This window comes from Algoriphagus lacus, assembly GCF_003583985.1.
GTDB lineage: Bacteria > Bacteroidota > Bacteroidia > Cytophagales > Cyclobacteriaceae > Algoriphagus > Algoriphagus lacus.
Genome location: NZ_QXML01000001.1, coordinates 1 through 115343, shown reverse-complemented (window position 1 = coordinate 115343; position 115343 = coordinate 1). Strand labels below are relative to the sequence as shown.

Annotated in this window: 79 protein-coding genes; 38 read left to right on the top strand and 41 right to left on the bottom strand. The window is 43.9% G+C overall.

The window, feature by feature from the left end; genetic code table 11:
- Positions 1-601: 601 nt before the first annotated feature.
- Positions 602-982: a response regulator gene (locus D0X99_RS00395; protein ID WP_119475672.1), complete on the bottom strand. Its 381-nt coding sequence runs from the start codon at positions 980-982 to the stop codon at positions 602-604.
- Positions 983-992: 10 nt separating this feature from the next.
- Positions 993-2357: a sensor histidine kinase gene (locus tag D0X99_RS00390; protein ID WP_119475671.1), complete on the bottom strand. Its 1365-nt coding sequence runs from the start codon at positions 2355-2357 to the stop codon at positions 993-995.
- A gap of 258 nt (positions 2358-2615) precedes the next feature.
- Between D0X99_RS00390 and D0X99_RS00385 the strand changes: the two genes are divergently transcribed.
- From D0X99_RS00385 to D0X99_RS00375, 3 genes are read left to right on the top strand one after another with little or no spacing between them, the layout of a single operon-like run.
- Positions 2616-4421 (top strand): FAD-dependent oxidoreductase, encoded by a 1806-nt coding sequence (locus D0X99_RS00385; protein WP_119475670.1) that lies wholly within the window; start codon positions 2616-2618, stop codon positions 4419-4421.
- Positions 4418-6253, top strand: a complete 1836-nt coding sequence (locus D0X99_RS00380) for a 2-oxoacid:acceptor oxidoreductase subunit alpha (RefSeq protein ID WP_119475669.1) — start codon at positions 4418-4420, stop codon at positions 6251-6253. The genes D0X99_RS00385 and D0X99_RS00380 overlap by 4 nt, the downstream gene beginning before the upstream one ends.
- A complete protein-coding gene (locus tag D0X99_RS00375) occupies positions 6228-7280 on the top strand; it encodes a 2-oxoacid:ferredoxin oxidoreductase subunit beta (RefSeq protein WP_119475668.1) in 1053 nt (350 codons plus the stop codon). Before D0X99_RS00380 ends, D0X99_RS00375 begins: the two co-directional genes overlap by 26 nt.
- A gap of 67 nt (positions 7281-7347) precedes the next feature.
- Here D0X99_RS00375 and D0X99_RS00370 read toward each other — a convergent pair whose 3' ends face one another.
- The 15 genes from D0X99_RS00370 to D0X99_RS00300 all read right to left on the bottom strand — a co-directional run bounded on the left by D0X99_RS00370 (position 7348) and on the right by D0X99_RS00300 (position 49910).
- On the bottom strand, positions 7348-9126 hold the full coding sequence (locus D0X99_RS00370; protein WP_119475667.1) for a patatin-like phospholipase family protein: 1779 nt from the start codon (positions 9124-9126) through the stop codon (positions 7348-7350).
- Positions 9127-9604: 478 nt separating this feature from the next.
- Positions 9605-12073, bottom strand: a complete 2469-nt coding sequence (locus tag D0X99_RS00365) for an ATP-binding protein (RefSeq protein WP_147392167.1) — start codon at positions 12071-12073, stop codon at positions 9605-9607.
- A 495-nt stretch (positions 12074-12568) separates the two neighbouring features.
- Complete coding sequence (locus D0X99_RS20560) at positions 12569-12844, bottom strand: sensor histidine kinase (RefSeq protein WP_262696706.1); 276 nt, start codon at positions 12842-12844, stop codon at positions 12569-12571.
- Between the two features lie 51 nt (positions 12845-12895).
- Positions 12896-13942, bottom strand: coding sequence for a nuclear transport factor 2 family protein (locus tag D0X99_RS20555; protein ID WP_233553613.1), 1047 nt, complete (start codon positions 13940-13942; stop codon positions 12896-12898).
- Between the two features lie 8 nt (positions 13943-13950).
- Positions 13951-18936, bottom strand: a complete 4986-nt coding sequence (locus D0X99_RS20715) for a sensor histidine kinase (RefSeq protein ID WP_317133420.1) — start codon at positions 18934-18936, stop codon at positions 13951-13953.
- Between the two features lie 34 nt (positions 18937-18970).
- Positions 18971-20122: an FIST signal transduction protein gene (locus D0X99_RS00345; protein WP_119475664.1), complete on the bottom strand. Its 1152-nt coding sequence runs from the start codon at positions 20120-20122 to the stop codon at positions 18971-18973.
- Complete coding sequence (locus tag D0X99_RS00340; protein WP_119475663.1) at positions 20119-33939, bottom strand: ATP-binding protein; 13821 nt, start codon at positions 33937-33939, stop codon at positions 20119-20121. The genes D0X99_RS00345 and D0X99_RS00340 overlap by 4 nt, the downstream gene beginning before the upstream one ends.
- A 3-nt stretch (positions 33940-33942) precedes the next feature.
- Entirely contained in the window at positions 33943-37677 is a 3735-nt protein-coding gene (locus D0X99_RS00335) for a sensor histidine kinase (protein WP_119475662.1), read from the bottom strand.
- A gap of 383 nt (positions 37678-38060) precedes the next feature.
- Positions 38061-41756: a two-component regulator propeller domain-containing protein gene (locus D0X99_RS00330; RefSeq protein ID WP_119475661.1), complete on the bottom strand. Its 3696-nt coding sequence runs from the start codon at positions 41754-41756 to the stop codon at positions 38061-38063.
- Positions 41757-41943: 187 nt separating this feature from the next.
- Entirely contained in the window at positions 41944-43506 is a 1563-nt protein-coding gene (locus D0X99_RS00325) for a rhomboid family intramembrane serine protease (protein WP_119475660.1), read from the bottom strand.
- Between the two features lie 98 nt (positions 43507-43604).
- The gene (locus tag D0X99_RS00320) at positions 43605-46139 is read right to left on the bottom strand and encodes a M14 family metallopeptidase (protein WP_119475659.1); all 2535 of its coding nucleotides are present in this window, start codon (positions 46137-46139) and stop codon (positions 43605-43607) included.
- A gap of 251 nt (positions 46140-46390) precedes the next feature.
- Positions 46391-46813 carry an Ohr family peroxiredoxin gene (locus D0X99_RS00315; RefSeq protein ID WP_119475658.1) on the bottom strand — a complete coding sequence of 141 codons (423 nt, stop codon included), beginning with the start codon at positions 46811-46813 and terminating at the stop codon, positions 46391-46393.
- Positions 46813-47256: a MarR family winged helix-turn-helix transcriptional regulator gene (locus tag D0X99_RS00310; RefSeq protein ID WP_119475657.1), complete on the bottom strand. Its 444-nt coding sequence runs from the start codon at positions 47254-47256 to the stop codon at positions 46813-46815. The genes D0X99_RS00315 and D0X99_RS00310 overlap by 1 nt, the downstream gene beginning before the upstream one ends.
- A 112-nt stretch (positions 47257-47368) precedes the next feature.
- Complete coding sequence (locus D0X99_RS00305; protein WP_119475656.1) at positions 47369-48580, bottom strand: redoxin domain-containing protein; 1212 nt, start codon at positions 48578-48580, stop codon at positions 47369-47371.
- Between the two features lie 22 nt (positions 48581-48602).
- A complete protein-coding gene (locus D0X99_RS00300; protein ID WP_119475655.1) occupies positions 48603-49910 on the bottom strand; it encodes a Gfo/Idh/MocA family protein in 1308 nt (435 codons plus the stop codon).
- A gap of 207 nt (positions 49911-50117) precedes the next feature.
- On the opposite strand from D0X99_RS00300, the gene D0X99_RS00295 reads away from it, so the two are divergent.
- Complete coding sequence (locus D0X99_RS00295; protein WP_119475654.1) at positions 50118-51050, top strand: hydrogen peroxide-inducible genes activator; 933 nt, start codon at positions 50118-50120, stop codon at positions 51048-51050.
- A 2-nt stretch (positions 51051-51052) separates the two neighbouring features.
- On the opposite strand, the gene D0X99_RS00290 is transcribed toward D0X99_RS00295, so the two are convergent.
- Positions 51053-51541, bottom strand: coding sequence for a copper resistance protein NlpE (locus D0X99_RS00290; RefSeq protein WP_119475653.1), 489 nt, complete (start codon positions 51539-51541; stop codon positions 51053-51055).
- A gap of 69 nt (positions 51542-51610) precedes the next feature.
- Positions 51611-52063, bottom strand: coding sequence for a DUF1569 domain-containing protein (locus D0X99_RS00285; RefSeq protein WP_119475652.1), 453 nt, complete (start codon positions 52061-52063; stop codon positions 51611-51613).
- Between the two features lie 132 nt (positions 52064-52195).
- On the opposite strand from D0X99_RS00285, the gene D0X99_RS00280 reads away from it, so the two are divergent.
- From D0X99_RS00280 to D0X99_RS00270, 3 genes are read left to right on the top strand one after another with little or no spacing between them, the layout of a single operon-like run.
- Positions 52196-52762 (top strand): hypothetical protein, encoded by a 567-nt coding sequence (locus D0X99_RS00280; protein WP_119475651.1) that lies wholly within the window; start codon positions 52196-52198, stop codon positions 52760-52762.
- Complete coding sequence (locus tag D0X99_RS00275; RefSeq protein ID WP_199707948.1) at positions 52759-53046, top strand: winged helix-turn-helix domain-containing protein; 288 nt, start codon at positions 52759-52761, stop codon at positions 53044-53046. The genes D0X99_RS00280 and D0X99_RS00275 overlap by 4 nt, the downstream gene beginning before the upstream one ends.
- A 42-nt stretch (positions 53047-53088) precedes the next feature.
- On the top strand, positions 53089-53814 hold the full coding sequence (locus D0X99_RS00270; protein ID WP_119475649.1) for a hypothetical protein: 726 nt from the start codon (positions 53089-53091) through the stop codon (positions 53812-53814).
- A 58-nt stretch (positions 53815-53872) separates the two neighbouring features.
- On the opposite strand, the gene D0X99_RS00265 is transcribed toward D0X99_RS00270, so the two are convergent.
- Positions 53873-55741 (bottom strand): mucoidy inhibitor MuiA family protein, encoded by a 1869-nt coding sequence (locus D0X99_RS00265; RefSeq protein WP_119475648.1) that lies wholly within the window; start codon positions 55739-55741, stop codon positions 53873-53875.
- Positions 55742-55880: 139 nt separating this feature from the next.
- Here D0X99_RS00265 and D0X99_RS00260 point away from each other — a divergent pair, with 139 nt between their 5' ends.
- Complete coding sequence (locus D0X99_RS00260) at positions 55881-56663, top strand: undecaprenyl-diphosphate phosphatase (RefSeq protein ID WP_119476356.1); 783 nt, start codon at positions 55881-55883, stop codon at positions 56661-56663.
- Positions 56664-56772: 109 nt separating this feature from the next.
- Here the strand turns inward: D0X99_RS00260 and D0X99_RS00255 are convergent, their stop codons facing one another.
- From D0X99_RS00255 to mfd, 3 genes are all read right to left on the bottom strand, one after another.
- A complete protein-coding gene (locus tag D0X99_RS00255) occupies positions 56773-59190 on the bottom strand; it encodes an alpha/beta hydrolase family protein (protein WP_119475647.1) in 2418 nt (805 codons plus the stop codon).
- A 179-nt stretch (positions 59191-59369) separates the two neighbouring features.
- Positions 59370-60566, bottom strand: a complete 1197-nt coding sequence (gene gldJ / locus D0X99_RS00250; protein ID WP_394336576.1) for a gliding motility lipoprotein GldJ — start codon at positions 60564-60566, stop codon at positions 59370-59372.
- A gap of 205 nt (positions 60567-60771) precedes the next feature.
- Complete coding sequence (gene mfd / locus D0X99_RS00245; protein WP_119475645.1) at positions 60772-64122, bottom strand: transcription-repair coupling factor; 3351 nt, start codon at positions 64120-64122, stop codon at positions 60772-60774.
- A gap of 122 nt (positions 64123-64244) precedes the next feature.
- Here mfd and D0X99_RS00240 point away from each other — a divergent pair, with 122 nt between their 5' ends.
- Together D0X99_RS00240 and D0X99_RS00235 are read left to right on the top strand one after the other, a co-directional pair.
- Entirely contained in the window at positions 64245-64859 is a 615-nt protein-coding gene (locus D0X99_RS00240) for a cytochrome c oxidase subunit 3 (RefSeq protein ID WP_119475644.1), read from the top strand.
- Positions 64859-65308 carry an SRPBCC family protein gene (locus D0X99_RS00235; protein WP_119475643.1) on the top strand — a complete coding sequence of 150 codons (450 nt, stop codon included), beginning with the start codon at positions 64859-64861 and terminating at the stop codon, positions 65306-65308. The genes D0X99_RS00240 and D0X99_RS00235 overlap by 1 nt, the downstream gene beginning before the upstream one ends.
- Here D0X99_RS00235 and D0X99_RS00230 read toward each other — a convergent pair.
- On the bottom strand, positions 65286-65765 hold the full coding sequence (locus D0X99_RS00230) for a Fur family transcriptional regulator (protein WP_119475642.1): 480 nt from the start codon (positions 65763-65765) through the stop codon (positions 65286-65288). The genes D0X99_RS00235 and D0X99_RS00230 overlap by 23 nt on opposite strands.
- 207 nt (positions 65766-65972) lie before the next feature.
- Between D0X99_RS00230 and D0X99_RS00225 the strand changes: the two genes are divergently transcribed.
- The 4 genes from D0X99_RS00225 to D0X99_RS00210 all read left to right on the top strand — a co-directional run bounded on the left by D0X99_RS00225 (position 65973) and on the right by D0X99_RS00210 (position 69155).
- Positions 65973-67229, top strand: coding sequence for a retropepsin-like aspartic protease (locus D0X99_RS00225; RefSeq protein WP_119475641.1), 1257 nt, complete (start codon positions 65973-65975; stop codon positions 67227-67229).
- A 102-nt stretch (positions 67230-67331) separates the two neighbouring features.
- On the top strand, positions 67332-67922 hold the full coding sequence (locus tag D0X99_RS00220) for a LemA family protein (RefSeq protein ID WP_119475640.1): 591 nt from the start codon (positions 67332-67334) through the stop codon (positions 67920-67922).
- Positions 67923-67924: 2 nt separating this feature from the next.
- The gene (locus D0X99_RS00215) at positions 67925-68359 is read left to right on the top strand and encodes a TPM domain-containing protein (RefSeq protein WP_119475639.1); all 435 of its coding nucleotides are present in this window, start codon (positions 67925-67927) and stop codon (positions 68357-68359) included.
- Positions 68340-69155: a TPM domain-containing protein gene (locus D0X99_RS00210; RefSeq protein ID WP_119475638.1), complete on the top strand. Its 816-nt coding sequence runs from the start codon at positions 68340-68342 to the stop codon at positions 69153-69155. The genes D0X99_RS00215 and D0X99_RS00210 overlap by 20 nt, the downstream gene beginning before the upstream one ends.
- Positions 69156-69314: 159 nt before the next feature.
- On the opposite strand, the gene D0X99_RS00205 is transcribed toward D0X99_RS00210, so the two are convergent.
- A complete protein-coding gene (locus tag D0X99_RS00205) occupies positions 69315-69737 on the bottom strand; it encodes a nucleoside-diphosphate kinase (RefSeq protein WP_119475637.1) in 423 nt (140 codons plus the stop codon).
- A gap of 185 nt (positions 69738-69922) precedes the next feature.
- On the opposite strand from D0X99_RS00205, the gene D0X99_RS00200 reads away from it, so the two are divergent.
- The 4 genes from D0X99_RS00200 to D0X99_RS00185 all read left to right on the top strand — a co-directional run bounded on the left by D0X99_RS00200 (position 69923) and on the right by D0X99_RS00185 (position 73159).
- On the top strand, positions 69923-70957 hold the full coding sequence (locus D0X99_RS00200) for a DHH family phosphoesterase (protein ID WP_119476355.1): 1035 nt from the start codon (positions 69923-69925) through the stop codon (positions 70955-70957).
- 135 nt (positions 70958-71092) lie between these two features.
- Entirely contained in the window at positions 71093-72019 is a 927-nt protein-coding gene (locus D0X99_RS00195; protein ID WP_119475636.1) for an FKBP-type peptidyl-prolyl cis-trans isomerase, read from the top strand.
- 34 nt (positions 72020-72053) lie between these two features.
- Positions 72054-72611 (top strand): FKBP-type peptidyl-prolyl cis-trans isomerase, encoded by a 558-nt coding sequence (locus D0X99_RS00190; protein WP_119475635.1) that lies wholly within the window; start codon positions 72054-72056, stop codon positions 72609-72611.
- Positions 72608-73159: an FKBP-type peptidyl-prolyl cis-trans isomerase gene (locus D0X99_RS00185; protein ID WP_119475634.1), complete on the top strand. Its 552-nt coding sequence runs from the start codon at positions 72608-72610 to the stop codon at positions 73157-73159. Before D0X99_RS00190 ends, D0X99_RS00185 begins: the two co-directional genes overlap by 4 nt.
- A 9-nt stretch (positions 73160-73168) precedes the next feature.
- On the opposite strand, the gene D0X99_RS00180 is transcribed toward D0X99_RS00185, so the two are convergent.
- Positions 73169-73750 carry a methyltransferase family protein gene (locus D0X99_RS00180; RefSeq protein WP_233553638.1) on the bottom strand — a complete coding sequence of 194 codons (582 nt, stop codon included), beginning with the start codon at positions 73748-73750 and terminating at the stop codon, positions 73169-73171.
- A 150-nt stretch (positions 73751-73900) separates the two neighbouring features.
- Between D0X99_RS00180 and D0X99_RS00175 the strand changes: the two genes are divergently transcribed.
- Both D0X99_RS00175 and deoC read left to right on the top strand, forming a co-directional pair.
- Positions 73901-75109 carry an NAD(P)-dependent oxidoreductase gene (locus D0X99_RS00175; protein WP_119475632.1) on the top strand — a complete coding sequence of 403 codons (1209 nt, stop codon included), beginning with the start codon at positions 73901-73903 and terminating at the stop codon, positions 75107-75109.
- An 8-nt stretch (positions 75110-75117) separates the two neighbouring features.
- A complete protein-coding gene (gene deoC / locus D0X99_RS00170) occupies positions 75118-75783 on the top strand; it encodes a deoxyribose-phosphate aldolase (RefSeq protein ID WP_119475631.1) in 666 nt (221 codons plus the stop codon).
- On the opposite strand, the gene D0X99_RS00165 is transcribed toward deoC, so the two are convergent.
- The gene (locus D0X99_RS00165) at positions 75780-76889 is read right to left on the bottom strand and encodes a Na/Pi symporter (RefSeq protein WP_119475630.1); all 1110 of its coding nucleotides are present in this window, start codon (positions 76887-76889) and stop codon (positions 75780-75782) included. The genes deoC and D0X99_RS00165 overlap by 4 nt on opposite strands.
- 240 nt (positions 76890-77129) lie before the next feature.
- On the opposite strand from D0X99_RS00165, the gene D0X99_RS00160 reads away from it, so the two are divergent.
- The 6 genes from D0X99_RS00160 to D0X99_RS00135 all read left to right on the top strand — a co-directional run bounded on the left by D0X99_RS00160 (position 77130) and on the right by D0X99_RS00135 (position 83547).
- Entirely contained in the window at positions 77130-78266 is a 1137-nt protein-coding gene (locus D0X99_RS00160) for a hypothetical protein (RefSeq protein ID WP_119475629.1), read from the top strand.
- Positions 78267-78275: 9 nt separating this feature from the next.
- On the top strand, positions 78276-78719 hold the full coding sequence (locus tag D0X99_RS00155; protein ID WP_119475628.1) for a nucleoside deaminase: 444 nt from the start codon (positions 78276-78278) through the stop codon (positions 78717-78719).
- A 104-nt stretch (positions 78720-78823) separates the two neighbouring features.
- On the top strand, positions 78824-79426 hold the full coding sequence (locus D0X99_RS00150) for a superoxide dismutase (protein ID WP_119475627.1): 603 nt from the start codon (positions 78824-78826) through the stop codon (positions 79424-79426).
- 210 nt (positions 79427-79636) lie between these two features.
- A complete protein-coding gene (locus tag D0X99_RS00145; protein ID WP_119475626.1) occupies positions 79637-82072 on the top strand; it encodes a TonB-dependent receptor domain-containing protein in 2436 nt (811 codons plus the stop codon).
- A 105-nt stretch (positions 82073-82177) separates the two neighbouring features.
- Positions 82178-82825: a TatD family hydrolase gene (locus tag D0X99_RS00140; protein WP_119475625.1), complete on the top strand. Its 648-nt coding sequence runs from the start codon at positions 82178-82180 to the stop codon at positions 82823-82825.
- Positions 82822-83547: a tRNA threonylcarbamoyladenosine dehydratase gene (locus D0X99_RS00135; protein ID WP_119475624.1), complete on the top strand. Its 726-nt coding sequence runs from the start codon at positions 82822-82824 to the stop codon at positions 83545-83547. Before D0X99_RS00140 ends, D0X99_RS00135 begins: the two co-directional genes overlap by 4 nt.
- Here D0X99_RS00135 and D0X99_RS00130 read toward each other — a convergent pair whose 3' ends face one another.
- Positions 83548-84012, bottom strand: coding sequence for a MaoC family dehydratase (locus tag D0X99_RS00130; protein ID WP_119475623.1), 465 nt, complete (start codon positions 84010-84012; stop codon positions 83548-83550). It lies immediately after the preceding gene.
- Between the two features lie 265 nt (positions 84013-84277).
- On the opposite strand from D0X99_RS00130, the gene D0X99_RS00125 reads away from it, so the two are divergent.
- From D0X99_RS00125 to mtgA, 3 genes are all read left to right on the top strand, one after another.
- On the top strand, positions 84278-86071 hold the full coding sequence (locus tag D0X99_RS00125; RefSeq protein ID WP_158587662.1) for a transglutaminase-like domain-containing protein: 1794 nt from the start codon (positions 84278-84280) through the stop codon (positions 86069-86071).
- On the top strand, positions 86064-88019 hold the full coding sequence (locus D0X99_RS00120) for a DUF3857 domain-containing protein (protein WP_119475621.1): 1956 nt from the start codon (positions 86064-86066) through the stop codon (positions 88017-88019). The genes D0X99_RS00125 and D0X99_RS00120 overlap by 8 nt, the downstream gene beginning before the upstream one ends.
- 126 nt (positions 88020-88145) lie before the next feature.
- The gene (gene mtgA / locus D0X99_RS00115; protein WP_119475620.1) at positions 88146-88841 is read left to right on the top strand and encodes a monofunctional biosynthetic peptidoglycan transglycosylase; all 696 of its coding nucleotides are present in this window, start codon (positions 88146-88148) and stop codon (positions 88839-88841) included.
- Between the two features lie 420 nt (positions 88842-89261).
- Here the strand turns inward: mtgA and D0X99_RS00110 are convergent, their stop codons facing one another.
- Together D0X99_RS00110 and D0X99_RS00105 are read right to left on the bottom strand one after the other, a co-directional pair.
- Positions 89262-91040, bottom strand: a complete 1779-nt coding sequence (locus D0X99_RS00110; RefSeq protein ID WP_119475619.1) for a chloride channel protein — start codon at positions 91038-91040, stop codon at positions 89262-89264.
- 45 nt (positions 91041-91085) lie between these two features.
- Positions 91086-92048, bottom strand: coding sequence for a M28 family peptidase (locus tag D0X99_RS00105; protein ID WP_317133419.1), 963 nt, complete (start codon positions 92046-92048; stop codon positions 91086-91088).
- A gap of 54 nt (positions 92049-92102) precedes the next feature.
- Here D0X99_RS00105 and D0X99_RS00100 point away from each other — a divergent pair, with 54 nt between their 5' ends.
- Complete coding sequence (locus tag D0X99_RS00100) at positions 92103-93089, top strand: NTPase (protein WP_119475618.1); 987 nt, start codon at positions 92103-92105, stop codon at positions 93087-93089.
- A gap of 200 nt (positions 93090-93289) precedes the next feature.
- Here D0X99_RS00100 and yjjX read toward each other — a convergent pair whose 3' ends face one another.
- Positions 93290-93856, bottom strand: a complete 567-nt coding sequence (yjjX, locus tag D0X99_RS00095; RefSeq protein ID WP_119475617.1) for an inosine/xanthosine triphosphatase — start codon at positions 93854-93856, stop codon at positions 93290-93292.
- Between the two features lie 20 nt (positions 93857-93876).
- Positions 93877-94584, bottom strand: coding sequence for a YebC/PmpR family DNA-binding transcriptional regulator (locus D0X99_RS00090; protein ID WP_119475616.1), 708 nt, complete (start codon positions 94582-94584; stop codon positions 93877-93879).
- 143 nt (positions 94585-94727) lie between these two features.
- Here D0X99_RS00090 and D0X99_RS00085 point away from each other — a divergent pair, with 143 nt between their 5' ends.
- Positions 94728-96065 (top strand): NAD(P)/FAD-dependent oxidoreductase, encoded by a 1338-nt coding sequence (locus D0X99_RS00085; RefSeq protein WP_119475615.1) that lies wholly within the window; start codon positions 94728-94730, stop codon positions 96063-96065.
- A gap of 88 nt (positions 96066-96153) precedes the next feature.
- Positions 96154-96558 carry a DUF4890 domain-containing protein gene (locus tag D0X99_RS00080; RefSeq protein WP_119475614.1) on the top strand — a complete coding sequence of 135 codons (405 nt, stop codon included), beginning with the start codon at positions 96154-96156 and terminating at the stop codon, positions 96556-96558.
- Between the two features lie 109 nt (positions 96559-96667).
- Here the strand turns inward: D0X99_RS00080 and D0X99_RS00075 are convergent, their stop codons facing one another.
- From D0X99_RS00075 to mutY, 5 genes are all read right to left on the bottom strand, one after another.
- The gene (locus D0X99_RS00075; RefSeq protein WP_119475613.1) at positions 96668-98140 is read right to left on the bottom strand and encodes a glutamate synthase subunit beta; all 1473 of its coding nucleotides are present in this window, start codon (positions 98138-98140) and stop codon (positions 96668-96670) included.
- Position 98141: 1 nt separating this feature from the next.
- A complete protein-coding gene (gene gltB / locus D0X99_RS00070; protein WP_119475612.1) occupies positions 98142-102632 on the bottom strand; it encodes a glutamate synthase large subunit in 4491 nt (1496 codons plus the stop codon).
- Positions 102633-103025: 393 nt separating this feature from the next.
- Positions 103026-104375 carry a gliding motility-associated protein GldE gene (gldE, locus tag D0X99_RS00065; protein WP_119475611.1) on the bottom strand — a complete coding sequence of 450 codons (1350 nt, stop codon included), beginning with the start codon at positions 104373-104375 and terminating at the stop codon, positions 103026-103028.
- A 73-nt stretch (positions 104376-104448) separates the two neighbouring features.
- Positions 104449-104919 carry a single-stranded DNA-binding protein gene (locus tag D0X99_RS00060; protein WP_119475610.1) on the bottom strand — a complete coding sequence of 157 codons (471 nt, stop codon included), beginning with the start codon at positions 104917-104919 and terminating at the stop codon, positions 104449-104451.
- Between the two features lie 44 nt (positions 104920-104963).
- Positions 104964-106019, bottom strand: coding sequence for an A/G-specific adenine glycosylase (gene mutY, locus D0X99_RS00055; RefSeq protein WP_119475609.1), 1056 nt, complete (start codon positions 106017-106019; stop codon positions 104964-104966).
- A 145-nt stretch (positions 106020-106164) separates the two neighbouring features.
- Here mutY and D0X99_RS00050 point away from each other — a divergent pair, with 145 nt between their 5' ends.
- The 3 genes from D0X99_RS00050 (at position 106165) to D0X99_RS00040 (ending at position 109074) form a co-directional block, all read left to right on the top strand.
- Positions 106165-106473 carry an HU family DNA-binding protein gene (locus tag D0X99_RS00050; RefSeq protein ID WP_119475608.1) on the top strand — a complete coding sequence of 103 codons (309 nt, stop codon included), beginning with the start codon at positions 106165-106167 and terminating at the stop codon, positions 106471-106473.
- 18 nt (positions 106474-106491) lie between these two features.
- Positions 106492-107319, top strand: a complete 828-nt coding sequence (locus D0X99_RS00045) for a tetratricopeptide repeat protein (protein WP_119475607.1) — start codon at positions 106492-106494, stop codon at positions 107317-107319.
- Between the two features lie 183 nt (positions 107320-107502).
- On the top strand, positions 107503-109074 hold the full coding sequence (locus D0X99_RS00040) for an Rne/Rng family ribonuclease (RefSeq protein ID WP_119475606.1): 1572 nt from the start codon (positions 107503-107505) through the stop codon (positions 109072-109074).
- A gap of 27 nt (positions 109075-109101) precedes the next feature.
- On the opposite strand, the gene D0X99_RS00035 is transcribed toward D0X99_RS00040, so the two are convergent.
- Entirely contained in the window at positions 109102-109554 is a 453-nt protein-coding gene (locus tag D0X99_RS00035; protein ID WP_119475605.1) for a hypothetical protein, read from the bottom strand.
- Positions 109555-109591: 37 nt separating this feature from the next.
- Positions 109592-109936, bottom strand: a complete 345-nt coding sequence (locus D0X99_RS00030; RefSeq protein WP_119475604.1) for a DUF3127 domain-containing protein — start codon at positions 109934-109936, stop codon at positions 109592-109594.
- A 347-nt stretch (positions 109937-110283) separates the two neighbouring features.
- Between D0X99_RS00030 and D0X99_RS00025 the strand changes: the two genes are divergently transcribed.
- Together D0X99_RS00025 and D0X99_RS00020 are read left to right on the top strand one after the other, a co-directional pair.
- Positions 110284-110886 (top strand): RNA polymerase sigma factor, encoded by a 603-nt coding sequence (locus tag D0X99_RS00025; RefSeq protein WP_119475603.1) that lies wholly within the window; start codon positions 110284-110286, stop codon positions 110884-110886.
- The gene (locus D0X99_RS00020) at positions 110861-111094 is read left to right on the top strand and encodes a hypothetical protein (RefSeq protein WP_119475602.1); all 234 of its coding nucleotides are present in this window, start codon (positions 110861-110863) and stop codon (positions 111092-111094) included. Before D0X99_RS00025 ends, D0X99_RS00020 begins: the two co-directional genes overlap by 26 nt.
- Positions 111095-111132: 38 nt before the next feature.
- Here D0X99_RS00020 and D0X99_RS00015 read toward each other — a convergent pair whose 3' ends face one another.
- Together D0X99_RS00015 and D0X99_RS00010 are read right to left on the bottom strand one after the other, a co-directional pair.
- Positions 111133-111987: an alpha/beta hydrolase gene (locus D0X99_RS00015; RefSeq protein WP_119475601.1), complete on the bottom strand. Its 855-nt coding sequence runs from the start codon at positions 111985-111987 to the stop codon at positions 111133-111135.
- A 3-nt stretch (positions 111988-111990) separates the two neighbouring features.
- Complete coding sequence (locus D0X99_RS00010; protein WP_119475600.1) at positions 111991-113424, bottom strand: aldehyde dehydrogenase family protein; 1434 nt, start codon at positions 113422-113424, stop codon at positions 111991-111993.
- A gap of 488 nt (positions 113425-113912) precedes the next feature.
- On the opposite strand from D0X99_RS00010, the gene D0X99_RS20710 reads away from it, so the two are divergent.
- Positions 113913-115343, top strand: a 1431-nt coding sequence (locus D0X99_RS20710) for a DUF7507 domain-containing protein (protein WP_119475599.1), incomplete at its 3' end; no start/stop codon positions are given.

Genomic DNA, 115343 nt, shown 5'->3' with positions numbered 1-115343 from the left:
AAATTTTAATCTCGGTATTTTCCTACCATTGATTAAATCACTATCTGTTCCTTATGAGATTTGGAAATATCTTGGGTGATACTTAATCCCAGTCTGGTTTTTTTCGGGTCGCTTTTTGGCAGAAAAAAGGCGTCATAAGTTTCTCTCAAATTTCTCCAGGCACTTATTGCCTATTGAATTCTACCTTAATCAAAACCTTGTCTCCAAGATGCTGAATCCGAAACCCTAATTTAGCTTTATATTCCAATCCTACAGCACTTATTTTGTTGAGAGTAGCATCAAAATGGGTTTTTGTCAAATTTGGCATCATTCGAATAAGATCCTCATTATTAAGATTTACCAAAGGCAGCATTATCTCCGAAAGGGATGGTTTTATAAGTTGACGCCTTAAGGACTCCGTTAAATGGGTTTGGCCATCGGGTCCAAAAAATTCAAATTAAAAAACTAAAACTGGTATGAATGAAAGGCTGTTTTTAAAGTCGAACTCAAGGCTTTGACAGAAAAATTTCCTCTTATTGATTTAAATGGAAAGTTTGAAAGTTAAGGAGGCAATTCTACTTACTTAGGAGTTGTTTTAGCAGATGAAACTAAAGTGTATTACCTATCCCTCTCCTTGCAGGGCGGCTATTTCCTTTTTCAAGGAATCAAAGTCCACAGGTTTGGTAAAGAAACCCTTTGCACCTGATTTCATCGCTTTGTTGTAGTTTTCAGTGTCTCCATATGCAGAAATCATACTCACCTGAATTTGGGGAAATCTTGATTTGACAATTTCCAGCATCTCCAAACCGCTCATGCCCGGCATGTTGATATCGGAAAAAACATAGACGACTTGTGGTGGATTTTCACTTCCAAGAACCTCAAGTGCTTCATTTCCGGAAAAAGCAAAAACCAGTTCCAATTGTCCACTTCTGATTTCTTTTCTGAGTTTTTGACGAAAAAGATCTTCTACGTCACGCTCATCGTCTACAATCAAGATTTTCATAGGTAAAAATTTAAGGATTTGATTTTGGTAATACAATGCTGAATCTGGTAAACTCTCCAACTTTAGACTCGATTTCCAATGTGCCCTCATGGGATTGGATGATGTCGTGCGTAATGCTGAGTCCCAGACCTGTTCCTTCGGTGCCCTTTTTTGTGGTAAAAAACGGCATCAAAAGTTTATCTCTGATGTCATCAGGTACTCCCGGGCCATTGTCCTCCACCTCGATGAGCACTTTATCTCCCAGATCTTGGGTCCTGATTTCAACTTTGGCTTTATACTCGCCTCCTTCTTTCACAATTTTTTCCCGCATTGCATCAAAGGCATTTTTGACCAAGTTCAAAATGACTCTACTAAAATCCTCAGAGTTAAGATTGATTTTGGCAAGCTGTTCCTCAAGCTTAAGTTGAATATCCACATTGATCGGATTGGGATTTGCTCTCATTCCATGAAAAGCAAGATTGGCGTATTCCCGGATCAGGCCATTTAGGTCTGTTGGTTCTTTGGTTCCTGTTCCACCTCTTGAATGAAGAAGCATGGACTTAACGATGCTGTCCGCGCGGGAGCCATGGTGCCTGATTTTACCCAGATTTGATTTGACATCCTCCAAAAGCTCCAGGATGTTTTCTTTCTCTGGGCAATCGGCAATTTTCGTCATCTCATCCTCAATCTCCTCGATGAAGTCAACACTGAGTTCGGAAAAGTTATTGACAAAGTTGAGTGGGTTTTTGATTTCGTGTGCTATCCCTGCAGTCAACTGTCCAAGCGAGGCAAGTTTTTCCTGTTGAATTAGCTGTTCCTGTGTGTCTTTCAAGTGATTTAGTGCTTCCTGAAGTTCCTCTTTTTGTTGGAGGATTTCTGAGGTTCGTTCTGCCACAAGCACTTCCAATTGATTTTTCTGTTCGGCAGTAGCTCTCAACTGCCGTTCCTGTTCTTTGGAAATGATACGTTCGATCTCAATTTCCTTCATTTGCTTTCGGTGATTCAGCCACATGGTCACCGCCCAGATGAGGGCAAAAAATCCTGCCGCATCCAAGTAATTTTCAATGTTTTCGTAGGTCGAAACACTGATTGTTTTAACCACATACTTTAAAAGTTGTACCCCTAAAATCGGAAGAGGAGTAATGGCCATGTTCTTTTGGACCTCGAGCTCCGGGGTATTCAAAATCAAGTAGATAATGGCACCTACCAATACAAATGAGATCAGTTCATAGAGAATCTGAGGAGGTAAATTGCTTATGCCCAATGCAATCAGTACTCCCGCGGTAATCATCCCCCATTTGAACAATTTTTGAATTTCCTCCGGCAGTGGTGTCGGCCCGGGGTTTTTCTTTAGGTAAAAGAGAAGAAAAAGGGATATGAGATTGATAAAAATCATTTCACAGGAATGGGTTTGAAACTGGGATTGATTCCTTTACGAGCAATCTAATCCCAATTTGATAAAATACTGAGGATAATTAAATAGGTATGGTGGTTTTGATAAGATTTAGTGAAGAAATTTTTTTCGGAAAGTCAAATCCTGCACTAATTGTTTGAACTGTCATGAATCGGTTTTGCAGAATTATTCATTAAATTAAAGATCTATAACCTGCATTAAATTTTGAGATAATCGAAATTAGTGAAACCCAGAATAACCATGAAGCCTACGAATACCCGAGATCCCGAGTATTACCACAAGGTGGTTGACTGCCAATATGCCTGTCCCGCCCACACTCCTGTGCCGGAATACATCCGGCTGATTGCCGCTGAGAAATACACTGAGGCCTATATGGTCAATTGGGAATCCAATGTGTTTCCCGGAGTACTTGGAAGAACCTGCGATCGTCCCTGTGAGCCAGCCTGCCGAAGGGTAAGGGTAGAGGAAGAGCCTGTTGCGATTTGTAGATTAAAGCGGGTTGCCGCAGACCAAAAGGGCGATGTCAAACAACTGATGCCGCAAGGGCCATTTCCGCCAAATGGGAAAAGGATTGCTTTGATTGGCGGTGGACCTGCTTCGCTCACGGTTGCCAGGGATTTGGCGCCATTGGGATACGAGATTCATCTTTTTGACGAACAGATTGCCGGTGGCGGGATGATGCGTAGTCAGATTCCTTCTTTTCGACTTCCCGAAACTGTTCTCAACGAAGAAGTGGGTTTCATCTTGGATATGGGCATACACACGCAGTTTTTAACTTATGTGAGCAGCCTAAGGGAAGTGCTTTCCCAAAACTATGATGCGGTCTTCGTGGGAACAGGCGCACCCAAAGGAAAGGATCTGACCAACTTGCCGGGAAGAAGCGAAGGAGCTGCTTCCATTCACATCGGAATCGAATGGCTGGCGAGTGTTGCCTTTGAGCACACTAAATCCATCTCCAAAAAAGTGATTGTACTCGGTGGAGGAAATACGGCTATGGACTGCTGCCGAACTGCCCGAAGATTGGGCGGTGAGGAAGTGAAAGTAGTGGTAAGAAGCCCATTCAGCGAAATGAAGGCCTCTCCTTGGGAAAAGGAAGATGCCATGCATGAGGACATTCAGATTTTTGACAATCACGTTCCCTTGAGTTTTGAAGTTGAGAACGGAAAACTCATAGGCATGAAATTCCAAAAAGTAAAAGCCGTTTATGATGAAAAAGGGAAAAGGCAACTGATTCCCACCGAAGAGCCGGATGTCTTTATCGAAGCGGATGAAGTCTTGGTTGCTATCGGCCAGCAAAACAGTTTTCCTTGGATAGAACGCGATTTGGGGCTGGAATTTGATCAATGGGAAATGCCCGTTGTGGATAGAACCACCTTCCAATCCACACTTCCAAAGGTATTTTTTGGCGGAGATGCTGCTTTTGGTCCGGAGAATGTCATTACAGCAGTGGCCCAAGGTCATCAGGCAGCCGTTTCCATTCATCTTTTTTGCCAAGGAAAAGATTTAATGGACAGACCTTCTCCCTACACCAATCTGGTCAGCCAAAAAATGGGCATCCATGAATGGAGCTATGACAGTCAGATTGCCGCTGATCACCGATATGCAGTTCCCCAAGCCAAAAAGTCCGTCACTCTGAAAGACAGGAAAAAAGAAGTGGAGTTGGGATTTGATGTGCCAACGGCCTATAAGGAAACCCAAAGATGCCTCAACTGTGATGTCCAGACGGTTTTTTCAGCTGATCGCTGCATCGAATGCGATGCCTGCATGGATGTTTGTCCGACCTCATGCATCAATTTTACAGAAAACGCAGAAGAGGATCAGTTAAGGTTGAACCTCTTGGTTCCTGCCGAAAACACTTCCCAAGACTTGCTTGTCTCTGAAAACCTCAAGACCGGAAGAGTGATGGTCAAAGATGAAGATGTCTGCCTCCATTGTGGACTTTGCGCGGAAAGATGCCCGACTTCCGCCTGGGACATGCAAAAGTACTTCTACAGCGTTACCAAAGCGTATCAGGTTCCTGCTCCATTTCCCTCCTTACAGAAATGAAAAAAAGTGTCAATGATTTTATCGTTCGTTTTGCAAATGTGAACGGAACTGGTTCGGCCAGTGCCAACTACTTGTTTGCAAAGACAATTTTCAGGATGGGTGTTCCTGTTACTCCCAAAAACATTTTCCCTTCCAATATCCAGGGTTTGCCGACTTGGTATGAAGTGCGGGTCAGCGAAAAAGGGTACTTGGGAAGGAGAGAAGGGATTGACTTGGTGGTCAGCGTGAATCCTCAAAGTATGGCCAAGGATGTGCAGAGTGTGAAGGATGGAGGTTACTTTATTTATGACAGCACCAAAAAATTAAACCCGGATTATTATCGTGAGGGTATTCACTATCTGGGAATTCCCATGATGGAGATGTCCAATCAGGCCTTTGACGATCCACGGAAAAGGCAGTTGCTGAAAAATATAATTTATGTAGGGGCCTTGGTCAAATTGCTGAATATGGATGAAGACACGATTCGTGATTTGATTTCTGAGCAGTTTGAAGGGAAAAAAGCACTGGTAGACGCTAATAACAAAGCCTTGAGTTTGGGAATCGAATTCGTTGAAAGCCACTTTGATTACCCGTTACCTTTTTCCTTGGAGAAAAGGAACCTGCTTGAAAATAAAATTCTTGTTGACGGGAATACATCTTGTGGTTTAGGGGCAGTTTTTGGAGGAGCCACAGTTATGGCTTGGTATCCCATCACCCCTTCCACTTCAGTGGCTGAGGCATTCGAACGGTATTGTAAGGAGTTTCGAAAGGAAAATAGTGGAGAGGCAAAATATGCCATCGTTCAGGCCGAGGATGAGTTGGCCGCGATAGGAATGGTGGTAGGAGCCAACTGGAATGGAGCCCGTGCATTTACTGCCACTTCAGGACCGGGGATTTCCCTGATGAGTGAATTTTTAGGACTGGCCTATTTTGCGGAAGTTCCTGCAGTATTGATCGATGTGCAGCGGGCAGGTCCGAGTACCGGAATGCCCACTAGAACTCAGCAATCAGATCTGATGGCAGCGGCTTTTGCCTCTCATGGGGATACCAAGCACGTTCTGCTTTTGCCAGCAACACCCAAAGAGTGCTTTGAAATGACCGCCGAGTCCTTTGATCTGGCGGAGCACTTGCAGACCCCGGTGATCCTGATGACAGACCTTGATTTGGGGATGAATGATCACGTCAGCGATCCTTTTGAATGGGACGAAAGAAGGACCTACAATCGGGGTAAAGTATTGACGGCCGAGCAACTGGAAAACATCGGGAAATTTGGCCGATACCTGGATGTGGACGGGGACGGAATACCTTACCGCACTTATCCGGGAACGCATCCCACAAAGGGATCTTTTTTCACCCGTGGGACATCCAAAGATGAATATGCCGCCTACACCGAAGATGGAGCAGCCTACAAAAGAAATATGGATCGACTCACCCGGAAGTGGGATACGGCCAAGAAACTGGTACCTGAGGCGGTGGTTTATCCATCCACCAATTCAAGTGATTTGGGGATCTTGTTTTTTGGGACTTCCACTTTTTCTTCCGAAGAAGCAAGGGACCTTTTAGCTGAAGAAGGAATTCTAGTGGATGCCATCCGGATCAAAGCTTTTCCTTTCGGGGAGGAGGTGGAGCAGTTTGTTCAGGCTCACCGCAGGGTTTTTGTCATCGAACAAAACAGGGATGCCCAGATGCGAAAAATGATGATCATGGAATTGGATTGTCATCCTCAAAAACTCGTTCCTGTCCTGAATTATGATGGGATGCCCATCACCGCCGATGCTATCAAGCATCAGATCACAACCTATTTAAAACAAGAAAACAGCGCAAGCCATGAGTTATCTAAAACCTCTGTTTAGTCATCCCAAGCTTCCAAAAAATAAAATCGGCTATACGCTCAAGGAGTACGAAGGCTCTTTGTCCACGCTGTGTGCGGGCTGTGGTCATGACAGTATCAGTGCTGCAATAGTTCGTGCCTGTTTTGAATTGTCCATCGAGCCTCATCGGGTAGCCAAAATTTCAGGAATTGGATGTTCTTCCAAGACTCCTACGTATTTCTTGGGAAATTCTCACGGCTTCAATTCTGTACACGGAAGGATGCCCTCCGTGGCAACAGGAGCCAATATGGCCAACAAAGAGATGGTCTATTTTGGTGTTTCAGGAGATGGTGATTCCGCCTCCATCGGAATGGGGCAATTTGTCCACGTCATCCGCAGAAACCTGAACATGGTCTATGTGGTGATGAACAATGGCTGTTATGGTCTGACTAAAGGGCAGGATTCCGCCACCGCAGATCAGGGATCTATCAGCAAATCAGGCCATGTGAATCCATTTCAGGCAATCGATCTTGCCAGTTTGGCGATTGAGCTGGGAGCATCCTTTGTTGCCCAAAGCTTCAGTGGAGACAAGCAGCAACTGATTCCATTGCTCAAGGCAGCCATTCAGCATCAGGGTTTTGCTTTCCTCAATGTGATCTCGCCCTGTGTCACATTCAACAATAATCCCGGCTCTACCAAATCTTATGATTATGTCCGTGAGCACATCGAAGCGACCTCTGTTTTGGATTTTGTTCCTCACCAAGAGGAGATCAAAACCCAATATGACGAAGGAAAATCTACCCGGGTAGAGCTTCATGACGGTTCGGAGATCCAACTCAATAAACTGAGCATGGATTGGAATCCTGAGGATAGAGTCTCAGTAGTGAGTGCCTTACAAAATGCGAGAGAAAAGCAGGAGATTTTGACAGGATTGCTCTACATCAATACCGAGTGGAAGGATTTGCACGGTACCTTGAATACCACAAAAACTCCGCTTAATAGGCTAAAAGAGGAGGAGCTATGTCCGGGCACTGAGGCATTGAATCAAATCAATATAGGATTCAGATAAAAAGGAAAAGGGGATAGCTACTATCCCCTTTTCCTTTTACAACCTAGACCAAAATCCCCGTCTGGATTTACCAGAACCGTTCGGTTTCAGGAACATTTTTCAGTGCATCCTTCATTTGATCATATCCCTTTTGAACGATTTCTTTCCATCGGGAATCGTCCAGCATCCCAATTCCTTTCAAATCCATTTCCAAATAAACAGCGACACCTGATTTGGACATTTCCTGTTTTTGCCGACTGTTGAGGGTAAGTGAATTGACCAAGATGGCGGTAATTCCCGGAAGGCGATATTGTTTTTTCCCGGTGATCATATCCCAGAGGATACGGGTGGCAGGAGGGGTTTCAGAGAAGCTGACCGGCTGCGATTTAAGCTGGGTAAGGGAGATTGCAATGATGTGCCTCACCGGATATTTATACATGGTTTCGATAGGCAAATTGTCCACCACTCCTCCGTCCACATGAAGCTGATTGTCAATCACGACTGGAGGATAAATTCCTGGAATAGCAATGCTTGCTTCGATTTGTTTCCAGGCCAGGCCCCTGTCATGCACTCTGGTGGAGGCATTGGAATAGTTGGTGGATACGCAATAGCTCCCTACCCAAAAGTCCTCCAAATGTGCATCTCCCATCATTTTTTTGAGGTAATTGCTCATTTTCTTTCCGGACATGATTGAGATCAACGGAATGGTAAAGTCATTGCTGGTAAGTTTGCTTTCTGCAGAATCTTTACTGTAGAAATCGATCATTTTTTGGTCAAAGTCGCAAAAGGATGCGGTAATCCCATAAAGCGCCCCTGCACTCGTTCCTCCCAAAAAATCAATTTCAAGTCCTTCGTCATACAGCGCCTTGACGACTCCGAGATGAGCAAAGCCTTTGGCTCCCCCTCCGCCTAGAACCAAACCGATGGCTTTATTGGAAAGAATGCGCGCAAAACGGCGGATATCAGGTCCGTGGTTTTTTCGGTAATGGATGTGAAGATCGATTTTGCGGTCTACAAACCAACGGCGGGTATTTTCCGGAAACTTAGCCTGCTCGGGATGTAGAAGCAAAAGGTAGATTTTCTTGTTGAGTATGTTTTGAGAGTATAGACTGAGATGCTTTTCGATCTCGTGTATTTCGCTGGAGGCATAAAAATCCGTGGCGATGATAATTAAGTCAGCATAAATGATGCATTGCCTGGACCAGGTTAGGTCGGCTTCACTGCAAACCAAAAAGTTCAGTCCCTCGTGTTGCTCCAGCGTATCGTACATCGTCTGAGTCTCCAGATTTGCATGGGATTCATGATCGAGAATTTGAATGCTGACTTGTAGAGATTCAAATTGAGCTTTGATCGGATCGGTGTAAACGGTAATATCACGATCTGCCTGTAGGTTGATAACGGCAATGTTTTTGGCTGAAGTTTCCAGATGTTGCTGCAGCACATTTCTTCTCAACCGTTTCACAATGAAACGGGCCAGTTTGCTTGAAAAAGAGGGGTGTTTGGCCACAATTGCCAGATATTGACTTTCCTTTAGTTCCAAAACGATGGACTTCCGGATTGCTACCACCGAAGCGGATCTTGGTTCGGCCATGAAGAGGGCGAATTCTCCAATTGGCTCGCCTTCACCGATGTCTCCGAGGGCATGCAAGGCTCCGTCATCCAACGTCGCCAAAGCACGGAATCTGCCGGAAAGTACGATGTATAGGGCATTGTCGAGATCTCCCTGATGAAACAGAAATTGGCCACTGTCCACTTCAAGGGTTTGGCCTGAATCCAGAATTTGTTCAATGAGTTCTTCTTCAAGTTCACCAAATAGGTTGAGAAGAATTTTCCGTCTGTGGGAAGGGTTAAAAAAGTGATTTTTCAAAGGAAATTAATCTTTTGGGTTACTATTAATTGACTTTACAGGATGTAAGCTTATTTACTCTACCAGTTGTCGATTATTTTGATTAACGAGCGGAGAGACCGAGGATCAAAGAATTCCAAAGTCAAACGTTCCTCTGAATTTTCAATGGTCTAACTAAACTGGTGGCTCCATTGACACTCTTCAGATTAACTCTCGAATAAAATACGGATAGGATTCGGAATAGCCAACCTGATTTTGAAAACGAATGAAGAAAAAGGTGAATTGGTAGGATAATCGGGTAAAATTTTGTGAACTAAAATCCGGACAATTGAAAGGTTTGTGCAAAAGCATTCCTTCGGAGCAGGCCCATCAAACCTACTTTGTCATGCTGGATGATTTCAGTTTTTGCTTCTGTAAAACCCTTGTCTTCTCCTTGTAAAATTTCCGATTGGCATAAAAACCAAAATTCTTTTTTTGGAAGATTTACGCTGGCATAATTTTAAGACTTTAAGGGTAAAAGAATGGTGAATTCCGTTCCAACGCCCTCCTCACTTTTAATTTTCAATTCTCCGCCATGTGCTTTTACAATATCATTGGTAATGCTTAAGCCAAGCCCAGTGCCTTCGGTCCCTTTCTTTGTTGTAAAAAATGGTTGAAGAATTTTGTCTTTGATATCCTCAGGGATACCGGAGCCGTTGTCCTGAATACTAAACAAGAGGCTGCGGGGATCTTTCCGGGTCTTGATCAGCAGTTTGGGTGAGTAGGTTTTGTTCTTTGATTGCAAGGATAGGGCAATCAGTTTTTCCCGCATGGCATCCCAAGCATTGTTGCAGAGGTTGATGGTGGCCATGCTCAACTCTTCTGCAAAGACCGGGATTTCCCCAATTTGGTTGTCTAGCTCAAAATCGATTTCAACCGGAAAGGGTTTTTTTCCGGCTTTCATTCCATGGTAGGAGAGCAATGCGGCCTCCTTGATCAGGTGGTTGAAATCTGTCAGAATACGTTTTCCGGATCCACTTCTGCTATGCTGAAGCATGGAGTTGATGATTTCATCTGCCCTTTTGCTGTGTTCATTGACTTTGGACAAGTTGGTTCTTACATCCCTTAGAATCTCAAAGGCCAATTTTATCGACTCAATTTTGTTTTCCTTTTCCAACAGTGCCGCTGCCTCGTTCACTAGTTCAAGACTGAGTTCGGAGAAGTTTTTGACAAAATTCAGCGGGTTTTTGATCTCATGCGCAATGCCGGCTGTCAGCTGACCAAGCGAGGCCATTTTTTCAGATTGGATGAGCTGATTCTGAGCCGCTTTCAAATCTGAAAGTGTTTTTTCCACCTTGGTCTTAGCTTCTTCCAATTGCTCAAAATCCTGATACCTTGCATAGGCAATTGAGAAGGATTCTGCCAGGGATTTGACCAGTTCGAGTTCGCTTTCGGAAAGGGGTGCCGAATTTCCTATGTAGAGCATACCCTGGGAAAAGGGGACAAAATGGAGATCAAGGGATTCAGGAGGAGATGCAGCACCCTGGTAAGTTTCGGGATTTTGGACTTGTCCCAATTCAATCATCGAAGCGAGCCAGTTGGTGAAATCAACCTTGTTCCAATGTTGCCTGTAGATCTTGTTTTTCTTCCAAAAATCCACGGCTTTGGTGGTGAGCTGGTTGGAATTGAAAACAAGATTCAATACCCCAAGAGAATGTCCTTCGGGTGAGGACAAATAGACTTGGATTTTTTTGTCCTTTTCGTTGATGATAAAGACTCCGCATCGAAAAAATGGTACACCCAAAATTCTAAGTTCACGCCAAATAAGCGGTGTGATCCGATTTAGATCAGTAGAGTTACGCATGGAGGCTATCTCCGCTCGGAGCCGATCCAAAGAGGACTGCCTTGTTGCTTCCTTCTCGCGGGTTTCAGCTTGTTGGATATCCTTAAATCGGGTATAAGCTTGTTCGAAAACTGCCCCAAATCGCTCTAGAACCGAAAACTTTTCTTCGCTCAAAGGTTCATTACAAGTCACAAACAAAACTCCGAACTCAGAGAAACTTTCGTACAAATGGACCTGATCTGGCGCCATCATGTTACGTTTCATGGCTATTGGAAGCCGGCGTAGGTCTGTTTTGTAAAAAAGGAGATTCTCCCAGCTTTTTTTCAATTCACCGGAAAGCTGATAGTAAAACCGAGATTTCCGCTCCATCCATGCCTTCATAAAAGCGTGAAATGCAGGGTGATCCAGAAAGGGAATCCGGAAGTGAAAAATCTCGTCTGCTGCTTCAGGATTGGCCGTCCACCAAGTAAAAGACTTTTCTTCCGGAATGAAAATCAAGATACAACTTTGGATAAATTCCCTGTTTAAGGATCTGAGTTCCTCAAAGATTTTGGAAAAAATCCTGTTCATATCCGAGGATTGTTTCATGGTGACAGCCTTAGTGCGGATTCGATCCAGTGCGGCTTCGATTTCCAACTCCCTGTTTTTCTGTTCCAGTTCTGCAGTCCGTTGATTTACTAAATTCCTTAACTGTTGATTTTCCAAGGTGGTCTTTTCAATGGAAATACTTTGACCCTCTCTTGTTTTGGAAACTGGAAAAGAGGAGTGTCGATGGATGATTTTCCATTCTTGGTTCTGTTGCTCCATTAGAGTGGAGGCCCGGAATTTGGCATAAAACCCCCAGTCAGATTCCCTGAGGACATAGATGTCGCATCGTTCGTGAATCAGAACAAAGTGATCCAGGTGCTGGTACCTGATGCTGCGGTTTCGCATTTCCACCTTTCCAGCCACCTGATCAATGGTGTCTTGAAGGAATCGGACTGCATCTTTTTTTCTGAAAAAATCCTCAGCTTCAGTACTTCCCACCTGGGTATAGTTATGTCCCAGGAGGGAGATCACTTCTTCCACGTCCCCGTTGAGGTAGTGATCCCAAAAGGAGTGATACACCTCCATGGACTCCAAGTCCATGTGTTGTTGGGTTTTCATTTTTTTGGAAAGATCCGGTTTCAAATCACGGACTCGAAAAAACGCTGCTGACCTTCATGACTTGGAAAAGTGTCGGGTCTCCTTGCTCCCTTCGACTTCAGGAGCATTTATTCATTGCAATGTATTCTATGGGGGACTTGGTAAAAAGTCCTGCTTTTTACCGGAAAAAATCTTGATCCGGCATATCGGCCAAAATTCTATCATCATTTTTTGAAGTTTAAAACTTCTTTAACGGGTGAAACGGACAGTATTTCTATTGCCCGTAAGAATCGGACTCGAAAAACAGAACTTAATTCTATTGCCTAGCGCTACTTCAGAAACTCCATTTCTACCACTTGTTTGAAAATGGAAAGAAATGCTCTGATCTAATCCTTATACTAATTTACCCAACTCTGACTGTCGAGGCAAAGTGATTGTTGAGTTTATGAAAATGAATTTTAGCGAATTTTACTACACAGATCCTAATACATTACAGGTGGTAAAATGGTAGTGAGGTCAGGAGGCCAGTAGGGGTAAATGGACGGTAAAACGGGTAAATTGGCCTTCCACTGTCTCCACCTTCAACTCCCCTCCATGCGCCTTCACAATATCATAACTCAGTGACAAGCCCAATCCTGTTCCCTGCCCGGTGGGCTTGGTAGTAAAGAAGGGCTGAAAGATTTTTTCTTTGATGGCTTCGGGGATGCCGGGGCCGTTGTCTTTGACGGAGATTTCAATAGAACCCCCCTGCCCCCTTGCTAGGGGGGAGTAGGTGCTGCTAACCGTTACAATTGGTAGATAATCCGGCTTAGCAGTTCCTGATTTGACTCTTTCATTTACAACTTAAAACGCATTGTTATACAGGTTGAGCAGAACCTTGCCGATATCTTGGGGAATGACCGAAATCCGTGGAAGATCAGGATCCAGGTTTGTCTGTAACTCAACTTTGAAATTGGGATCTTTCGCCACAAATGACTGGTAGGTCATCCGAAGGAAATCATCTGCCAGCGCATTGAGGTCCGTTGGCTCTTTTTGTCCGGAGCCTCTTTTGCTATGCTCAAGCATTCCCTTCACAATGGCATCCGCCCGCTTGCCGTGGAGGGCGATTTTTGAGCTATTCTCTTTCAGCAAGTGAGCTAGCTCTTTTACCTCTTCTAAATCCCCTTTCTCAATTTCTTCTAGCTGCTCATCAATCAACTCACTGTTAACCTCCGAGAAGTTATTCACAAAGTTCAGCGGATTTTGAATCTCATGGGCGATGCCTGCTGTGAGTTCACCTAGCGAGGCCATTTTTTCTGCATTTATCAATTGCTTTTGAGTAGCCTGCAATTCAGTCAATGCATTTTCTGCGTTTTTTCTGGCCGCTTCGAGCTCCCTGTTTTTCAATTCCAGTTCAGCCGTTCTTCTTCTCACGGCTTCGCGAAGCTCCAGATTTTCTTTTTCTATCTTTTCGGCTGCAAGCTGTTGGCCTTCTTCGGTACGATGGTCTGGAAACGAAGCATGGTGATGAAGAACTTTCCATTTGCTATCGATCATTTTCACAATACAGGAAATCCTGGCGCGGCCATAATACGTCCAGTTGTCGCCAATAAGAACATACACATCACAAATTTCCCGAACAACCACACTATTATCATCCAGGGACTGTACGCTGATATCCCTGTCTCGCATTTGAATCTTATCTCTTAGCTGGTCGGCAGTGGCGGAAAAATAGGCCACCGCCTCTTGTTTGCTGAAAAAAATTTCCCCGTTGGCCGAACCGAAAATGCTGAAATCATCCGCCAAACTGGAAGCAAAACTTTCCATATCGCCTGAGAGATTAGAGACCCAAAAGCTGTTATAAGCCTGGATCAACTCACTTTCCAGTTGTTTGCTTAGTTTCTGTACCATGCGTTTAATTATGTCGGTAAATGAACCGTAAACTCCGTCCCCTCATTCTCTTTCGTCTCCACGTTAAGTTCCCCTCCATGTGCCTTTACAATGTCATAACTCAGTGACAAGCCCAAGCCTGTTCCCGAACCTGTTGGCTTGGTGGTAAAGAAGGGCTGGAAGATTTTGTCCTTGATGGAGGCGGGGATGCCGGGTCCGTTGTCTTTGACGGAGATTTCAATAGAACCCCCCTGCCCCCCTGCTAGGGGGGAGTAGGTGCTGCTAACCGTTACAATTGGTAGATAATCCTGCTTAGCAGTTCCTGATTTGACTCTTTCATTTACAGCATAAAACGCATTGTTGATCAGGTTGAGCAGTACCCGCCCGATGTCCTGAGAGACCACTTCCAGTTTGGGAAGATTTGGGTCAAAGTCGGTTTTAAAGTCCGCCTGGAAGGTTTTGTCCTTGGCCCGAAGTCCGTGAAAGCTAAGCCGGAGGCATTCGTCGGCTAGCTGATTGAGGTCGGTGAGTTCTTTTTTGCCTTCGCTTTTGCGGCTGTGTTCCAACATTCCCCGGACAATGGATCCGGCACGTTTGCCGTGGTGGTTGATTTTGGATAGGTTTTCTTTGAGTTCGGAAGCGATGTATTTTACTTCCTCCAAATCTCCTTTTTCCAGTTCCTCATTCATTTCATCCACGAGTTCGGCACTGACTTCGGAGAAGTTGTTGACGAAGTTCAACGGATTTTGAATCTCATGGGCGATGCCGGCGGTGAGTTCGCCTAGTGATGCCATTTTTTCTGCTTGGATGAGTTGGGATTGCGTGGCTTTGAGTTCCTTCATAGCCGATTCCACTTCTGCTTTTGCACTTTCCAATTTCACAAAATCCTCATACCGGGCATAGGCGATGGAAAAAGCTTTAGCCAGTGCCTGTACCAATTCCAATTCATTTTCTTCCAAGGGATTCACCGCTCCCACATAAAGCATCCCCTGTTTGAAAGGAACAAAATGCAAATCGAGCGATTCGGGGGGTGCCGCTGTCCCCTGATAGGTGCTGCTGTCCTGGATTTGATCCTGCTCCATTAATTGATTGATCCATTGGATAAAGTCTTCTTTGTTCCAATGCTGACGGTAAACCACATCCTTGCGCCAAGCCTCCACCGTCTGAATGGTGAGTTCGCTGGCGCTGTAGGGAAGCCTCAAGACCCCAAGTGAATTGCCATCTGGGGAAGAAAGGTAGGCTTCGACCAGTTCCTGCTTTTCATTGATTATAAAAACCCCACAGCGGATAAACGGGACACCCAGTACGGTTAGTTCTTTGAAGATCAGCGGGGTAATTCGGTCAAGATCATCCGCATTCCGCATGGAAGAAATATCTGCACGAATCCGATCCAAAGAGGCTTGACGCATCGCTGTACGGGCACTTGCTTGTGCATTTTGAAGGTCCTGAAAACGGGTATAGGCAAAGGAAAAAACTGTGGTTGCTCTTCTCAGCAAGTCCCAGCTTTCTTGGGAAATTTCACCCGGTGCAGCTGCTCCGATATACCCGTTTGAAAATTTGTATAAATGATAGGTGCGGTCCGGAATGGTATCTCCATAGAAATTGCTGGTCCCGAACAAATTTGTTTTTCCCTCACAGTAGAGGATCCACTCAAGTCGGTTTTCTCCTCGCATCACAATGGAGGTCTTCTCAGCCGGGGAATGGAAAAATTCCCGCATTTGCCTGCCGACCCAGGTTTCTTCCAGTCTAATCGTCATTTGATCGGTTACAGCCTTGGCGGGATTCGCTGTGTTCTTGATGGTAAACCAACATTCTGTCAATCCGCTGCTTGCATCATGAATATAGATGGAGCTGGTTTCCAGTTCTTCCACCCCCAATGCCCCCATTTCTTCCCGTAGCAGTTGGGCAACTTCTATGAGTTCATCCGGGCTTTGCATGGCCAGCGAACGGGAGCGCACTTTTTCCAATGCTGCTTCTATCTGAGCTTCCCTAGCCTGTGCTTCTGCTTTTTGAAGATCGAGGAACCTCCGGTAGGTTTGGCCAAACACACTTGTGAATCTTTTGAAAATTGCGGCCCACTCCATTGGAAGGGGTTCATTGGTAAAGGCAAAAACGGAACCCTCTGAAAAATGAAAATCGCTGTGAATTTCTTTGGCAGGCAATGCCTTCAAGCTAAATTGAGTAGGATAGTACTTTGAATTATTAATTGCTTGATAGTAGTTGATCATGTCCTGGCCCGTCAACTCATAGGAATAAAATGGTTCTTTATTCGACCAGGAAGTTCGCTCTCCCACAAGCATGGGATGCATGTTGATTTCCAGTTTGCCAATAACCAATGTCGCTTTTTCAGTGGGGTTAGACTTGGCTGTCCAGACTTCTGAAAACTCGCTATCACTATGAATCAATATACCGCAGCGATTCGTTGTGACACCCAACTTCACCAGTTCATCAAATAAAGCAGCCACACTCTCGCCCACATCCGCACTGTTATGCATGGCCATGGTTTTGGCTCGAACCCTTTCCAATCCCGCTTCAATCTGAGCGTCTCTTGCCTGGGCCTCTGCTTTTTGCAGATCGAGGAAGCGTGTATAGGTTTGACTAAAAACTTTGGCAAAGCGAACCAGTAACTGCATGGTTTCAGTGGGCATCGGTTCATGCGCACTGATGAGCAACAAGCCCTGGGAAAAGAATGCACCATGGTGTACTCTTCTTCCTTTTATTTTAGAGGCATCAATCGGCATCTTCACCACATCCCTCACATATGCAACCCATTCTTTCAACGCCTCACCCGAGAGATCTACCATGATGCTGTCTTTACCCTCCTTCCACGCAGCAAAATATTGCCCAATGGTGGGCCCATGAATAGACGCATCAAAATGAAGTGCCAACTTGCTACCACTTTGGTCAGTCGCCCACCATTCAATAAGTTGCGATTCTTCTTTAATAATGCCAATTGCAATGCGGTCAGGAATTTTTCCCAGCTCTGCAAACTGTTCGAACAGCACCTGCGCAGTTTCAGGCAACTGCTCACTTTTGTGCATGGCCATGGTTTTGGCACGCACTCTTTCCAATGCGGCTTCTATTTGTGCTTCGCGTGCCTGGGCTTCTGCCTTTTGCAGGTCGAGAAAACGGGTGTAGGATTGTTCGAAGACCCTTCCGAAACGTTCGAGAATTTCTAATTCGTCCTCGGATATAGGGTTTAAACTCACCGTTTGTAGTCCACTATATTTAAAGAAAGTAAAGCCAGCTACATATCGTTCGAGGGCTTTATTCGCTTCCTGAACGTGCTTTGGAAATCGCCGGAATTCAGTTTCGGAGTAGAGGTATTCATCGTAGATTTTTTTTTCTTTTCCTTCTATGGTGTAGACAAATCGCTTTTTTTGTGCTTTCCAGGCATCCCACATGGCGTGATGAAAGGGATAATCCTCAAACTTCATGTAATAGGATTCCGGATCTTTCCCCGTTTCAGGATTAGCTGCCCATACCGTATTACTCATGTCCTGCTCATCGATAAGATTGATGATACAGAAGGTAAGTGTAAATTCAAGCTTGGTGAACTCAGTGAGTAGGGTATCCACCACTGCAGATAACTCGGAAGAGTGATGCATCGCCAAGCTGCGCGATCTGACTCTCTCTAATGCGGATTCTATTTTCGCCTCTCTGGCCTGTGATTCTGCTTTTTGGAGATCGAGAAAGCGGGTATAGGTCTGCTCAAACACTTTTGCGAAACGTGGTAAAATCTCGTTCAACTTCGTTGGGATTGGCTCAAGACTAATGGCCTCAAGAAAACCATATTTCATCGCCGACAAAGAGAACATTACATAGCGTTCTGAAAGAATTCCTCCTTTGACACTTTCAGGCATGTTTTCATGTGGGGTATTGGCAAACATCCATTGATCATAATCAAGCTTTTCTTCATCCCGTAGTTCTGTAGTCGATAATTCAATTTGTTGCTTATAGACGTTCCAGATTTTTTCTGCTAACGGATGACCTTGATTCGGAAGAAAAATGGATTCAGAAAAGATTCGCTTTTCGGGAGTAGTGTACCACACGTTAAAACCACCTCTTGTTTCATCGGCAAGAGATATCGAAGCACCCCAACGGGCAAATCCCAAATGGTGCATTTGCTCAAAAAGCTCGAAAGCTACTTCAGGTAGTTCATTACTCTTTTGCATGGCCATCGTTCTTGACCGAACTCGCTCCAGTGCCGCTTCTATCTGTGCTTCAATAGCCTGCGCTTCGGCTCTTACCAAATCCAGGTACCTTCGGTAGGTTTGTTCAAAGAGTGAACTGAACCGTTTGGTAATGTGAATCAGTTCGGGTTGAAATTCCTTGGGACTGAACGCATAAAAGAACCCATGCTCGAAAATGAAACAATGTTGGATCTCTCTTTCGGGTAATTGTTCTAAAGGAATCTGAATTTTATAGTCAGGTGCATTATTCAGCATTTGATAATAATCCAGCAAATCCTGTCCTTCCAAAATGTATTGATGAAAAAGAACTTGCTCCTTCCAAGCCTTTCGGGCACTTTTCAACAAAGGGTGTGAGGCCATATCGATGTGGCCGATATGAATCTTAACTTCTTCCCCATCTTTTCGAGCCGTCCAAAGCTGATTGTTTTCGTTGTCATGATTCAGGATCCCGATTCCAAATCGGGTTCCTTTATCCACCCCAAGAGCGGTGAGTTCACTGAACATCTTGACAACACACTTCCCCACGTCCTCGCTGTTGTGCATGGCCATAGTCTGTGCCCTGACTCTTTCGAGCGCAGCTTCCACTTCCAGCTCGCGGTTTTGGATTACAATTGCTTTTCGCTTTTGTTCCAGTTCTGCGACAGTTTCTTCAAACAGGATCTCAGTGGTACGTTTTGCTTTTTCAGTGCGATTGAGTTTGAATTCTGTTATTTCAAATTCCTTTTCAGCTTCCTTCAAAACCTTCAAAGCGTCCTCCCTTTGCTCTGTAGTGAGTTGATCCTGCCGGAGGATTTCCAAAATGCGTTGAAGGTGCTTATTCATGGTTTTGAGGCAAGCTTTTGTGGTTGGCAATCCATTACTTTTCCTTTAATGCTACCCAGCAGCACGTATTGGCATGAAACTCATTGTTTCCGTTAGTAGTCCTGCCAAATTCCCCATAGGTGAAGAACCCTGCCATGGGTACATTAAAAACGTTTCTAACGCCATCTATTTCTTCCCCCACCAGGGGGCCAAATTGACCCAACCTGCCAATGCACGAAAACATCAGCAAGGCATCCACTTCTGGTAATTCTTCTTGTTTTATTTTTTCTGCTTTTTGTCTTACTTCTTCAATCACCTCAAAATCCGGAGCGATAGTCAGACGTATCCTGTCTCCTTCATGTATGTCGCCAAGCGGCAGAAACGATTTATTATTCCAATCAAAAACACCCAAACCCCGTAAAACCGGATCACCTTGGTCGCGGGCAACGCTGAACACAATGGCCTCTTTGGGATAATAAGTTTGCGCTTCTTCGGGTGTTAAGTGGAGCCCCAGGAATTTCAACACAATTTCTGCGGCCGGCTGATGGTCAATTTCGTAAACCCATTTGCCAACAACTTTGGTAACAACCCGCTCCGTGCCCATCGCTTTTTGTCCGGAGGCTGCCTCACCTCTCACCAGAACTTTGTCACCATCCAAAACCAGCAGGAGAATCCCTCTTTTGGTTGAAAATTCATGATTGAATACTACCGTTTCATGAAAATCAAAATCATCGCCGGCCCGGCCACCCCATAGGATGATGTTCTTACCGGTGACGGACTCGATGGATTTTACCACAGGGTCTTCCATGGCTGGTCCGGATTCACCCCTTACGTCGGCACTGACTGAGATGATAATAGAAGGGTTTTCAAAAGTCTTTTTTGCCAAAGTCGCTATCTCCCGCGCTACCTCCTGAGTGTCTTTGTCACGGTAGTCCTGCAAGAGTACTCTAAAGTGAGCCGGATTCATGTCCACCAGCAGGATGGCAATAGAACCTGCTCCAATGTCACCATCTATGAATTCACCTCCGGTGGTAGCTCCAAAAATCTGAATATGATGCTCCATCAGTACTTGCCGGACTGAGTCAATGTCCTGTTTGATGGACATGAATACAAATGCCAAGGTAGGTTTAAAACCATCCTGCATACATTTATCTAAACCGGTCTTTATTTCTGCAGGAGAGGTTCCTTTGATTGATTTAGCCTTCATTTGTTCAGTTTGATTATAAATTTTGCTCCGTAGTCGATCGATGTTTCCACCGACAACTCTCCACCATGCGCCTTGATGATGTCATGAGTGATGCTTAAGCCAAGGCCTGTGCCTTCAGTGCCTTTTTTGGTCGTGAAGAAGGGTTGAAGGATTTTGTCTTTGATCTCGTCAGGAATACCGGGACCATTGTCTTCAAAGGATATCCGAACCTGACCATTTTCCAGACTTGTTGTTACCTTCAATTTCGGATTGTACTTGACCGTTTCAGAATCTTCGGCCTTCCGTCTTTTGTCTTCCGTCTTTAAAAACTTCTCTCGCATCGCATCAAAGGCATTGTTGCAAAGGTTGATCACCACTCTGGTAAAGTCTTCTTTGATCAGGGATACAGGTTCCAAAGAAGGTTCTAACTCCAGCTGGATATCCACGTCGATCGGATTTTTATTGGCCCGCATGCCGTGAAAGCACAGGTTGACATATTCCTTGATCAGGGCATTGAGGTCTGAAGGGGCCAATTTGCCGGAGCTAGCCCGTGAATGCTGAAGCATGGACGTTACGATTCCATTGGCTCGGGTTCCATGGTCATGTACTTTTTGGAGATTAGACTTAATGTCCTCCAGTATTTCGTCCACCAAAGTTTCATCTCTTGTTTCCTCGCTCTTGCTCCTTTCTTCTATTACCTCCTCGATCATTTCAAGGGAGACTTCCGAAAAGTTATTGACAAAATTCAGCGGGTTCTTGATCTCGTGGGCGATCCCGGCAGTGAGCTGGCCCAAGGAGGCAAGTTTTTCCTGTTGGACGAGTTGGGATTGGGTAGCCTTGAGTTCGGAGAGTGCGTGTTCCAAGCGCAGTTTTTCTTCGAGTAATTCCCGTTCCTGTCTTTCTTTCGCTTCCAAATCCAAAAAGCGTTTGTATGCCAGTTCAAAAACCAATGCGCAGCGTTTCTGGAGCATTTGAGTTTCCTCGGTCAGATTTTCATGGGAAACCATCAACAGCGCCCCGCCTGAGAAATCAGAAAAATGGTAAAACTGCTTTTCCGGAGGAAGATCTCCCCAATAGGCAGCGATCTTCGGTGCGTTCCTTTTTATTTCGGCCAACCATTCTTTCAACTTTGCGCCCTTTACTTCGATCGTGTACTCAGTGACCTCGTCCTCGTAGAGTTTCAAAAACTCCTTGGCCAAGGCTGAATTTTCAAGGCTGAACGTGGCGACACCTTCGATTATATGATCTCCCGCCCGAAATGCATACCAGGAATCAAATGTGGGAGAACCGGCAGAATACAAATGGACCACGGATGCTTCCAGGTCTTCCTGACCCAGAATGCCCATTTGGTCCCGCAGGACTTTGGCCACTTCACCGAGTTCGGTGGAGGATTGCATCGCGAGTGCTCTTGCGCGGATTCGCTCCAGGGCCACCTCAACCTGCGCTTCCCTTGCCTGTGCTTCTGCTTTTTGAAGATCAAGAAAACGAGTATAGGCCTGCTCAAAAACATTGGCTGAGCGTCGCAATAAGGTTCTTGATGACATGTCCGCCTCTCCATAAGTAACCATCACTAATGCTCCTCCAGAAAAGTCGGCAACAGACCAGTTGCCTTTCAGTTTATCTAAAGGCACTTCATTTAGGGATTGAATGATGGATGCGTACAGTTCGGGGGCTTGTCTTTTCAAGGCCTCAAACCATTCCAGCATTTTTTCTCCTTCATTTACCAGGACATAGTCTTTGGTTCCGTTGGTATAGTGGTGTAATAATTCATCAATAATGCGAATACCCTTTTTGGAAAAGCGGGCCTGCGTCTGAACAATATCACTATCGGATCCAGGAGCTTTCATGGCACTCCAGGATTCAAATGAGTGTTCTTTGTCGTACAAATGAATAGCGCAAACTTCCAGATCTTTTTGACCAAGCAATCCCATTTGTTTTCTCAATTCCAAAGCCACTTCTTTTAGCTCCTGAGAGTTGTGCATGGCCATGCTTCTGCTTCTTACCTTTTCCAAAGCTGCTTCAATCTGAGCTTCCCTTGCCTGAGCTTCGGCTTTTTGCAGATCGAGAAAGCGGGTATAGGTTTGATTGAAGACGGTTGTGAATCGATCCACAATCCCTTCATGCACTTCGGACAAGGGAGAAAGACTGCTTGCTATCAAGCAACCGAAATCATCCGAAGAAATGGAGAGGTGGATTGACTCTACCGCTGCCATATCTGCTTTGATGAAATCAGGTAGTTGAGCCAATTCGGTTTGCGAAAACCCATAGGCATCCCAGCTCTTTTTTTCTTCCCCTGCCAAAAGGTAATGCCACTTTTTCCGCTTGGTACGCCAACCTTCCAAGTACGCCAGGTGGGAAGGATGGGAGTTGTCCGCTACCAAAAAGCCATTGTTGGAAAGCAGGCCTTCCTTGCCGGTGAGGTACCAGGTGATACCCAAAGTCTGTGGATTGACTATCAAAATAAGGCAGCGGTCAAGTTTTGCATCCAATTTGACCAGTTCTGTAAACACGATATGGACGACCTTACTCAAGTCTTGGGAACTATGCATGGCCAATGAAGTTGACCTGACTCGTTCCAAGGCGGCTTCTATTTGTGCTTCCCTTGCCTGGGCTTCCGCTTTTTGGAGATCAAGGTATCGGCGGAAGGTCAAAGAAAAAACAGAAACAAATTTCTTCATTATCTGCTTTTCACTCTCTGAATGTGGTTGTAAAGAATTTGTCCAAATTGCTCCCTCACCGAAGAAGTAAGATTGAACATGTACATCCGGAAGATCTGTTATAGGTTGCTCTAAATAATGAGGTGTTGTATTTAACAAGGCAATGTATTTTGCCTTATCCTCTCCGGCCAGCCAGTAATATTGAAACTCCTCTTTGGTTTTAAATGCTTTGAATAGTTGTCGCCAAAAGGGATGCAACCTCATATCAAAAATCCCAATAGCTCTTAATGTGATTCCCTCGGGCAAATGGGTTACAGACCAAACTTCCTGTGTTTGATCCGGGCTAATTATTGCAATACCTCCCCGAAGATTTTGAACTCCTAATTTTTCCAACTCAGTAAAAAGTGTTGCAGTTGCCATACTTACATCATTGCTGCTATGCATGGCCATCGTTCTTGCCCGAACTCTTTCCAATCCGACCTCTATTTGTGCTTCCCTTGCCTGGGCTTCTGCTTTTTGCAGGTCAAGGAAGCGGGTGTAGGTCTGTTCAAACTCTTTTGCAAAACGCCTGAATACGTCATGAGCTTCTGGCGCCGGCACAAGGGTAATAAACAGCAGGTATCCATATTTGAAATAGGCAACATGGTCGATTTGGTACTCGGGCACTTTTACCAAATTGGACTCGATGGTTTCCTCTTCATTTCCGGAAATTGAAAGGGTAGCCAAATACTTATAGTGTTCCTTTATTCGGTCTCCTCCAAATTCCTCAATCCACAGGGTTTCTCCCCGCTGACCCGCCTCGTAGTATTTCAAAAATATATTTTCCCTTGGCGTTTTGTAGGTGGGGATTGTGCCTTCCAAGTTGCTGAACCATTCGGTTGAATCCTCCTCGTTGTAAATATTAAAGGCGCAGCCTCGGGTAGGAATACCCAAGTCCACCACCTGTTTGTTGAGCAGATAGGATACTTCAGCCAATTCCTCGCTGCTTTGCATAGCCATGGTGCGGGCACGCACACGTTCCAACGCTAATTGTATTTGCGCTTCTCTTGCCTGGGCTTCTGCTTTTTGAAGGTCTAGGAAGCGGGTGTAGGTTTGGTCAAAGACTTTAGCGAATCGAACAAATAGATCGACATCCTTGAAGGGCTGAGTCGTGATGATAAGCAAATAACCGTGGGTGAAATATGCGGCATGCCACCGTTGCCAGCTAGGGAACTGTATTCCAGCTTCCAACATGCCTTTAAAAATCTTTCCTGCAGTTGGTAAAGATACCATAATGTCATAATGGGCCTTTAGTTCCTCACCTCCAGCCTCTTCGATATATAGTTCCTCACCTTGTTGCCAGGCCTCAAACATGTGACGAGTAACCGGTTCCTTTTCATTCGGGACAATAATTGGAGGCAGAAATTCACCTTCGGCACTCATCCATGACTCCGAATCAGTTTTATTTTCATTTAACAACGTAAAGCCGCAAGCAAAAAGATTTCCACCCAACTCTTTTAATAGCTGAAACATCAATATTGCTACGCTCAACAATTCATCACTATTTTGCAGCGCTATAGTTCGGGAGCGAACTCTCTCCAACGCTGCTTCAATCTGTGCTTCTCTTGCCTGTGCTTCTGCTTTTTGCAGGTCTAGGAAGCGGGTATAAGTTTGTTCAAAAACTTTGGCGAAGCGTTTGAAAGTATCATGCATTTCTGGGAAATGCTCAGGAGTAATGAAAAGCAGGTTGCCGTGTGAAAAATTCGCAATATGATCAATTTGAAAAGTTGGAAATGGAATGCCTGCATCCAACATATTTTGCAATAGCTCTCCCAAAACAGGAAGTGATAACATATACCTGTAATGGCCAGCCTGATATTCGCCATCCTTTTCATATACATAAAGTTCATCGCCTCTCTTTCGTGATTCATTGAAGGCCATAAAAATCGGATGTTCCGTCAACGGAATTTTGCAAGGTGGAAGAATATCACCATCAGCACTTCCCGGATACCATATACATTCTTTGTCATCAATTTCAAAAATGTTGAATCCGCATTGAAATTGAGGCACGCCTAATGCTTTCACTTGTTGGAAAAGAAGACCTGCCACTTCAGGCAGTTCTTCACTTCGCTGCATGGCCATTGTTCGTGACCGAACTCTTTCCAATGCCGCTTCTATCTGCGCTTCCCTTGCCTGTGCTTCTGCTTTTTCTAAATCCTTGAAACGGGTATAGGTTTGTTCGAATACTTTGCCGAAGCGCATAAGTATAGCATTATCGGCATCAGAATAAGGTTCGGTAGTAAATCTATCTATGTAAAGCGTGACGTTTTTCAGAAACACATTGGATACGGTATAGCCAGGTGTGCTGAGTACTAATTCCAATGCCTCGGCAGGCAAATTGGGGATGTGTTTGCCAAATTCAGAAACGAAACTATTTTTCTCCGCGAATGCCATGGTATAGGCAAGCGTATCCAGTCCTTTTCGCTTCGCATCGTTCCATGTGTTCCAATAAGGATGATCAAAATAGGGAATATGCAGCAGGGTGGGAGAAAGATTGGCCAAATCAGCAGACCAGATGTGCCAGTCCTCACTTTCCCTATAATCCATCGCAAAGGCTGCTCCGTAAAGATCGATGCCCAGATGTAAAAACTGCTCATAAATCACCTGTATCACATCACGCAATTCATCACTTTTTTGCATGCCTACGGTACGGCTTCGTACTCGTTCCAGCGCAGCTTCAATCTGTGATTCTCTTGCCTGCGCTTCGGCTTTCTGCAGATCAAGGAAGCGGGTGTAAGCCTGCTCAAACACCTTAGCGAAACGAGGGAATATCTTCTCTTCTGCATATGGCTGTAAAGAGGAGACAAGGAGATAACCATACTTGAATGAAGCACCATAATCAATTTCCCAGGAGGGGTGACCCAGCTCTATGCCCTTCAACTTCAAATCGTCCATTACCGTCTTTACCGATGGCAAAGCAAACATCAGTTCAAAGTGGCGGGCTATATAGTCAGACGGAATTTCAATGGAGAAGAGTTCAACTCCGGCTTTCCACTGGTCGTATCGGTAGCGGTGAATGTAGTCAAGGTCAATAGGCACCTGGAATGGCGTCATCATATCGCCTTCGCCCAAGCCATGCCATTGCTCAACCACGTTTTTATCTTTGTCGCACAATACAATGCCAAAGGCAAAAAGCTCAGCTCCCAACAATTTCATTTGGTTGAACATCACCTTAGCTACTTCGCCTAGTTCCTTACTATCGTGCATCGCCATGCTCCTGGAACGAACCCGTTCCAGTGCAGCTTCAATCTGTGATTCTCTTGCCTGCGCTTCGGCTTTCTGCAGATCGAGGAAGCGGGTGTAGGTTTGCTGAAAAACTTTTGCAAACCGCAGCATAATATCAAGTTGTTCTGCAGATAATCTAGTGCCGCCTACAATCAATAAATAACCTTCTTTGAAATAAAAATTATGAAGGAACAATCTTGCCGGTGAAATGGCAATCAGTTGTTCAGCGTTCAGAGTAAAGTTGGTACTGCGTTCCGCAATAAAGGTTTGGTGCTTAATGGTTTCTTCTTCATCCATTTCAACCACATAATGAGATGTTCCCTTTTTCCAGTTTTCAACCACACGTTGGAGATGAACCGTTTCATTATGCGGAATGATAACCGGAAGGGACATTATTTTTTTTGTGGATGGATCAGGGGTATAATTCAACCCGTTTTTTTCTTGCTTATCCATTAACACAAACCCTGCAGTTAGACTTTCTATACCCAGCTTTTGCAATTCTGAAAAAAGAATTTCACCAGCCTCAAGCAACTCATCGCTTTTGTGCATGGCCATGCTTCTGCTACGTACTCGTTCCAATGCCGCTTCTATCTGCGCTTCCCTTGCCTGGGCTTCGGCTATTTTCAAATCATTGAATCGGGTGTAGGTCAGGTCAAAAACCCCTGCGAATTTCTCCAGGAGATACAAGGCCTCTTCATTCAGCGGTTCAGGGCTGGTGAGGATGAGCATTCCTTTGGAAAAAAAACCGGCAGTTTGAACCCTTCTCGAATGAAGGTAGGCTTTATTGAAAGGGATTTTTATTTCCTCATTCAAATAGTGAAGCCAACTTTTCAACTCCTCTCCATTCAAATCTACTACAAGGGATTTCTCTCCCTTTTTCCAGGAATGATAGGCTTTGGAGAGCGTGGTTGGTTCGGAAATGCGTCCGGAAAATTTGGTGCTAAGTTTGTTCCCTCCCTGTTCGGTGACCCAAAAGTCAATAGTATGATTGTCTTCATTGACGATCCCAATATTGATGCGCTCATGAGTCACACCCAAGAAATTCAACTGCTCGAAAAGGACATAGGCTGCATCCGCTAGTTCATGGGAGGAATGCATGGCCATGGTTCGACCTCGCACTTTTTCCAGAGCCGCTTCTATCTGCGCTTCCCTAGCCTGTGCTTCTGCTTTTTGGAGATCAAGGAAGCGGGTGTACACCTGCTCAAAGGTTTTACCAAATCTTTTCAGTACAGCAATTTCCTCATTCGTATAAGGAATATTAGAGTAGTTCTGGATGGCAAGTGCAATGTTCTCCAAGAACACCACTGCCCTGTAGAAGCCGGGGCTTTCAAAAATTAACTTCTGTCTTTCTTTGGGAACATAGGTGATGTACTTAAAGAAATGCCTGAAGAATTCATTCTTCTTCTCAAATGAAAGTTTTTGTATATGGAAACTTAATTTTTTTTCCTTGGCCTCTTTAATGGAATAGAAAATAGGATTATCAAAGTAGGGAATATGCTGATAGGTGGAGTACGGCTGACCGGGCACGGCTGTCCACAGATTCATATCATCGCTGGCTTTGTAATCAGGGTCGAACTGGGCGGAATCAATATTGAAGTTCAGAAGGCGGAATTGTTCAAACACAAGCTGGATCACTTCTCTCAGCTCTTCGCTTTTATGCATAGCCATACTGCGTGACCTAACTCGTTCCAGAGCCGCTTCAATCTGCGCTTCTCTTGCCTGTGCTTCTGCTTTTTGGAGATCGAGGAAGCGTTTATATGCCAGATCAAACGTTGCTGCCATTTTTGGAAGAATGAATTCCATTTCAGCCGGAGGGGGTTGAACAAAATCGATATTCATTTTTCCTCTTTCCAGAGAAACTGTGGGAAGCCACAAATGCGTTATTTGGCCTGACTCCAGAAAGCGAAGGAAGTTGTCCGCATTTTTTGGATCGAAAGTCCGAAGAAAGGCTTCACACCTCCATAAGTCATCCTGATCCATTTCCACCACACAATATTTGTCTTTGAAATTCCAAATCCTGTGAAACCAGAGATCGGAATCCGTTTCCTCTAAACGGAATTCAAAGTCCAGGTTCAGATAAGGACCTTTTTCCGATTCCAGTAACTCCGTTATATCCCAGACTCGGACGTTGCCATTATCCTGTTCCAGGTAGATGGTTGCCGCAGAAACACCTTGTAAATCCAAAGCAACCATAGCATCTCTGATGGACACGGCAACTCCGAGGATTTCTTCTGAACGGTGCATCGCAAGCGCTTTAGCACGCACTCTTTCTACTGCCACTTCAATCTGCGCTTTCCTTGCCTGTGCTTCTGCTTTCTGCAGGTCAAGGAAGCGGGTGTAGGTTTGCTCAAATACCTGGGCAAATCGTATGAAAATATCATGCGATTCCGGAACTGGTTCATAGGTAATAAAGAGCAGAAACCCTTTTGAGAAATAGGCCTGATGCATAATCTGGAAGGTAGGTAGGGGATGACCAGCCTCAATAATTGAATCCAGAATTTCACCTACCACCGGAAGCGTGCGCATATACTGGTAGTGTCTCACCAATTTGTCGCCCCCCATTTCCACCACATGAAATGCTTTACCATCTTCCTGGCCCTTTCGCATTTCAATAAATAATTCATCTTCCGTAGTGGGAGCTGTAAAGGGGGGCTGCAACACGCCTTCACTGCTCATCCAGAGCGTAACCGATGTTCTTTTATCATCAACCCAAGTACAATAACCGGCACTCCAGGCAGGCATTCCAAGTGATTGCACTTGTTGAAAAAGCAAATTGGCTGCATCTGGAAGTTCGTCACTCTTCTGCATGGCCATTGTTCTTGCCCGTACTCTTTCTAGGGCCAATTGTATTTGGCTTTCTCTTGCCTGTGCTTCTGCTTTTTGGAGATCAAGAAAGCGGGTATATGCCTGACCGAACGCATTTGCGAATCTTTTAAAGATCTCATTTTCCTCATCGGTAAAATGGGTTGTACTAAACCTTCCAACTTCAAACCAGGTATCCTTTAAAATTATATAAGATGAGACGGCACTGGGTTTGCTGAATCCCAGAGCTTTTACCTCAGCGGGCATCTCTTTATAGACAGTTTCTTTGTACTGATGATCCAGCCATTTGCCCAATTCTCTTTTATCCAGCAGGAGTGTAAAAAAATTAGTACCATCCTTCTTATATCTTTCAAATTGTTCAATCAAAGTTCTAAATAGAATGTGCTCTGTATATGGAATAAATACCCGTTGGGCAGACTGATACTGACCTGGCATAATAACCAGCTCCCAGATATCAATACCTTTAGAAATATCTAATCCATTTGCCCCGAAATTGACCCATTCATTGTCAAAACCAAGGTGTGCGAATTGTTCCCCGATCACACTAATTACATCTAAAAACTCCTCCGGCTTTTGGATGGCCATGGTTTTAGCCCGCACTCTTTCCAGGGCCAATTCTATTTGTGCATCCTTTGCCTGTGCTTCTGCTTTTTGGAGATCAAGAAAGCGCTGGTAGGTCATTTCAAATACTCCAGTAAACCTTGCCAAGAGTGATTCTTCTTCAGCGCTCAGGGGTTCTCCACAATTGATGTTGAGATAGCCATGAGAAAAATTGCCGCAGTAAAAATGAACCGGATCGGGGACAGTCGATGAGGAGCTAATTTCTGCTGCCTCCTGATTGTTCATATAAGGAATTACAAATTCATTTGCTCTTTTTAATAGTTCGCCGCCTACTGGCTGATGACAAACAGGAACGCGCTGTTTCCAGGCCTCATACCTGGCATCGATGACGGGCTCACCTGTAAGTGGCAGGTAATAGGGCTCTTTTAGAAAACTCCCATCCGGCCTAGTGGACCAAGCGCGCTGTAGGTTGTTAATCTCATCAACTTCTACGTATCCGCATTCAAAAAAATCCTGCGTTGCACCTAGTGTTTTTAGTTCCTGATATAATACAACTGCCACTTCTGCCAACTCTTGGCTTTTGTGCATGGCCATTGTCCTGGCTCTCACCCGCTCCAGGGCTAACTGAATTTGAGATTCTCTGGCCTGTGCTTCGGCTTTTTGAAGATCGAGGAAGCGCTGATATAGCCTTACAAATTCCGTATTGAACCTAAGAAGTATTGACTTTTCCTCTTCTGTCGAGGGTCGGTTATGATCATACCCCAAATGTCCAAACTTAGAGCAGGCTATTGCGGTATATATTCCATCAGGAAAATCTTCCTGGAATACTTTTGCACCTTCCGGAAGTTGCGAGAAGATTTCATCATAGATTTTGAACACTTCGGGCAACAACTCTTTTGGGCAATACATGGTGTCGATAGTGTCATAAACGCCTGATTTCCAACGATCCACCACGTCTTTCCAAATATTCATTGCATCCATGGAGATGGTTTGCTGCGCCAATACTTTCTGTCCGTGCCTGCCTGTTTGGCGATAAGTGAATGTGTTCCGTTCTACATCTATAAAACTTAGGAAGGTATAGACGGGTGAAATGGCCAGCACTTCGAATTGCTCGAATAGGACTGACAATACCTCACTAAGATCATCCGAATTGTGCATTGCCATAGCCTTTGATCGCACTCGCTCCAGTGAAAGTTGAATTTGCGATTCCCTGGCCTGTGCTTCGGCTTTTTGAAGATCGAGGAAGCGGGTGTAAGTCTGTTGGAATACTTTTCCAAATCGCATCAGAATGGCATTTTCTTCTGCGGTAAAAGGAGTTTCTGAATAATGCTCGATATATAACCCCACATTATCCAGCAATACGGTGGAGATGGCCAGTCCCGGCTTGCCAAAAATTGCTTGCTGCGCTTCTTCCGTCAATTCCGGAATCCACTCGAATAGATCACTGTAGAATTTGTTTTTTACTTCAAAGGGCAGCAGGTTGGCAAAGAAAGATGCCCGATTGGCTTTGGCCTCGAGATAACTGTTCCAATGCGGGGAATCAAAATAGGGAATGGTGATCTCAGTTGGCACTCCTTGTTGATGGTCTGCCAGCCAGATATGCATGTCATCCTGTTCCTTATAGTCCAGTATGAATCCGGCATGTTCGACATGGATATTCAAACCCACAAATTGGTCAAACACTACCTGAATGACTTCTTTGAGTTCCTCTGTATGGTGCATGGCCATGGTCCTTGCCCTTACCCTTTCGAGGGCCAACTCGATTTCTGCTTCGCGGGCTTGTGCTTCTGCTTTCTTCAAATCAAGAAACCGCAGATAAGTCATTTCAAAGACCCGGGTGAATCTTGCTATCAATGATTCCCCTTCAGCATCTAAAAGTAATCCGCAATTAATTGCGAGGTATCCATGCGAAAAATTTCCGCAATAGAAAACAACAGAGTCAGGGACTTGGGTTCTTGCAATTTCTTCCGCTTCTTTTGAATCGAAATAAGGAATTGCAAATTCAATGTGTCGCTTCAATTGATCACCGGCTACTACTTGATGAAAAATCGGAATCTGTTGCTTCCAGGCTTCGTACCTTGAATCGAAGATCGGCTCACCCGTTAAAGGGAGGTTAAACGATTCCAATAGATTTCCATCCGGCCCTGTCATCCATGCGCGCTGTATCTTATTTGCTTCATCGATTTCAACATACCCGCATTCAAAAAACTCCTGCGTAACTTCTAATGAAAAAAGTTCTTTGTACAGCATCACAGCAACTTCGGTTAACTCTTCGCTTTTGTACATCGCCATGGTTCTTGCCCGAACTCTTTCCAATGCCAATTGAATCTGTGATTCTCTTGCCTGGGCTTCCGCTTTTTGGAGATCTAGGAAGCGGGTATAAGTTTGTTCAAAAACTTTGGCGAAACGCTGATTTATATTGTGAATATCAGGTTGAGGTTTCGTTGTAATCAAATGCAGATACCCCTGCTTAAAAAATGCCGCATATTTAAATTGGACTGTTGGCAATATAATCCCTGAGTTTTCAATTTGCCCAAAGACTATTCTAAAAGAAGGTTGCGACATTAGCCAATCATAATGTCTGGTTAATACCTCTCCCTTCACTTCTACTTCAAAAACCGATTCTCCCCGTTGTGAAGCTTCATAAATACCCAGATGGCTAGGATCCTCTTTAAAAGGAAGTAAAATGATAGGGAATAAATCTCCTGTACTCATCCATGCCTCTTCCAAATCAACTTCGGGCCTCCAAATACCAAACCCGCATGACCATATTTCGAAGCCCAATTCCTTGATTTGTTGAAAGAGAATTGTTGCCGTATCCGCCAATTCACTTGAATAATGCATGGCCATGGTCCTTGCCCTTACCCTTTCGAGGGCCAACTCGATTTCTGCTTCGCGGGCTTGCGCTTCTGCTTTTTGCAGGTCGAGGAAGCGGGTATAGGCCTGATTGAATGCAGCGGCCATTTTCAAGACGATGGTTTTGGTGTCCTCAGAGGGAGGGCTTACCAAATCGACACCAAGGAGTCCATCCGAAATTCTGGCACAAGCAGTCCATTGATGGGTTAAAATCCCCTTTGCCAAAGCTTCTTTAACCAGGCTGGCAACTGTAGGATTGATTTCTTCCAACTCATAAACGCCCCTCTTCAGTTTTTCGAGGGGAAAATCGGCCACAAAGTAGTTCAGGTCAGTTTGACGGAAAACTTCAAAGGGTTCTCCCATCAATTCATACTTCTGGAAGTCGTATTGAAGCGAATAGCTATTCTGATCTCCGATATTTCCAGGACTTGAAAAATCCCATGCTTTCACCCATCCATCCTTATCGACCAGGTAAAAGGTAACACCTGTCAGGCCTGGTACCTGGAGTAATTGGAGTTGGTTCAATATTTCTTTATTTACCTTATCCAGGTCATCGGGATGGTGCATGGCCATGGATTGGGCACGAACACGTTCCACAGCTACTTCTATCTGCGCCTCCCGTGTCTGGGCTTCTGCCTTTTGGATATCCCGAAAACGTTGATATGCCAAGGAAAAAACCTGGTGAAAACGCTTGAACAATGTCAATACATCCTCAGCCATGGGTTGGTACAAAGTCAACCCAAGGCCCCCTTCCCCAATGGACAAAAAGCAATAGTCCAATTGGGTGGCTTCGTCCAAAAACGGATCGGGAAAATGGTTCTCTTTTTTGCGATGGGAACGAAATGCCTCGAGCTCTTTGCCACTTAGTCCACCGATAAAAAACCCGTCCCGTGAAGCCAGCATTTGCCTGACCATGCCTTGCTCCACAGGACTTTTGAGGTATTCTGTTTTTTCTACTGCTGTTTTATTGTATGCGGTGAAATACTGATAGCAGAGGTATTGGCCGATCGTTTCATCTATGATTGCGGTCTGAATATTTCGGATTTTTTCCACTCCAAATTCCTGCAACCGGTCAGAAATTTCACGGCAGACCTCCAGCATATCCTCCGGTTTTTTCATGCCCATGGCGACGGCACGCACTTTCTCCAGTGCTGCTTCGATTGCCAATTCCCGGTTTTTATTTTCCAGTTCTGCCGTGCGCCGCTTGACCGCATCCCGGAGTTCCAGGTTTTCTTTGCTGATTTTTTCGATGGCTAGGGTCTCGCCTTCCTGCACACGCATATCAGGAAGCGATCCATGCTGCTGAGTTACTTTCCAGCCTTCTTTGGTTTCTCGTAGTAGTGTTGATATTCTGATCTTTGAATAAAAATTCCATTCAGAATCTATCAGTACATAAATATCACATTGCTCATTGACCAGTATCAACGGGTCCACAGGAATTACATCAATTTGCCTGTTTCGCATCTCCACTTTTCCCACGACCTCATGCAGTTGGGCTTTCAAAAATTCGATTCCATCTGCTTTCGAATGGCAAACTTCAGCTTCGGAAGTTCCAATCATTTCAAACCGATCATCCAAGGTGGAGGCAAAGGTTTCCAAGTCTCCTTTGGTGTAGCTGTCCCAGTAGATTTCGTAGGCTTTTTTTGCCTCGTTGAGTTTGTTGATACTTGGCTTCATAGGTTAGCCGTTGAGAGGCAAGCGAATGGTGAATTCCGTTCCCACTCCTTCTTCACTCTTTAGGATGATTTCACCACCGTGGGATTTGATGATGTCATAGCTCAGGGAAAGGCCTAGCCCGGTTCCCTGTCCAGTTGGTTTGGTGGTGAAGAATGGCTGAAATATTTTGGATTTGATCGATTCGGGAATTCCATTTCCATTGTCGCTGATCCTGATTTCCACCTGATCGCCCAAATTTTTTGTGCTGACCGTCACCATCGGTCTGTAGGATTTGGCTGCCTCAGAGGGATTTGATTCTTGTTTTATTTCAAGTTTGCTCTGCGTTTGTCGCTCCGCACAGGCATAGAAGGCATTGTTGATCAGGTTGAGAAATACCCTCCCAAGGTCCTGTGTGACGACATTCACCTTTGGCAAATCCGGATCAAAATCGGTTTTGAAGTCGGCATTGAAGCTTTTGTCTTTTGCCCGGATGCCATGGTAAGACAGTCGGAGGTATTCATCGGCCAAGGAATTGAGGTCGGAGAGCTCTTTTTGTCCGGTACCTGCACGGCTATGCAGAAGCATTCCTTTCACAATAGCATCGGCACGTTTTCCATGGTGGGTAATTTTTTTAAGGTTTTCTTTCAGATCATCTCCGATTGCTTTTGCCTCTTCGTAATCTTTCTCATCCAGGGCTTCCTTCATTTCATCCACCAATTCGGAACTCAGTTCAGAGAAGTTGTTTACAAAATTCAACGGGTTTTGGATTTCATGGGCAATTCCCGCCGTAAGCTCACCCAGGGAAGCCATTTTTTCGGACTGGATGAGCTGGGATTGGGTAGCCTTCAGCTCATCGATAGTTTTGTTCAACTGCCCGGTACGGTGGGCGACTTTTTCTTCAAGAAGGCGGTTTTCTTTTTTAAGCCACTGGGACCGAACATGGACTATGGCGTAGGTCAAGCCTCCAAACAATGATACAAAAAGCAGGTAGGCCCACCAGGTCTGCCACCACGGAGGCAAAATGACAAATTCAAAGACGGCAGGCTCACTCCAGACTCCGTTGAATCCGCGGGTTGCAACTTTAAAGGTGTATTCTCCAGGTTGAAGGTTGTAGTAAATCCTCGAAGCAGGTTTTGGGCTTACCGCTGACCATTCTTCATCTTCTCCCTCAAGGATATATCGGTAAACGATCATGTCTCTTCCCAGTCCGGACTGATTCACAAAGGAAAAATTGAAGGAGTTTTGATTATAGGGGAGTTTCAAACCGATCGGTAATCTGAATCCCGGACTGATGCTGTCCCACTGTATTTTGTTTTGGGTCAGGTAGCTTGAATCTGCTGGAAGTTTGGATTTGGTCCACCCTTGGGAAAAGTCACTCAACCACAAGGTGTCTTCCTCGGCAAGGTGTTTTTGAAAAAAGGAAGGTTTTAGAAAATCCGGATTTTGATCCATGATGTTCATGCCTTTGATGTGAACCGTTGGAGGAATGCTGTCTATTCGGGGATCTTGATGATTTACGACTAAAATCGGAGCCGCACCCCACCATACCTGCCCGGTGGAGGTTACATAGGAAGTTGCCTGATTGTGGTCATTGTAAGGAAGTCCCGATGACTTGCCAAAATTGGTGAAACGCCAAAATGGGTTTGAAGAATTCTTTTGGGGTCGTTCCACTACAATGATTCCATTTTCTGATCCGACCTGTATTCTTCCCTTGCTTTCGTTCAGATCATAAAGTGAAGGAGGATTTATTCCTGATTTTCCAGACACGTGGGTGATGGTTTTTTCTTCCGGATTGAAAATGGAGATTCCCATATCCCCTCCGATGACGATTTCTCCTTGGGAGGATTCAAAAAGCATGGAATTGTAATCAGTCATTAACATCTTCCCCTTATTCAAGGGTCGCTGGGATTCGCCCTTCGGATCGAATAAGTGGACTCCCGAATCCGTACAGACCCAAATTTGGCCTTTGCTGTCTTTCTTGATTATAAAGGCAAAGTCTGAGGATAATCCGTTGGATTTACCCACCTTTTTGAAAGTGTTTGCCTCAGGGTCAAAAACCAGAACCCCGGATCCTGAACCCATCCAAATTTTACCTTCTGCTGTTTTTTCTCCCGTGAATATGGTCGTAATCCCCAAAGAGCTCCGTGTTTCATAAAAAGTTGCCGAGTTGGCTTTCAGGTCTATAATGGAAAAGCCTCTCGCCATTCCCACAAAAAAAACGTCCTCTCCAATTTTATTGATTTGTCTGAAGTCATTGATAAGGATATCGCCGGGAAAATGGAATAGGTAAAGCCGTTCTTTTTGAGGATCATAAATATTAAGTCCCCGATAAGTCCCCAGCCAAATTCTTCCTTTTGAATCTTCATTGATCCCCCAGACATCGTTGCTTTCGATCCCGTTTTCCACAGTGAAATAGTCCGAAAGCATTCCTTTTGGATTCATCAGAAGGACGCCCACCTTATCTGTTCCCAACCAGATCATTCCATCATTTCCCACCATGGAAGAGGAAGGGGTATTATTATCCCTCGTCACCGCACCGGTCACGAGTTTTTTTACCAGTGCAGTCTTCTGGTCCAGGATTCGGACGGTATCCTCGGAGATCAACCAAAGTCTCTTTTCTTCATCCAGAAGCACATCCGCTGTCCTTCCAAAAAAACCCTGTTCTGGCCCAAGTTGGTTAATGATTTGATTTTGAAGGTTTACCGAAAATGATCCCGGAGAAAATGCCGAAATCCACATATTGCCCAGTGGATCTTCCAAAAATTCATAAACAGTCCGGACCTCGAGGCCTTCCTGGTCTCCAAGAATGCGAATGGATTTTTGGGAAGCGTCCATGATCGCGATTCGTTGTGCGAGGCCAATCCAAAGATTTCCTTTTGAGTCGGTTTTTACCCCGAATCCATTAGCCAGTCCAGCTGAAGTTTGGATGGGGATCACAGAAATTTTCCTTTGATCCAAATCCAAAAGGTGAAGTTCCCGGTTGGCGCCCCAGAGTTTACCCTGAGCATCATAATCCATTCTGTAAAATCCTTTTCCTGTTTGGAAATGCTCCACCAATCCCAAAGTAATATCGACTCTATAGACTCCAGTTACAAAGCCGGAAATAATCAGTCGGCCCTCCTGATCAAACAGCAATTCAGAAATAACCTCTACAGATCCATTTTCTGCTCTCCCAAAGAAATTGTAAGTCAAAAATTCCGAGCCGTCGTACTTGGTCAATCCTCTGTCTGTAGAGATCCAGATGCTTCCAAAGGGATCGGTGACCATTGCAAATACTTTGTTTCCCAAGAGCCCTTCCGTTTGACCCAGTCGGACAATTGCCGCAGTCCCGCCTTGCCATACGGAAGGGACAGAGGCCGCCGTCACTATCGGAGCCGGCAACAAAAACTTTTTGACCGAAATGGGCTTTCCTTTGATCGTATCGAGATGGATGGGAATGGTTTCCAATTTGTCCCACTCGAAAGGAGTGGTTTTAATGGGAGCTTTTAGAGGCTTGAACTCATTAGCAGTGAAAGATTTGTAAGGGAGGCTTTCGATTTTAAAATTGATCTTGATTCCGGTAGGGATGCTGTCACTGGGATAGGTTTTCCAGCGGATGGGTTCCGGGTCCGGCAATTCAATTGGTATAGGTTTTGGGACTTCATACCCAGATGGGTTTTCAGGAAATGGTACACTTGATTCCTGATTGCAGGAAACCACTATCGCAAAGAACAAAAGCAGGAAAAATGGCTTTTGAGGCGACTTGATCAATAATTTCATAGGTATTCCGGGTAGATAATAAATCTTAAAATCAAGGATAAGATTGTCTTCGATAAAATATTGACTTCCCTTCTTCCACAGGTTTGGTGAAGACTACTTTTCCGAAGCAAGAAATTTATGGTCCGGGAAGAACATTAATTCTTAACCAAGACGACTCATCGTTGCTTCAAAAAGGAACTAGGGAAATCAATAGCAGTGGTTAAAAAACAGTGGCATTTTCAATTTAGGATAAGTTTTTGAATTATAGGAGCTTTTTGAGAGGATAAAGCAGACTTCTCCTGAATTGAAAATCTTTAGATTGGAATACCCGCCTCAGCAATTCTTGCGTTGGTTTTCAAGAGGTGTAAAAAGCACTTTTTTGAATTCAAATAGCGCTACCTAGGTCAGGATCCTTTTGGTATGGTAATGCTGAATTTTGTCCATTCTCCCACTTGGGTGGTAATGTCCAGGGAGCCATTGTGGGCCTTGATGATGTCGTGTGTGATGGATAGACCCAGTCCCGTACCTTCGGTTCCTTTTTTGGTGGTAAAGAAAGGCATCAAAAGTTTATCCTTGATTTCATCAGGTACGCCAGGACCGTTATCCTCGACTTCTATGAGGATTTTGTCTCCAAGATCTTTTGTCCGCACTTCCAACTTAGCCTTGTAGTCAGGACCGACCTTATTGATTTTTTCTCGCATTGCATCAAATGCGTTTTTGGTCAGGTTCAATATTACCCGGCTAAAATCCTCGGTATTAAGTGGGATTTTTGGCAAGCCTTCCTCCAATTGCAGGACCAAATCCACATTGATCGGGTTTTTATTGGCCCGCATACCGTGGAAGGAAAGATTGACGTATTCTTTGATTACCTCGTTGAGGTCAGCTGGCTCCATGGCCCCGCTACCTCCTCGGGAGTGCATGAGCATGGATTTCACAATGCCATCCGCACGTCCGCCATGGTGCTTGATTTTGGTCAAGTTGGTTTTGATGTCAGATAGCAGATCCCTCACATTTTCCAGGGCATCACTGGACTCCATTTTGTCCAGTTCTTCTTCAATTTCATCGATAAATTCCAAGCTAAGCCCGGAGAAATTGTTGACAAAGTTGAGCGGGTTTTTGATTTCATGGGCAATACCCGCAGTCAGCTGGCCGAGTGATGCCAGTTTTTCCTGTTGGATCAACTGTGCCTGAGTTGATTTCAGGTTTTCATGTGCAGCTTCCAATTTGGTATAGGCCTTTTCTATTTCCCTTGCTTGCTCCAGTTCCCGTTGACGTGCTTTTTCCTGTTCCGCTTGGATGGCTTTGTTGCGTTGATAGCGGTAAACAGGATAGGTCATGGAAAGGAACACCAGAGTATAAATCACGTAAGCCCACCAAGTTCGATACCATGGAGGGAGGACGGTGAAAGAGAATTCAAGGGGTTCGGTCCATTCTCCTGCGGGTCCTTCAGCTGGTCCGGTAAACCTGGCCTTTACCAAAAAAGTATAATCGCCTTCGTGAATATTTCCGAATGTCGCACTGGTCTTTTTCAGAATAGGACTCCAATCCGCATCGTAACCTTCAAGGATGTATTGATATTCCACCAAATAGGGTTTTGCCAGTTCATTGGATCCAAAATCAATGTTGATATGGTTGTGCCGATAGGGTAAAACCAGTTCCTGAGGAATGGGAAAAAACGGTGTAGTCTCTTCGAATTCAAGACCTGCAAATTTCTTTTTGAGATTTTCCCGCTCAGTATTGCTCAACACTTTTCCAAAAGTGTTCAATTCTTCGGATGACCTTGAAGAATTGGGGTCTTCTGAAATCAAAGACTCCCAGGAAATGATCTCCTCATTAATTCTAAGTTGCTTCAAAAAAACTGTAGGAGTCTTCTTGTTTCTTATTAAAGCTTGGTAATCAAATCGAACTAGAGCTGTTTTATTATTTCCTGTTCCGGCCCAAAGGATTCCTTTGCTATCCTGGAACATTCCATTTTGTCCATCGGTGAGGTCTTTGACCGGATATCCGGTATCGGAGTTAAACACTTCAAGATTTTCAAGGGGAAAATCCGTGTTTACCGAATCCGGTGCATCAAAAAAAGCAATCCCCAGATTGGTGCCGACTGCAATCTTGCGATTATCCATGGGAACGATCTGTAGGATCATGTTATCCGGAAGTCCTTCGGTTGTTCCAAAGGATTTAAAGAAAGATGATTCAACAGCCTTGCCGGAGGCGATGGATTGGATGGACTCGTTACTTAAAAAACCGAGGCCATGTTCTGTTCCGATCCACATATTTCCATCAGGATCCTCTGCCAATCTGATTACAGCATTGTCGATAAGCCCTTGAGCAGTAGTGAAATTCGTGAATTTTTTTCCATCGAAACGGCTGATCCCTCCGTCCACAGCGGCAAACCACAATCCTCCGCTTCGATCTTCCAGAATACTGAGGATTACATTTCCTGCCAGCCCCTGATCTGAGGTGTAGGTGGTAAACTTCTCTCCGTCAAATTTACTGACTCCGCCTCCGTCTGTACCAAACCAGAGATTGCCCTGCCGATCCTGAGCGATTGACCAGACTTCATTGTTTGTCAATCCCTGCTCGGTAGAATAAGTGGTAAATGCCTTACCGTCAAATTTGCTTACTCCACCTCCTCCGGTACCAAACCAAAGATTTCCGCTTTGGTCTTCAATTATGCTATAGACAATGTCCGCTGCAAGGCCCTGTGCAGCAGAATAGGTGGTGAAACTTCGCCCGTCATATCGACTTACTCCGCCACCTGCAGTGCCAAACCACAAGTAGCCATTTTTATCTTCCAGTGTGCTTAGTACCAAATTGTCTCCGATACCTTGGGCTTCTGTAAAACTGGTAAACGAACTTCCGTCAAATCTACTTACTCCTCCACCGTCGGTAGAGAACCAAAGTTTACCGGAATTGTCTGTGACAATATCCAGAACACTGTTTGCCGGCATGCCTTGATCGCGCGTGTAGCTGGTGAATTTACTTCCATCGTAACGGCTAATTCCGGTTTCTGTGGCAAACCAGGTGAATCCGGAGCTGTCTTCTAAAATGGTTCTGACGATATTTCCGGCTAGGCCATCTGAGGAAGAAAAGTTTTGAAAAGTTTTTCCATCAAATTTGCTGGCCCCACCGCCGATGGTTCCAATCCAGATTTCACCACTTTGGACCTGCCTTATGCTACGTACTCTGTTGCTGGCCAGGCCGTTGGTTTCGTTGAAGTTTACAAATGTCTTCCCATCGTATTTGCTGAAGCCACTGCCGTTTGATCCGAAATATAGATTCCCATCCCGGTCCTTTCCGGTACTGATGATTACGTTGTCGACAAGTCCCTCTTCTGCTGTGAGATTTGTGAACTTTTCTCCGTCGAATTTGCTCACACCTCCTCCACCCGTTCCAAACCAGATGTGGCCAGACTGGTCTTCCACCATACTGAAAATGATGTCATCTCCCAATCCGTTTTCACTGGTAAAATTGGTAAAGGAATATCCATCGTATTTGCTAACTCCACCGCCGATGGTTCCAAACCAGATATTTCCTTTGCTGTCTTCCAGGATGCTTCGAATGGTATTTCCGGCCAAACCCTGGATGGTGGTGTAATTTGTAAATGAATTCCCGTCGTACCGACTGACTCCTCCTCCATTGGTCCCAAACCATAAATGGCCCCTGCTGTCCAAAATGGAACAATTTACTGCATCCAGAGCCAGACCGTCGTCCGTGGAATAGGTTCGAAACTGGGAAATCCCCCCTTCTCCCAGGAGAAAAGGCTGTCCGTTGGAATCTTTGATAACCTCCCCGTTTTCATCCTTGAGAACGAGTAACTCCTTCTTTTTGGGAGCTAAAAGAGGGAAAGTCTGATATTCCCCATTTTCATCCGGATAGGAATAATAACCCCCATCCTGTTTTGGCACTTGAATCACCCTTGGTGAGGGAACTGTACTTAAGCTGACTACCTGAGGCTGGATCGAATCAGCCAAAGCGGAAACCTCAATAACAGCCGGGGGGGCAAAAGGTAAATTCCCGTCAGAATTGGTGAGTTGATCCTCCTTAGCGCAGGAAAAAAGTAAAAAAGCAATTCCCCAAAAGCGAAGGGTTTGTTTCATTCTATTGGTCAGAATTCAATCCGAAAAAGCCAGCCAGGCTTGCCTCTTCCAAAATTTTCGAAAAAGATAGGGATTTCTGACATTATAAAAAATGTTGAAAAAGGGCTGATTTGTTCATCTTAAATTTAGTAGTAAGATATGTATTCTGAATATTGGAATTCGTGGAGTGCAGGCCATTCACTAATTGTCAATGGTAATTGTCCTTAGATCTAAACCTGGTATTAAAGAGAAAGTAACCCATCATACCCCCAATCAATCCACCAAAATTGGCAGCATGGTCTACTTTATGGAAAAAGCCAAGTATCAGAACGAGGATTACATATCCTGAAATTATCCACGGTTTAAGTTCGGTGATGGAAAGCGTTTGTGTCTTGATTCCATTTAGACAAAAAGCTACAATCAATCCAATTGCAAGTGGACTTGCTCCGCCTACCCAATAAACAGGATGGAAGTATAAACTAACCAATGCCCCAAAAATTAAAGAAAAGATGGACAAAAGCAGAAAACCCAATGATCCAATCTCTTTTTCGAAGGCACCTCCAAAATACCCTAAAATGAACATATTAATTATTCCAATGAAAGGTCCAGTCGATAGAAATCCAAAAGTGATTAATCTAAGCCACTCTCCTCGACCTACCTCAATTCTCCTTAATCCTCCCCAATCACCTAAAAATGGATGATCTAAAAATCCTCCAATTACTCCGGAACAAGCCATTAAGAAGCCGACCGTCAGCAGAATCCAAAGAAATGTAACCGTGACGGGTTGGTTTTTTCGATATGAGAATCTATCAAGAATGTCATCTAGCCAAGACCTATGCCGCCTGCTTGCCAATCTGAAATTTTTCAAAAACCCTTGCCTACTTTTTCCAAAAAACAATACCACCATAAATAGGAAGGTACCAATGCACCAAGCGAAAAAAATCCAATATCCGGTCATACCAATTCGGATCTCGAATGGCTCTTTTTCCGCCTCAAGTATGATAAAATTGTTTTCAGAATTGAAGTTTAATAACCTAGAAATAGCTTGGTTATAAATAAAGAAGTCTTCGGATTTCAAGAGTCTTCTAAAATACTTTGCCTCTTTGAAGTCCCAGCTTTCCATCTTTTTGAGACTTTCCCGCTTGAATTTTTCAAATTGTTTTTCCTTTTCCGCATCAGAAGCCCAATTTGACATGCTTTCATTAAATCTCACCCCATACCATACTAGAGGGACATCAGGAATCATTTCCCAAGTCGTATTTAAAAACGGACTGGCAAAAAACAGCTCAAAATGAAGGGTACTATTGTATTTCCCTGAAGTGTGCCAATTCCACGACATGGCCCCCCAGTTGGGAGGGATTTCATAATTGTCGATTTTGTAATAGTTGGTTTTTGGTGTCAAAACCAAATGCGAAGGATAATCAAGGGCTGTGAGCTTCCCAAATCGTTTTTCCACATAATTTCCTGTCAGCAGTAACATAGCTAAACCAGTCAAAAATGAGATGAGTGTCAGAACATCTTGAGCGCGATCACTGTTCTTAGCAAAGTAAATCCAAAGGATACGGTGACGGTACAAGAATAAGTATACCAAGCCAATCAAAACCAGAGGAATGACAAACTCCAGGGCCCCTTCCATGAATTGGAAAGAGAAATTCTGATTCAGGGGAACTAGCGTGAAAAATCTAAAAACTCCAAAAATCGGAACCAATCCTACAGTCATCGCCAAATGTGCAGGAAAAAGGATTCTGAGCTTAAGCAGGAAATCGTTCAAGAAAATTAGAATTATCTCGTTAATATAACTTTTAGTAAAAAAAACCGGCCACTCTGAAGCAGCCGGTTTTCATTCTTACTTTTTGGACTTCAAGGCAATTATTGTCCTACAAGGAAAATCGCGTTGCTCAGGACCAATTTTCCGCTTTCCCAGAATCCTCTGAAAATCGGATTGTCCACAAAGTACACAATCTGTCCTCGACCTTGCCTTTCAGCTCCGATGGCCATGGATTGTCCCATTTTGGATTTTATTTTGTACCCGATGTATCCGGTGCGATAGGATTCGTTGGTAGCAATGACACCTGCATTTACACCACCCGTCAGGTAGGCAAATCGCTCCGCATTGTTTTTCAGGGAGTAGAATTTCCCTCCTGTTCCATATCCCAGTGGGTGGGTTTGATCCATGTCGATTTGATAAATGGCACCTGCGACACCTGCGGAGATTTCCAAGCGCTCACCTTCTGTGTATGGCTCCAGTCTTTCCTGCTTGGCAAGTTCTTGGGCAGCCTTTTCAGCAGCTTTCTTCTCGTCCTCAGTATCAAAGGTCTTCAAGGCAAACCCTTCCTTGTTGGCAAACAGATTCAGGGCGTTTTCGATGGCAATCAACTTTCCTCCGGCACGTACCCATTCCATGAGCTTTTTCTGGGAAGCCTCATTCAAGGCGCCGCCCCAAGTGGATGGCAGAATGATCACATCGTATTTGCTCAAATCGTAGCTGCCCATGGAGGCTGCGTCCAGGTTGCTGAGCGGGTAGTTGAGTTCTTTTTCGAAGAAATGCCAGATTTCCCCATAGTTCAGGGAAGAAGTTCCGTTTCCGCCTACCAAAGCCACTTTTGGAGTTTTAATCACTCGGATGTTGGGTGAGCCAAAGTCCTTGCCTTTTTCCACATATCCCGTTTGGGTGGTTGCTAACGTGACGCCGAACTTATTGGCGGTTTCGGTTACTTTTTTGTCAAAATCAGTTACGTACTCGTTGCCTCCTTTGGTAATCATGAGCGTTCCCGAGGCATAACTTTTCCCTTCTACTTCAAAAGGATATTCAGCATATCGGACTCTGATTTTCTGATTGAGGATCGCTGCCAAAAACGCGGCATCTCGCGTTCCTTCCCAGTTTATCAAATAGGCGACTGGAGTCTCTCCGGCTTGGTTTGGGGTCTGAACAGGCTTTTCATAAGCTCCAGCAGCGTCCAGTTTGGTCTCCATGGCATAGCCTTGGAGTCCGTAGGCATAAGGAAGAGCCCAGCTGGTGATGTCATACGTGATGGAGTCATTGAGCGTAGGATTCGGTTCGAACAACACCTGGGTCAGGACAGATTTGGGCTGATAGGCATTGATCACTATATCTTTGTCAGATGTGGAAAAAGTCACCCCTGATTTTCCGCTTTGGTATTCAAACCCTTTCAAGCCGGTTTTCGCAGTGGCTTTGCCGTATTTGATTCCGTTTTTATCCATCAGTTCAAGCAATTTGGCCAACTGTGCAGGATTATTTTCCCCTTTGATCACAAAGCTTTTGTATTTGCCTTTTGGATTGGAGGAGTTGTTTTTGAAATACGTGGCGAATTCTGATACCAGCCTTTTGGCATTTTGGCTGGTCACTTCTGTCGCAGACATCGCTGCAGTATAATGACCGGCAATTCTGCTACTCAGGGTTACAGTATCTCCCACAGAATTGAAACCACCTCTGCCTGCACGGCCCCCGCCTCCTTGCTCAATGGTCATCCCAATGGCACCGTTGTACATGGGATAGGAGTCTCCATAGGAAGGATAAAGGATGTCAAAGCGCTCTTTGGTGAAATAAAACCGACCCATTTGGTCAAAGTACTTGGCTGTATTTTTTCCGAAAATATCCTGAAACTCATGTTGGAAATCGGTCAGCTGCTCATGCAAAGGCTCTGCGGCAGGGGCCATGTAAAACGGCTGGTCAATTCCTTGCTCATGGAAATCCAGGTGCAGTTGGGGCATCCACTGCTGATAGATTTTTAAGCGCTGTTGAGATTCTACCTGTACCTGCCAAGCCCAATCCCGGTTCAAATCGAAGAGGTAATGGTTGGCGCGGCCACCCGGCCAAGGTTCATTGTGCTCCATTGACTGCAGATCAGGCTGAAGGGTAGTATTCATTTTCTGATTATACCACATTGCATAGCGATCGCGTCCATCGGGGTTGATACAGGGATCGATGATCACGATCTGGTCTTTCAGCCATTCCTGAGATTTGGGATTTTTCGGATCTGCCAAGGTGTAAAAAGTAGAGATGGCAGCTTCCATTCCTACAGATTCATTTCCGTGGACATTGAAAGACATCCAGTTGATTGGGACTTCTGTGGAAGGAGTACCTTCCAACAGACCGGCACGCTTGAGGTTGTCGGTGCGGATTTGCTCCAGCTTGGCCATGTTTTCCGGACTGGAAAGAATGGCAATGATCAAAGGCCGCTTTTCGTTGGTTTCCCCGTATTGGATCAGTTTGATGTTGGGATTTTGAGAAGCTACGTGCTCAAAATAATCCACCATGCGGTGATGAGGCGTAAAGCGATCCCCTGGCTTGTAGCCGAGAAACTGCTCAGGAGTTTGCAATTGAGCCATTGCTCCCCAAGCCGCAATAAGTAGTAGGGTTAGAGAAAGTAAAATCTTTTTCATTTGATTTAAATAGAATTTAAGCGGTCAAATAGCTTGTCCCGAACTCGCTTCGGGAGAATCTTGCCTGGCAAACAAACACCTCTCTGCTTGAGGCTAAGATTATGCTCGATTTCATTTAGAAAATTTTGTTTAGGTCGGGAAGTTAAGGTCTTTTGGATTTTTGAGCGGTACCGATCAGGGAAAATTGATTTTGGGTTTTGGTGGAAAGAAATTAGGATCCGTTTTCGGATCCTAGTTGAAACTTTGCTGTATTAAATGCCCGCCCTGACTTCCACTACCATACTTCCTCGGGTGGCATTGGAGATCAGACAATTTTGATGAGCAAGGTCTGCCAATTGTTGGGCATGTTCTAAAGAATCAGCCTGGGGGATTTTTACTTCAATTTCAGCAGAAATCCCGAAACTGTTTGGTCCGTAGTGTCCCAAATGGACTTTTACTTTAATTTCTGAATCTCTCAGACTGGTTTTGCCGGCTACAGAAGCCAATGCTCCACCAAAACAAGTGGCATAAGCGGCTGCTAAAAGTTGTTCCGGATTGGTCTTGCCTCCTTCTCCTCCAATTTCTTTGGGCATTGCCACGTCAAAATCCAGCAATCCGTCGTCAGTACGCACATGACCTTTTCTTCCACCGGTATTCACTGCTACTGCAGTGTAGTCAACTATCAATCTTTCCATTAGTACTTCTTAAGGGTTTTGAGTTTTTTAGAGAATTCTTCCACAGCAGGAAAAAGCAATTGTACTTCCTTTCCGAGCATTGGATTCAGTTTTTCTTCCAACTCTTGCATTGCTGTCAAAGTTTTGGACTGAAGGGTTTTTCCTGGATAAGTCAGGTGAATGGTCACGGTACGTTCGTCAGCTTCACCCCGTTTTCGCTTCAGGAGGTTTTGGTTTTCCAGTTTTTTCAACAAAGGAGTCAACGTACCTGAGTCCAAACTGAGCTTTTCGCCCAGTTGGAAAACTTTCAACCCATCCTGTTCCCAAAGAATCGAGAGTACCAAATACTGAAGATAAGTCAGGCCGACATCATTCAATTTCAGTTGAATTTGTTGGATTAGAAGCCTTGAACTGGTGTATAGCAGATGGGAAAGTTGGAGTGTGGAGGAATTTTGGTCTGGCATAGAAGGAAAACAGGATTGAATACAATCTACTTGTTTTCAATCCTGATTGCAATAGAACTGCTGTAAATTTCCAACTTCAATAGATCCGAAATCTCATATACGGAACCTAAAATCAATAATACCTCCCTATCATCGGGTGATCCACAATTGCCTTTTTCAAAGCCAATGGATCAATACTCCCGGGAACTCGATAGACCACTTTTCCGCCCGGTTCAATCAACAACGTGATCGGTAGGCTACCGTCCCAATCTGATCCGACTACCTTGATCACTTCATATTTGTCGTCTGTATCCATGAGGTAATTGGGCAAAGCCGAAGTTTTTCCTTTTAAAAATTTCAAAGCTTTATCTAGTTGGTCAGGAGCATCCATGCTTACTGAAACAAACTGAAAATCACGCTCTCCATACATCCGCTGAATCGTTACAAACTCCGGATATTCGATAATGCAGGGCCCGCACCAGGTTGCCCAGAAGTTCACCAAAAGGAGTTCGTCGGTGTCGTTTTTCAATAAGTCAGCAAGACCTGCTGGAGAAAGTTTCTCCAATGTCACTTCCTTTTCAGCCCATTCTTTATTGGTCTTGATGGTGTATTCATTTTTCCAGGCCCATTTGATTGAGCACCCGAATGCAGGAGTTTGGGCAGATTCTGCGGGAAGGCCTTCTCCTTTTAAGGTAGCCTCTATGGCAGTTCTCAAATCCTCCGAATTTCCAGTTCCGGGTTTTTCAGAAGCGTCGATCCTTCCGGAGTAGGTCAACTTTCGGGTTTTGTCAAATACAAACACATGCGGAGTGGCTGTGGGGCCATAAGCGAGAGAGAATTCATGAGTATCTCCGTCATAGAGATAGGGGAAATTGTAAGACTTATCCAAAGCCCGAAGCTTCATTTCTTCGTGGTAGTCGCTCAGATCCGTGTACCCCAATTCCTCCGGCAAAATCGCAATGGGACTGTTTGGGGAAATTGCCACAAAAGCCACTGATTTTCCTTGATATTCCTTCACCAGTCCAATAAACCGATCCTCGTAGGCTTGGGCTGTTGGACAATGGTTACAGGTGAAGTTTACGACCAAAACATCGGATTCGGAGAAATCTTCCAGCTTGTGAAATTTCCCGTCAACATCCGGTAGATTAAAAGGAGGCGCCTGATCACCAATGGCTAATTTTCCAATTGGTTTTTCTGCTACCACCTGAGGTTTGGCTACAAATACAGATGGACTTTCAGCCGTTGCGGAGGTAGATTCCTCGCTGCTTTTTCCACATTGGAAAATCAAAAAGGCTGTGGATAAAAGCAGCCAATTCAGAATTATCTTTCGGGTCGGGAAATTCATAGGGCTGTGGATAAGTTGGTTTTTAGGTTAGCGAATACCCGTTTTGGTAGGCATAGTGCAGTTTGGAATTGGCTTCAGCATCCGTGAAAACCTGCGCCATCGGATCCCACTTGAGAGGTCTTTGCAACTCGTGGGCAATGTTCCCAATTGTACAGGCAGTACAGGTACTGTGACCGATTTCCACCGGCACGATTGGGTCTTTTCTTTTTCTTATACAGTCGATAAAGTCGATGTGATGTGCAGTAAAAGTGAAATTTTCGGGCTCCTTTCCGAGGTCCAGTTCCTTGAGTGAGGTATCATAATTCCCTCTGGAAACTTTGATCCAGCCATTTTCACCCATGAATTTCACACCCTGTCGTCCTTCATCAAATTTGGTGATCAGCATTTCAACACCGTTTGCATAGCGATAGGTCAGGGGCTTGTCTCCGGAGGCCGGAATCACTTCCACCGGACCGTTTCGGTCCATACTGAGTCCCCACTGAGCGACATCAATCATGTGAGCGCCCCAGTCAGTCATAAGTCCTCCGCCGGTTTCTTTGTACCAACGCCAAGCGCCCCATGCGGCTTCGTTTTTATCTGGGTTTAGGGTGATGCCTGGATTGAGGAGGTCATTGAAGTGCAAGGCAGGAATTGGCCCCAGCCATTTTTGCCAATTCAATCCGGCAGGTATTTCCTCTTTGGCCAGGTCGTAAGGTTTGGGGTGCGGATTGTCTCCGACATGGACCAACACCTGGGAAATTTTCCCCAGTCTTCCTTTTTGAACATGCATGGCAGCAGTCTGGAAATTGACAGCGGCACGCTGCATGGATCCCACGGCCAACACAACCCCGTTGGAGCGAACGGCCTTAACCAATTCCTGTCCTTCTTTAATGGTAAAGGTCAATGGCTTTTCCAGGTAGATGTCCTTTTTAGCCTTGCAGGCATCGATGGCCATGAGTGCATGCCAATGATCCGGTGTAGCAATGACTACGGCATCCACCTCCGGATTTGCCAAAAGCTCCCGGTAATCTTCATAGAGTTTAGGCGCGAGGACAGCCTTTCCCGCGTCAGTTTGATTCTTTTGCACCCGCAGCGCAAAACGCTCCCGCTTGATGGCATAAACGTCTGCACCAGCCACCACTTCCACTCCTGGGATTTTCATGAAATTGTTTAACAAGCCCATAGCCTGACGACCTACACCTATAAAACCCAAACGGACACGTTCATGTGCAGCTTGGAAAAGTGGGTTGGGAGATGCAGCAAAAGATAATCCCGGAATCAAACTCAATCCGGCTGAAGTAAGAAGACTGGCGCCCAGAAATTTCCTTCTGGAAAAAGAAGAGTTGCTCATGGTTTTGGTTATTGGGGTTTTTGATTTTCAGTGAAATAGAGAAAATAAATTACTGTTTTTTGACAGCTGTGGGAAATATAAGTAAGGCAATTTTTTAAATAGGTCAATAAGAAGGATAAAAGGGACGTTTTATGACTTTTTTCATGGCTGTGGATTGAACTCATTTGGAGGATATTGCCTTTATTGGCATAGAAAATTTCTATCAAAATGACTATTCAACAGCTGGAGTATTTGATTGCGGTGGATAAGCACCGCCATTTTGGAAATGCCGCTGAATCCTGTTTTGTCACCCAGCCTACTTTAAGTGCTCAACTCAGCAAGCTGGAGAAAGAGCTGGGAGTGATTCTTTTTGACCGAAGCAAAATGCCGGTGATTCCGACCGAAATCGGCGTTCAGATCATTGCTCAGGCAAAAAAAGTAGTCTCAGAGAGCAAAGGCATTTTGGAACTTGTGGCCCAGTTGAAAGGAGATATTTCCGGGACAATCAAGTTGGGTATCATTCCGACTTTGGCCCCTTACCTTTTGCACCTCTTCATCCGAAGGTTTTTGGAGAAATATCCCAATGTAAAGCTTGAAGTGCAGGAAATGGTCACCGAGGAGGTGGTTCGGAAATTGAAAAATGACGAATTGGATCTCGGGATTGTGGTGACGCCATTGGAGGAACCTGGGATTCTGGAAAAGCCCATGTTTTATGAGAAGTTCTACGCTTACTTTTCCAAGGGACATGAATTGCTAAAGGAGAAAGAAATCCGGCCTGAACAACTTAAGAAAGAAGAACTGTGGGTTTTGCAGCAAGGTCATTGCTTTCGGGATCAGGTGATCAGTTTTTGCGACCAAAGTCTGGCTGGTCATAAAAACTTCCATTACGAAAGTGGTTCTTTGGAAGGACTTCGAAATATGGTGAACCGCTACAAGGGACTTACGCTTTTGCCTGAATTGGCCACTCATGAGCTATCCGAGGAAGAAAAATCCCGGCTTAGGCCTTTCGTCGGAACAGCCCCAACTCGCGAGGTGAGCATCATCCTCAACCGAAGCTTTCTCAAGCAAAAACTCGTGGAACTGCTCTACACGGAAATAACAGAGGCCATCCCGCATGAGATGACCTCCAAGGCACATGGGAAAATTGTTCGATTTAAGTAGTCTTATTTCTTTTTGAGAATGTATTGGTTTGCAAGGTCCCCTTCGATCTTCTTGCCTTCGGCGTTCAGGTACCAAATCTGGTTTTCACCAACCTTAAACTTGCCCGGATAATCTCCGATGAGCCCCTCAAAAGAAACAATTCCTCCGGCAGCGTCCCAGGAGAATTTTCCTGTAAAAATCTCTTCACGAGCATCGTTCAGGCCTAGGTAATTGGTCTTGTATTCATAGGTACCATCCCCTTTAAGCGTAACCCAGGTCTCAATTCCCTCACAATGTCCACAGGGAAGAGTCGCAAAGTAGGTTCCCTGCCAATCCACCGAAGTTTGTGAATTGTCTCCAGTATATGTAGCTCCGGTAACGGCCTCAGGAGCATTTTCGGATGCTGTTTGGGATTGGGTAGTTTCCGCTTCTGCAGTTGGGGCATCTGCAGATTTATTGCATGAGCCGAATGCGAAGGACACCAGAGATAGAAATAGAAGGCTTTTTTTCATGAGCGTTAGCTTTTTTCAAATCCTACCTAAAACTAACATTTCCAAGTCTAATCATCAATTGGCGGAATCTTAAACCCCAAACTGGCTTAGGTGGTGATCCAGGTGTTTGTAAAACTGATTGTTCCATTCTTCCGCTGTCATGGGACCAAAGGAAATCGATTCTTTGCCCTCAAAATGATCCCTTCCCAAGGATAAGGTATGCTCCAGATACTTGATCAGGCGTGCTTTTTCTTCTTCAAAGTTCTTTCGTTCAGAAATGATAAATGCGGGAGCAGTTCTCAGATTTCGTTTGTATGGGACTTCGCTGACTACCCCTTTTTTGACAAATGCTTTCAGTAATAGCCGCATGAATGCGTTCGGTTTGGGATGCTTGTTGGTAAATGCCATTTCGTAAGCCACACAACAATGGGCAAGCATCTGGTCCACGGACATTTTGCCCCAAAGCGCAGGGCTTTCTGGTTTAAGTTGGTTGATCCGCTGGATCAATTCTGCGGTGACTTGAGGATCGAAGATGTTTTTCATAGTATTGAAATCGAGGGCTTTTCGAATTTAGATTAAAATTTGAATCATAAGGAGAAAATTTTTTTCAATAAATTGGTTTATGATATAAACCAATTTATATTTGTCCCGTTGTAAGAATTAAAAACCTCACAAATGGAAAAAGAACTCAACAGTAAAGAATCCTTGGCACTGATCACTTCGATGATTCAGGAAGCCAAAAAAGAGGCTGCCGGGGATGGTAGTTTTCAGTTGCTCCTTTGGGGCTGGGTTGTGGCCCTATGCAATTTGGGTCACTTTGGATTGGAAAAAGCAGGATATGAACAACCTTGGTTGATTTGGTTGCTGATTTTGCCCGCTATTGGTTGGAGCATTGCCCATGAATGGAACAGCCGAAGAAAATCTAGAATCAAGACACACTTGGATCAGTTTCTCGGACAACTCTGGATTGGAATTTTTGGTGCAATGTGTATTATCCTGACTTTTATGCCTGTTTTGGAGTTTCGTCACAACCCCATCATTTTGTTGTTAGCTGCTGTTGGAGTGTTTTCCACAGGATCTATCATTCGTGTAAAGATGGTCCGTGCGGGAGGAATGATTTTAGCAATCGGGGCTATTATTGCCTTTACTTTGCCAGTAAATGATCAATATTTGGTATCCGGAATTGCGATGATCTTGGGGTATTTAATTCCAGGATATTATTTGAAAAACCAAAAGTCGTGAGCGCATTTAAACCACTCGATCCCTTACTTCACTCACAGCTTCGGCTGGCTGTTATGTCTTTGCTGATTGGCTTGGATGAGGCGGAATTTACCTTTCTAAAGGAAAAAACCGAATCCACTGCCGGCAACCTCAGCGTGCAATTGGACAAGCTGGAAAAGGCAGGATACATTAAAATCGAAAAATCATTTCGTGACAAGCGTCCTCTTACCACATGCAGCATTACTCCAATGGGAGTGAAAGCCTTTGAAGAATACGTCGAAAACCTTAAAAACTACATTTCCTAAAAATTTTGCCCATTTAGTTTATAATATAAACCAATTTATACTATGAAAACGAACTCTCAAATTTTCACTTTACTCATGATGATCTGCTTGATGGCGATGGGATTTCCTCAGGATATCAAACGACTTAGCTACGAAGCATATTTGGATCAAGACAAAAACAGTTGGAAATCTAACGTTGCCCTAGCCACCAAAGCTTATCAATCCCAGCCGGGCACAGAAACCAAATTTCAGCTTGCACTGACAGAATACGGTTTGCTAAATGCTACGATGAAGGATCAGGATGAGGTGCTTTTTGATGCTTATGTGGATGGCTTGGAGACGCGACTTGAAGAACTGGCCGAAGACAAAACTCAGAGCGCAGAAGCAGTGGCTTTGCTTTCATCAGTCTATGGCTTCAAGATAGCTTACAGTCCTTGGAAAGGAATGTTTCTTGGCGGGAAAACCAGTGATCTGCTCGAGACTGCCCTGAATAACGCTCCCAATTCCCCAATTGTCCAAAAGATGTTTGCCGGAAACCAATACTTTACTCCTGAAATGTGGGGAGGAGACAAGGACAAAGCCCTTGCCGCATTCCTGAAGTCCAATCAGCTCTTTGAACAGCGAAAAGACACGCAAAACTGGATGTACCTTGACAATCTGGCTTGGATAGGAATCATTTATCAGGAAAAAGGAATGCAGTCCGAAGCAAAAAAGGCTTGGGAAAAGGCCTTGGCTATTGAGCCGGATTTTGCATGGGTCAGTAAAGTGCTATTGCCAGGGCTGAACTGAAATTGATTAAAGAGGTTGTAAATGAAAAAAGCAGCGGTCTATGGCCGCTGCTTTTTTTTTAGTCGAGGATGATTCGCTCCGACTTGGGGTACTTGACCTCGTATTGGAGGGCAAGTTTTTGCTGAGCTCCGGGAGGCAAGGTGATCTCCCAAGTTACAATACCCGTCTGAGTATCCAGATTTCCTCCGCTGAGTTCGCCAGCAGTCACGGTAATACTTGAGTTGACCGAAACCGGAATTTGGTCTTTAAGCACTAAGGTTACCGCTTGGGATTTGTTGTTTTTCAGCGTGATCTCATACCCTCTGTTTTCGGTGATGTTCGCCCCTATCGTTCGTTTTTTGGAATACTGGTCTACTTTTTCCCGCTGCATCACGATAGATCGGTCCCGACCCATGGAGACCTGAAGTGTGTCCTGGAGGTCGGCTGCATTCAAAATAGACCTTCCCACAAATCCTTCTTCAAAGTACAGATTGCTTTCACCCTCAAGCAAGCTGTATTGATTCCAGTCGGTGAGTTCGGCAATTAGAAAGGCGTCTTTGTCCAGCTTGGGGATGGCAGTATAGCGGTAGGTAGCTGGGATTTCGTAGGCTTTTAGCTCTACGAGCGTTTTTTCTCCGTTGGTTTTGATCGAATAGGGTTCGGCCACTTCGATTTCGACGGTAGTTTGGTTTTCTACAAAGGAAGTTTCGAGTGGAGCGGCCATTGGATTGCTTGCACCTCTTACTTTCATAGATGCCATTTCTTTTTTTGATACTGTTCCATATCCGGTTACAACCACCTCACTCAACGAAGAGGTGTCATTGAGTAGGGATACGTTCAGGCTTGATTGGCCGTTAAGCGTTCTTTCTTCGGCCCGATAGCCGATGAAGGAAAAGACCAAGCTTTTTGCATTTTGAGGAAGGACAATGGAATATCTGCCTTCCAAATCAGTGGAGGTGCCAATTGTGGTTCCTTTCACCAAAACTGTCGCTCCGGGAATTGGTTCTCCCTGCTCATCCAAGACTACACCGCTGACCTGCCCGGGAGTTTGTGGAACTGAGAACCTATTCACCGTTGTGAATCTCGCATAATTCAGTTCCCATTTCTCCAAATTTGGAGCCTGACCGCTTTGGTTGGGATTGGCATTGGAGAAGCGGAGTTTGACATTTTTCCAGTCCACGCCAGTGTTTTGATAGACTTCTGCTTTGTAATTGAGCTGCAAAGGTTGGGTGATGTTTTTTACCCGGATGTCATACTTGGGATACCAGCCTGCGTTGGCCACCAGGTAATTGATCTGAAAAGAAGCCGCACCTGCAGCGCTTGCCTTCACTCGAATGCGAATCTCTGAGGTGGATTTGTTTTCACTTTCCTGCATGGCATTGATTTGATTTCTCAGCTTTTCCAGCTCTCTTTCTCCCGCTTGGATTTTGGATTTGACCTGAAGTTCCTCGTTGGTGATTTTGGTGAGTTCGGCATCGAAAAAGTCCAAAGCCGTGCGAAGTTCGGTCATCGTTGGTCCGGTTTGATTGCCTCCGAGGTCCTTGTTGGCAGCGAGCAACCCGGCCTTATTAGTGAGGACTTGAAGTCTGTTTTGGGATAAAGTTTGGCTTTTTTCAATTTCTTCGATCTGCGCTTCAAGAGCTTTGATTTTTTCTCCAACTTCCTTTTCGCTTAGGAAATCCAGCCTCTTGTTGACAGACTGAATGGTAAAATTTCCCTGGCCTTTAACCTGAATGCTTTTCTCGTCGAGGTAAGGAGAGAGGCCTTTAATCAGGATGACAGATTCCCCGGATGAGATCTGGCCACTGGCAGTTTCAAACACTTGGGCTCCGGAAAGGAATAAAGTGACCTCATGGATCTTGCTGGTAATTGAGGTTTCTTTGAGTTCTTGTGAAAAAGAAGGCTTGATCAAAATCAAGCTTAAAAGGATAAAAAGAGATTTTTTCATTATAAAATTAAATAGGCTTTAATCAAACGAAAAATCCTTTCAATCCCAACCCAAATGGGTTAAAATCTCCAAACCCCCACAAATTTTCCTTGGCTTCTGATTTGGAATGCTAGTTTTGCAGCATCATAATTTTAATTCCATGACCCTTTTTCAAAGCATCATCATTGCCATCATTGAAGGCTTGACTGAGTTTTTGCCCATCTCTTCGACCGGACATATGATTTTGGCATCGGCCGCAATGGGAATCCACGAGGATGAGTTTGTGAAAACCTTTGAGGTTTTTATCCAGCTTGGGGCGATTTTGGCGATTGCGCTTATGTACATCAAGCGGTTTTTCCGCAGTCTGGACATTTATTTCAAGTTGTTTGCGGCATTCCTGCCCACAGCAGTGGTGGGACTTTTGGCTTATGATTTCATCAAGGACTACCTGTTCAATCCCGTTGTAGTCTCGGTTTCTTTGATCCTGGGGGGGATTATTCTGATTTTCATTGACAAAAAAGTCGTGGCCAGAGAATCAACCCTCGTCGAAGTGGAAGACCTTTCCTATAAAAACGCCTTCTTCATCGGCCTATGCCAGTGTCTTTCCATGGTTCCTGGCACCTCCCGTGCTGCTGCTACGATCATTGGTGGCGTATTTAACGGATTGGATAAAAAGCAAGCCACGGAGTTTTCCTTTCTTTTGGCCGTGCCGACCATGATGGCAGCCGGAGGATATGACTTGCTCAAATCCGATTTAGCATTTGACCAAGCCCAGTTGATCATGCTTGGGGTAGGATTTGTGGTGGCTTTTATATCTGCCTGGATCGCCGTGAAATTGTTTATCAAATACGTTTCCAGCCATGGTTTTACGGCGTTTGGCTGGTACCGAATCGCACTCGGGATCTTGTTTTTGATCTTTATGTGGGAAACAGATTTGGGGTAAAGGTTTCTTTCTCTCCCACAGAAAGTATCGATTTGCACAGATAAAAAGACCTGCCAAGTTTCTGAAATTTGGCAGGCCTTTACATGTTGGGAGATTTCCTTCTTTCCTTTTACTTCCTATTCTTCACATACTTTTCCAGCCAGGTGTCCATTTCCCAAAGGGTATGAAGTACCGATTCTTTGGCGGCGTAGCCATGGCTTTCATGAGGCAAAAACACCAGCCGAGTGGTGGCGCCATGACCTTTGAGCGCATTGTAATAGCGCTCGGACTGGATTGGGAATGTGCCGGAGTTATTATCCGCTTCACCGTGGATCAGGAGAATCGGAGTTTTTACCTGATGAGCAAATGAGAAGGGGGACATATTGAAATACACATCAGGAGATTCCCAATATGTACGCTGCTCGTACTGAAAACCAAAAGGAGTCAGGGTTCGATTGTAGGCTCCACTACGTGCAATACCGGCGGCAAAGATGTTGGTGTGCGAAAGCAAATTGGCAGTCATGAAGGCGCCATAGGAATGTCCTCCCACTGCAATTCGGTTTCTGTCCCCAATGCCCATTTCCACGATATGGTCGATAGCGGCTTCGGCATTGGCTACCAATTGCTCGATAAAGAAATCATTCGGCTCCTGATCTCCTTCACCGACGATAGGCATTTCTGTCTGGTCCATGATCGCATAGCCTCGAGTCACCCAATAGATCGGTGATCCCCAACTCAATCTGGTGAAGGTATATTTTGATCCACGAACCTGGGCAGCATCTGCCGCAGATTTGTATTCTCTTGGATAAGCCCACATCAGAACCGGTAGTCGGCCGTCTTTGGCCGGATCGTATCCTTCCGGTGTATATACGATTGCAGAAAGGCTCAATCCGTCTTTTCTTTTATAGGTAACCAACTCCTTTTTGATTCCCTTGATGGATTCATAGGGATGGACAAAAGCAGTCAGCTGCATCGGAACGATCCGTTTCTTGGTATTGATCAGCCAATAGTTTGGTTGGATGTCGGTGCTTTCTTTGAGCGTAATAAATTCCGTGGCATCGGCATTCATGACTTTGGCTACTCGCTCGTAATAAGGGGCCTGAGACCTCCACAGGATTTTCTGCTCTTTGGTAGTCGTGTTGAAAGTGGAAAGGAAAGGCATGCTTCCTTCCGGGCTTCCGCCTTCGGATGTCATAAATATCAACTCGCCTTTTCTGAGTAAAACATTACGTCCAAATTCATTTTCGGTGAAAACGGGATCTCCCGGATCGGTATAAATATCATCTGAAGAACGCTCGATAATCACTCGTGGAGCCTGAGCAGGATTGGAAGGATTGATTACTAAACGCTTCTCCGTACGGCTTGCAAACCAACGCTCATTCAAAATCGCAAATGAATCATCAGACCAGTTGATCCCACCAAATCTCAGGGAGGTAGCTGCCAATTTTTGCTTTTCACCTGAAAAAGGAGCATTCAAGGTGTATACAATGTCTCTTTCAGTGACTTTCGCTTTTGGATCTCCTCCGTCCAGTGCTTCAGCCCAATAGAGGGTGGCAGGCTTATCGGCTCTCCAACTAATATTTCTCGGACCCTTTACTGTTGCGTCAAATCCGGTTGGGCGGACTTCATCCAAAGGAATCTCGGCTAGAGTTTTTACCTTTTCCCCATTGGATTTCCAGATTTCGACATGGTAAGGAAACCGGTCTGCAGGAACCAAGTAAGAGAATGGCTTTTGTATGATTTCCACTAGTAAATAAGTTCCATCTGGACTGAGGTCCATGGACTTGATTATTCCAGGCTTACCCACTGGGCTTTTGCTTCCATCCAACTTGATGTTCATCAGTTGGCTGTCCATGAAATAAGCAAAAAGTGCCTCATCGTAGGGATTTGTCAACAAGTCCTGGTAGGTTCGGCTTGGAGCTGCATTTCCGGAAGTTTCCTGAACAATCGGTCCAACTGGAGCGGCAGGAGCCTTTGGCATTGATCCACGGGAAGGATTGGCGGCTTTGATCAAAATACTATTGTCAGGCATCCAGGCTACCGCATTTCCAAAAACCTGATTGACGATGGGATCCGTGAGTTTTTTGGCTTCATAGGTGGCTAAATCAACAACCCAAAGGCTGATCCCGGTGGCCTCGGTATTCGTGAAGGCCAGGTATTTTTCATCCTGGGAAAGGGAAAATCCGCTCATCTTAGGATTGCTTGGCAAGCCCTTGATTTGGATTTCTTCTCCAGAGCGTGTCTTTTTTAGTTTGAGGTTGTTGAAACTACCTGCGCGACTTTGGCCCGAAATGGCCGGGTTGATTCGGATACCTGCGATTCGCAATTCAGGCTGTGCAAGATCCTCAATGGATGGCGCCCCGGCACGCTCCAAAATCATCATCATCGAGCCGTCTTTGTTGAACGAAACGCTGGGTGTCGGTTGCGCATTAAACAAGTCCGATATGGACTGAGGCGGAGTTTGATAGGTGGTTTGGGCTAGGGAGGGATTCCAGATGAATCCAAACAATGCTAACCCCAGGGTTAATTTTCTTAAAACTCTATTCATGTTGAGATGGGTTAATTCTTGTGGAAAAATACCTCGCTTATTTTTTAATAAAGCTTAAAAATATTCCAATGGTTTAAAGAACCGGAATTGCGGATGTTCTCCGATTTACTTTCCTCGGCTGAGGAAAACAAAAAAGGCCTCGATTTTTCGAGGCCTAAATTTTTATATCGGAAGTGAATTTACTTTCCTTTTTCTCCGATTGAAATCATCGCGCATCGGAAACCAATGTTATTGGTAGCGGAATCCTGATGCATGTATCGGCGCGTTCCAGGTGCCAGCCAGTAAGCCACATCTTTCCAGGATCCACCTTTGTACACTCTGAGCTCATCTGTGAAAAGTGAAGTCTCGTAATTTTCTTCCTCATCATAGACACCGTCTTTTCGTAGTGGGTTTAAATCATCCGCATCCTGGAAGGTCAAAGGTCTGTAAACGTCATAAACCCATTCGTTCATATTTCCAGCCATGTGGTACAGACCGAAATCGTTTGGCGCCATGTCATACACGTTGGTTGGAAGAATTTCACCGTCATTTCTTTGATTACCGGAGATACCGGCGTAGTCACCACGACCTCTTTTGAAGTTGGCTAGGAAGTCACCTTGCTTGCCTTTACGCTTTACGTTGTATGGGTTACGAACGCCACGGCCATCCCAAGGATAAATTCTGCCGTATTCCTGATTTTCGTCCAGGTATTGAGTACCGATCATTGCCTTGGCCGCATATTCCCATTCTGCTTCGTTTGGAAGTCTGAAGTCCGCCATGGCTACCCCCCGTTCGATCAACTGAGTTTTGGTGAAGGTAGAATCAATTTCACGCTCTTTTCTGATTAAGTCCTGAACAAATTCAGTTCTCCATTTGGAGTAGACATTTGCTTGAGACCAAGACACCCCAGCTACTGGATAAAAGTTGAATCCAGGGAATCTGAAATAGTAAGACTGGTATAAGTCGTTAAAAGACATTGCACCTGACCATACATTTTCAGATGGCTCCAGCTTCAAAAGTGAATCTGCACTCACTTTTTTCTTCATGTCAAAAAGAAATTCTCGGTAATCGTTGTTGGTGATTTCCGTTTCGTCCATATAGAAATTGGCAATTGAAACGGTTCTTTCCAAGTTGTCACGGAAAGCCATCACATCTTCTTCCTGAGAACCCAGAACTGTTCGGCCACCTTGGATAAATTTCAAGTTAGGTCCGGGAATTTGCTCTGCATTTCGGGACACGAAAAAGTTGGTTGAATCATTCTCATCAAAGGAAAACTCGGCGCCCGTAGTAGCACTTTTTTTACCAGGATCACTGGCAGTTCGGCGGCCGTAGCCCGGAGTTTTGTTACAGGAGGACAAAACTGATGCGGATGCAAGCACTAGAGCTGTTGCCCACATTCCCCAGGATTTGTTGTTCAGACTCATATTTTAATGTTTTGGTCTATTTCAGGATGCTAATATAAAGCCATTGAAACCTACTTCCAATGGTTTTGAGATTTGCAGGATTTCGGTAATTCCCCTCTAATTCAGGGATTCAGCCAAAATCAACAAAATTGGTAGGCGAAACTGCAATATTTATGCCAGTTAAATTTTGATAAATTCCTTATGAATTCATCTCCAAAAGCATCTTTTGGGCCTTTTGGATCGTTGGGACTCCCTCAAGCGTAAGAATCAAACGATTCTTGTGTTCTTTTATTTTACAATCCTTGGAATGGCCTTGAGCAAACTTCATGATTTTGCCAAAAACCGCTGAAGAATAGAAGTCATCCCGGGAAGACGGCAAAAGATAACACTTCATCTGTCTTCCTTTCAAGACGAGCTTCTCAATTCCAAGCTTTTCTGCCAGCCAACGTAAACGAACTGTCTCCATTAAGTCGTTGACTACCTGCGGTAAAGGACCGAATCGATCGGAAAGCATGGTGGCAAATTTGCCAAGTTCCTCTTCGTTTTTGATCGCATCCAGCTTGGAGTAAAGCCCCAGTCGTTCGCTGATATTGCTAACATAGCCTTCGGGAATCAGGAGTTCCAAATCGGTCTCAATGGTGCAGTCCTGAACCAATACTTTTACTTTATCAGTAAGGTCTGTTTCAAACAAGGCCGCAAATTCATTTTCCTTCAATTCCTGAACAGCTTCGTCGAGGATTTTGTGGTACATCTCAAAGCCCAAATCGGTGATGAATCCACTCTGTTCCGCCCCAAGTAAATTTCCTGCTCCTCGGATGTCCAGATCCTTCATTGCTACTTTGAATCCGTCTCCCAAATCAGAAAACTCCTCGAGGGTTTGTAGTCTTTTTCTGGCTTCCGCAGTCAGGCCTGACATGGGACTGGTCAGCAGGTAGCAAAATGCTTTTTTATTGCTACGGCCCACCCGACCCCGCATCTGATGAAGGTCACTCAATCCGAACATATGTGCCCGGTTGATGATAATGGTATTGGCATTTGGGATATCTAAGCCAGACTCGATGATGTTGGTTGATACCAGGACATCGTATTCATGGTTGATGAAGTCCACCATGATTTTTTCAAGCTTTTTGCCATCCATCTGGCCGTGGGCACCAATTACCCGGGCATCAGGCACGAGTTTCATGATCAGATTGGCAATGCTGTCAATCTCTCCCACACGATTGTGTACAAAAAACACCTGTCCACCTCTTCTCAATTCGTAGGCGACTGCATCACGGATGACTGCTTCCTGGAACGTCTGAACCTCGGTCGTTACCGGCTGACGATTCGGTGGTGGAGTCGCAATAACAGAAAGGTCCCTCGCTCCCATCAGGGAAAAATGGAGGGTTCGAGGTATCGGTGTGGCGGTTAGCGTAAGCACATCCACATTTACCCGTAGGTTTTTGAGTTGGTCTTTGACTTTTACCCCAAATTTTTGCTCCTCATCGATGATCAACAATCCCAAGTCTTTGAATTCAATATCCTTGTTGACGATTTTATGGGTTCCGACCAGAATGTCGATTTCACCGGATTTCACCTGAGCCACAATATCCTTGATTTCCTTGGCTGAGCGGAACCGATTGATGTACTCGACTTTTACCGGGAAATTTTCCAGTCGCTCGCTGAACGTCTGGTAGTGCTGCATGGCCAAAATTGTGGTTGGCACAAGAACTGCCACTTGCTTACGGTCATTGACTGCCTTAAATGCTGCCCGAATCGCAACTTCGGTTTTTCCAAAGCCAACGTCTCCACACACCAAGCGATCCATGGGATAGGTTTTTTCCATATCCGCTTTCACATCTGCAGTGGCTATGGCCTGGTCAGGGGTATCCTCGTAGATAAAGGAGGATTCCAACTCCACCTGAAGTACCGAATCTCTGGAAAAGGCAAATCCGTGAGCAGATCTTCTCTTTGCGTAAAGGTTAATGAGGTCTTTGGCGATGTCCTTGACTTGCTTCTTGACCCGTGACTTTTTGTTTTCCCAATCCGGTGAACCCAGTTTGGACATGGATGGAACCTGCCCTTCCTGTCCGGAATACTTGGAGATTTTATGCAACGAGTGTACGTTGACATAGAGTAGGTCATCATCCCGAAAAATCAATCGGACTGCCTCCTGCATTTTGCCTCCCACGTCGACTTTTTCCAACCCGGCAAAACGCCCTACCCCATAGTCCACGTGCACAATGTAATCTCCGGGATGAAGGGATTTAAGTTCCTTGATGGTCAGGGCTTTCGATTTGCTCGCTTTGGCTCTGGACTTATAGCGGTGGAATCTCTCGAAAAGCTGATGATCGGTGTAGCAGACGAGTTTGGTTTGCTTGTCCACAAATCCTTCCCGAAGTCCAAGCAACATACTTTGGACATGAAGGGTGGGATCCAGTTCATGGAAAATTCCGAGCAGACGGTCGATTTGCTTTTCGTTTTCGGCCGTGATCAGGTTGACGAATCCTTGCTTTTCATTGTCTGAAAGGTTGGCTACCAGCAGGTCAAAATTCTTGTTGAAGGAAGGCTGGGGTTGACTTTCCCAGGACACCTTTTTTTCCGTTTTAAGGTAAAACTGCCTGCCAAACTCCACTGTGGAAAACTTTTCAAGGGTAGCTGCAAAGTCTTTCCCCTGATCAAACAGGTCCGTTGGCTTCAAAAGCAGCTTTTCAGTTTTGGTCTGGGCCACGATCTGATTGAAGGCTTGTTCGGCTTTGTGAAAGCACTCGTCCATGACATCCAAGGTCAATTGGTAATCTTTCAGCCAAATGGAGGCGTCTTCAGGCAGGAAACTCAAAAAGGACTGCCTAACTTCCTGAAGCAGTTTGGTTTGGACATTGGGGATCAGGGAAATCACCTCCACACTGGCGATCGAAAGCTGGGTTTCCGGATCAAAAGTCCGGATACTTTCGATCTCTTTTCCGAAGAGTTCGAGACGGTAAGGGTGTTCGTTGCTGAAAGAAAATACATCCAAAATCCCACCTCGGATGGCAAATTGTCCGGGTTCGTAAACGAAATCCGTCCGCTCAAAATCATAACTCCCAAGCACCTCTGACACGAATTCCATGTCGACGGATTCACCCACTCGCGCCGAAAACGTGTTTTCAACCAGCGATCGCTTATTGATCACCTTTTCATAGATGGCTTCTGGATAGGTAATCACGATGCGGGATTTTCCTCTGGTTTCCAGGATATGGTTCAGAATTTCTGCCCGCATAAGGACATTGGCGTTGTCCACCTCATCATATTGGTAAGGACGCTTAAAGCTTCCAGGGAAAATCATATGCTCCTCGGTTCCAAGGAGGTTTTGCAGGTCCGAATTGAGATATGCCGCTTCCTCTTTGTCCTGGGCAATGATCAGGTGAAACCCTTCCTTTTTCTCAAAAAAAGAGGCGAAGATTACCATGTCCAAACTTCCAGAAAGCCCACGAAGCTGAAGACGGAATTTTTCCTTCGAAGCCAACTGATGCGCAAGTGTCTGAAAAATCGGGTCGGACTGGTAAATGGAGAGGAAGGACTGACGATCCAAAGCAGGAGAGGTTAATGGAATTGGGAAGGGGCAAATTTAGGCATTTTTGACCTTTTTCGGGTTTGGGATTCAGTATTTGCTAATTTTCTGAACCAAGGGCCTTCCAAAATGTTTTTGAATGGATGAACCGCACCAAAGAACCTCAAACCTGGCTTCAGCGACTTGAAAATCTCCATCCTTACGAGACCTTGCTTTATTTGGGGATGCTGGGCAGTGGGCTCATATTTGTATTTTTGGTGGCAGCATTTCTTTTTTCAGGGCTCAATCAGCTGGAAGGTCTGAATCACCGAATACCGGTGGCTTTTCTGATTTCCACCTTTATGTTGATCCTTTCGGGCTATACTGCCACTAAAATGAGGCTTCATTACCAAGAGGAAAATATCCCCAAACTGGAACGAGCGCTAAGAAATACCTTTATGCTTGGGGTGATTTTTACCATTCTTCAATTCGCCGGATGGAAAGAACTCCAGGATATGGGAATCAATTTCAGAGGACTTCCCAGTGGGAGTTTTCTTTATTTACTTTCTGGAATCCACATTTTCCACTTGCTTGGGGCGATGATTTTTGCCGTGATATTGCTCCTGCAGCTTCGCAAAACTCAGGAAGACGGAATCCGAAAATTGATCTTGGTGACCAATCCCTTTGAAAAAATGCGGATTCGTCTTTTCACCGTTTATTGGCATTTTATGGACGCTGTTTGGCTGATCCTGTTTTTCCTGTTTATTCTCAGTTTCTGATGAAATTCACCATAGCTACTCCTGTGGAGCAAGGTTACCTTGACGTAAAAGCCGGGTTTACCGAATCTCTTTTCAAAAAACTCAGCCCTCCATTTCCACCTGTCAGATTGCTAAGGTTTGATGGATCTGAGAAGGGGGATATCGTTTCCCTTGAACTCAATTTTATTTTTTTCAGACAAAAATGGACCAGTCACATTATCGAAGATCGCACTACTGATCAGGAGTTTTACTTTGTGGATGAGGGAGTGGAATTACCCTTTTTCCTTAAAAAGTGGAGGCACAAGCACCGGGTTATTTCATCCGGAATTGGATCAATCATTCGGGATGAAATCGAATTTGAAGGTCCTGTTGGTCTGTTGACTGTCTTACTTTTCCCGGTGATGTGGTTGCAGTTTGCTTTTCGAAAGCCGATCTACCGCAGAATTTTCAAAAGGACGGCTGCCCGCTGAGATTTTCACAGTTTTCGATCTTGCAATCTCCGTAGAGAACCAATGAATGGCTGGTAATTCCTGATTGAAATTCCCTTCCCATCGCTTCCTTGATTTCGTTAATTCTTGGATCTGAAAATTCCCGGATTTTTCGGCATTGGTTGCACACATGGTGATCATGATGCTTGTAGGTAAGTGCCTGTTCGTAGAGGGCGACCTTGTCTTTGAACTGATGTTTTACGGCCAATCCGCTTTCCACCAGTAGATCGAGTGTATTGTAAATGGTGGCCCGGCTGATCGTGTAGCCTTTGTTTCTCATTTTCAGAAATAGTCCTTCCACGTCAATATGCTCATCCTCAGGAAGCAAATAAAGCTCATCGATCACTGAAAAACGCTCAGGAGTCTTTCGGTTTCCTTGTTTGATCAGGAAATTTTCAAAGATTTTCTTCGCTTTTTCGATCAGGGCCGAGTCTGCCATTTGTCAGTTTGATTTAAAATTAAAGATGAAGTATTCTGGATTTTTTGGCAAACAGCTCGGGGAGATCAGGGGTAATTTGGGATGATTCTAAATTATAAAGAAGATTTATGGATTTTGATCCAACCAAATGGGTACGATTTTGAGTTTAATAAAGTAAATGGTTAGAAGAAAACTCCCTAACTTTTAAAAGAGATCGCCCCAACCCAAATGACTTCAAGAAAGGTTTTGCTCCTTTTGCTTTTTATTTTTCAGTTTGTTGGCTCCATTCGAGCTCAGGTGCCCGGATATTTTATAAAAGAGGAAGCCAACAAAGTGAAAATTCCCTTTTATTCCTCCAATAGCCTGATCATACTTCCGGTTTCGATCAATGGCAACACCAAAATTAATTTCTTGATTGACACTGGCGTCCGCTCGAATATCCTTTTTAGCAAGAAGTTGGGAGATGCATTGGGACTAGAGTACACCCGAAGGCTAAGCATCACAGGTGCCGACGGAAGTACCAGTATCATGGCGCAGGTTTCTCCGATCAACAGCATTGATTTGGGTCCGGTGGAAGGCCGATTACAAAGCCTATTGGTACTGGAGGAAGATTTTTTGGAGTTGGAGTCCGTGATTGGGGTACCGGTTTATGGGATTATCGGTTATGAGTTTTTCAAATACAATCCTGTCAAAATCAATTATGACGAAGGTATTCTGGAGTTTTATAAACCGGGAGGGCTTAAATGGAGGCCGCCATTGTATCGAAAAATGGATCTTACTGTGGAAGACAGTAAAGCCTACATCACTGCAAAAATCAACCAAAAATCAGGACCTAAACTTCAGGCTAAATTACTGATAGACACCGGTGCCAACCATGGACTCCTGCTCAATCAGGAGACCTCTGATGAAATTAAAATGCCGATGATTTTCATCGAATCTGAACTGGGCCAATCTTTGGGAGGCGTTCTTTATGGATACATTGGCCGGGTAAATGCGCTAAGTTTGAAAGGACTTAGAATGGAGGAAGTGCTGACTTCTTTTCCCGACAAGAATGCCTTTAGCGATGTGATCAAGGCAACGGGAAGAATGGGTAGCCTGGGGTCAGAGGTGTTGGGAAGGACCCGGTTGATTCTCGATTACCCTCGCAACAGACTCTTTATCAAGAAAGGGCTGACTTTTTATTCTCCGTTTGAGTTTGACATGAGTGGGCTGATCCTGCGCAAGGTACCAAATGAAGACAACCGAATATACATCAGTGATGTCCGTCCGGGTTCTCCAGCCTATCGGGTCGGAATTTTACCTTTTGATGAGGTTCTTACCATCAACAAAGTGCCCGCATTTCTCTGGGAGCTTTCAGAGATATTCAAGTTGCTGAGGTCTGAGGAGGGAAGAGAAATTCAGCTGGAAATGCGTCGCTATGTAGGGAATGACCTGACCAAATACAGCGACTACAAAGTGAGTGTTTTTCTCAAAAAGCAGATCTAAAACTCCTGTGCGCCGGGAATATTTGGATAACTTTGGGTCAGGATTTAAACACATTGTTTGGAAATCCGTGTAACATCTCGTTTTTAACACATTCTAAAAAACATGAAAAAATTCCTTATTCCTATTGCAATCATTGCGGTAGTTGGCATTTTCCTCTACACCAAAGCAGTGGGTACCTACAATCAGTTTGTCCAGGCTGAAGAACAAATCAACGGTCAGTGGGCCGAAGTTCAAACCCAATATCAGCGGAGAGCCGACTTGATTCCCAACTTGGTCAACACGGTAAAAGGGTACGCTGAATTTGAGCAGGAAACACTTACAGGAGTGGTTGAGGCCAGAGCCAAAGCTACTGGGATGACCATAGATCCTACCAATTTGACTCCGGAAAAACTGGCAGAATTTCAGCAGGCACAAGATCAGCTTTCTGGGGCTTTAAGCCGATTGCTCGTAACGGTCGAAAAATATCCTGACCTAAAGGCCAATCAAAACTTCCTGGAGCTTCAGGCACAGTTGGAAGGAACCGAAAACCGCATTTCTGTCGCCAGAAGAAATTTCAACGAATCGGTACAGGCGTATAACTCCAACCTGAGAACCTTCCCGAACAACATCTTTGCGGGTTGGTACAATTTTGAAGCAAAAGGATATTTCCAGGCATCAGAAGGAGCTGAAAATGCCCCAACCGTACAGTTTTAATCATGGCTGAAAAATTATTTTCTCCGGAGGAAAAGGCTCAGATCCTGGCTGCAATTCAGTCAGCTGAGACCCGTACCTCCGGAGAAATCCAGGTTCATATTGAGAATCACTGCAAAGGAGACGTACTTGATCGGGCAGCTGAGGTATTTGAGACTCTGAAAATGTACCATACCAAGGATCGGAACGGGGTATTGTTTTACCTCGCTGTGTTGGATCACAAGTTTGCCATTTTGGGAGACGCCGGGATCAACGCAGTGGTGCCAACCAATTTTTGGAATAACATCAAAGACCAAATGGCTGCTCACTTCCGCCAAGGAAAATTTTCACAGGGCCTGATTGAAGGCATTCACCAAGCGGGAGATCAACTAGGGGCGCATTTCCCTTACAATGAATCCGGCGACAAAAACGAACTTTCGGATGAAGTATCTTTTGGCTAAGCAGCCACTTATCCTGCTGCTAATTACACTCCTGTTTGGACAGGTGCAGGCGCAGGATTTTCCTCCAGTACCTGATCCTCCCCGTTTGGTCAACGATTTCACCGGGACACTTACCCCTGAGGAAGCGGCAAGGCTTGAGCAAAAGTTGGTGGCCTACAACGACAGCACATCTACCCAAGTGGCCATTGTAATGATGCGGTCAACGGGAGATTATGATATTGCGGATTATTCCCAGCGATTGGCCCAAGCATGGGGAATAGGAGGAGCAAACAATGACAATGGCATTCTCATCCTAGCTGCGATGGACGACCGAAACGTCTTCATTGCGACAGGCTATGGTATGGAAGGGGCAGTGCCTGATGCCCTTGCCAAACGAATCGTTACCAACCTGATCATTCCAAACTTCAAAATGGAGGCTTACTATCAAGGTTTGGATCAGGCCACAGATATGATTTTCAAACTGGCTTCGGGTGAGTACAAAGCAGAGGATGTGGAGTCGAACGGAAACCATGGGGGAGCGATTTTCCTGATTTTGCTTTTCGTTTTCCTCTTTGTGATTCTTCCATTGATCAAAAACCGAAAGGATAATGACAATCACATGGGAGGAAAAGGTGGAGGAATCGACCTTTGGACGACCATCATGCTTGCCAATATGCTCAAGGGTTCCGGGGGTGGAAAGTTTGGAGATTTTTCCTCCGGCCGTGGATCATTTGGAGGTGGCTTCGGTGGAGGTGGTGGATTTGGTGGCTTCGGCGGCGGTTCTTTCGGAGGTGGCGGTGCAGGCGGAAGTTGGTAAGCCACTTACCTATTTGGAGGGATCAAACCCAAACCTATTCTGAATAGCAGAAAAAAAAAAGCGCCCTAATTGAGGCGCTTTTTTTGTCATTTTTTCATTCAACTTATCCGTACTATTGCCTGATTGCTATAGACTGAAGTCCGTTGACTGTTGAATCAATCAGATCACTCTTTCCAACTGAGAGAAATAAAAATTACCCTCGATGGCTGCGTTTTCGTCGGAATCAGATCCGTGAACAGCATTAGCTTCAATAGATTTCGCGAAGATTTTTCTGATGGTTCCTTCGGCCGCATTAGCAGGATTGGTAGCGCCAATCAGGGTACGGAAATCTTCCACAGCATTGTTCTTTTCTAGGATTGCAGCGATAATTGGTCCTGAGGACATGTATTTGCAAAGATCTGCGTAGAATGGTCTTTCCTTGTGAACTTCATAAAATTTGCCTGCCAATTCCGGAGTCAATCGGGTAGCTTTCATAGCCACAATCTTGAAGCCTGCCTCTTCGATCATTTTCAGGATAGCGCCTGAGTTTCCGGCTTCAAAAGCATCCGGTTTGATCATAGTGAATGTTCTGTTTCCTGCCATGGGATTGTTGTGTCTTGGTTTAATTTGGCCGCAAAAATAGGAGTTTTCGGATCATTATTCCGCTACTCTCCATTAATTCTTGGTTACCCTCCTAATTATCAGTCTTATGAGGTCTTTGGGATTTCTGGAAAATTTGCTGACCTTTGCAGGCTACTAGAGCCAAAAGTGCCGCTGAACAGATATTAATGGAAGCTTTAGCCTCGTTTAAAAAAGAACTTTCCTCTCCCAAGAAAATATTCATCACTACCCATGTCAAGCCCGACGCCGATGCATTGGGCTCTTCATTGGGTTTGGCGAATTACCTAATCAGAAAAGGTCACGAAGTTTCAGTCGTAACTCCCTCTGACTATCCCTCCTTTTTGGCCTGGATGAAAGGCAATGAATCGGTACTTGATTTCAGTAAGCCTGAGGAAAAGCCATTAGCTACTCTTCGTCTGGAACAAGCAGATATCATCTTCTGCCTTGATTTTTCAGTGTTGGACCGGGTCAATGAGCTGGGTGAGATGATCCGAAAATCAAACGCTTTTGTAGTCAATATTGATCATCATCAGGATCCTGAAGACTTTGCCGACTTCAGATACTGGAGTACCAAAGCTGCCGCTACCTGTGAGTTGGTTTATCAGCTTATAGTTGAACTCGGCGATAAAGACTTGATCGACAAGGATATTGCGGAGTGCCTTTATGCAGGCATCATGACTGACACTGGAGGATTTCGTCATCCGAATACTACCAAGAATGTCCACCTTGTTGTAGCTGAACTTATTGAAATCGGAGCCGACAGTTCCCAAATTGCCAATTTGATTTACGATTCCAATTCGGTAAACCGTCTCAAATTCATAGGATTTGCCATCACCAGGAGATTGATCGTACGTGAAGACCTTCACACCGCTTATTTTGTGATCAGCAAAAAAGATCTTAAAAAATATCAAAGCCAGACCGGTGACACGGAAGGATTGGTCAATTATGCCCTATCTTTGGACGGTATCAAGCTTGCAGCCTTGTTTTCAGAGCGGGAAGACGGAATTAAAATTTCCTTCCGATCCAGCAGTGATGTAGCGGTCAATAAATTTGCCGCGTCTTACTTCAACGGAGGAGGTCATAAAAATGCTGCCGGAGGAAAATCTGCTTTAAGCCTTAAAGACACCGTTGACCGATTTGAATCACTTGTTGAAAAATGCCAGGAAGAACTGTTTCACTCTGAAACAATTTCAGCCGGATAAGGCCTGATGCAGAAAAATTACTCAGAAAATTCACTTAACCTTTATGAAATCGAGCATGTCAAAAAAGACAAAACCAGCCATGATTATGGGCCATGCGAGATTCCATGTGACCTTTAAAAGACAAATTATAAACAAATGAAAAACAGCAAAAGCCTATTGGCGATCCTCGTTCTGATATTTGGAGCGAGCACTATGTCTTCCTGTCAGAAATCCAAAGTCACTGAGAAGGACGCAATTGAATACACTTACATCAACGAAGGATCGGAGAAAGCGCCAAATGGTCATTTCCTTCTTTATAACCTGGAAATCACTACAGCTGGTGATTCCGTAATCTACACAACTGCAGGTCAGCCATTCCCTGGTTACCTGATGGCGAATGACACGCTGGCTCCTCAAAACGGAATGGATGAGATTTTCCTAAGCTTGAGAAAAGGCGATTCCATCAATTTTGAATCAACTGCAAAAATTATTTTCAACGGGAATCAGCCTGCATTCCTGAAAGAAGATGACATAGTAAAAGTAAAATTGGGAGCATTTGACGTCAAAGATGAAGCTGCTATGCAGGCTTACTATGAAGAAGTGATGGCCGCTGAGCAAGCTAAAAGTGCCGAAAGAGCAAAGACGCTGTTGGTAGAGGAAGCTAAAACGATCGAGGCTTACATCACTGAGAAAGGTCTGACTGCCCAAAAAACTGAAAACGGTCTGTACTATGTGATCGAGCAGGAAGGAACAGGGGATGCAACTACTCCTGGAACTACCATGTACGTAAACTATGCTGGATACCTCCTTAACGGAACTTTGTTTGACACCTCTTTGCCTGATTTGGCAAAGGCCAATAATGTATTTGATGAAGCTAGACCGTATGAGCCCCTTCCAGTTAACGTGGGAATGGGTCAGGTGATCCCAGGTTGGGATGAAGGCTTGATGCTCTTGAAAAAAGGTTCAAAGGCCAAATTCATCATTCCTTCACCATTGGCTTATGGTGAAAGTGGTGCCGGCGCCTTGATTCCTGCCAACTCCATTCTCGTATTTGACGTAGAAGTGACCGACGTCCAGAAGTAATAATTTTCAGAGTAATTGAACTAAACCAAAGCATATGAAGAACCGACTAATCGCGATTGCAGCCCTGCTCTTAGTAGCTTTTTCATGGGTTTCTTGTATTGATCCTGACCAAACGGAGGAAGTAATCCTCCAACAGGATAAAGAAGAAATCCAGAAATACCTTCAAGAAAACCCCATTGTTGGGGTAAAGGAGTACAAAGAAGAAGTGGAGGGATTTTATATGTTTTGGCAAGTTTCCAATGATGCAGGTCTCACCGTGGTAAGGGGAGATACTGTTACGGTGAACTATACCGGTAAGCTCCTAAGCAACGAGGTATTTGATACATCCTTGGAGCAAGTTGCCAAGGATAATGGGATCTTTTCGAGTTCAAGAAAATACCAGCCCCTGAAGTTCAGACCTGGATTTAACTTTGCCATTTCAGGATTTGAATTTGCCATTTCGCTTATGAAGCAGGGAGAAAAAGCAACAGTGATTTTCCCGTCAAGACTAGGATATGGTAACCAGCCGCAAGGTCCTGTTCCTGCAAATTCACCCTTGATCTTTGAGATTGACCTTCTTGAAGTGAAAAAAGGTTCACTGCCAAACCCATGATTAAAAGACTCATTCCTGTATTTTTCCTGGGCCTGCTAGCTCTCTTGTCCTGCGAACCTACCAATCCGTTCAATACCGGGCCAGCATACGATGTGGAGGGAAATTTAAAAATTGACAGTACCAAAATCGTGGCCTACTTAGATACGGCCAAGATTGACAGTCTTTATCGAATTCATGATCCCAGTGGGGTCGTTGTCATTGTCCAGGAGGAAGGAGTAGGTACCCGACCAACGTTTAACACAGTGGTCTACACCGACTATACCGGCTCATTGATGGAAGATGGTTCGGTATTCGATACCAGTATCGAAACAGTTGCCCGTGAAAACAATATTTATGTGGAAGGGAGAAAATACAATGCGTTTAGCTTTATTATTGGATCCAGCGGGGTGATCCAGGGATGGGATATTGCCTTCCGAAGACTCAGACCTGGCTCAAAAGCAGTATTGATTATTCCCTCCCCATACGGCTATCGAAACCAATCAAACAGTGACAGAATTCCTCCAAACTCCGTTTTGATCTTTGATGTTGACTTTCTAGGAATAGATTAAAAATAGGGCTTAGGCCCTTTTTTTGTGGATTTTAGGGAAAAATGCCGGGACCTCCTTTTGATATTCGAGGTAACTTTCTCCAAACTGAGCGATGAGATTTTTTTCCTCAAAGTATATCCCAAGAGGCAAGTAGACAAGAAGGCAGATCAGATGGATCAAAGCGCCTACAGTCCCAGAAACCAGGAAAAACCCAATAAAAATAAAAAGCATCCCGAGATAAAGAGGATGTCTTACCTGAGTATACATTCCTGTTGTGACTAACTTGGGTTCCTCCTCAAATTGCTCATTGGGCCTTAGACCAAGGAATGATTTCATCGAAATTTCTTTGATCGATTTCAAAAATATCATCACTCCCCCTGTGGCAATCATATATCCTGCGTATTGTCCAAACTTGCTAGGGAAAAACACTTCTTTTACGGGCATTACCAGTGCTTGTATGATAATTCCCATGAAAAGCAGAGTAGAAAGAACAGCGTAAAACAATCTATACCATTTGTAAGCGGAGGGCCATTTCGCCTTCAAAATTCTTTTTAACTTGGAAGCAGCAAGTGCTGAGTGTAGGGAGTAAAATAGGCCCCAACTGAGGACCATTAGGAGATATGTCATTTGCCAGAACTAAACCCGGTACTTTAGAATTTTTATGAAATCGAGCATGACGCGAGTTACATACAGGTATACCCCGATAAGTATCGGAATACCAAGCGAGATTCCATGTGGCCTATAAAAGAAAATTATAAACACATGAAAATCGGAATAATCCGCGAAGGAAAAAACCCTCCTGACAAGCGCACGCCTTTTTCCCCAGATCAGCTCAAATCCTTACAGGAGCAATACCGGGAGCTGATTTCATTCGTAGTTGAATCCAGCCCTATTCGCAGTTTTTCGGATGAGGAGTATCGGATGGCAGGAATTGACGTAGTCGAAGATATTTCGGTAGCTGATGTACTTTTTGGAGTGAAGGAAGTGCCGGTTATCCAATTAATACCGGATAAAACCTACTTCTTTTTTTCCCATACCATCAAGAAGCAGGCATATAACAAAAAGCTCCTTCGGGCGATTTTGGACAAAAATATCCGCCTCATTGATTATGAAGTCCTCAAAGATGAAAAGGGAGAACGGGTGGTAGCCTTTGGTCGCTGGGCAGGGATAGTAGGGGCGTATAATGCCTTTTGGACTTATGGGAAAAAGACTGCGCTTTACGATCTCAAGCGGGCATCAGAGTGCAGGGATTTGGCGGAGCTTAAACTTGAGCTTAAGAAAGTTCAGCTTCCTCCAATCAAAATTGTGGTAAGCGGAGCCGGTCGGGTTGGAAAAGGAATCAGAGAAATTTTGGAAGCCTTGCAAATTCCCGAAGTCGACACGCATGAATTTTTGCATTTGTATTTCGAAGAGCCTGTTTTTACCGTCTTAAGTTCCTCCGATTACAATCGAAGAAAGGCCGATGGAGGCTATGATCGGGAGGAGTTCTATTCCCATCCTGAAAAATACGAAAGTCACTTTCTCAAATTTGCCGAGGCAGGAGAGATGCTAATCGCCGGAGCATATTGGAATCCGGGAGCTCCGAGATTGTTTAAGCTGGAGGATATCAAATCTCCCGATTTTGCGCTGTCAGTGATTGCAGATGTGACTTGCGATATCGGAGGATCTATACCAACCACACTCCGGGCTTCAACAATCATAGATCCAGTTTATGATATTGACCGGGATAGTGGGAAAGAACTGGCTGCTTTTGGAAGTCAAACCAGCATCTCGGTAATGGCTATCGATAATTTGCCTTGTGAACTTCCCCGAGAATCCAGTATGGAATTTGGGAGGCAGCTTGAAAAATGGGTCATTCCTGCCTTGTTGGAAGAGAATGCGCCAATTCTGGAGCGGGCGACCGTAGCTCGGGAAGGAGACTTGACTTTGGAATTTATGTATTTGAGGGACTTTGTTTATTCTGAGGAATAGTATTGAAAATGAAAAACCTGAACCGATTTTTGGAATCTACAGTGCTTCGTCCAACCATGACGGACAAAGATGTGGATCAGCTGATTGCAGATGCCATCGAAGAGCAGTTTGTCGGGGTTTGTGTACCACCATTTTGGGTTAAGAAAACAAAGCGGGACCTAATGGACCAGGATATTCAGGTTGTGACTGTGATCGGTTTTCCATTTGGCTTTGAAGACACAGCCACAAAAGTCGCTGAAACTAAAGAGGCCATCAAACAGGGAGCAGACGAATTGGACCTGGTTTGGTCCCAGACTGCTTTTCACTCAGGGATGAATTGGCCCAAAATCGAAATTGCCCAGATTGCAAAAATCTGCCACGAGGAAGAGCGAATTCTGAAAGTAATCATCGAAACTGCCTACCTGACCTCTGAGCAAATCCGTGAGGCCTGCCTCATTTGTCAGGATGCTGGAGCTGATTATGTCAAGACATCCACTGGCTACGCATCTTCCGGAGCAAAAGTCGAGGATATTGAACTGATGCGGAAAACGCTCCCATCGGCCATTGGCATCAAAGCAAGCGGAGGGATCAAAACACTTGATTTTGCGGTAGACTTAATCAAAGCCGGTGCTGACCGGATCGGTACCAGTTCGGCTAAAGCCATCATGAATGCATGGAGGGCTACCCAGTCCTAACCCCTGCTGAAATAAATCAATAGGAAGGGAATGATAAAAAATGTGAGTAGGATATAGGCAAATCCAAAGACTTTATGCTTCGCTGAAGTCCTTCCCATAAATTCAGCGATTTTAACCGGAATTTGACGGATTTCAGGAAAGGGAAGAAAAATCAAAGCACCTATGCAATTGAACAATACATGCACAAAAGCAAGGGCAATTGCGGCTTCGGTTTTGTAAATGGAGGCAATCACTGCAGTTATAGTAGTTCCGATATTCGCTCCTATGATGAAAGGAAAAGCGCTGGCCAGCCTTACTTTTCTGTTCGCAACCAAAGGAACAACAAGGCAAGTGGTGACGGTGCTGGATTGGATGGCGGCTGTGAAAAAGACCCCGTAGATAAATGAAAGCCCGGTATTTTTGAAGATGATTTTGTTCACATCCTGAAAAGTGTCCAAAACGAAGGTATTATAAACCGACGTGGTTAGGACTTTGATTGAAAAGAAAACCAGGAAGATGGCGAGTAATGTGGATACAAATGGGATATTGATGTTTTCGACGATCCATTCGGTCATGGTTCTGGTAAACATTCGATTGTATTCAAATGGTCCGGACAGCGAACTATCCGAGGAAAAGAAGTGTGCTATTTTTTCTGCGGTTTTGGACAAAAAGTTAAAGTACAACTCCAAGGGAAAAAGGATCAAAACACTCAGGATGTTGAATACATCATGAATTATTCCCGCGGAAAGTGCCCTTTTAAATTCTTTATTCCTCATGATAAAGGTGAAGGACACTAAAGAAGAGGTCAGCGTAGTTCCAATGTTAGCTCCCAAAACCATCGGAACTGCCTGCTGCAAAGTCATGTTTCCCGAAGCAACTATTGCCACTATGCTCGCGGTGACGGTGGAGCTACTTTGAATCAAGGCTGTGACCAAAAGTCCAACAAACAAACTGATGAAGGGATTTCGGGTAGCCTGAATGATGTCAGTCGCAACTGAACTGTTCAGCCGGCCCATGGCAACAGTCAAGAGATCAATCGCAAAGATGAACAGGAGTAAAGCAAGAAGAACCACCAGATAGCTTCTGATTTTGCTCTTGGGGGGTTTCGCTTGGATCAGCTCTTCCATTCCTGTTTAACTTAATTCTGAATCAATGGGTGAAAATAGTTCAAGACGTGATTTTCCGGGATAGGTCTGTGGTGAAAATCAGAATTTTATTAAAAATCCGGGGTAAAAGTTGAAATTTTTTCGCGATATCCAATCTAATTTTCGGGATTGAAAGAAGCTTTTCGAACTACTTAACAATTTGTTAATACGGTGGCTATTATTCTTCCTTAATTTTGGGCTCTACCTCTCTCTAGCCTCATTATGGCCAATAAGAAAGCAATTGATCAAAACATCAATCAGGAAAAACTTACCAAAAAGACCTATTCAATTTTTGATTTTTCCAAAAGTGAACGTCCTTTTCTGATAGTAATCTGTGTTTTGATTTCCATTGCAGGGCTTATCACAGAATATACGTATGCAGCAATGTGGTTTGGGTTTGCATTGGCGGCCTATTCAGCTATTGCCAATGACAGTATTCAGACCATTGGAACCTTCATCATTTCCAATCAGGCGCGTAAATGGTATTGGCTGTGGTTGTTTGTCGGAATAATCTGGATTGTGACGATTACCTACAGTTGGATTGTTTTCAATGGTGACGTGACCTTTCAGTTGCTCAGTACTCCGGGATTGGAAAAGGCCCCGGAAGAATTTGTCTTCCTCCAGTTAGCTGCCCCGATTGTTCTGCTGATTATGACGCGAATGCGGTGGCCAGTATCCACCACTTTCTTGCTTCTGAATGTCTTCACCTACAAAGCAGGCACGATCATGTCGGTGATGACTAAGAGTTTTTTTGGATACATCCTTGCATTTGGCTTGGCAGTAGTTGTTTGGTTTGTTTTGGAGCGATTTGTCAGGAATTACCTAAAGGGTCAGGCAGGATCTTATTGGATGGTATTGCAGTGGATTACTTCGGGTACGCTTTGGGCTGTGTGGATCATGCAAGATGCTGCCAACATCGCGGTATTTCTACCAAGACAATTGGATACAGTTGAGTTTTTAGCCTACACCGGATTCGTCTTCTTGGGATTGGGGCTTATTTTCTATTTGAAGGGGGATAAAATCCAGGACATCATCAATGAGAAAACCAATGTGGCCGATGTACGAGCCGCCACCCTGGTGGATTTAGTCTACGCTGTAATCTTGTTCTATTTCAAGATGTACAACAATGTACCGATGAGTACTACTTGGGTATTTATTGGGTTGCTTGCAGGTCGTGAATTTGCGATCGCAATCGGAAAACATGGGAAAGCCAAAAAAAGAAACGCTTGGTTGGTGCGAGCCTTCCGTCTGGCCAGAAAAGATATGTTCAAGGCTTTGGCAGGTTTAGTGGTTTCCCTGATCTTGGCAATTATTATCAATAAAGGAGTAAGAGAAGAAATCTTTTCTATCTTCCAATAACACGCGGACTTGGAACTGTATACCCACGAATATTTTATGAATGAGGCTTTGAGACAAGCCAAGATTGCCTTTGAAGAAGGTGAAATACCTGTGGGTGCGGTCATCGTTTCCAAAAATAAAATAATCGCCAGGGCTTACAATCAAACCGAAAAACTCAATGATGTTACTGCTCATGCCGAGATGCTGGCTATCACAGCTGCTGCCAACGGCCTGGGGGCGAAATACCTCATTGATTGCAGAATGTACGTCACCTTGGAGCCTTGCCCTATGTGCGCAGGGGCTTTGTTCTGGTCCCAAATCGGAGAGGTTTATTTTGGGGCCTCAGACCCCAAACGTGGCTTTCGGACTAGTAATCCCAACATGCTTCATCCTAAGACCAAGGTGTTTTCAGGGATATTGGCTGGCCAGGCCGAGCAATTGGTTTTGGATTTTTTCAAAAAGCTGAGAGAATAGGTCATTTTTTGTTCAATCAGAACCTTTTTTTCGGAAGACTGGTTGTCAAATCGTAGTTTACAATATGATTTTAAATCTAATGTTTAACCCAAATCTTTAAAAAAATGGCTTTTACACTTCCCGCCCTGCCTTATGCTTTTGACGCCTTGGAGCCGCACATCGATGCACGCACCATGGAAATCCATCATGGAAAGCATCACAATGCTTATGTTACTAACCTGAACAATGCCATTGCTGGCACTGATCTGGAAGGAAAATCCCTTGAAGACTTGATGAAAGTGGCGGGTTCAAATACTGCTGTGAGAAATAACGGTGGAGGTCACTGGAACCATAGCCTTTTCTGGAAAACGCTTTCTCCAAACGGTGGAGGTGCTCCAAAAGGCGAGTTGGCGACTGCCATTAATACCAAATTCGGTTCGTTTGATGCATTCAAAGAGACCTTTAACAAAGCGGCAACTACCCGATTTGGCTCTGGTTGGGCTTGGTTGGTAGTTACCGAAAATGGACTTGCGGTATCATCCACCCCTAATCAGGATAATCCCCTAATGGACGTAGCCGAGATCAAAGGAACTCCGATTTTAGGTTTGGATGTATGGGAACATGCCTATTACCTACACTACCAAAACCGAAGACCTGATTACATCGCTGCTTTCTGGAATTTGGTCAATTGGGATGAGGTAAGCAGGTCCTTCGAAGCAGCTAAATAAGCCAATTCGTTTACTAAGATCTAAAACCCCGGACCAGCAGTCCGGGTTTTTTTTGTCCTAAACCGAATAAAATACTGTACGGAATTGAGACAAATTTTTTTTCGAAAATTCAGGAAAGTCTCATTTTAGCCTTTTTAGACCGATTTTCAGCCTTGGCACTTCATTTTCCTATAGGATGGCACAGACAATTTGACTAAGCCAATCTATACAATGAAAACGACCAACTTTATTTTTCTTGCCATGCTTACGTACCTGCTTGGCATAAGTAACCTAGCTGCGGCTCCTAAGGAGGTGGCCAAGATCACAGGAAAAGTTGCTGACCAAAAAGGTCAGCCAGTAGCCTATGCCAACGTAGCCCTGATACAGGAAGACGGCGCCTTGGTTGACGGCGCTGTTTCTGATGAAAACGGCGTGTTTCTCATCGAGTCCACCAAAACTGCCAAAGTAAAACTGGTCGTATCCTCGATCGGATATGAATCTTTCACCTCCGAACCTTTCGATTTGGCCCCCGGAGTTTCCAAGGATTTTGGGGATTTATCCATTTCAGATGAAATGACTGGACTTGATGAAGTCACAGTAAAAGCTTCCCGTCCTGAGATTATCATTGAACCCGACAAAACCATCGTCAATGTGGAGGGTACCGTAATGGCTCAGGGGTCAAATGCCTTGGATGTAATCGGTCGATCTCCTGGAATCTATGTTGATCAGGAGGGAAATATCAACTTGAATGGTCGAAGCGGTGCCACCGTAATGATCAATGATCGGCCTACCTACATGAGTTCCACCGATCTGGCCAACTTCCTCAGATCAATGCCGGCAGATAACATCAAGAGCATTGAGGTGATAAATAATCCATCTTCCAGATTTGATGCGGAAGGATCTGCAGGGGTGATCAATATTCAATTGAAGAAAAATTCAGTGGACGGGGTATTTGGAAACGTCCAGATTGGCGGACAGTACAATGGCCAGTTTGCACCCAATACCGGACTCACCTTGAACGTGAAGAAGGGAAAGCTTTCCACCAACGGGACATTCAATTACAATGAATACGCGGTCTACAATGATATCTCCATCAACAGAAATTTTACACTGGAGGAAGGAGTTTCAAATTTTAATCAAGACTCACGGATAAATTCCCGATACAAGACTCCTTCATTTAATGGTTCGGCAAATTATGAGATCAATAAGAACCAAAATATAGGTTTGAATGTGCAGGCTTCAGCTTCTACCGACATCAATAAAAGTACTTCAGGTACAGTGATAACCAACCCGGGTCAGGATTACAACAGTTTTATCGAGTCATACAATGATGCAGAGGGAAGCAGAAACCGACTGTTTACCAACCTGCATTACGATGCCAAGTTGGATACCTTGGGAAGTAAAATTTCCGCTGATGTGGATTACACCATTATGGATAGCGAAAGCTCTTCCCTTTTGGACAATATGTACTGGTCTGGAGATGACCAGGCATCTGCTTCTACGGACAAAATCCTTACGCTGAATGACATGTACTATACCATTTTCACCGCAAAAACTGACTTTACAAAAATGCTCAAAGGTGGAAAGACATTGGAAGCGGGACTAAAAGGAAGCTGGGTGCAGTCTGATAATGACCTAGACCTAAGCCGGGCGGAAGATGAAGGTCCTTTTGTACCTGATCCTAACTCCAACCAGTTTATTTACAATGAAAATGTATTGGCTGCATACGCATCTCTGAAAGGGTCTTTCAGCGAAAAGCTAAGCTATCAGGCCGGCTTGAGAGGAGAGTATTCTGACATCGTAGGCAATTCAGTTACGCTGAATCAGATCAACAAACAGAACTATTTCAACCTTTTCCCAAGCTTTTTTGTCCAGCAAAAAGTGAGTGAGAAATATCAGATCGTTTATAATGCCAACAGACGAATCACCCGTCCTAACTACCGCTTGTTGAATCCATTTGTATACTACATCGATCCATTGACTTCCGAGCAAGGTAACCCAAATCTGAAGCCTCAATACTCTACCAACTTTGAAATGAACCACGTGGTAAATGGATCTTACCAGTTTACCTTGGGGTATAGTGTGACGGAAGATACCTTCATGCAGGTTTTTGAGCAGGATCAGGAAGAGCGTACGACGACCACCTATACGGACAACTTTGATCAGACCCGTGCCGCGAATTTCCGGGCCATTGTACCAGTGGAAATCAAAAAGTGGTGGAGCACATCCAACATGCTCCAGGTGACCTACAATCAGTTTCAAACTCAAATTGGTGAGAATTTCCTGGACGTAGACCAAGTTTCCTACATGGTGAGAACTCAACAAAATTTCACCTTACCCAAGGGGTTTAAGTTGGAGTTGATGGGTATGTACCTAGGTCCTCAAATCTGGGGTCAGGGATCCATCGGAGGTTTTGGTTGGGTAGATGCTGGGGTGACCAAGTCTTTGATGAAGGACAAACTTTCAATTGCAGTTAACGGTACAGACCTATTCCGTACCCAGTTTATCAATGCAAAAGTCCAGTTTGCGGATATCGATACCAGTTTCCGTCAGTACCGAAGCAATCAGGGTGTGAGATTTACGCTGAAATATAATTTCTCCAAGGGTGAAAGCTTCCGTGTAAGATCAAACTCCGGAAGTACTGAGGAGCGTAACCGATTGGATTAATTTTTAACCTCCTGATTTTTTGTGCCCCCAAGAAGTGTCTGGCTTTTTGGGGGCTTTTTTCGGATTGCGTTTTTGTTTTTTGGAGGAAAAGCACAAGCTTGATTTATGAATCTGTGGGACATCCATACGCACCGTCGAGGCACTGAAAAAGCTATTTTTAATTCGCTTGATTTTTCGGATATCCCTGATCAGCACTTTTCTGCGGGCTTGCATCCTTGGTTTTTGGACGAAAATTGGGAAGGTAAACTACACCAAATCAGGTCAGTTTCTCAGCAGAGCCCAGCTCTTTTGGCAATCGGAGAGTGCGGATTTGATCGATTGAGAGGACCTAATAATTCTCTTCAAAAGGCTGCTTTCCGTGGTCAGGCTGATTTGGCCAAAGAATTGGAAATTCCCTTGATCCTGCATTGTGTCAGAGGATTCGATTTGCTTTTGGAATACCTGAAAGCCGAAAAAAATCCGCCCGCCATCATTTGGCACGGCTGGAATCTAAAACCGGAGTTGGCGACCCAACTCTTGCAGTATCCTGTTTTTTTCTCCTTTGGAAAGCATCTCCAAAAAAAGGAAAGCAATGCAGCTGGCTGGCTTAACCTTTGTCCCCGGGACCGGATTTTTTTGGAAACTGACGATTCGGGATTGGAAATCAGTTCAGTTTATCAGGCCGCTTCTCTAATTTTGCGCCTTTCGGTGGAAGAACTGGAGCAACTGGTCATTTCCAACTGGAATCGCATTTCAAAACGAAAAATCGAATGAGTGAATTTGCCTGGCTGAGCCGGACTGAGTTGATTGTGGGCCGTGAAGGTTTGGAAAAACTTGCCCAAAAACATGTGCTGGTGGTCGGTCTGGGAGGAGTGGGTTCCTTTGCCGCTGAATTTATCTGCCGCTCCGGAGTGGGCGAAATGACCATCGTCGATGGAGATACCGTGGACATCAGCAATGTCAACAGACAACTTCCCGCTACTCAAAAAAACGTTGGCCAGTCCAAAGCGGAATGGATGGAAGACCGACTTCTAGCCATCAACCCCAACCTAAAAATTCACACGATCCGGCAATTTCTCAAGCCGCACGATCTGACCCAGCTTTTAGCAGAAAATGAATTTGACTACGTGGTAGACTGCATTGACAGCTTTACTCCCAAAATGCACTTAATAGAAGGGGCCAAAAACCGGGGCTTTAGGTTGGTAAGTTCAATGGGTGCTGGGGGGAAAGTCGACCCCACTAAGATCAAGGTTGTAAATTTTGAAGATACCTATCAGTGCAGGCTCGCAGCCATGCTTCGAAAGCGCTTGAAAAAGCGGGAGATCTTTGGTGGTTTCAAGGCCGTGTTTTCAACCGAGGAGGTGCTAAGGGAAAGCCTGATGCTGACTGACGGAAGTAATTTTAAGAAGTCAGCCTATGGAACGATGTCATTTCTCCCGGCAGCCTTTGGATGCGCTTGTGCGGCAACGGTGGTCAATGACCTGCTTGCTTCCTGATCAATGGAAGTGGTAAAGGAATATTAGAACGCCGGTAAATGCCGGCTTTTTTTGATCCTTGATTTCCAGTTTAACTTCCACCTCTGCCTTTACAGTGCCTCTGAGATTGGCTACATTTTTCAATTTGGCCACTAGCCTTACCTCACTGTCTACCACTACTGCTTGGGCAAAGCGAAGGGATTCAATCCCATAGTTGATCATCATTTTGAGGTTCTGTACGTGCACGATCTGTTCCCACAGATGGGGGACAATACTCAGCGTCAGGTATCCATGGGCAATGGTGTTTCCAAAGGCTCCTTCTGCTTTGGCGCGATCCGGGTCAATGTGAATCCACTGATGGTCGTAGGTAGCATCTGCAAAAAGATTGATTTGAGATTGGGTGATTTTAAAATAGTCAGAAGCTCCTAGCTCTTGCCCATTGTGTTTTTCAAAATCTTCAAAACTTCCGATGACGAGGGGATCCATGAAAATGGTGATTGGATTGTTTTGAGCAAAATAGCACCCTTTATTTATTAATTACAAGCTGTCATTTTTTTAGGCATTTGAAAAAATACAGTTTGTATAGTCTAAAGAGCATTTAGTTTTAGTATAAAAAAATTCTTAGTGAATTGCTTGAATTTTTAAAAGACTAAAACCTTATTGCATCAGTTATTGACCTTTTATGAGTTTGAATTTACTTTTTGGAATCCTACTAAGCATTAATCTTTTTGGGTTTCAGGATACAGCAACCGTGACAAAGAAAGTACCGGTTTATTCATTTTTAGAGCAGAAAACCACCTTTTCACTTTCGGCTGACTATCAGGTAACCGAATTACAAGAAAAGACGATTACCATTTTAAGTGCTGATGGATTGGACCATGCATCGGTGGTTTTGATGTATGATAAACTTCAGGAAATAAAAAACTTCGAATTGGAAATGACCGATCCTTTGACAGGGAAGGTGATCAAAAAAGCGAAGCTAAGAGACATGGGAGATGTAGCTCCCTCAACCACTGATTTTTTGTTGGATAATAGATACAAATTTTTCGAAGTTACTTCCTCACATTATCCCATTGTGGTCAAGGTGAAATCAGAAATTCTCCGAAAGACCAATTTCTCATATCCTTCATGGATACCAGTACGTCATCACAACCAGAAAGTAAAAGAGTCTGTCCTCGTTTTTAATTTTCCTACTGAGATGGGCTTGAAATATAAAGAACTTAATCTCAAGGGTAGCAAAGAGATAAAAGAAGAGGGAGGGAACACTACCGTGGTCTGGACTGAAAGTGATTTGGAAGTGCAGACACCCAGCTTTGATTTGGAAAATGATCCCAAAATTCTACTTTCTCCGGTGAAATTCGCCATCAATGAATTTCAGGGTGAAATGAATGATTGGTCAGGATTAGCTTCTTGGCAAAATAAACTCAACCAAGGTAGAGGAGACCTTCCTGAGGATTTCAAAAGACAAATCTTGCAAATGGTGGAGGGAAACTTGGATCCTTATGAAAAGATTGGGATCCTTTATGATTACCTCCAGCGCAATTTTAGATATGTAAGTATTCAGTTAGGAATCGGGGGCTGGCAGACAATGACTGCCCGTGATGTGGTTCAGAATAAGTTTGGAGATTGTAAGGCCTTGACTACCCTGATGAAATCCATGCTGGAGGTGGTTGGAATTCCCTCCTATTATACGCTTGTGTATGCAGGGGAAGGCCAAAAGGATATTGAAGTCGATTTTCCTTCCAATCAATTCAACCATGTAATCCTTCAAGTGCCGACTCGGTCCGAACCAATTTGGCTGGAATGTACCTCGACCCTTAATCCTCCCGGCTTTTTAGGAAATTTTACAAGTGACCGCCACGTCTTGGTGACCACACCTGATGGTGGATATCTGACCAAAACTCCTGGCTATCGTTCAGCACATTGGAATACCGTCAACACCAAATCCAAGTTGGTCTTGGATCCTCAGGGCTTGGCGCAGATTGAGAGTCAAATCATAAGTCATGGTAATGAGGCCATGAGTGCAAGGCAAGTCAATTCCCAATTGAACGAACGGGAAAAGCGCGATTACCTCAACAAAAGTTCCGCCGTTGCTGGATTGATTGTGCAGGAATTTTCAATCGTAAACGACCGAAAAGATTCAATTCCTATTTCGGAGATCAAGTACAAAGGGATTATCCAACGATTCACCCAGGCTACTTCAAAGAGAATCATTTTGAGGCCTTTTTTAGCCCGAATTACCGAAAGTCAGATTTCCTTCAACACTTTGATACGGGAAGATTTTTATGAAATCCAACTCCTTGACGACCTCCAACTCGAAGGAGGGTCAGGTCGGGAGATTCGAATAGAAGGAAAAGGTTACCAGGGAAAATTGGTTTTTTCTCAATCTGACAAAATAATCACGGTAGTCAGGGAGCTTTCGGTCAGCCTCGATCCTGGCCTAGAAGAAGCCGATAAGTCTTCCCTGCTCACTGAGATCAACTCCAAATTTGACCATACACTTACATTAATAAAACCATCTTTAAGCACCGTTAAAAATGAATAAACTGATTTTGTTCCTGACTTTTTTACTAGGACCGACCTTTCTTTTTGCCCAATCCATCAAGATGGGCTACATTAATGAGAATGAGCTGGCGCTTACTGAAGTGCCCTATGAAACAGGGGCTCCTGCTGTGATCCTAGCCTCTAGTGGAGATTCCCGATTTTTTGGGGAAATGCTCGAAACCACCTTTTTCTACCGGATCAAAATCCTGACTGAAGCAGGGAAAGAATTTGCAGATGTCAAAATCCGCTACTTTCGAGGCGAGAATACAGTAGAAAACATTTCAGGGGTAAAGGCCAGCCTCGTCAATGTGGTAGATGGACGAATGACCGAAACCAAAATTGGTAAGGAACATATCCATGATGTGGAAATAGGCGATGGGTTCTGGGAGCTCCGCATTTCCTTTCCGGACGCACAGGTTGGGTCTATTTTGGAATACACTTACAAAAAAGGGGATAAAAACTTGACCTTTTTGGATGGATGGAGTTTTCAGCGATCCATTCCTACGCTTTTTTCCAAGTATCAGATTATTATGATCCCACAATTGGAGTACAAGATGATCGGTCAGGGATACAATTTGTTTCAGAATTCTGAAAACCTCGCCAACAATGGGACTTTTTCATGGACTTTGAGAAATTTACACTCACTCAAAGAAGAACCCTTCATGAAAAACTACCGGGACTATCAGGAGCGGGTGGAGTTTCAGCTCTCGCGCTATCAGTCTGCAGGGGGATCGGGCTATCAGTCAGCAGGAGAGGGACAAGGTGAATTTGTCGATGTGCTTAATACTTGGGAAAAGCTGGGGGACGATTTGATTGAGTATTATTCAATGAAGGGATATTATCGGACAAACACTCTGGAGAAAGGACTGCTGGACCTTGACCTATCCATTGGTTCTCAAAAGGAAAAGGCCGAAAAGGCCTATTATTACCTAAGAGATAATTTGATTAATGATGGGGAAGATTGGATCTATCCTGATCAGACACTCAATCAACTTTTGAAATCCAAAAAAGGTGCTCCCGGTGAATTGATTTTGGCCTACATGGGTGTTTTAAAATCACAGGGAATCACTTGCGATCCCGTATTGATCGGAAGCAAAGGGTATGGAAGGAGTGAATTAGTCATGTTTCCCTTTCTCAATCAATTCGACGAAATACTCCTTCTGGCCGAGTTAGATGGCAAAAAGCAGTTTATTGATTTGAGTGATCCATTGGCTCCTTTTGGTTATGTGGATATAGACAAGCACGTCAAGGGAGGTTTGTTACTTCAAAAAGGAAAAAGTGCTTTGGTCCCGATTGAGATTAAGCATACTTCCAACAACTTGGTTTTTACCAATGTAGAGTTGAATTCCGAGACAGGTGAGCTAATTATCCATAATACCCTGAGGAGTCACTTCTATGAAGGTCTGAAAATCGCCCATGCAGTCAAATCCTATGAAAAGGCAGAGAAATCGCTGGACGAAATGTTTACCTCCCCAGGCGAAGCAATGACTGTAAAGAATGCTAAGGTGGAAGATCTACTTCAGGAAAAAAATTACATCAATTCTACTTTTGATTTGGTGATGCCAGGGGCAGCGGACATGGAGACATTGACGTTTAATCCCCTCAGAATTTCTTCTTTCACAAAAAATCCATTCACGCTGGAGTATAGAGTGTTTCCAGTGGATTTTGAATATCCTTTTAGTGAAGTCTATACAGCAAACATAAAAATTCCCCCAGGATATGAAGTAGATGATTATCCGACCAATGAAAATCTTACGATTCAGGGATCCACTGTCAGCTTCAATTATTCGGTAGAAAATCTAGGTGAAATCCTCAAAGTAACCGCCAAACTGGACATCCGGGCCAGTCTGATTCCTGTCCAAAGGTATGGTGATCTAAAGTTTCTGATGGAATCAATCGCCGCCAAACTCAGTGCTCCGGTTATCTTGAAAAAGGTAGTCAAACCATAGAATAAGGGCCAAGTGCCCTTTTTTTTATTTTAAGTGGTGGAATTGATCCCCTGCTGATTTCCCTGCTATGAAAATCCAGTATTTTTCCACCAATTTGTAAAGGTAATTGCAACGGTAAATTCACCCATGAAGATCATTCGCTGGATTTGGAGGCTGTTATGGAAGACAGCCCTTTGGTTTTTCGGACTTTCAATCGGTCTAGTCATTATATACAGATTTGTTCCAGTTCCGATTACTCCTTTGATGGTGATCCGACTGGTCGAGCAGGCTTTTGATCCGGAAAAAGACCTCAGGCTTTATAAGGATTGGGAGTCAATTGATCACATTTCCAAAAATGCCCCTCAAGCGGTCGTGGCAGCAGAGGACCAAAAGTTTTTGGAGCACAAAGGGTTTGATTTTGAAGCCATGGAAAAAGCCTGGGAAAACAACAAAAAAGGCAAGCGAATCAAGGGAGCCAGTACCATTACCCAGCAAACAGTGAAGAATGTTTTTCTGTGGCCGAGCAGAAGTTATGTTCGAAAGGGTCTGGAGGCATATTTTACGGTGTTGGTAGAGTTGCTTTGGTCAAAAGAACGCATCATGGAAGTTTATTTAAATGTTATTGAAATGGGAAATGGGATTTATGGAATCGAAGCAGCAGCCCAGACCTATTATAAAAAACCTGCCGCCAAACTAAATCGAAGCCAGGCTGCAATGATCGCAGCTGTCCTGCCTAATCCACGGAGATGGACTCCGGCTAGACCAACCGGATACATAAGGGGAAGGCAAAGCTGGATTATGCGTCAAATGAATAACCTTGAGCCGGTTGGATTTGGAATTTAAAGCTTGAATTCTGAGTGTTAAAATGGTACTATACCAAGAATTTTTTTTGTTGAGTTTCTTTGGACTTAGATCTTGAGCCGGAGGACTACCTGCCAGCTCGCTAAATCCAAATTTTGTTTTAAAATTTATGATTTTGATCAGTGAATTTTAAGATTGTTGGAATTGTTCCGATAAACTGAAAAAGGCCCTTGATTTGCAGCAATTGAGGATTAAAAAACGCAAGAAAAATTTATCCACATTTTCATTTATTTATCCACACTTCTAAATTTATTAAGTATAAATAATTGATAAACAAGGATTTAACACTACTAAAGCTAGACTGGTTTTGTGGATAATTTTAGCTAACTGCAACAAAATCAACTGAAAAAAAATGCGAAACCGTGGATAATTTCAAATTCCAAATTTTATTCTAAAATGGCCTCAATCATGCTTTTGCTTGATCAATCTTTTCCGATAGGCATTGAATATTCTGGACTTAGAGACGAATCCCAAGTACTTTCCATTTTCGACTACAGGAAGGTTCCAAGCACCGGATCGCTCAAATTTTTCCATGGCAGATTGCATATTTTCAGTAGCCAATAGGATTTCTGGGGGACTATGCATCAGTTGACGCACCAAGACTGTTTCTTGCTTTTCGGAATCAAACATGATATGCCTGAAATCATCCAGTGTGATAATTCCCCTGAGAGTTTGATTCTCGTCAATTACTGGAAAAATATTTCGTTTTGATATTTTCACCAGATCAATCAGGTTTTTCAATTTAGCATCCGGGTGGATAGGCAATAAATCCCTCTCAATAACCTGGGAGATGTCTATCGTGTCCAAAAGTTCCTGATCCTTGGTTTCAGGAAGTTGTTTTCCTTGGTCTTTCAACTGAAGCTTGTACAGACTGTCCTTTTGAAAATAAGTAGTGGTAATAAAAGAAATAGCCGACACGAACATCAGGGGGACAAAAAGTTCATATCCTCCGGTAATTTCGGCAATCAAAAATATCGCAGATAGTGGGGCATGCTGGACTCCGGCCATCAATCCGCACATAGCCACCAAAGTAAAATGGGCAATCGGTAACGGGATATGAAAGCCAAGCATGTTTTTGGAATAGGCAAAAAGAAATCCCACAATGCCTCCTACATAAAGTGAGGGCGCAAAAATCCCTCCGCTTCCCCCTGCCCCAATAGTAACTGCTGATGCAATTGGTTTGATCAGGACGATCAATGTTAGAAAAACCAAGATCATGGCAGGATTTTCTATTACGGAGAAAAAAGGACTTTTATCCAGGATTTGAGCAGAGTTTCCTTCGATCAGGGTATTCAAAGTTCCATACCCTTCACCATAAATGGGAGGGAAAAAGAAAACCATAAATCCCAGAAATGCCCCGCCGTACAGGATCCTCATGTACTGATCTCCCAAATCCACCATGATTCGCTCAGTTCGTCTTACCATTCGGCTGAAGTAAAGTGAAACCACACCGCAAATCATCCCTAACAATAAATAATAAGGCATGTGTGCAGCCAGAAATGTCTCCTTCAGGTCGAAATTGAAAAGGGACTCTTCTCCGATTAGAATCATTGAAGTAATAGAACCTGTCACAGAGGCAATCAATAGGGGGATGAAACTTGCTGTGCTGATTTCCAACAGGATTACCTCGATTGCAAATATCACCGCTCCGATAGGCGCACCGAATATTGCTGAGATTGCTCCCGCAGCTCCACATCCGATCAGAAGAGTTCGCTTTTTCGCATTGAGATGCATGAGCAGGCCAACGTTTGATCCAATGGCCGATCCTGTCATTACCATAGGAGCTTCAAGCCCAACTGAACCCCCGAATCCTACTGTTAAGGCTGAAGTAATTATCCTGCTGTAAATTTTTACTTTGGGAATGAGACTGGATTTTTTTGAAATATTAAACAGTACATCCGGGATACCATGTCCACCATAGTCTTTGAGCAGGTAGCGGCCTACTAGATAGGCTGCCGATATCCCAACCAACGGATATAGGATATACATGAAATTGGCATACTCGGTGTAAAAATCATCAGTTAGAAACTCCTGAATGAACTGAACAGATTCTTTTAGGATTACCGCTGCAAATCCTGAAAATATTCCTATAAGCCCGCTCAGAATCAGTATGAAAGACTGATTGCTCAAATGCCTAAGCCTCCAGATCAAAAAACTCGTGATCAAATCATTCTTTGCCAAATCGAATCAATTTTGATAAAAAACCAAAGCTGGGATTAAGATAAATTATTTGCCACTCGACTCTTCCATCAATTCGCTGTCCAATTTCAGAATACAAGTCAAAACCAGATTAACTGCCTTGATGTAAAACGCGGGATTAATGTTTTCAAACTCATCGGATGGTTTGTGGTAATCAATGTGATCTTCCACTCCGAAATAAAGATGAGGGACCTTTTTTTCAAAAAACGCTCCATGATCGGAGGACTTTGTCCAATCTTCCTTTCCTGTACCAGGTATATCATGGCCTAGGCGAAGGACCGGATCTGACCCACTCGAAGCTTGCTCCAAGATCGCCTTGAATTGAGGGTTATGATAGGTTCCTGAAGCATAAAGTTCATTTTTATCACTTCTTGAGAGCATGTCAAGATTTACATTGAGAAGTATCTGCTCCAATGGGTAAGGGAAATCATCCACTAGTGCCTTTGCCCCTTGAAGTCCCATTTCTTCTGCATCCAAGGCGACAAACATCATGCAATGTTGGGGACGATTTTTGGAAAAGTATTCAGCTAAAACAAGTAGTGCAGCTGTTCCTGAAGCGTTATCATCGGCGCCATTGAAGATCGAATCACCTTTTGCATCTGGTCTTCCTATCCCTACGTGATCGTAATGAGCAGTAACCACGATTACCTTTCTTGATTTACTTCCCGGAATGAAAGCAACCAAATTGGCAGCATCTTCATAAGTCCTGTTTTCACGACGGTTTACAAAAGAGAAGCGCTGGATGAAATCAGGGTAAAGTGCCTGCACGTTGCTGAACGAGGTGATTTCATCCAAGATGTACTCACGTGCCTTAAGATTTCCTTCACTAAGTGGCTTTCTGCCTGCGAGTTGGTCCGAAGAAAGGTACTCAATGTGTTTTAAAAGTTTTTCAGCATCAATACTTTGGGCAAAACATTGACTGGTCAAAACTAAAGTGACTAGAAAAAAGAGGATTTTTTTGAAAGAGAACTGCATCTGGTGATCCATCATTCGTTGTGTATATTCGTAAAAATACTAGGCTTGACGTCACCACATTTGAAATTGATGAAATATATCAGCAGTGCCCTTCTTTTTTTGGGTTCTTTTGGATTTGCTTTTGGTCAGGGAGGTCTTCCCGAAAGTTTTTTTGATGGGAAATCGGTGGTTGTGGTATCAACTGATCCTGGTGCAAGACCGGTGTTGACTTGGAAGGAATTGGCGGATAGTGTTCATGTTCACCTTGTGGAGGCAGGAGCTGATCCGGTTGCCTATTTTGAATTGGAACAAGTGGCACTTTCTGAAGCAAGACAGGCTGATTTTGCAAAGGCCTTTGCACAAAGGCAAGTCAAAAACATCATTCTGGTGACCCGAAAAAAGGAGAGTCTAAGTATCCACGTAGGGCCTTTTAGCGGAGACGGAAAAATCATATCCTCCAAGGCATTGTATGGCATCACTGGAAAAGATTGGGATGAAGCGGGAGCTCAGCTGGCAGAATCGGCGAAAACCACAAGATCCATGAATCTGTTGGTCATTGATGTCGCGGAATTTCCTCAAATAAGTACGCAGGAAACTGCCCAATCCGAACAAAAATTTCTTCCCCGAAATCCCCTCAACCTGGAAGTATTCAAGTTGGGAATTCCTTTGGAGGGCTCCTCTGCAGAAACTGGATTTCTAAGCTATTTCCGATATGATCTGCTCGGCAAATCCGCAGAGGCCATTCTTGCAGAACAAAATGCTCAAAAAACCCAGATTCAGGCAATTGTCGAAAGTCTTTATCCTCATCAAATAGAATGGCTCACTGAGGCCAAAACGAATGAGCAATTGGTAAGAGACAGGGTTCAGTTTCTACTGATAAAAGTAGAGGGTAGACAAGCTGATCTTATGGCCAGTATGGGTCTGGAGCCTATAGGGGGTGAAGAAGGTGCTAAAACAGTAGTAAAATATTACATCAAACTTCTAGTGAGAGATGAACTGTATATCGGGCCGGAGTGGGACGCTGATTCAGACTGGAGAATAGCACTTTCCAACTTTTTAAATAATCTAAAAAAATAAACCTCCCGGAGGAGGTTTTTTACTTGATCCAAGGTTGGGGTAATATAAACAACTTTTACTTCAAAGATATTAAGTGATGTTTTTTGTATGCGAAATGCTTATTTTCATAAAAGAAGAAATAATTTTTAGTAAATCCAATTTCTCTTTATTTTTTTTAATTAAAAGAAGGTTTCCTTAATTTTTCTAAGAATCAGTTATTTCTAATAAAGATTTTCATTGAGAAATGGAATAAGAGCAAGAATGATAGCTTGCCGGTAATATTCAGTTCGGTCCACTACTCCGTGAGTTAAAATTCCGACCGACCCACCTTGCTGTTTGGAATTGTCTTTATTAAATACCGAGTCGTCTGCCTTTCCCAACTCCATTCCTTCACTTACCAAGGATGCTACGGCAGTCGGAATATAAAATGTACCTGTTTTCGATTGGCTGGTTTTCCCCATTTTATCTACAATGAAAATCCAGGCGAAGGCAAACATACCTTTTTCATCCTCATCGACTCCTCCTTCGATCCCAACCCAATAATTTGCTTCAGGGAAAATTTCGCGGGAATTAAAGGCTCGATTTTTGGCTCCAAGCAACGTTTCCCGATTTCCCACAGGCTGTTCGGGAACACCGGAGGAGGCATTGATTCCTTCAACAAGGAAGCTTTTGTTAAATGCACGGGTGAATGCATCTTCGGTGCAGGAAATTTTTACCGGATTTTTACTTCCAACCAGCACAAGAAGCTTATCGGAAGGTTGGAAATTTTCTCGTCTCTTAAAACTCATAAAAAAGGCCTGGCTTAAGCCTAGGCCATATTGGTAAATACTTGGTTTACATCATCGTCTTCTTCCAGACGGTCGATCAATTTGTTGATGATTTCCTCCTGTTCTTCAGTGAGTTCGGTCAAAGTTGTTGGGAAACGTTGAAAATCAGCTGATATGACTTCAATTCCACGGTCCTCCAGTGCTTTTTGCATGGTTCCGAAATCCTCGAATTCAGTGTAGGCGAATATCTCCCCTTCATTTTCCGCAATTTCAGTCAGTCCGTAGTCGATCAACTCCAGCTCAAGCTCTTCCAAATCATAATTTGCTTTTGCAAATCTGAAAACAGCCTTACGATCAAACATAAAACTTACCGATCCCGAAGTTCCCAAGGCTCCACCGGCTTTGGTGAAATAGGATCGGATGTTTGCTACAGTGCGATTGGTATTGTCAGTGGAAGTTTCTACGATGATTGCAATTCCAAAAGGGCCATAGCCTTCATAAACTACTTCTTCGTAATCTTTTTCATCTTTATTGGAAGCCCTTTTGATCGCCGCCTCGATGCGGTCTTTAGGCATTTGAGCACCCTTAGCATTTTGAATAACCGTGCGGAGTTTGGTATTGGTGTTGGCGTCTGGTCCGCCAGCTTTGACAGCCATCACGATTTCTTTACCCAGTCTGGTAAAAACCTTGGACATCTTGTCCCATCGCTTAAACTTTCTCTCTTTTCGGAATTCAAATGCTCTTCCCATGGATTTGCTTGATTAGGTGGGCAAAAATAGCAAATCTTTTTACTTAGAAGAACCTCTGTTCTTTTTCTCTAAAGGGAGTAATTTTTCTTGATACCTGTGTCTTTAGGACCTCTTTGTTTCGTATTCTCTTTATTGATATTCCAATGAACTACTCCAATCTTCAACCGATTCCCAATCTCCCAAGACTAGATCTTCCAAAAGTTGTCATTGTCGGAGGTGGTTTTGCAGGACTCAAACTTGCTTTGGGGCTTCGAAAAAGCGCATTTCAGATCATTCTTCTGGATAAAAACAATTTCCACCAATTTCAGCCGCTCTTTTATCAGGTTGCTACTGCTGGATTGGAGCCAAGTGCCATTTCTTTTCCGCTTCGCAAAATTTTCCATGGAGTCCCCAATGTCAGCTTTAGAATGGCCGAAGCGGAGGGTGTCGACACAAATGCTAAACGGCTTTACACAGATATTGGCTATATCGATTATGATTTTCTGGTGTTGGCCATGGGAGCTGATACCAACTATTTCGGAGCAAAAAACATCGAGTATTTTTCTACTCCGATGAAGACGGTTTCCGAAGCTCTCTACATACGCAATAAAATCATTTCCAACTACGAGAGGGCTATCAATATTCCAAAAATGGAGGATCGCAAATCGCTGATGAATATGGTAATAGTGGGTGGAGGACCTACGGGAGTGGAACTGGCTGGTGCTATGGCTGAATTGAGAAATAATGTTTTCCCAAAGGATTATCCCGAATTGAGTTTTAAAAACATGAAGGTGGTCCTGATTGAGGCAGGGCCCAAGTTGCTTGCCGCTATGTCAGAACAAGCCCAAAGTCATGCGCTGGATTACCTTCAAAAACTGGGAGTAGAAGTTTTTTTAGCTACTAGGGTGCTGGACTACGATGGAAAAGTAGTTTCCCTTGAAGGCAAAGAGCCAATCGAAACTCAAACCTTACTTTGGGCTGCCGGAATAAAACCAAATCGCATAGAAGGGTTTGACGCAAGTCAATATGCAGGCAATGGGCGTATGTTGGTAAATGAATTTAACCAACTCATTGGGTCTGAGGGTGTGTATGTTTTAGGAGATCAGTGTATTTTGCCTGGAGGTGAGTTCCCAAAAGGTCATCCCCAAGTGGCACAAGTTGCAATTCAACAGGCTCGAAATCTATCGAAAAACTTGTTCCGCCTGATCAAAGGTGAACAATTGGTCCCATTTAAATATAAAGATCTTGGGTCTATGGCAACTGTGGGGAAAAAGTTGGCGGTGGTGGATTTGCCTTTTTTCAAATTTCAGGGACTATTGGCATGGCTTACCTGGCTGATAGTTCACTTGATGGCAATCCTTGGGGTAAAAAACAAATTGTTCATTTTTCTTAATTGGTCATGGAATTACCTCAGCTTTGATCCAAGTCTGCGCCTTTTGATCAAACCGAAGTATGTGCGAGCCTCAGAGCGTAAAGAGTTGATCGAAGAAAAGAGCTCTTAATTTAGGTTAATTTACTCCTCAAAGTAGGAGTGGATTAAACCCGGTTGTTTTTGTCAAGTCTAAATCCTGAAACAAAACCAAAACAACTATGAAAAAGTGGATGATGGGTGCAGCTCTAGTGGTGTTTACCAGTTTGAATGTAGCTGCACAGCAGGAAAAAAGAGAATTGCCGAATCCTGAAGAACGAGCAAAAAAAATGACCGAACGAATGGCCACAGAACTCGAACTTTCAGAAGATCAAAAGGCAAAGGTCTTGGCTATCAATCTTGAAAATGCTCAAAAGAGACAAGCTCAAATGGAAAAAGAAATGGCAGAAAGAAAGGCCAGAATGGAAGAAATGAAAGTTCAGGAGGAAAAAATCAAAGAGGTCTTGACGGAGGAGCAAAGAAAGAAGTGGGAGGAAATTAAACTGGAGAGGCGTGAGCAAAGAAGACCTGGAGGAGAAATACATGATCGAGGACCTATGCCGCATCACGGCAAAGGACGAAACTAAACCAAATGAAGAAAGCCACCTTTTGGGTGGCTTTCTATATCGCAGGTCAGTCAACTAAACAGGGTACTATTGGCATGTCAGGGCATTCCCACTGGGGATCGCCTTGACTTTATCCCGCGATTTGCTCTTCTACCTGGAAGAAAGACTCATCTTTCTGAGGCAGTGAAGATGTACCCATAAGGTATTCATCCACTTTTACCGCCGCTTCCCTTCCTTCTGAAATTGCCCAAACAACAAGCGATTGGCCTCTGCGCATGTCTCCGGCAAGGAAAACTTTGGGATTTGTACTTTGGAAATTTTTTGATTTTGGAAGACTGTTTTCCATAGTCTCCGCTCCGAAAGCTTGCAACAGACCATTTTGTGCAGGCCCCATGTAGCCAATCGCAATAAATGCCAGGTCACAGGGAAGGGTTCTCTCAGTTCCAGGAATTTCCTCGAATATCATCCTGCCTCCCTTTTCTTTCCATTCGATGTCTACCAAAGTAAGTCCGGTCACTTCGTCAGCATCGTTTCCCGTAAATTCTTTGGTCAGGATGGAAAACATCCGTTCGGCACCTTCTTCATGAGAACTGGATGTTTTAAGGGTCATTGGCCACTCTGGCCATGGGTTCAAAGTTGTCCGTTGCTTAGGTGGTTTTGGCAAAAGCTCCAATTGGGTGATGGAAGCTGCTCCATGTCTGTTGGATGTTCCTATACAGTCACTTCCTGTATCACCGCCTCCGATGACAATCACATGCTTTCCTTTTGCTGAAATCGGGTTTTCTTCAATTTCGCCACTGATTACCTGATTCTGTTTCCCTAGAAATTCCATGGCAAAGTGTACGCCTTTGAATTTATCTCCCTTGATATTGAGTCTTCTAGGTTGAGCAGCTCCGGTGGAAAGCACTACAGCATCAAAACTTTTGAGGATTTCATCGGCTTGGATAGTTTTTCCGATTTCAGTTTTGGTGGAAAAAGTCACTCCTTCCTGAAGCATAAGTTCTACTCTACGGTCAATTACCCATTTTTCAAGCTTGAAATCCGGAATGCCATATCTGAGTAAACCTCCAACTTTAGCGTCTTTTTCAAAGAGAGTCACTTCATGACCTGCCTGGTTCAATTGATCCGCTGCTGCAAGTCCTGCTGGACCTGAACCAATTACTGCCACTTTTTTTCCGGTTCGTTTTTCAGGAGGATTTGCTTTGATCAAACCAAGTTCGTAGGCTTTTTCAGCGATGCTTTTCTCAATCAGTTCGATTGCAACCGGATCCTTGTTGATTCCCAACACGCAGCTGGCTTCACAGGGAGCTGGGCAGATTCTGCCGGTAAATTCCGGGAAGTTGTTTGTGCTGCGCAAAATGCTGATTGCCTGTCCCCATTCCTGATTGTATACCGCATCGTTGAATTCTGGTATCACGTTTCCCAATGGACATCCGTTATGGCAAAACGGTACACCGCAGTCCATACAGCGGGCTGCCTGATGGTTTAATTTTTCGCCGGAAAATGGCTCATATATTTCTCTGTAGTCACCGATACGTTCTTTTGGATCCCGGCTTACAGGGGTTTCTCTTTTGAATTGGATAAATCCGTCTTTCGCTCCCATCTTACACCAATGATTTAGCTTGTTCTTGTGCTCTTTTTTGCAAAACTGCCTTGTAGTCTCGAGGAATCACCTTGATAAACTGCTCTTTGGCCTTTTCCCAATCATCCAGAAACCGTTGCCCCAAACTACTGTTGGTTAGTTTTACGTGTCGTTTGAGGTACGATTTGATGGTGGTATAATCTTCATCTTCCAAAATGTCGATGTCCACCATTTCAGTGTTGATTTCAGTAATGTAATCTTTTAGGATGTAAGCAATTCCCCCGCTCATACCGGCTGCGAAGTTTCTGCCAATTTCCCCGAGGTTGACTACTAAGCCACCTGTCATGTATTCACAGCCATGGTCCCCTATTCCCTCGATGACTGTTTTTACTCCGGAGTTCCTTACACAGAATCGCTCTCCGCCTTTCCCGTTGATGTAGGCTTCGCCTGAGGTGGCACCATAGAAGGCCACATTGCCGATAATGATGTTTTCCTCAGGAGCAAACCGTGCATTTCTACTTGGATAGATGATCAATCGTCCTCCGGAAAGTCCCTTTCCAAAGTAATCGTTGGCTTCACCCTCCAGCTCGAAATTAACTCCTTTGGCAAGGAATCCTCCGAAAGTCTGTCCGGCAGATCCAGTAAACTTGAAATGTATGGTGTCTTCAGGCAAACCTTGGCCTCCATAGATCTTTGAAATCTCGTTGGAAAGCATTGCCCCGACAGATCTGTCAATATTCTTGATCTGGAAATTTCCCGTGACCGGAATAGCCTGTTCCAAAGCTGGAGTTGCAGCTTTGATCAGTTGGCGGTCCAGCACTTTTTTCAGTTCAAATTCCTGATCAATTTGCTTGTGGATTCCGACATGATCTGGGACTTCCACTTTATGGAAGATTGGGGAAAGGTCGATTTTATCCCATTTCCAGTGATTCAAGTGTCCGGTTGACTGAAGTACCTGGCTTTGTCCGACCATCTCATCCACGGTGCGGAATCCAAGTGAAGCCATGATTTCTCTCAGGTCCTGAACCAAGAAATTGAAATAATTCACTACATGGTCAGGATCCCCGGTGAAGAGTTTTCTCAACTCCGGATCTTGCGTAGCAATCCCAACTGGACAGGTATTCAGGTGACACTTACGCATCATAATGCAGCCTTCAACTACCAAGGCTCCTGTGGCAATGCCCCATTCTTCAGCACCCAGTAAGGTTGCAATTGCCAGATCCCGGCCTGTTCTCAACTGTCCATCGGTTTGTAAAACCACACGGCTTCGAAGGTTATTTTTTACCAAAGTTTGATGTGCTTCAGAAAGTCCAAGCTCCCAAGGAAGTCCGGCGTGTCTGATGGAGCTTAATGGTGAAGCTCCTGTGCCTCCGTCTGCTCCAGAAATCAAAATCACATCAGCCATCGCTTTGGCCACTCCGGCGGCTACGGTTCCGACTCCTGCTTGGGATACCAACTTTACGTTGATTCTAGCTTTTCTATTGGCATTTTTCAAATCGAAAATCAGCTGAGCCAAATCTTCGATTGAATAAATATCGTGGTGTGGAGGAGGTGAAATCAAGCCAACCCCTGGAGTGGAATGCCTAACCCGTCCGATCCACTCGTCCACTTTGTGCCCCGGCAATTGGCCCCCTTCTCCGGGTTTTGCTCCTTGGGCCATTTTGATTTGAAGTTCAGCAGCATTGGTGAGGTAATGGCTAGTCACCCCAAAACGGCCGGATGCCACTTGCTTGATGGCAGATCGCTCCCAATCTCCGTTTGGTTTTTTCTCATAGCGAATTTCATCTTCTCCACCTTCTCCCGAATTGCTTTTTGCACCAATTCGGTTCATTGCAATTGCCAGCGTGGTGTGAGCTTCGTGAGAAATTGAACCAAAGGACATCGCCCCGGTAGCAAAACGTTTTATAATGTTTTCAGCCGGTTCAACTTCATCGAGAGGAACACTGATTCTTTTCTTGAATTCAAACAGGCCTCTTAAAGTCAAGGCATCTTTGGTCTGTTCGTTGATTTTTGCTGCAAATTTTTTGTAGAGCTCATAATCCCCAAGCCGCGTTGATTTCTGCAGCAGGTGAATTGTTTCAGGGTTGAACATGTGTTTTTCCCCTCTTCTTTTCCACTGATACACACCACCAGTCTCCAGTGTTGGACTGTGGGTTTCATAGGCAGCATGATGCCGTACCAGAACTTCTTCTGCGAGCTCGTCAAATGATACACCGCTAATACGGGAAACCGTGCCTTTAAAGCATCGGTCGATGACCTCCGGTCCCAATCCCAAGGCTTCAAATATCTGTGCCCCTTGATACGATTGTAATGTGGAGATTCCCATTTTGGAAAGGACCTTTAGGAGACCTTTTCCGATGGCATCCTGATAGTTTGCAAAAAGGGTTTTTAGATCCTTGACCTTATGCAACTGGCCTTTTTCGAATAGTTCAACCAAAGACTCAAGTGCCAAATATGGATTGATAGCAGATACACCGTATCCTATAGCTGTCGCAAAATGATGGACCTCTCGGATATCAGCAGACTCCAACACAAGACCTGCTCTGGTTCTGATTTTTTTCTTTACCAAATGTTGATGAACAGCCCCGATTGCAAGAAGAGAAGGAATTGGAGCTAGCTCCTCTGTACTGTTTCGGTCAGAAATAATAAGGACGTTTTTGCCTTCATGTATTGCATCTTCTGCTTCCTGGCAGAGTTTATCCAGTGCCTCAAGCAGTCTTCCAGGCTTGTGGTCGGCAACAAAATGACCGAAAAGTCTTTTTGTCCTGTAGCCCAAATGTCCCATACGGGTTATTTTTTCCAAGTCTTCGTTAAGGAGGACTGGCTGGGAAATGTGGATCTGCTTGGTATGCTGTGGACTTTCTTCCAAAATATTGTGTCCTTCACCGATACGAGTGAAAAGGGACATCACTAATCGCTCCCTGATCGGATCAATCGGTGGGTTACTTACCTGTGCAAAAAGTTGCTTAAAGTAATTCGCGATGTGCTGACTTTGCTTGGACAATACCGCCAAGGGAGTATCTGCACCCATGGAGCCTACGGCCTCGTAGCCTGTATCGCCCATTGGAGCAAGGATTACCTTAAGTTCTTCTGAAGTATAGCCAAAGACAGTCTGGCACTTTTTAATATTCTCTGTCGAATACGGATGGGTCAATTCCTCCGGATCAGGCACAAATCTGAGTTTGGTACGCTGCTCGTTCACCCACTTTTCGTAGGGTTGACGACGACAGATTTCGCCCTTTACTTCTTCATCAAATAAAACTCGTCCTTTCTCAAGATCTGCCCAAAGCATCCTCCCGGGACTTATTCGGCCTTTCTCCGTGATGGTCGCTTCACGAATCGGCAAAGCTCCAGCTTCAGAAGACAGTACCAAGCGATTGTCTCTGGTAATGAAGTAACGAAGTGGACGAAGACCATTTCTATCGAGGGTAGCACCCACCGATTTTCCATCGGTGAACAGCAATGCTGCAGGACCATCCCAGGGCTCCACGAGAGACGCATGGAATTTATAAAACGCCTTTCGGTCCCGGTCCATCACTTCGTTGTCCTGCCAAGCTTCTGGCACCAGCATCATCATCGCGTGGGGAAGAGATCTTCCGCTTAGCGTCAATAATTCCACCATGGCATCCAGGTTGGCAGAGTCGGAGTTGAGTTTGTTGGTGATAGGCATCAACTTGGCAAGCTCCTCATCAGTGAAGAATTTGGACTTCATCAAGGCTTCCTTGGACTTCATTTTGTTCAAGTTGCCTCTAATAGTGTTGATTTCGCCGTTATGGGAGAGAAATCTGAAGGGCTGGGCTAGTCTCCAGTTAGGAAACGTATTGGTAGAGAATCTTGAGTGTACGATCGCAAAAGCAGACTCAATTCTTGGGTTTTGGAGATCTTTAAAAAATGCCAAAACCTGGTCTGTCCGCAACTGTCCTTTGTAGATTAGAGTGAGGCTACTCAGACTCGCAAAATAGAAAGAATGATTGACCCCCGGTATCTTGGTATTGATCTCAGAGGAGGCATAGTTTCTAAGGACATAGAGTTTTCGCTCAAGTTCAATTCCAGTTAGTCCTTTTTTATGGCTAACAAAGAGTTGTTCGATGTTTGGCATTACCTCCAAGGCACCTGAACCGGGAATAGTCTCATCCACCGGTACCTCGCGATATCCGATAAGGTTGAAGTCCATTTCCTCAATCAACTGATTGAGCATTTCCTTGGAACGCTGATAGAGCTGTTTATTCTTCGGGAAGAAAGTCATGCCCACACCGTAATACCCCGGTTCTGGCAGATTGATTTCGGTACGTGCTGTGACGTCTTTTAGAAATTGATGTGGAACTTGAATAGAAATACCGGCACCGTCTCCAGTCTTAGGGTCGGATCCACGTCCACCACGGTGCTCCATATTACTAAGCATGTATAAGGCATCGCTTATAGTCTCATGAGTTGGGATATTACTCAGGTCGACTACCGCACCTATACCGCAGGAGTCATGCTCAAACTCCGATCGATACAAACCTTGTTGCATTCTAAATTGATTTAATAGGTTCAAAATTTCCAAAAACTACAAAAAAAAATTCTTTTGTTAAAATTAAGGCAATAAATACGGCCTAATAGTGAAGGATTAATTATAAAATGAGGCTTTATTAATTTTTTTGTAATTATAATTTTTGGTTATAAAAAATTGAATATTTAGCCGATTGGCAGTCCAATAAAGAGTATTAGGGTCAAATAAGTGGTGGTTTGGTAAAAAAATCTGTAAAAATTAACCAAATCGGTTATTTAGAAAAAAAGTAAAAAATTTTCCAAGTTTTTTATTTCAGAATTTTTTCATCGGTCGAGTACTTTGAAGATGTCAACCACAAAATCAGAATAAAATTCTGAAAAAATTAAATTAAACAGAATTTAATAAATCTTAATTTCAGTCAGTAAACGGAGTAGAACTGTCCTTTTCTCCAGAAATCTGATGGACTTTCACTTTTTTGATTTTTCGAGTATCCACAGCCAATACAGTAAACTCAAAATCCTGATATTTAATTTTTGTCCCGTTTTTGGGAAGTTTGGAATTCAATTCAAGCAAAAGCCCTCCTAAAGACTCACTTTCTCCTTTGACATCCTCAAATAGTTGAGGGTCCAATTCGAGCTTTTTACAAAAATCATTCAACGAAACCTTTCCTTCGAAAATAAAGGTGTCACTATCCAGCTCTTGAAAGAAAATGTCATCGGTGTCATCAAATTCGTCATTGATTTCTCCGATAATTTCCTCGATCAAATCTTCAAAAGTCACCAAGCCGGAGGTTCCACCATATTCGTCCACCACGATCGCCATATGCACCCGCATTCGTTGGAAATCTTTTAGAAGTGAATCAACCTTTTTTGTTTCAGGAACAAAAAAACTTTTCCTGATCAGTTCCTTCCAAGCAAAATCTTCATTCTTTTCAATGAAGGGAAGGAGGTCTTTTATATACAATACCCCCAAAATATTGTCTATAGTTTCTTCATAAACTGGAATCCTGGAATAACCGCTTTTATTGATTTTGTCCATCAACTCATGAAAATCCATTTCCACATCTATGGCAGTGATATCCAGTCTGCTTCGCATCACTTGTTTTACTGAAAGGGTACCAAAATTCACAATACCCCTGAGAATTTCTTTTTCCTCTTCGGGGGTATCTTCCGTAGTTAGCTCAAGGGCCTGATTTAGTTCGTCCACAGATAAATCATAGCCCTTTTGTACCACCCGTTTTTCGATTAGGTTGCTAAATCCCATCAACAACCAAGAGATTGGCTTTAAAAAAGAATAGAAAAAACTGATTGAGGGAGCCAGCGCTGTCGCAAACGGAATTTTTGCTTGGTTGGCATAGACTTTTGGTACAATTTCTCCAAAAAACACAATGGCAAAAGTAACTCCAACAGTCTGAACCAGAAGGATTATTATCCCAGTAGCATTCAGTCCAAAAACTGTCCAAGAGACGAATGTGGTTAGAGTAACTATGCCAATATTGATTAGATTGTTCAGGATCAATATGGTACTTAACAGTTGCTTGGGATTGGAGAGAAGTTTGGAAACGATCCGACCTCTTTCAGGATCTGATTCCTGGATAGAGGCGATTTCTTCGTTACTGAGAGAAAAAAATGCAACTTCCGAACCGGAAGCCAAAGCTGACCCTATCAGCAGTAAGATTAGAATCAAACCATTGATTAGGAAATAACTAAATGAGGGCTCGATAATCTGCGCAATCAGGTAGTAACTCGGGTAGGGGTCGTCCATGTAGGAGTGTAGATGATTTAGGCAAAATTAAAGAATTCCCCTGATAATCAACTTCAGGGGAATTAAGCATCAGTTAAAAGGGCAGATCATCGTCTGAATTGTCCAAAATCAGATCAGGACCGGAGTTGGAGGTGGTAACGGCTGCATTTGATGGTTTAGCGGCTGCCGATGTGCTTGCCTGACTTTGTCCGCCGCCCATTCCCATTCCTTCAGGTTTTCCGCCAAGCATGGTAAAACTGATTACTCTGATTTTGGTCCGGTACCTATTTTGGCCCTGGTCGTCCTGCCAAGTATCTGTTTTGATTTTTCCCTCTACATAGATTTGAGACCCTTTTTTCAGGTATTGTTCAGCAATCTTCGCTTGTTGATCCCACATTTCTAGATCATGCCATTCGGTTTGATCAACTCTATTTCCAGATCGGTCCTTATAGGATTCTGTTGTGGCTAACCTGATTTTCGCTACAACCTTATCACCTTCCAGGTATTTGACCTCAGGATCTGCTCCAAGATTACCCACTAAAATTACTTTGTTTACTCCTGCCATAATTTGATTTGTTTAGGTGGAAAAATGAATAAAATTGAAATTACTCAAATCCCTTGATCGGTCAAAAAGTTCACGATCAATTTAGGTTTTGCAAGGTATTCGATTTCATTTTCGGCGACCAGCAGATATCCTTCATTTTCACACCATTTAGAAAGTTCTTGATGCTTTTCGAGAGGAATTTCAAGTTCTGAAAAACTTGCGTTTAATCGCTGATGAGACAAAATGTGTCGGTATTTTTTCGGAATCAACCTTGGTTTTTCTTCTGAAATCCCAAGGTATGGTGCTGGTTCACCTTCCGAATGGGGAAAATCATGAAGGCCTTCCCAAATGTCTCCGGATTTACGTTTCTTCCAAACCCAATTTTCTCCACACCGAATTACATAATAATGGAGGTTTCGTTCCTTTACCTTTGTTTTATTGATTTTAACAGGAAGGTCTTTGACCAAGTTTTTTTGATAGGCAAAACAGGTTTCCTTCAGAGGACATTTGGGACAATCCGGATTTTTGGGAACACATAGCCTGGCCCCAAAGTCCATGATTGCCTGATTGTATTCTCCCGGGTTTTCATTAGGAATCAATTTATTGGCTAAAGTTTCGAATTCTATTTTTGCTTTTCCCGAGGCAATGTCAGTATCTATTCCGAAGTATCTTGCCAATACCCGAAACACATTCCCATCCACCACCGCTTTCACCTCTCCGAATGCAAAACTGGAAATTGCAGCTGCCGTGTAGCTGCCCACCCCTTTAAGTTTGAGCAATTCTGAATAAGTATTGGGGAAGATGCCTCCTAGTTCATACCAGATAAACTTTGCGCAAGAGTGGAGGTTTCTGGCTCTGCTGTAATAACCCAAACCTTGCCAAAGTCGAAGAACTTCCGATTCAGGTGCGAGTGCCAAGTCTTTTACAGTTGGGTAAGTTTCTGAAAAAGCGTAATAATAAGGTAATCCTTGGGCAACCCGAGTTTGTTGAAGGATAATTTCTGAGAGCCAGATTTTATAAGGATCGGTAGTTCCTCTCCAGGGAAGTTCTCTGGGATTGGCTTTGTACCAGGAAATTATTTTTAAAGAAAACGCCTGATTTTCAGAAGATTTACGGCTCATGGGGTGAAATTTTTCCTGATACAAACCAAGGTAATTTTTTTGAATATGTTTTTTAATTGCATTGCATATCGTACATTTGCAGTCCCAAAAACACTTGGTTAATAGGTTGTTAAGCTTATTTCGTAATTTCTAAAATAAAATCACTGTGACAAAAGCAGAAGTAATCACCAAGATTTCAGACAAAACAGGAATCCAAAAGGATGATGTTACACAAGCCATTGAGGCGTTCTTCAAAGTAGTGAAGGATTCTATGTCTGAAGGAGAAAACATCTACGTAAGAGGATTTGGTAGCTTTATCAACAAGAAAAGAGCTAAGAAAATCGCCCGTAATATCTCCAAGAATACCGCGATCGTGATCGATGAGCACTACATTCCGGCTTTTAAGCCTTCCAAAGTCTTTGTAGAAAAAATTAAAAACAGCAAAAAAATCAAGCAACTGGCTCCTCAGGACTAAGTCTGAGGTGACTTTGACATGAAAAAATCCCAGCTCATTCTCATCGTTATCGGTATCAGTGCAATTGTTGGACTCTATGCCTTACCAAAGGTAGTAGTGGACAATGAAGCGGGTACAACCTCGGTTGAAGACCCAAATGCCCCTGAAAATACCCCTGAAGGAGTAACCGAAATGCATGAGAATGAGCTTTCTTCTGAAAAAAGATCACTGGCTGATGCACTTAAATTGAAGTTGGATCAAGACTCGGATAACACCGTGAAGATTTCAGCCGCAAAAGAATTAGCCGGAATTTATCAGACAGAAGGGATGTTTGACAGTGCAGCTTTCTACTGGGAAAAAGCTGTGGAGGTCAATCCACAGGACATGCAACTAGTAGAGGAGGCCGGAAAAGCCTATTACGAGGCGTTTTCCTTTGCCTTAGATAAAAACAAAGTGGAGGATCTTGCCGAAAAAACAAGATCATACCTCAATCAAGTCTTGGAAAAAAATCCAAGCCGATTGGATTTGAAAACCAAAGTGGCGATGACTTATGTATCTTCGGCCAATCCAATGCAGGGAATTACCATGATGAGAGAAATTCTCGAAGAGGATCCCCAAAACGAGGATGGACTGTTTAACATGGGAGTCCTCTCCATGCAATCCGGACAGTACGAGCGCGCCGCTGAGCGATTTGAAGAGTTGATCAAGTATCATCCGGATAATCTTCAAGGGCAGTTTTACTTGGCGGTAAGCTATTTCGAGTCCAATGAGAAAAATAAAGCGAAAGCACAGTTTGAGGCTGTTAAGAAAATGACTCAGGATCCCATGATTCTGGAAAGTGTTCAGACCTACCTCGACAAGCTATAATTATTGTTACACACCTTAAAATTTAAAAACTATGCCTTGCGGTAAGAAAAGAAAAAGACATAAGATCGCTACGCACAAGCGTAAGAAGAGACTTAGAAAAAACAGACATAAGAAGAAGTAATCCACTTCTTCTTTTGCCATTTTATAACAACACGTTCATTTACATATTATTAAGACAAAATTTTGAGTACGGAATTGTTAATCGATTCTGCTCAGAACGGAAGTCGGATTGCCCTGCTGCATGATAAGCAACTGGTAGAGCTTCATTCCGAAGGAATGGACAATCAGTTTAAAGTAGGTGACATTTATCTGGGTACGGTCCGAAAGATCGTCAATGGACTCAATGCTGCGTTCATTGACGTAGGTTATGAGAAAGACGCCTTTCTTCATTACCAGGACCTCGGCCCAAATGTCAACAGCTTGTTCAAATTCACCAAAATGGTGAGGAACAACAACTACAATAGCTATCTGCTGAAAGGCTTCGAAAACGAGCCTGAAATAGACAAAATCGGTAAAATCGAAAAAGTCTTAGCCAAGACCAATCAGGTGTTGGTTCAGGTCGTCAAAGAGCCAATTTCAACCAAAGGCCCCCGACTTTCCTGCGAGCTCTCTCTGCCCGGGCGGTTCCTCGTGCTTGTGCCTTTTTCAGATACAGTCAATGTATCCAAGAAAATTCGAAGCAACGATGAACGCAAAAGGCTTCTCAGACTCATCAATTCAATCAAACCTGCCAATTTCGGAGTAATCATCCGAACAGTGGCTGAAGGGCAGTCCGTGACGGAACTTGATAAAGACCTTCGAAATCTTCTCGATACCTGGGAAGAAGGAATGAAGAAATTGCTGAAAGCCAAGAGCCGGGACAAAATCATCGGAGAGATGAGTATGGCTTCCTCACTTATCAGGGACCTGCTCAACGAATCATTCGACGCAATCACCGTAGAAGAAGAGTCCACCTACGATCAGATCAGATCCTACATCAGGTCAATAGCCCCTGAAAAAGAAAAAATTGTCAGACTTTACAACGGTAAAGTCAAGCTCTTTGAAAGTTTTGGAATCGAAAAGCAAATCAAAAGCTTGTTTGGACAAACAGTGAGCTTGCCTCAAGGCGGCTATGTCATCATTGAACACACTGAGGCTCTGCACGTCATTGACGTTAACAGTGGCAATAAATCCAACCAAGAAAGTGACCAAGAGTCTACAGCACTTAAGACGAACCTGGTTGCAGTTAAAGAAATTGCCAGACAACTCCGCCTCCGAGACATGGGAGGAATCATCGTTGTCGATTTTATCGACATGAAAAGGGCCGAAAACAAAAAGGTCATTTACGATGCGATGATGTCGGAGATGAAAACAGACCGATCCAAGCATACCGTTTTGCCGCTAAGCAAATTTGGTCTCATGCAAATCACCCGGCAGCGAGTACGTCCTGAGGTCAACATTGTGACCAAAGAGACTTGCCCTGCCTGCAACGGCACCGGCAAGATACAGGCCTCAATCCTGATCGCCGATAAGCTTGAGCATGATCTGGAGCATCTTGCCACTATCCAAAACGTGGCAAAAATTCAAATTGGGCTGCATCCCTACCTGCATGCATACTTTACCCAAGGCCTGATTAGCCAGCGGGTTAAGTGGTTTTTCAAGTATTACAAATGGATAAAACTGATCAGAGATTCTTCTCTACCTGTGACGGAATACAGATTCCTCGATGAATCTGGTGAAGAAATCGAACTACAAGTAAAAAGCGAGACTGAATAAGTCTCGCTTTTTTTTTTTAGCTAATTTTTAAACGAATAGACCCCAACCATCATCTATCCTCTCTGAGGAATCAAAACCCCGAACCCATTCTACAAATAGTGTTCGGAATTCTGATATTGCTTCTCTTAGCAAATTCAAATGATCTTCTGCATGAGTTTCCTCAATGGCAAGTTGGTAAGTCATTGAGTTTAGATGGCGGGCGTGAACTTTCATAATCGTAGCATTTTCCATCTTGAGGATGAAGTCGTTTACTCCTTCAGCCCCTGCAAATTTGGCGCTGATTACCATTGCATCCTCCATCATCATGCCCCCGTATAGTTCTTTTCGCGCTTCATCAAGACTACCTACAAGCGCATGCGTAAGCGATACGATTTCATTCGATTTCTTCATTAAAGGATGGGAGTAAATTTGATCCCGATTTGCTTTCGGATCAAATTCACTTTCATCATCCTCCTCATTTTCATCAAAATCTTCCCACATCGAAAAGTTAAGTTAAAAAAACATTGTACTAATTATTTTAAAAAGGAAGCTTGTCTTCTTCGCTTTCAGAGTAAAAAGTATCGACCTCCGGCCCTTCGGAAGGTCCAATTCCACCGTGAGTTCGGTCTACTTTATAGACTTTCACCTCAGTATACCACCTTCCGTTGTATTCACGGCTTTCCACATCGATACCCAAGGTTACTTGCTCCCCGACTTTCAGCCCAAATTGTTCAATTTTATCACCCCAGACGGATAAGCAAACCTTTTTTGGATATTGGCCTCCAGTCTCTAAAATATATTCCTGTTTTCTCCAGGCATTTCCACTTTTCGAACTTCCTCCTACTTCAGGTAGTTGGGTGATTATTTTTCCACTTAAATCCATTGCTATGCTAATTACTTGATCAGATTACGAAGGTAATGATTGAGTCGAATTTTTTGGGGTATTTCTGGTCTTAAAACAATTAACCAATGGTTGTATTTTAACATTTTTTGGCATAAACATTGGCAGTTCAATTTGCCTGGGTTATTAATCGCAGCAATTAAAATTTGATTTGGTGATTTTTTCCAAAGTTCCTTTTGAATTTGGATTGCTACTTGACAAATCAAAAAAAAACGCGTTAGATTGGAATCCTAGAGTAATCTTTGAACCGCTACCCAACTTTTACAATTCTTTCACTCTAACCTGATACTATGGCTTAAACTTCTACGTTGTTCATAAACCAACTTAAAATGAGTAAGCAAATAGGTCCTCAGGACAGCGAGTTGATAGCTCAGTATCGAAATGGCAGCCAAGCTGCATTTGATGTATTAGTAGATCGGTATCAAAGTAAAGTTTACACCACAATTTTCCTGATCGTTAAGGATCAGGATGTTGCTGAAGATTTGCTTCAGGATGTATTTGTCAAAGTTGTGCAGACGATTCACTCTGATAAATACAGCGAAGAAGGGAAGTTTCAGCCTTGGTTGATGCGGATTGCCCACAATCTGGCAATTGATCATTTTCGGAAAGCGAAACGTTATCCAACCATTTTGATGGAAGATGGATCGAATGTGTTCAATTCCCTTCAGTTTGCAGAAACCTCTGTGGAGGATCACAAAGTGAAAGAAGAGACACTGGAAATGGTCAAAAAACTTATTGAGGAACTTCCGGAGGCTCAAAAAGAAGTATTGGTCATGCGCCATTACTTGGAGATGAGCTTTCAGGAAATAGCCGATCAGACTGGTGTCAGTATCAATACTGCCTTGGGAAGAATGCGCTATGCGCTGATCCACCTCAGGAAAAAGATGAAACAATTAAATATTGCCTATGATAAAACCATTTACCCCAAATGACCTGGTAAGATACATCTATCAGGAAATGCCGGAGGTAGAACAAGAACTCTTGATGCAAGCCTTGCAAAGCGACGATGCCTTGATGCAAGATTATGTGGAGATGCTGAGCACGATAGAGCAATTGGACCAGGTTCGCCTGCAACCTTCGGAAAAAGTAGTAAAAGCCATCAAATCAATGGCTCATTCTAAGGGACTTCAAAAAGTCTGAAATGAAATGGTAACCCCGGCAATTGTCGGGGTTTTTCTTTAAAACTCCCCTATAAACTCTTTAGCTTGTCTGATCAATTCCTCATTGGTTGTCATGGTGAATCCATGACCCTGGCCGGGCACTTTAGTAAATTGATGCCTAACACCTTTATTTTGGAATGCAGCTTTCAAAAGCTCACTTTGGCTGATGGGAACTACCGTGTCGACATCTCCGTGGAAAAAAATGGTTGGAACATCCATAGGGTCCACGAAATTTACCGGACTGGTTATCTGGTAGTTCAACGCTGCAGTGCTTGGGGTGCCACCCAAAACCGCTCCTAAACCTAAAGCTGTCAGATTATTGAACTTATAGAGTTCTGTTAGATCTGTTGGAGGGAAAAAAGCGATGACCCCTTTTAGGTCAGAATTGTTGTTTTTTAATGCATGAAGAAGGGCCAAGTGGCCACCTGCACTGGCACCTGCGAGTACGATATTATCAGAAATATTCCAGTCAGCCAATTGATTTTCGATGGAATTGAATGCCAAAATAATGTCCTGCTCTTGGTCCAAAATCCCATTTCTTCCAGTTGCAAAATCGTAAAGGCGGTAATTCAAGGAAATAAAAGCGTATCCCGGAAATTCCTTTTCCAAAAGCGGTTTTACCTGTAAAAACTCACTCTTGTCCCCGTCTATCCACGCTCCTCCGTGTATATATATAAGGAGTGGCGTTTCGGATGGAGATCTTCCGGCTGGCAAATAAACATCCATTTTTTGTTTTGGATCATTTCCATAGGATTCATTCTGGAGTTCCCTTGCCGCAAGAAAATCCGGTTCATTATCTGAGGAACAGGAAGAAGCTAAAAGGAGTAAAAAGAACGTACTAAAAGTGAAGGATTTAAAAATATTCTGCTTCATAGCTTAAAACCATTTTATTAACGATGCAATTATTTGCTTTGTTTTCATACCGTATGGCGGTCTGAGTAAAGTAACGTTGTTGTATCCAACCCGTTGCTTAAGGATCCCTTTTTCATTACTGAAGGCCAGGAATCCATAGTATCCATGAGCTTTTCCGATTCCACTGTTATTCACACCGCCAAATGGAAGGTCATTGTGAAGAAAGTGAAGGACACAGTCATTGACTACCATGTTTCCGGAGCTTGTTTCAGTTAGCACTTTCTTGGAATGTGTAGAGTTGTTTCCAAAAAAGTAAAGTGCCAAAGGTTTTGGCTTGGAATTAACTAATTCAATGGCTTCGTTTAAATTCCTGTAAGTCAAAATCGGAAGAATTGGGCCAAAAATCTCTTCCTGAAAAATGGTCATGTCTTCTGAGATGTTTGAGATCAAGGTTGGCTCCAAATAACAAGTGGATTCATTCGTATTTCCACCAAACTCCAATTTCGCTCCTTTTTCCAACGCCTCGGTGAGATAGCTATTTAGTCGCTTGTGGTGCTTGGAGTTGATTATTCTGGCATAATCAGGGCTTTTTTCAATACCCTTAAATGCAGGATCATAGAACTTTTGCAAATAGACTTTGGCTCTCATGAGGAATTCTTCCAACTTATCTTCAGGGACCAACAGATAGTCAGGAGCGATGCAAGTTTGTCCGCAGTTTACAAATTTGGACCAGATGATTTTTGCTGCTGCATCATCCAAATCGGCGCTGTGATCTACAATCACAGGTGACTTTCCGCCAAGCTCTAACGTTACAGATGTGAGGTGTGCGGAAGCCGCCTTCATTACAATTTTTCCAACTGCAGGGCTACCAGTGAAAAATATATGGTCAAAAGGCAACTCAAGCAGATTACTGGCAACTTCCACATCTCCCAAGAAAACAGCTACCTCTGAAGGATCAAACAGCTCTTTGATCATATCGGATATCAACGCTGAAGTGTGTAAGGACATTTCTGATGGTTTGATTATCGCGGTACAACCAGCAGCAATTGCAGATATCAATGGCCCCACTGTCAGATTAAATGGGAAATTCCAAGGGGCCAGGATTAAAACTCTTCCTTTTGGTTCATAGTGGATTTTTCCGGTGGTACCGATCATAGGAAGCGGAGTGGAGACTGATTTTGCCTTCATCCATGATTGGAGATTTTTTACGGCATGGTTGATTTCTGAAGTCACCGGGAAAATTTCACTAAGATCAACCTCTGCTTCCGGTTTTTTAAAATCCTGCCAAAGCGCTTTTCTGATTTCCTTCTGATGGTCTTTGATCCATGCTCCGATTTTTTTCAAACGAGCTATTCGTTCTTCAGCAGTAGATTTTCTCCAATGTAAAGAAGTCTTCAGTTGGGATTCAAATGCATTTGTAATAAGTGAAGAGTTGGAATTTATTGGGAAATGGGGCATGGTAAATCAGATAGGGCTTTTTAAATCTGGCTTAAAGAAGTCAGGCTCTCACAGCAACAAGTTAAGAAGCACCAAAAGAAAGAACAGTGTTCGATGAACTTTATTTGACAAAGGTCAATCATTAAAAAAGTAATCGATTTTGTTTAATAAAAACTCTAAAAACCTAAACAAAAATTGCTTTTGAATCAAATTTTATTCATTTCGTATTAAAAAAATTGCATTACAAATAAATTTTTTTGTAAATCCTTTGTTTATGAAAAACAAAAAAATGTATTTTTACAACTGAAATGTATCTGTAAACTGAATAGGTTAGGCGGGTAATATTAGATTGGAGTTCATTTTTAGAGTAAACAGACTGAAAAAAAGGTGGCTGTAATTCGAATAGGCAGAGTAAAAGCCTAAGTAAAATCGAAAATGCGGTTTAGAAAGATCAAAAAGTAAGCTATTGCAAAACATTTACTAGCTCGAAAATTAAAATTCTCAACGATATGGACAACTTATCCAATTGTCAGACCAACCCCCGGCCACCTAAAAGTGGATTTTTCAAGGGGTTAATGAGAGATACAGGATTTGTCAGACAGGTAATGCTCTGGCTTTTCCTGATTTTCTTTTTTGTGCAGGGGGCCGTTCGTGCACAAAATTCAACTATAATTTCCCCAACCACTCCATTTCTCATAGATCCGGCTAACCCACCAGCCTGTCCGCAAAATAACCTTCAGGTTGTCGCGGTTGAGTTCAGATATAAGGGTGGTGGGGTTATTTTACCTGGAGACTTGGATGGTACGCCATTGGGAACACCAATTGAAGGGGAAATTTGGGCCACATTTGATGTTAGCGGTAACGGCTATAACCTCCATGTGCAATATGATCTTTACATAAATGATGTATTGCAAGGGGGAACTCAAGCGAAATGTATTGTTTATGAAGATCAATTAGGGAATACCATCAACATAGAAAATGGTGACCAATTAAGGGTGAGTGACTTTACCTGGAATTATGGAGATAAAATAGAAATAAAAAACATATACCAGACCTGGAAGACAGGTAAGGCTGACTCTGATGATAAATCCTGTCCACCAACTGCAGGAAATGCACAGTGCGATTTCAAAGGTCCAGGATTTATTGTTAAAACCCCTTTAGTAGCCAATTTTGATTATTCGACTTCCTGCGAAAACTTTGATGTTAGTTTTACTGACAAATCAACTGGAGGAGAAGTTGGAAGCTACACTTGGAGCTGGAATTTTGGTGACGGTTCGACTTCTAATCTTCAAAACCCAACTCATACTTATGCAGCAGCGGGTTCATATGAAGTAACTCTGACTGTGGATGATCCTGTTTCAAGTCCAAAAACAATTACAAAGACGGTGATTGTTAATACTTGTTCAATTTCATTGGAGAAGAATGGAACATATTCCGATTTCAATAATGATGGAATTCAAAATTCTGGCGATAAAATCACCTATGTTTTTACAATTGAAAACACTGGTACTGTTAGTATTTCTGGCATTTCTTTAATAGATCCAAAAGTTAGTGTTTCGGGAGGACCGATAGCAAGCTTAGCCCCTGGGGTGGTCGATAATTCTACTTTTACAGCTACTTATGTTTTAACCCAAGCAGATATTGATGCTGGGACTTTTACAAATACTGCGACAGTGTCCGGCACGGCTTTGGGAACAACTGTTTCTGCTATAGATGACGACATTCAGAGCCTGACCCAGACACCGGCGTTGACTTTGGACAAGCAGATCAAATCAGGCAGTCCATACGATGCGGTAGGGGATATCATTACGTACGACTACGTGATCACTAACAGCGGAAACGTGACGTTGGCCGGACCGTTCAGTGTGAGTGACGACAAGATTGCGGGAATTGCTCCGGTTAACGGGCCTTTGGCTCCGGGAGCAAGTGTGACTGCGACA

What these genes read in the sequence shown, in the direction of transcription:
- D0X99_RS00100 (WP_119475618.1), top strand. Translation starts at nt 92,103, where the DNA reads ATGAAATATATCAGCAGTGCCCTTCTTTTTTTGGGTTCTTTTGGATTT.
- D0X99_RS00090 (WP_119475616.1), bottom strand. Translation starts at nt 94,584, where the DNA reads ATGGGAAGAGCATTTGAATTCCGAAAAGAGAGAAAGTTTAAGCGATGG.
- D0X99_RS00145 (WP_119475626.1), top strand. Translation starts at nt 79,637, where the DNA reads ATGAAAACGACCAACTTTATTTTTCTTGCCATGCTTACGTACCTGCTT.
- D0X99_RS00190 (WP_119475635.1), top strand. Translation starts at nt 72,054, where the DNA reads ATGAAGAACCGACTAATCGCGATTGCAGCCCTGCTCTTAGTAGCTTTT.
- D0X99_RS00210 (WP_119475638.1), top strand. Translation starts at nt 68,340, where the DNA reads ATGAAGTATCTTTTGGCTAAGCAGCCACTTATCCTGCTGCTAATTACA.
- D0X99_RS00280 (WP_119475651.1), top strand. Translation starts at nt 52,196, where the DNA reads ATGGAAAAAGAACTCAACAGTAAAGAATCCTTGGCACTGATCACTTCG.
- D0X99_RS00330 (WP_119475661.1), bottom strand. Translation starts at nt 41,756, where the DNA reads ATGAAACAAACCCTTCGCTTTTGGGGAATTGCTTTTTTACTTTTTTCC.
- D0X99_RS00185 (WP_119475634.1), top strand. Translation starts at nt 72,608, where the DNA reads ATGATTAAAAGACTCATTCCTGTATTTTTCCTGGGCCTGCTAGCTCTC.
- gldE (WP_119475611.1), bottom strand. Translation starts at nt 104,375, where the DNA reads ATGGACGACCCCTACCCGAGTTACTACCTGATTGCGCAGATTATCGAG.
- D0X99_RS00075 (WP_119475613.1), bottom strand. Translation starts at nt 98,140, where the DNA reads ATGGGAGCGAAAGACGGATTTATCCAATTCAAAAGAGAAACCCCTGTA.
- D0X99_RS00080 (WP_119475614.1), top strand. Translation starts at nt 96,154, where the DNA reads ATGAAAAAGTGGATGATGGGTGCAGCTCTAGTGGTGTTTACCAGTTTG.
- D0X99_RS00285 (WP_119475652.1), bottom strand. Translation starts at nt 52,063, where the DNA reads ATGAAAAACATCTTCGATCCTCAAGTCACCGCAGAATTGATCCAGCGG.
- D0X99_RS00265 (WP_119475648.1), bottom strand. Translation starts at nt 55,741, where the DNA reads ATGAAAAAATCTCTTTTTATCCTTTTAAGCTTGATTTTGATCAAGCCT.
- D0X99_RS00205 (WP_119475637.1), bottom strand. Translation starts at nt 69,737, where the DNA reads ATGGCAGGAAACAGAACATTCACTATGATCAAACCGGATGCTTTTGAA.
- D0X99_RS00335 (WP_119475662.1), bottom strand. Translation starts at nt 37,677, where the DNA reads ATGAAATTATTGATCAAGTCGCCTCAAAAGCCATTTTTCCTGCTTTTG.
- D0X99_RS00220 (WP_119475640.1), top strand. Translation starts at nt 67,332, where the DNA reads ATGAAAAAATTCCTTATTCCTATTGCAATCATTGCGGTAGTTGGCATT.
- D0X99_RS00135 (WP_119475624.1), top strand. Translation starts at nt 82,822, where the DNA reads ATGAGTGAATTTGCCTGGCTGAGCCGGACTGAGTTGATTGTGGGCCGT.
- D0X99_RS20715 (WP_317133420.1), bottom strand. Translation starts at nt 18,936, where the DNA reads ATGAATAAGCACCTTCAACGCATTTTGGAAATCCTCCGGCAGGATCAA.
- D0X99_RS00015 (WP_119475601.1), bottom strand. Translation starts at nt 111,987, where the DNA reads ATGAAGCAGAATATTTTTAAATCCTTCACTTTTAGTACGTTCTTTTTA.
- D0X99_RS00230 (WP_119475642.1), bottom strand. Translation starts at nt 65,765, where the DNA reads ATGGCAGACTCGGCCCTGATCGAAAAAGCGAAGAAAATCTTTGAAAAT.
- D0X99_RS00045 (WP_119475607.1), top strand. Translation starts at nt 106,492, where the DNA reads ATGAAAAAATCCCAGCTCATTCTCATCGTTATCGGTATCAGTGCAATT.
- deoC (WP_119475631.1), top strand. Translation starts at nt 75,118, where the DNA reads ATGAAAAACCTGAACCGATTTTTGGAATCTACAGTGCTTCGTCCAACC.
- D0X99_RS00025 (WP_119475603.1), top strand. Translation starts at nt 110,284, where the DNA reads ATGAGTAAGCAAATAGGTCCTCAGGACAGCGAGTTGATAGCTCAGTAT.
- D0X99_RS00290 (WP_119475653.1), bottom strand. Translation starts at nt 51,541, where the DNA reads ATGAAAAAAAGCCTTCTATTTCTATCTCTGGTGTCCTTCGCATTCGGC.
- D0X99_RS00200 (WP_119476355.1), top strand. Translation starts at nt 69,923, where the DNA reads ATGGAAGCTTTAGCCTCGTTTAAAAAAGAACTTTCCTCTCCCAAGAAA.
- D0X99_RS00255 (WP_119475647.1), bottom strand. Translation starts at nt 59,190, where the DNA reads ATGAATAGAGTTTTAAGAAAATTAACCCTGGGGTTAGCATTGTTTGGA.
- D0X99_RS00305 (WP_119475656.1), bottom strand. Translation starts at nt 48,580, where the DNA reads ATGAATTTCCCGACCCGAAAGATAATTCTGAATTGGCTGCTTTTATCC.
- D0X99_RS00120 (WP_119475621.1), top strand. Translation starts at nt 86,064, where the DNA reads ATGAATAAACTGATTTTGTTCCTGACTTTTTTACTAGGACCGACCTTT.
- D0X99_RS00380 (WP_119475669.1), top strand. Translation starts at nt 4,418, where the DNA reads ATGAAAAAAAGTGTCAATGATTTTATCGTTCGTTTTGCAAATGTGAAC.
- D0X99_RS00235 (WP_119475643.1), top strand. Translation starts at nt 64,859, where the DNA reads ATGAAATTCACCATAGCTACTCCTGTGGAGCAAGGTTACCTTGACGTA.
- D0X99_RS00030 (WP_119475604.1), bottom strand. Translation starts at nt 109,936, where the DNA reads ATGGATTTAAGTGGAAAAATAATCACCCAACTACCTGAAGTAGGAGGA.
- D0X99_RS00180 (WP_233553638.1), bottom strand. Translation starts at nt 73,750, where the DNA reads ATGGTCCTCAGTTGGGGCCTATTTTACTCCCTACACTCAGCACTTGCT.
- D0X99_RS00365 (WP_147392167.1), bottom strand. Translation starts at nt 12,073, where the DNA reads ATGAAAACCCAACAACACATGGACTTGGAGTCCATGGAGGTGTATCAC.
- D0X99_RS20555 (WP_233553613.1), bottom strand. Translation starts at nt 13,942, where the DNA reads ATGGTACAGAAACTAAGCAAACAACTGGAAAGTGAGTTGATCCAGGCT.
- yjjX (WP_119475617.1), bottom strand. Translation starts at nt 93,856, where the DNA reads ATGAGTTTTAAGAGACGAGAAAATTTCCAACCTTCCGATAAGCTTCTT.
- mutY (WP_119475609.1), bottom strand. Translation starts at nt 106,019, where the DNA reads ATGAGCCGTAAATCTTCTGAAAATCAGGCGTTTTCTTTAAAAATAATT.
- D0X99_RS00375 (WP_119475668.1), top strand. Translation starts at nt 6,228, where the DNA reads ATGAGTTATCTAAAACCTCTGTTTAGTCATCCCAAGCTTCCAAAAAAT.
- D0X99_RS00150 (WP_119475627.1), top strand. Translation starts at nt 78,824, where the DNA reads ATGGCTTTTACACTTCCCGCCCTGCCTTATGCTTTTGACGCCTTGGAG.
- D0X99_RS00010 (WP_119475600.1), bottom strand. Translation starts at nt 113,424, where the DNA reads ATGCCCCATTTCCCAATAAATTCCAACTCTTCACTTATTACAAATGCA.
- D0X99_RS00310 (WP_119475657.1), bottom strand. Translation starts at nt 47,256, where the DNA reads ATGCCAGACCAAAATTCCTCCACACTCCAACTTTCCCATCTGCTATAC.
- D0X99_RS00390 (WP_119475671.1), bottom strand. Translation starts at nt 2,357, where the DNA reads ATGATTTTTATCAATCTCATATCCCTTTTTCTTCTCTTTTACCTAAAG.
- D0X99_RS00345 (WP_119475664.1), bottom strand. Translation starts at nt 20,122, where the DNA reads ATGAAGGCTAAATCAATCAAAGGAACCTCTCCTGCAGAAATAAAGACC.
- D0X99_RS00340 (WP_119475663.1), bottom strand. Translation starts at nt 33,939, where the DNA reads ATGAAGCCAAGTATCAACAAACTCAACGAGGCAAAAAAAGCCTACGAA.
- D0X99_RS00215 (WP_119475639.1), top strand. Translation starts at nt 67,925, where the DNA reads ATGGCTGAAAAATTATTTTCTCCGGAGGAAAAGGCTCAGATCCTGGCT.
- gldJ (WP_394336576.1), bottom strand. Translation starts at nt 60,566, where the DNA reads ATGTGGGCAACAGCTCTAGTGCTTGCATCCGCATCAGTTTTGTCCTCC.
- D0X99_RS00165 (WP_119475630.1), bottom strand. Translation starts at nt 76,889, where the DNA reads ATGGAAGAGCTGATCCAAGCGAAACCCCCCAAGAGCAAAATCAGAAGC.
- D0X99_RS00020 (WP_119475602.1), top strand. Translation starts at nt 110,861, where the DNA reads ATGATAAAACCATTTACCCCAAATGACCTGGTAAGATACATCTATCAG.
- D0X99_RS00395 (WP_119475672.1), bottom strand. Translation starts at nt 982, where the DNA reads ATGAAAATCTTGATTGTAGACGATGAGCGTGACGTAGAAGATCTTTTT.
- D0X99_RS00260 (WP_119476356.1), top strand. Translation starts at nt 55,881, where the DNA reads ATGACCCTTTTTCAAAGCATCATCATTGCCATCATTGAAGGCTTGACT.
- D0X99_RS00060 (WP_119475610.1), bottom strand. Translation starts at nt 104,919, where the DNA reads ATGGCAGGAGTAAACAAAGTAATTTTAGTGGGTAATCTTGGAGCAGAT.
- D0X99_RS00085 (WP_119475615.1), top strand. Translation starts at nt 94,728, where the DNA reads ATGAACTACTCCAATCTTCAACCGATTCCCAATCTCCCAAGACTAGAT.
- D0X99_RS00240 (WP_119475644.1), top strand. Translation starts at nt 64,245, where the DNA reads ATGAACCGCACCAAAGAACCTCAAACCTGGCTTCAGCGACTTGAAAAT.
- mtgA (WP_119475620.1), top strand. Translation starts at nt 88,146, where the DNA reads ATGAAGATCATTCGCTGGATTTGGAGGCTGTTATGGAAGACAGCCCTT.
- D0X99_RS00225 (WP_119475641.1), top strand. Translation starts at nt 65,973, where the DNA reads ATGACTTCAAGAAAGGTTTTGCTCCTTTTGCTTTTTATTTTTCAGTTT.
- D0X99_RS00105 (WP_317133419.1), bottom strand. Translation starts at nt 92,048, where the DNA reads ATGATGGATCACCAGATGCAGTTCTCTTTCAAAAAAATCCTCTTTTTT.
- D0X99_RS00295 (WP_119475654.1), top strand. Translation starts at nt 50,118, where the DNA reads ATGACTATTCAACAGCTGGAGTATTTGATTGCGGTGGATAAGCACCGC.
- D0X99_RS00300 (WP_119475655.1), bottom strand. Translation starts at nt 49,910, where the DNA reads ATGAGCAACTCTTCTTTTTCCAGAAGGAAATTTCTGGGCGCCAGTCTT.
- D0X99_RS00385 (WP_119475670.1), top strand. Translation starts at nt 2,616, where the DNA reads ATGAAGCCTACGAATACCCGAGATCCCGAGTATTACCACAAGGTGGTT.
- D0X99_RS00195 (WP_119475636.1), top strand. Translation starts at nt 71,093, where the DNA reads ATGAAAAACAGCAAAAGCCTATTGGCGATCCTCGTTCTGATATTTGGA.
- D0X99_RS00160 (WP_119475629.1), top strand. Translation starts at nt 77,130, where the DNA reads ATGGCCAATAAGAAAGCAATTGATCAAAACATCAATCAGGAAAAACTT.
- D0X99_RS00140 (WP_119475625.1), top strand. Translation starts at nt 82,178, where the DNA reads ATGAATCTGTGGGACATCCATACGCACCGTCGAGGCACTGAAAAAGCT.
- D0X99_RS00130 (WP_119475623.1), bottom strand. Translation starts at nt 84,012, where the DNA reads ATGGATCCCCTCGTCATCGGAAGTTTTGAAGATTTTGAAAAACACAAT.
- D0X99_RS00175 (WP_119475632.1), top strand. Translation starts at nt 73,901, where the DNA reads ATGAAAATCGGAATAATCCGCGAAGGAAAAAACCCTCCTGACAAGCGC.
- gltB (WP_119475612.1), bottom strand. Translation starts at nt 102,632, where the DNA reads ATGCAACAAGGTTTGTATCGATCGGAGTTTGAGCATGACTCCTGCGGT.
- D0X99_RS00270 (WP_119475649.1), top strand. Translation starts at nt 53,089, where the DNA reads ATGAAAACGAACTCTCAAATTTTCACTTTACTCATGATGATCTGCTTG.
- D0X99_RS00035 (WP_119475605.1), bottom strand. Translation starts at nt 109,554, where the DNA reads ATGTGGGAAGATTTTGATGAAAATGAGGAGGATGATGAAAGTGAATTT.
- D0X99_RS00320 (WP_119475659.1), bottom strand. Translation starts at nt 46,139, where the DNA reads ATGAAAAAGATTTTACTTTCTCTAACCCTACTACTTATTGCGGCTTGG.
- D0X99_RS00315 (WP_119475658.1), bottom strand. Translation starts at nt 46,813, where the DNA reads ATGGAAAGATTGATAGTTGACTACACTGCAGTAGCAGTGAATACCGGT.